The following is a 112,487-nucleotide window of genomic DNA, read 5'->3' as shown; positions in this document are numbered from 1 at the left end:
TTGCCGAGCATCGGGTCCGGCGTCTCGCCGCGCAGCATGGCATCGACGGTCTTGCGCTGGTTGGGGATGATGACGAGGAACACGTTGGCCGACATCATCGTGCCGATCAGCGCCCCCATGTGCAGCATGGCGCCGCGCCCGCTGAACACGTGCGTCAGCCCCCACGCCACCACCACCAGGAACACGAACCCCGCCAGCGCGAGGCGCGTGTCGTCGTTGCCGAGCGGTGACTTGCACAGAGCGTCATAGACCAGCCAGCCCAGCGCCAGCGACGCGAGGCTCGCCGCGACGGTGCCCCACCACGGCAGATCCAGCACCGCCGGGTCGATCAGCAACAGGTCGGCGCCACGGTAGTACAGCACGCACAGCAGGAAGAAGCCGCTGAGCCACGTGGTGTAGGACTCCCACTTGAACCACGTCAGTTCTTTGGGGAGTTGCGGCGGCGCCACCAGATACTTGACCATGTTGTAGAAGCCGCCGCCGTGGATCTGCCACGCCTCGCCCTGGGTGCCGGGCGGCAGGTGCGGGCGCTTCTGCAAGGAGAGGTCGAGGTGGATGAAGTAGAAGGACGAGCCGACCCACGCGACCGCCGTGATCACGTGCAGCCAGCGCGCCATCAGGTTGACCCATTCCCAGATGATCGGTTCCATGACGTTCCTTGGCTTGGCCGGGGGGCAGGTGGTCAAGTGTACGGCGCGCGGCACCGCAGCGGGAAGCGCCGGCTGGGACCCGACACCTTCAAACCGAGCCCCGCCGCCAATCCGCGACGGCCTGGGCGAAGCGGGCTGCGGCGTGGTCGATGTCGGCCTCGGTGGTGGTGCGCCCCAGGCCGAAGCGGAACGAGGCGTGCGCGTCCTCCGGTGACAGCCCCAGCGCCAGCAACACGTGCGATGGGCCTTCGAGGCCGTTGGCGCACGCCGAGCCGGTGGACAGCGCCACGTCCGGCAGATCGAGCAGCAGGTCGGCAGCGTCCACGCCCGGCGCGACGACGTTCAGGCAGCCGGGCAGGCAGCCCTCGGCCGGGCTGGTCCGGCGGATGTCCGGCAGCCTCTCCGTCAACGTTTTGAACAGGCGTTCGCGGAGGGCGGTGATGCGCCGGGCGTCCTCGTCGCGGCGGGCGAGCGCGAGCCGGCATGCCTCGCCGAGGCCGACGCACAGGGCGGTCGGCAGCGTGCCGGCGCGCCGGCCGCCTTGCTGGTGGCCGCCGAACAGGGGGGGGCGGAGCGGCACGCCATCGCGTACCACCAAGGCGCCGATGCCCATCGGGCCGTAGAGCTTGTGGCCGGACAGGCTCAGCAGGTCGATGCCGTCCATCGGCACGGGGAGTTGCGCGGCGTCGCAGTGGAACAACGCGCCATGGGCGCGGCACAGCGCGGCAATCCCGGCGAGCGGCTGGAGTGTGCCGACTTCGTTGTTGGCGGCCATGATCGACACCAGCGCGGGGCCGCTTCGCAATGCCGCGTCCAGGCGGTCGAGATCCACGACGCCGCGTCGGTCCACCGGCAGTGTCGATGTGACTCGGCATTCCAGCACGCTGGGGTGTTCGATGGCCGAGGCTAGGACCGGCCAGCCCGGTGGCAGGGCGCCGACGAGGGCAAGGTTGTTGGCCTCGGTGGCGCCGGAGGTGAAGACCACCTCGCCGGGTTTGGCGCCGGCCAGGGTGGCGATGTGGACGCGGGCCTTGTCGATGGCGTCGGCGGCGTTCCAGCCCGGCTTGTGCCGGGCGTGCGGGTTTCCGGCGTGGCTCAGCCAGGGGAGCATGGCCTCCAGCACCGCGGGATCGAGCGGTGTGGAGGCGAGGTGGTCGAGGTAAATGTCCCAGGTCATTGACGACAGGCGCCCCTCGTTCCCTCTCCCGTCCCGGGAGAGGGTGGCGCCGCAGGCGCCGGGTGAGGGTACCGGCAAGGGTCCTTGGAGGCACCCTCACCCTCCCGCTCTTCGAGCGGGTCCCTCCCTCTCCCCAGAGGGGAGAGGGTATTTATCAGCACCTCCGCTGCGACCAGTGCGGCGATCACGGCGGGGCGCTTGTCACCCTTCAACGCGCTGCCGATGGGGCAGGTCAGGCGCTCCAGCCGTGCCGGGTCTCGGCCGCGCGCGAAATATTCGCGCTCGAAGCGCCGGCGTTTGGTGGCCGAGCCGATCAGGCCGACGTACGTCGCATCGCCGCGGTCGAGCACCGCCGCGGCGATGGCGAAATCCAGCGCGTGGCTGTGCGTCAGGATCAGGTAGCCGCTTCCGGCCGGCGCCGCCGCAACGTAGTCCAGCGCGTTGGCACTCACCACCTTTTCCACATCGGACGGCATCGGATCGGGGAACTCGTGCGCCCGCTCGTCGATCCAGCGCACGGCCAGCGGCAGCGGCGCCAGCGCCGCGGCGATGGCCTTGCCCACATGCCCGGCGCCGAACAGCAGCACGTGCGGGCGGCGTTCCGCCTCGCCCCTCTCCACATCTTCGAGAACCGCCAGCGTGCCGGCATCCGCCCGTTCCAGCCGCAGCGTCACGTGCCCGCCGCAGCACTGGCCCAGCGCCGGCCCCAATGGCATGTCCAGCGTTTCGGCCGTCGAACCATCGTCCAGCATGCGCCGCGCCGTCGCCACCGCCTCCCACTCCAGCCGGCCTCCGCCCACCGTGCCGAGCGTCGCCCCACGCCCCACCAGCATGCGCGCGCCGGCCTCGCGGGGGGTGGAGCCGCGCGCTTGCGTAATGGTGACCAGCACCGCGCCCTGGCTGCGTTCCAGCCAGTCGCCCAGCGTGGCGGCCAGCCCGGTCATGGCGCGCGCAACCTCTCGATGGCGGCCAGCACGCGTTCCGGCGTCGCCGGGGCGTCGAGCTTCGGGCAGACCTTGTGCCCGGCCACACTCGCCACCGCGTCGGACAGCGCGTGCAGCACGGAGATGCCGAGCATGAACGGCGGCTCGCCCACCGCCTTGGAGCGGAAGATGTTGTCCTCGCGGTTGGGGGCGTCGAAGAAGCCGACGTTGAACACCCTGGGCCGGTCGCCGCAGGCCGGGATCTTGTAGGTGGAGGGCGCGTGCGTGCGCAGCCGGCCCTCCTGGTCCCACCACAGCTCTTCCATGGTCAGCCAGCCCATGCCCTGGACGAAGCCGCCCTCGATCTGGCCGCGGTCGATGGCCGGGTTCAGCGAGCGGCCGACGTCGTGCAGGATGTCCACGCGGTCCAGCCGGTATTCGCCGGTCAGCGTGTCCACCGTCACCTCGGCCGCCGCGGCGCCATAGGCGTAGTAGAAGAACGGCCGCCCCTCGCCGGTGCCGCGGTTCCAGTGGATACCGGGCGTCTTGTAGAACCCGGTGGAGGACAGGTGCACCCGCTCCATGTAGGCGGCTTTCACCAGATCGGGGAACCCCATGGCGTGGTTGCCGACGTTCACCCGCCCGGCGCGGAAGACGACCGCGTCGCGCGGCACGCCCCAGTGCCCGGCGGCGAAGTCGATCAGCCGCTCCTTGATGGTGCGCGCGGCGTTCTGCGCCGCCCGGCCGTTGAGGTCGGTGCCCGACGAGGCCGCCGTGGCCGAGGTGTTGGGCACCTTGGCGGTGTTGGTGGCGGTGATGCGTACACAGTCGATATCGACCTGGAACTCCTCGGCGACGATCTGCGCCACCTTGGTGTGCAGGCCCTGGCCCATCTCCGTGCCGCCGTGGTTCAGGTGGATCGAACCGTCCGTGTAGACGTGCACCAGGGCGCTGCCCTGGTTGTAGTGCGTGGCGGTGAAGGAGATGCCGAACTTCACCGGCGTCAGAGCCAAGCCCTTGCGCAGCCAGCGGTTGGCGGCGTTGAAGGCGCCGATCTCCGCGCGGCGCTCTTGGTAGCGGCTTTCCGCCTCCAACTGCGCGACCAGTTCGGGGATGATGTTGTCTTCGACCGTCTGCTTGTATGGCGTGGTGTCCCGGCCCGGCCCGTAGAAATTCAGCTTGCGGATCTCCAGCGGGTCCTTGCCCACCGTGAACGCCACCTCCTCGATGATGCGCTCGGCGCCCAGCATGCCCTGCGGGCCGCCGAAGCCGCGAAACGCGGTGTTGGACACCGTGTTGGTCTTCAGCGGCAGCGATTCGATGCGGGCATGGGGGTAGAAATAGCAGTTGTCGGCGTGGAACAGCGCGCGGTCGGTGACCGGCCCGGACAGGTCGGCGGAGAAGCCGCAGCGCGCCGCGTAGGTCATATCGGCGGCGAGGATGCGGCCCTCGTCGTCGAAGCCGACCGTGTAGTCCACCTCGAAGTCGTGGCGCTTGCCGGTGACGATCATGTCGTCGTCGCGGTCGGGGCGGATCTTGGCCGCACGGCCGGTCTTCCTGGCGACCAGCGCGGCGGTGGCGGCGAACAGGTTGGCCTGTGTCTCCTTGCCGCCGAAGCCACCACCCATGCGCCGCACCTCGATGGACACGGCACCGTCCGGCACGCCCAGCACATGGGCGACGATGTGCTGAACCTCGCTGGGGTGCTGGGTGGAAGAGTGCACCAGCACCTCGTCGTCCTCCGCCGGGATGGCGAGGGCGGCGTGGCTTTCCAGGTAGAAGTGCTCCTGCCCGCCCATGACCAGCCGGCCGGACAGGCGGCGCGGCGCCTGCTCCAGCGCCGCCGCGGCGTCCCCCTTGCGCATGGTCATCGGCGGGAAGACGAGTTGCGGGTTTTGCCGGGCGGTGGCGATGTCCAGCACCGCCGGCAGATCCTCGTACGTCACCTCCGCCAGCCTGGCGGCGCGGCGCGCCTGGTCGCGGGTCGTTGCGGCGACGGCGAACAGCGGCTGGCCGGCGTACTCCACCAGATCGTGCGCGAACAGCGGCTCGTCGTGGCGGCCCATGGCGCCGATGTCGTTCTCGCCCGGTACATCGGCGGCGGTGAGCACCGCCACCACGCCGGGCGCCGCGCGCACCTTCGACAGGTCCATGGACGGCACGCGCGCGTGCGCCTTGGCCGACAAGCCAAGATAGACGTGCAGCAGCCCGGCGGGCTCCGGCATGTCGTCCACGTAGACCGCTTCGCCGGTAACGTGCTTGTGGGCGCTGTCGTGGCGGCGGTCCTGGTGGACGCCGCCGGAGATCGTCAGGGGATGCGCCGTGTCAGGCATGGGTGAGCCTCCCCCCGCCGACGAGGCGCGTCGCCGCCGCCTCGTCCGTGGTCTCGACGAACATCTTCATCAGCAGGTTGGCGGCGATCTTGCCGCGGTACTCGGCGCTGGCGCGCCAGTCGGTCAGCGGCGTGAAATCCTCGCGCAGCGCCCCCATGGCGCGCTTGATGCTGGCCTCGCTCCAGGCTTGGCCGACCAGCGCCGCTTCCGCCGCCGCCGCGCGTTTCGGGGTCGCCGCCATGCCGCCGTAGGCCACGCGCGCGCGGCTGACCCGGCCGTTGTCCAACTCGATCAGGAACGCGCCGCAGACGGCCGAGATGTCCTGGTCGAAGCGTTTCGACACCTTGTAGGCGCGGAACAGCGCGCCGGGGGCGGGCTTGGGCAGGACGATCTTCTCGACGAACTCGCCGGGATTGCGGTCCTGCTTGCCGTAGGCGATGAAGAAGTCCTCAAGGTGCAGCGTGCGCCGCTCGATGCCCCGGCGCAGCACCACCGTCGCCCCGGCGGCGATCAAGGCCGGCGGCGTGTCGCCGATGGGCGAGCCGTTGGCTACGTTGCCGCCGATGGTGCCCATGTTGCGCACCTGCGCCGCGCCGATGCGGCGGATCAGCTCGCCGAAGTCGGGGTAGAGCGCCGCGATGGCTTGCGCCCCGTCGGTGTAGGTGACGCCGGCACCGATCTCCAGCGCCGTGTCGGTCTCGCGCAGCCGGCGCAGTTCGGGCACGCGGCCGGTGTAGATCACGTCAGGAATGACGCGCTGGAACTTGGTGACCCACAGCCCGACATCGGTTGCGCCTGCCACGATGGTGGCCTGGGGGTGCTGGAGCAGCAGGTCGGCCAACTGCCCCTCGGTGGCCGGCCCATAGAAGCGCCGCCCGCCCTGGCCGACGCACACGACCGCGTCGTCGTTCAGTTCGCGCAGCCGTTCGGCCACCGACGAAGCCGCCAGCGCGAAGCGGTCGGCGGTGCGGTCGCCCAACTCGTACATGCGTTGCGCCGCCCGGACGATGGGGGCGTAGCCGGTGCAGCGGCACAGGTTGCCGGCCAGCGCGTCGTCGATGCGCTCCTCGCCCGGACGGTCCTCGTTCAGGTACAGCGCCAGCATCGACATGACGAAGCCCGGCGTGCAGTAGCCGCATTGCGAACCGCGCCCGTCCACCATGGCCTGCTGCACCGGGTGCAGGCTGCCGTCCGAACCCTTCAGGTGCTCGACGGTCAGCAACTGGCAACCGTCCAGGGTGGGCAGGAAGCGGATGCAGGCGTTCACCGCCTCATAGCGCACGCGGTCGCCATCAAGGCGCCCGACCACCACGGTGCAGGCGCCGCAATCGCCCTCGCCGCAGCCCTCCTTGGTGCCGACGCGCCGCTCCTCCAGCCGCAGCCAGTCGAGCACGGTCAGCGTCGGATCGACGTCCTTGATCTCCCTGAGATCGTCGCCGAGCAGGAACCGCACGGTGTCGCGCATGGCTCAGCTGCCGCGGTAGGTGGAATAGCCGTAGGGCGAGACCAGCAACGGCACGTGGTAGTGCTGGTCCGCCTTGGCGATGCCGAAGCGGATCGGCACCGCTTCGAGGAACGGCGGGTCGGGCAGATTCAGTCCGGCGGCGCGGAAATAGGCGCCGACCTTGAACACCAGCTCATAGCAGCCCGGCTTCAGGGTGCCACCTTGCAGCAGCGGCACGTCGCAACGCCCGTCGGCGTTGGTGCGCGCGTCCAGCACCCAGGTGCGCTGCTCGTTCTCGACCCGGTAGAGGGTGAGCGCGATGCCGGCGCCGGGCCGTCCGTGCGTGGTGTCGAGCACGTGTGTGGTCAGCCGCCCGCCGTGCTGCGCGTCGTTGGTCATGGCCGTCTTGTCTCCCCGGTCTTCCGCCGCATGCTTAAGCAATTATATCGACGTGCAAATCCTGCTCTAACAGGGGGTGCCTGGGAAAGACTTTCAAACGGATGAGCAAGGTGTGCCGGGTCTTCTGGCATTATCATGGCAATCGCAGCGCCGCTGCCTAAGGAGGGGGAAGGCATGTCCGGTTCCGGTTATCCCAGGGATCTCGTGGGCTACGGCCCCAATCCACCCAAGGCCGACTGGCCGGGCGGGGCGCGCATCGCCGTGCAGTGCGTCCTCAACTATGAGGAGGGCGGCGAGAACAACATCCTGCACGGCGACGCGGCGTCGGAGGCCTTCCTGTCGGAGATGGTCGCCGCCCAGCCGCTGCCGGGCCAGCGCAGCATGGCCATGGAGTCGTTGTACGAGTACGGCTCGCGGGTCGGCGTCTGGCGCCTTTTGAAGCTGTTCGAGCGCAAGGGCATTCCGCTGACGGTCTTCGCCGTCGCCATGGCCGCCGAACGCCACGCGGAAGTGATCCGCGCCATGGTCGACGCCGGGCACGAGATCGCCAGCCACGGCTGGCGCTGGATCAACTATCAGACCATGGACGAGGCGCTGGAGCGTGAGCACCTGCACCGCGCCATGGAAATCCTGGAGCGGGTGAGCGGCAGCCGGCCGCTGGGCTGGTACACCGGCCGCACCGGCCCGAACACGCGACGGATGGTGGCGGAGTACGGCGGCTTCCTCTACGACGCGGATTCCTATGACGACGACCTGCCGCACTGGGAAGTGGTGGCGGGCAAACCGCAGCTCATCGTGCCCTACACCCTGGACTGCAACGACATGCGCTTCACCCAGGTGCAGGGCTTCAACAGCGGCGACCAGTTCTACACCTACCTCAAGGACAGCTTCGACGCGCTGTACGAGGAAGGCGCGGAGACGCCGCGCATGATGTCGGTGGGGCTGCACTGCCGGCTGGTGGGGAAGCCGGGGCGGATCAAGGCGCTGGAGCGTTTCCTCGACTATGCCACTGGCCACGACCGCGTGTGGTTCTGCCGCCGCGTGGACATCGCCCGGCATTGGCACGAGCGGCACCCGTATGGAGGTGCGACGTGACCCGTCCCAGCGACATGGACCGCGCCGCGTTCCTGGCCCGCTTCGGTCCCGTGTTCGAACACTCAGCGTGGATCGCCGAGGGGGCCTGGGAGGCCGGGCTGCGGCCCGACACCGCGGAGGGGCTGCACGCCGCCATGGTTGCCGTGCTGCGCGCCGCCCCGCGCGAGCAGCGGCTGGCGTTGCTCAACGCCCACCCCGACCTCGCCGGCAAGCTGGCGGTGCGCGGCGAGCTGACCGCGGAGTCGGCCTCCGAACAGGCCGGCGCCGGCCTCGACCGCTGCACGCCCGCGGAGTTCCAGCGCTTCACCGAGCTGAACGACGCCTACAAGGCCAAATTCGGCTTCCCCTTCATCCTGGCGGTGAAGGGGCGCAGCCGCGCCGAGATCCTGGCGGCGTTCGAGCAGCGCATCCACAACACCCCCGAAATGGAGTTCGAAACCGCGCTGGCCCAGGTGGAGCGCATCGCGCTGCTGCGCCTCAAGGATCTGCTGCCGTGACGGCGTTCGGCCCGGACCTGATGGCGCGCCTGGACGCTTTCGCCGCGTTCTCGGCCGATCCCGAGGCGTTGACCCGCCTGTGCTTCTCGCCCCAGCACCGGGCCGCCGCCGACCAGCTCATGGAGTGGATGCGCGCGGCCTGCATGAGCGTGCGCCTCGACCCCGCCGGTACGGTGGTTGGCCGCTATGAGGGCGCACGGCCGGGGGCGCCGGCCGTGCTGCTGGGCTCGCACATCGACACGGTGCGCAACGCCGGCAAGTACGACGGCAACCTCGGCGTTCTGGCGGCGGTCGCCGCCGTGGCCGAGCTGAACCGCACCGGCGAGCGGCTGCCCTTCGCCATCGAGGTGCTGGGCTTCGGCGACGAGGAGGGGGTGCGCTTCCCCAACACGTTGACCGGCAGCCGTGCCGTGGCGGGCCGCTTCGATCCGGCGGCGCTGGAGGGCAAGGACCGCGACGGCGTGCGCTTCGCCGACGCGCTCACCGCCTTCGGCGGCGATCCGGCGCGGATATCCGAGGCCAAGCGCGCCGACGCGCTGGCGTACCTTGAGGTGCACATCGAGCAGGGGCCGGTGCTGGAGGCGGAGGGGCTGCCGCTGGGCATCGTCACCGCCATCAACGGCGCCACCCGCTTCACCGTGACCGTCACGGGCATGGCCGGCCACGCCGGCACCGTGCCCATGGACCTGCGCCGCGACGCGCTGGCCGCCGCCGCCGAGATGGTGCTGGCGGTCGAGGAGCAGGCGGCGTCCGCGCCGGGGCTGGTGGCGACGGTCGGCCGGCTGGAGACCCTCCCCGGCGCCATAAACGTCATCCCCGGCCGGGTGGTCTTCACCGTGGACGTGCGCGCCCCCGACGATGCGGTGCGCACCACGGCCGCCGCCGCCATCAAGGGCAAGTTCGAGTCCATCGCCGGCCGCCGCCACGTGACGCTGAGCATCGAGAAGGGCCACAGCGCCGACGCGGCACCGTGCTCGGCGGGCCTGACCGACCAGATCGAAGCGGCGGTCAAGCGCGCCGGCGTGCGGCCGTTCCGGCTGCCGAGCGGGGCAGGGCACGACGCCATGGCCTTTACGGGCGTGCTGCCGATGGGCATGCTGTTCGTCCGCTGCCGCGGCGGCATCAGCCACAACCCCGCCGAATCCATCACCACCGAGGACGCCGACCTGGCGGTGCGCGTCCTCCTCGACATCCTCCGCCATTTCGAGCACGGGACCCTCTCCGCATGACGCACGCCCAGGCCATCCGCGACTTTCTGCGCTCTGTGCGGGAGGATCAGTCCCGCTTCCTGGCCGAGCTGGTCAAGGTGCCCTCCGACAACCCGCCCGGCGACTGCGCCCCGCACGCCGCGCGCGCGGCCGAACTGCTGGAAGACATGGGCTTCACCGTCGAGCGCCACCCCGTGCCGGACTCCCTGGTGCGCGCCAACGGCATGGTCAGCGTGGTCAATCTGGTGGTCCGCAAGCGCTTCGGCGACGGCCCGGTGGTGGCGCTGAACGCGCACGGCGACGTGGTGCCCCCCGGCGAGGGCTGGACCCGCGACCCGTTCGGCGCCGAGGTGGTGGATGGTTGGATGTACGGGCGCGGCGTGGCCGTGTCGAAGTCGGACTTCGCCACCTACGCCTACGCGCTCAAGGCGCTGGAGAAGGCCGGCCTCAGCCGCGGCACCGTCGAGCTTCACCTGACCTACGACGAGGAGGCCGGCGGCGAGATCGGCCCGAAATGGCTGATCGACGAGGGCATCTCCAAGCCCGACTTCGCCATCGGCGCCGGCTTCAGCTATGGCGTGGTGACGGCGCACAACGGCTGCCTCCACCTGGAGGTCGAGGTCACCGGCAAGTCGGCGCACGCCGCCCTGCCCAGCACCGGCATCGACGCGCTGGAGGCGGCGACCGCGGTGCTGAACGCGCTGTACGTACACCGCAAGGGCTATGCCGGCACGGTGTCGGCGGTGCCCGGCATCGGCTCGCCGCAGCTCACGGTCGGGCTCATCAAGGGCGGCATCAACACCAACGTGGTGCCGGACCGCGTCACGCTGCGCCTCGACCGCCGCATGATCCCCGAGGAAACCCCGGAGACCGTCGAGCGCGCCGTGCGCGCCGTGATCGCGCAAGCCGCCAAGGCGTTCCCGCTGGCCCGCGTCGAGGTGCGGCGCATCCTGCTGGCCCGCCCGCTGAAGCCGCTGCCCGGCACCGACCGGCTGGCGCAGATCCTCTGTGGCCACGCCACGCAGGTGATGGGCGAGCCGGTCGAGGCCAAGGGCGTGCCGCTCTACACCGACGCGCGGCACTACGCCGACGCGGGCGTGCCGATCATCCTCTACGGCGCCGGCCCGCACACCATCGAGGAGGCCAACGCCCACCGCGCCGACGAGCGGCTGCCGCTGTCCGACCTGTACAAGGCGACCGAGGTGGTGGCGCTGACCCTGTTCGACCTGCTGTCGGCCTGACCGCATGACGCAAGCCGCCCTCACCGAGGAAAACCGCGCACGGCCGGCTTGGCATCTGGTCGGGCTGCTGCTGGCGGTGGCCGGCGTGCTCGCCTTCTCCATGCGGCCGGTGGTCATCAAGGCCGCCTACACCTTCGGTGTCGATGCGGTGACGCTGATCCTGCTGCGCATGGTGTTCTCGCTGCCGTTCTTCCTCGCCATGGCGGCGTGGAGCGGCTGGCGCGGCGGGCAGGCGCGGATCTCCGGGCGGGATTGGGCGCTGACGCTAGGGCTGGGGGTGCTTGGCTATTACGCGGCGAGCTTCCTCGACTTCCTCGGGCTGCAATATGTCAGCGCCGGTGTCGGGCGGCTGCTGCTGTTCCTCTACCCGACCATCGTCGTGGTGCTGTCGGCGCTGTTCCTGGGCAAGCGCATCGGCGTGCGCGAGGTGGTGTCGCTGGCGGTCTCCTATGTCGGGGTGGCGCTGGTGGTGTCGTCGGAGCTGGCGGCCGGCGGGGCGGCGTTCGGCTGGGGCGTGTTGCTGGTGTTCGGCAGCGCGGTCTGTTACGCGGTCTATCTGGTGGCCGGCAGTCAGGTGATTGCGCGGGTCGGCTCGATGCGCTTCTCCGCCTACGCCATGACCGCCGCCAGCGTGTGCAGCATCGTCCAGTTCCTGGCACTGCGGCCGATGTCGGCCCTGCAATTACCGGCCGAAGTGTACGGGCTGTCCGCCATCATGGCGGTGTTCTGCACCGTTCTGCCGGTCTTCATGACCTCCGAGGCGCTGCGCCGCGTCGGTGCCAACACGGTGGCGCTGGTGGGAGCGCTGGGGCCGGTGTCGGCGGCGGGGCTGGGCTATCTGGCGCTGGGCGAGCGGGTGACGTGGTCGCAATTGGTCGGAGCGCTGCTGGTAGTCTTAGGTGTGATGGTCATCAGCCTTAAGCGTCGGCGTTGAAATGTCGCGTGACATTGTGTCGCGGCTCCATTAGCGTTTTGGCAGCCGTTCGACCAATAGGCTGTGCAGATGGCTTCCGTCACTGAATTTCGTGGATCAACGCGGACCTGCACCGGCATCCCCGCCGGGCAAACCGCGGAAGTCACGCAGTGCGGGGATTGCAAGAGCTTCCAGAACGGTGATTGCCGCGGGCGCGATCCCCAGGTGCCGCTGCAGGTGTGCTGCGGTGTCGCGATCCTCTGCGTGATCTTTCTCGCCGCGACGGTTTTCCCGTAAGTTCCTCAGCAGCCTCTATTCCCACCACTTCGGCGGCGGACCATCGTAGCGCACCGGCTGCATCGGGATGATCTCATCCAGGGTCGGCGCCAGATCCTCTTCGCGGACCTGCTTCGCCGGCTTGCGGCCGAGGTCGGCCATCAGGCGGTTGCGGGCGCGGCCGGCGCCCTGGGCCATGGCGTCCTTCGGCTCGCACGGTTGCGGCAGCTGCGGCATGCGCAGCCGGCCGCGTTCGCTGACCGCCAGTTCGTAGGCGCGGGTGACGATGCGCGAGCGAAAATGCGGGTCCAGCGAGTCAAAGGCCACCGTCGCGTATTCCAGGTCCACCCGATCGCGCGAGGTGGCGGCGCGCGCCAGCGCGTCCGAGGCCACGCCGAATTCGACGATGCCCGGCACCCGTTCGCGCTGCACGGCAAGCGCCAGCACCTGCACCGCCTGCGCGGTGCCGTCGTCGAAGGATACGGGGGAGGGGAGGGCGGCTGCCATGACCTGCACTATTGAGCCGGGAAATCAACGAAGCCCGACAACTATCTGATTCCCAAGACAGGTCCGTCAACGGCCGGCGCGCGCCGCAGCGCAGGAAGCCCGCCGGTGTTGCACGCCGGACTCACCTCCACGGACGGGCTACTCTGTCATCGCGATGGAATAAGCCGGGAGCGTGGCGCGACTATCCTGCATCGGTGCTTCGTGCGCGCGGCACCCGCCAAGCAGAGGGAGGATCGCCATGTTTCGCGTTTCCGGCATTGCCATGGCCGTGGGCATCGGCTTCGCGGCTCTCGCAACACCGTCGCTGGCCGCCGACCCGGCGATGACCAAGACGACGGCCATGGGGCCGGTGTTGACCGACTCCAAGGGCATGACCCTTTACGTCTTCGACAAGGACACCGGCGGCAAGTCGGCCTGCAACGGCCCGTGCGCCACCAACTGGCCGCCGCTGATGGCGGGCGCCGATGCCAAGCCCAGCGGCAAGTACACCGTGGTCACGCGCGACGACGGCGGCAAGCAGTGGGCGTACGACGGCAAGCCGCTGTACACCTGGGCCAAGGACGCCAAGCCCGGCGACACCACGGGCGAGGGCGTCAACAACGTCTGGCACGCCGCCAAGCCAAAGTGAACGCTGGCGGTCTATCCGCGGTGTCGGCTGTGCTATGGTTCCCGCCGACACCGTGGAGAGGATTGTTGCCGGTGGATAGCCTGTCCGAGCCCAAAGCTCCCGCCGCGCGCCGTCGCGGCCGGACCGGGACGCCCCGCGACCCGGAGGGCACGCGCGCCCGCATCCTGGCGGCGGCGCGCGACGAATTCGCCCGCTATGGCCTGGGCGGCGCGCGGGTGGACCGCATCGCGGCGGCGGCGGACACCAACAAGCGCATGCTCTATTACCACGTCGGCAACAAGGAGAGCCTGTATCTGGCGGTGCTGGAAGCCGCCTACGCCGACATCCGCGCCGCCGAGCGCGCCTTGAGCTTGGAGACGCTGGCGCCGCCCGACGCCATCGCCCGGCTGATCGCCTTCACCTGGCAGTACTTCATCGAGCACCCGGAGTTCCTGGCGCTGCTCAACAACGAGAACATCTACCGGGCCAAGCATCTGGTGGGGTCGCAGAACGTCAAGTCCATGCACTCGCCCTTCGTGCTGCTGATCGCCGACGTGCTGAAGAGGGGCGAGGCGGACGGGGTGTTTCGCCCCGGTGTGGACCCGGTGCAGCTCTACATTTCCATTGCGGCGCTGGCGTACTTCTACCTGTCGAACGCGCACACGCTGTCGGCGATCTTCGGCCGCGACCTGCTGTCCGAACCCGCCAAGGACGAACGCCTCGCCCACATGACCGAACTGGTGCTGGCGGCGTTGCGGCGTTGAGTACCGGCCATCGGTTCCGGTTAGAACTGTTTGCGTTCCATCGTGAAGCCCCTCTCCCTTGACGGGAGAGGGGTTGGGGAGAGGGTGGCGCCGGCAAAAGCCGGCCAGACGCTTTCTTCCGCCCTACCGGGCGTAGCGCCCCCTCTCCCCAAACCCCTCTCCCGCGAGGGGAGAGGGGCTTCAAAATGAAGCGCAAACCGCTCTAGTGGAACCAGGGACTCTGGTCCGCCGTGCGCTGGCGCTCGTAGCGCTGCTCGTCCGCCCGGCGCTGGTCGATGGATGAACCGACGGCCGAGCCGGCCAACCCGCCAAGCACCGCGCCGAGGCCGGTGGTGGCGATCTTGCCGGCGCCGCCGCCGAAGCGCGATCCGGCCAATCCGCCCAGCACCGCGCCGCCGACCGCGCCGGCCGTCTGTCCGCTGACCTGCGGTCCGCCGTAATCGGAATAGCCGTAGCCGTTATCATAGCCAGTCCCGGCACAGGCCGTCAGCGACAGCGCCACCGTCCCGGCCACCAGCATGCGCGTGATCCTCATGGTTTCCTCCATAGGGGCCCTGTGAAGGTAAACAGCGAATGGCGGCGTTTCTTCCCTTCCAAGTGGGCTGGGGAGCGGACAGTCCGCCTATCCCTCTTGGCGCATTGACGGGCATCCCCACCCCCACTAGCTTTTAACCAGCCGGTTAACAAGCGTGCGAATGAATGAAGCGCGGGCCGGCGGGAGGAGAGAATGGACCGCCGAGATGGCGTGAGCGCGCTGGAGCGCGTGCTCAATTCGAACTGGTTTCGGCCGCTGGTCTTTTTGGTGCTGCTGACGGTGCTCTGGGATGTGGCGGTGCGCGTCCTGGCGATTCCGCCGTACCTCGTGCCGGCGCCCAAGGACGTGATCCTGGCGCTGATCGACCAATGGGACACGCTGCTCGCCGCCGCGGTGCCGACCACCCTGGCGACGCTGGGGGGCTTCGCGCTGTCGGTGGCCTTCGGGATTCCCATGTCCATGCTGATCGCCGGCTCGCGCACGGTGGAGGCGTACGTCTACCCACTGCTGGTGTTCTCGCAGTCGATCCCCAAGGTCGCCATCGCCCCGCTGTTCGTCGTGTGGTTCGGCTTCGGCATCGTGCCGAAGGTGATCTCGGCGTTTCTACTGGCCTTCTTCCCCATCGTCGTGTCGGCGGTGCAGGGTTTCAAGTCGGTGGACCAGGACATGATGGATCTGGCGCGCTCCATGAAGGCGTCGCGCCTCCAGACCTTCCGCATGGTCAGCCTGCCGCACGCGCTGCCGGCGATCTTCGCCGGGCTGAAGGTGTCGATCACTCTGGCGGTGGTGGGGGCTGTGGTCGGCGAGTTCGTCGGGTCCAATTCCGGCATCGGCTTCGTCTTGCAACGCTCCATCGGGAACTTCGAACTGCCCACCATGTTCGCCGCGTTGATCGTGCTGGCGTTCATCGGCGTGCTGCTGTTCTGGGTCATCGACGTCGTCGAACGGCTCGCGATTCCCTGGCATGCGAGCCAGCGCCACCTGATCGTCGCCACTGCGTGACGAGAGCCGCCGGGAAAAAACGGGGAGGAAACGGATGAAGAAGGCACTGGTCGCGGCGGTCACGGCCCTGTTCGCCGCGCCGTTTTTGACGGGGCCGGCGTTCGCCGCCGACAAGGTCACGCTGATGCTCAACTGGTACGTCTATGGTGAGCACGCGCCGTTCTACTACGGCAAGGAGAAGGGATACTTCGCCGAGCAGGGCATCGATCTGGACATCCAGGAGGGCCGCGGCTCGGCGGTGACCGCGCAGGCGGTGGCGGCGAAGACCGCCGACTTCGGCTACATCGACGTGCCCACCATGATCAAGGCGGCGGCCAAGGGCGCGCCGCTGATCTCGACCGGCGTGCTGTTGCAGACCAGCCCGATGTCGGTGATGGGCTTCACCGACAAGAACATCCGCAAGCCCGAGGACATCAAGGGCAAGATCGTCGCCGTCACCCCCGGCGATTCCATGTCGCAGATCTGGCCGCTGTTCCTGAAGAAGGCCGGGCTGAAGGAAAGCGATTTCCGGGTCGTGTCCGGCGATGCGCAGACCAAGTTGAACGCCGTCATCAACGGTCAGGCCGACCTGCTGCTCGGCTACGTCATGGACCAGAGCATGAAGATCAAGGACGCCACCGGCAAGTCGGTGACGCCGATCCGTTTCGCCGACTACGGCATCAAGATGGTCAGCTCCGGCATCGTGGCGAACACCGGGATGGTGAAGGAGAGGGAGGAGTTGGTCCGCCGCTTCATGGCCGCCGCCACCAAGTCGGTCGAGGAAGCCACCAAGGACCCCAGGGCGGCGGCGCAGGCGATCCTCAACGCCAACCCCAAGGGCGGGCAGATCGCCACACTGACCGAGGGCTTCGAGCTGACCATCCCGCTCTACAAGGACCCCGATGGGCAGAGCACCCAGCCCTTCCGGGTGACCGAGGGCAACATGAAGGAGTCGGTCGATCTGCTGGTGCAGTACGGCGGTTTGGACCCGGCGGCCAAGGACAAGGTCGCCAGCTTCTACACCAACGCCTACCTGCCGGCGGAGACGGCGGCCATGGGTTCGAGCAAGTAAGAGGACATGCCGCGATGGCATCGCCGCATCTGAAACTGGTGGGCGACACGCCCGCGACGGCTCAGAAGCCGCCGCAAACCCTGATCCGGGTCGAGAGCGTGTCGAAGGTCTACCGCACCCGCGACGGCGCGGTGCCCTCCCTGCAACCGCTGACCTTCGACGTTCGCGAGGGGGAGTTCCTGGTGGTGGTCGGACCCAGCGGCTGCGGGAAATCGACGCTGCTGAAGATGGTCGCCGGCCTGTTGCCGGTGACCACCGGCGCCATCCGCATCGAGGGCACCGAGATCACCGAGCCGCACGACGACGTCGGCATCGTGTTCCAGAGTCCGGTGCTGCTCGGCTGGCGGTCGGTGCTGCGCAACGTCATGATGCCGGTGGAGGTGCGCGGCCTGCCGCGCGCCGAGTACCTGGAGCGGGCGCAGGCGCTCTTGCGCATGACCGGGCTGGAGGCGTTCGCCGGCAAGTACCCCTGGCAGCTGTCGGGCGGGATGCAGCAGCGCGCGTCGCTGTGCCGGGCGCTGGTGCACGACCCGAAGATCCTGCTGATGGACGAGCCGTTCGGCGCGCTCGACGCCATGACGCGCGAGCGCATGAACATCGAGCTTCAGCGCATCCAGCATGAGACCGGCAAGACGGTGCTGCTGATCACCCACTCCATCCCCGAAGCGGTGTTCCTCGCCGACCGGGTGATGGTGATGAGCGAGCGGCCGGGCGCCATTGCCGCTACCTACGACGTGCCGCTGCCGCGCCCGCGCACGCTGGACATCATGGGCGACCCGCTCTTCGTGCAGCTGACGCAGAAGATCCGCGCGCACTTCTTCACGCAGGGGCATCTCGATTGATTGACGCGCCGCGCTTGCGCATCCGTGCCATCGAACTGTTCGAGCGGCCGGTGCGCTTCATAAAGCCCTTCCGCTTTGGTGCGGTGACGGTGGAGGAGGCCCCGCAGGCCTTCGTCCGCGCGCTGGTGTCGGTGGACGGCCACGGCGAGGCGTGGGGCGCCACGGCCGAGATGATGATGCCGAAATGGTTCGACAAGCGACCGGCGCGCAGCCCGGCGCAGACGGTGAACGGGCTGCGGCTGGCGCTGACGCTGGCGCGGCGGGCTTATCTGGCGGGGCCGCGGCCGGCGACCGCCTTCGACCACCACGCCGACGCGCACGACGCCGTCGATGCGGCGTGCCGGGCGGCCGGCGAGACGCGGCTGACCGCGGCCTACGGGCCGGCGCTGCTGGACAAGGCGGTGCTGGACGGGCTGCTGCGGGCATTGGGTCTGGATTTTTTCAGCGGTATGGCCGGCAATGTGGCGGGGATCGACGCGCGGCTGACGCGGGATCTGGCGGATTTCGGGCTGGATGGTTTCCTCAAGGGGCTGCGGCCGCTGGTGGCAGTGTGCGTCAGGCACACGGTGGGGCTGCTGGACGATCCTGAGGCGTTGCGCGACCTGCGGGAGCGCCATTTCAAGATCAAGCTCGGCGGTGATCCGGCCACCGACATCGCCCGCCTGCGATCCATCGCCGCCGTCCTCGACACCATGCCCAGCTACCGCGCCACGCTGGACGGCAACGAGCAATACCCCGACGTTGCGGCGTTGGCCGACGTCCTCGACAGGCTGGAAACCCACCCGGATCTCGCCTCCTTCCGCCGCCACCTGACCTACATCGAGCAGCCCATCGCCCGCGAACGCGCGCTGGACGAACCCCTCGGCCCGCTGGGCAAGCGCTACGCCTTCACCATTGACGAGTCCGACGACTCCTACGGCGCCTTCCCGCAGGCGCGCGCCATGGGCTACCGCGGCGTGTCGTCGAAGTCGTGCAAGGGCTTCTACAAGTCGGTGCTGAACGCCGCCCGCTGCGAGGCGTGGAACGGCAACGGCACGCGCCACTTCATCTCGGCCGAGGATCTGACCTGCCAAGCCGGCCTCGCCGTGCAGCAGGACACCGCGCTGGTGGCGCTGCTCGGCATCGGCCACGCCGAGCGCAACGGACACCAATACGTGGACGGTTTTGCCGGTGCACCGGAGGCGGAGGCGTTCCTGGCCGCGCACCCAGGCTTCTACAAGCGCGACGGCGGATCGATCCGCCTTGCCGTGGATGACGGCTGCCTGCCCACGGCCCCGCTTCTCGTCCCCGGCTTCGCCCATGCGGCGGAGCCGCAGTGGGACGCTCTGCAATCCCTGGCATCTCCGGCCGAAAGCAAGGAGCCCGTTTCATGAGCACGCGTCGTCTTGGGATCATCATGCACGGCGTGACCGGCCGCATGGGCATGAACCAGCACCTGATCCGCTCGATCCTCGCCATCCGTGCCCAGGGCGGCGTGGTGCTGTCCGACGGCAGTCGGGTCATGCCCGACCCCATCCTGGTCGGCCGCAACGAGGACAAGATCCGCCGCCTCGCCGAACAGCATGGCGTCGAGCGCTGGAGCGCCGACCTCGACCGCGCGCTGTCCGACCCGAAGGACGAGCTGTTCTTCGACGCCGGCACCACGCAGATGCGCCCGACCCTGCTGGAGCGCGCCATGCGCGCCGGCAAGCACGTCTATTGCGAGAAGCCCATCGCCACCAACCTGGAGGAAGCGCTGAAGGTCGTCCGCCTCGCCAAGGACCTCGGCCTGAAGAACGGCACCGTGCAGGACAAGCTGTTCCTGCCCGGCTTGCAGAAGATGCGCATGCTGAAGGACAGCGGCTTCTTCGGCCGGCTGCTGTCGGTGCGCGGCGAGTTCGGCTATTGGGTGTTCGAGGGCGACTGGCAGACGGCGCAGCGTCCGTCGTGGAACTACAAGGCGGAGGAGGGCGGGGGGATCATCCTCGACATGCTCTGCCACTGGCGCTATGTGCTGGACAATCTGTTCGGCGAGGTGCGCAGCGTGTCGTGCCTCGGCGCCACCCACATCCCCGAGCGCTGGGACGAGCAGGGCAACCGCTACCCGGCCACCGCCGACGACGCCGCCTACGCCACGTTCCAGTTGGAGGGCGGGGTGATCGCGCAGATGAACTCGTCGTGGACGACGCGGGTTTACCGCGACGACCTCGTGACCTTCCACGCGGACGGCACGCACGGCTCGGCGGTGGCGGGGCTGCACGATTGCGTGATCCAGCCGCGCGCCGCCACCCCGCGCCCGGTGTGGAACCCCGACGAGCGCCAGAGCCTGGACTTCTACGAGACCTGGGCGACGGTGCCGGACAACCAGCCCTTCGACAACGGCTTCAAGACGCAGTGGGAGATGTTCATCCGCCATCTCTGTGAGGACGCCCCCTACCGCTACACGCTGATGGAGGGCGCCAAGGGCGTGCAGTTGGTCGAGGCCGCCCTGGAAAGCTGGAAGGAACGCCGCTGGGTCGATGTTCCGACGCTGACGGCGTGAGTGAGGCCCCCATGTCGCTGACCATCCGTCTGCCGCGCCCCGACCGCACGCTGGAGCCCTATGAGGTGGCGCCGGCGCGCGGCTTTCCGGGCAAGATCGCCGGGCCGCTCAACCGCGTCGCCTTCGCCGCTGCGCACGTGGTGGCCGACCCGCTGGCCGACACCGACCCGTGGCTGACCCCGGCCATCGACTGGGAGCGCACCATTGCCTTCCGCGAGCACCTCTGGGACCTGGGCTTCGGCGTCGCCGAGGCCATGGACACCGCCCAGCGCGGCATGGGGATGGATTGGTCGGCGTCGCTGGAGCTGATCCGCCGCTCGCTGGCCGCCGCCAAACCGCGTGGCGGGCTGGTGTTCAGCGGTGCGGGCACCGACCATCTGGCGCCGGAGGACGCGCGTTCCGTCGATGACGTGATCCGCGCCTATGAGGAACAGGTCGCGGCGGTGGAGGGATTGGGGGGCCGCATCATCCTGATGGCGTCGCGCGCGCTGGCCCGTGTGGCGCGCTCGGCCGACGACTATGTGCGCGTCTATTCCCGCATTCTCGCCCAGGTGAAGGAGCCGGTGATCCTCCACTGGCTGGGCGACATGTTCGACCCGGCGCTGGCCGGCTACTGGGGCACGCCGGACCTGAATGCCGCCATGGACACCGCGGTGTCGATCATCAACGACCACGCTGCCAAGGTGGACGGGGTGAAGATCTCGCTGCTCGACAAGGACAAGGAGATCGCCATGCGGCGCCGGCTCGACGGGCGCGTGCGCATGTACACCGGCGACGACTTCAACTACGCCGAATTGATCGCCGGTGACGAGCGCGGCCATTCCCACGCGCTGCTGGGCATCTTCGACGCCATCGCGCCGGCCGCCTCGGCGGCGCTGGCGGCGCTGGCGGCGGGCGACCATGCCGCGTTCCACGCCATCCTGGAGCCCACCGTGCCGCTGTCGCGCCACATTTTCCGGGCGCCGACGCGGTTCTATAAGACCGGCGTGGTGTTCATGGCCTACCTCAACGGCCACCAGGACCACTTCACCATGATCGGCGGGCAGGAGAGCACCCGTTCCACCCTGCACCTGGCGGAGATCTTCAAGCTTGCCGACAAGGCCGGGCTGCTGCGCGACCCGCAGCAGGCGCTGTGGCGCATGGCCGACGTGCTGGCGGTGCGCGGGATCGAGGCGGTGTGATGCGCGATTTTTCAGCCGACCATCGCTGGCTGTCGATCAACACCGCCACCGTCAAGGCGCAGGGCGACCTCGTGCGGATCGTCGAGTCCTGCGCCCGGCGGGGCATCCGCGCCATCTCCCCCTGGCGGGATCAGGTCGCGGCGGTCGGGCTGGAGCGCGCCGTGCAGGCGGTGCGCTCGGCGGAGCTGGAGCTGTCCGGTTACTGCCGCGGCGGCATGTTTCCGGCCGACCCGGCGCGCCGGGCCGAGGTGCGCGACGACAACCGCCGCGCCGTGGACGAGGCCAGGGCGTTGAACGCCGCCTGTCTGGTGCTGGTGGTGGGCGGGCTGCCGCAGTTCTCCCGGCCGGGCTCGGCGCCGAGCAAGGATCTGGGCGCGGCGTGGGCGATGGTGGAGGACGGCATATCCGCGTTGCTGGAGTACGCCCGCAGCGTCGGTATGCCGCTCGCCATCGAGCCGCTGCACCCGATGTACGCCGCGGATCGGGCCTGCGTGAACACGATGCGCCATGCGCTCGACCTGTGCGACCGGCTGGATTCCGGGCGGACGGGTGCGCTCGGCGTGGCGGTGGACGTCTACCACGTCTGGTGGGACCCTGAGCTTGAAGCCCAGATCGCCCGCGCCGGCCGTGACCGGCTGCTGGCCTTCCACGTCTGCGACTGGCTGGTGCCGACGACGGACCTGCTGCTCGACCGCGGCATGATGGGCGACGGGGTCATCGACATTCCGAAGATCCGCGCCTGGATGGAAGCGCAGGGCTTCCGGGGGTATTCCGAGGTCGAGATCTTCTCCAACCGCTGGTGGGCGCGGCCGATGGACGACGTGCTCACCACCTGTATCGAGCGGCACCGCAGCGCCGTCTAGGGACGGCCGCGGTATTCGACCGTCATTCCCCGCCGTGGCACGGCCAGCGCCAGCAGGTGTTCGCCGGTCGGCCGCGTCAGTTCGGCGTGCCAGACCTTCGCGTCGTCCGGCGACGGGGTGATGCCCGGCGGCTCTACGGTCACCGAAAAGCTTTTCAGCGGCAGCGCCAAGCCCAGGCCGCGTGCCTTGATGTAGGCTTCCTTCAGCGTCCAGATGCCGAAGAACACCTCTCCCTCCTGCTCCGGCGCAGCGGCTTGCAACTGCGCGCGTTCGGCGTCGGCAAAGGCGATGCGCGCCATGCCCTCCAGGTTCACGCGGCGGTCCGGGCGTTCGGCGTCGATGCCCACCGGCAGCCCGCGGGCGATGGCGCAGGCGGCCAGCCCGTCGGTGTGCGTCAGGTTGAAGCTCAGTCCGGTTTCCGGTCCGGCGAGGTCCGGGCGGCCGTGCTCCCCGGCGGTGAAGCGCCAGTCGCGCGGGTCCACGGCGGCGTAGCGCGACAGCGCCGTGCGCAGCAGCGCGTGCGCGGCGGCGAACAGCCGGCGTCCCTCCGGCCGGCGCAGACGGTGCCAGCGCGCGGTCTCGCTTTGGTCGAGCAGGTCCAGGCCGGCATCCTTCGGCCCCGGCGGGACCGGCAGGGTCCACACGTGGACGGCGTCGCGCGGCAGGTCGATGAGCAAGGGGGGCATAAGTCTCGGCGGAAGGGGGAAGGCGGTCAGCGGCCCTTGCGCAAAGGAAGTAGGAGGGCTTGCACACCGTTTGCAAGCCCCCAGCTACAGAGTCCCTTCTAACCACTGCCTTTCAGGCCCCGGCCGTGGCGCCCCAGCGCTCGCGGCCGGTTTCTTTAATGCCTGATTTTTGGGCGTCGTTCCTTGTCTCAAAGGGGGTGTCTCTTTGGGTGAGGTATCGGTTACCCCGCGCGGCGGAAGAAGGCGACGAGGGCGCGCAGGTCGCCGGCCTGATTGGCCAGGGATTGGGCGGCGGCGGTGGTTTCCTCGACCAGGGCGGCGTTCCGTTGCGTCATCTCGTCCATGTGCGCGACGGTGGCGTTGATCTCGTCCAGGGCGCTGGCCTGCTCGCCCGACGCCGAGGCCATCTCGGAAATCAGGCTGGCGACCTGATGGACGCCCGAGACGATGCCGCCCAGCGCGCCGCCGGCCTTCTGCACCAGTTCCACGCCGTCGTGCACCTGGCTGTCGCTGGCGAGGATCAACCCCTTGATCTCCTTCGACGCGTGGGCCGAGCGCTGCGCCAGTTGCCGCACCTCCTGCGCCACCACGGCGAAGCCGCGCCCGGCGTCGCCGGCCCGCGCCGCCTCGACCGCGGCGTTGAGCGCCAGCAGGTTGGTCTGGAAGGCGATCTCGTCGATCACGCCGATGATGTCGGTGATCTTGCGCGACGCGTCCTCGATGCGGCGCATCGCCTCGATGGCCGAGCCGGCCACCGCGCCGCCGCTCTCCGCCGCCTTCTTGGCGTCCTCGGCCATGCGGTTGGCGCGCTGGGCGTTGTCGGCGTTGGAGCGCACCGTGGCGCCCAGCTCCTCCATCGACGCCGCGGTCTCCTCCAGGTTGGAGGCCTGCTGCTCGGTGCGCTCGGCCAGATCCGCCGAGCCCATGGAGATTTCCGAGGACGCCGTGCCGATGGTGTCGGCGGCGGCGACGATGCGGGCGACGATGTCGCCCAGGCGTTCGGCGGTGCGGTTGGCGTCGTCCTTGATGCGGCCGTACATGCCGCGGTGGTCGCCCTCGATGCGCTTGGACAGGTCGCCGGACGCCAGCGCCGCCAGGAAGCCCACCACCCCCTCCAGCGAGCGGGCCGAGGTCTCGGCCAGCGCGTTCATGCTGCGCGCCAGATCCAGCATGAAGCCTTCCTTGCCGGCCAGCGCCACGCGCTTCGAGAAGTCGCCGTCGGAGGCCGCCTGCACCATGGCGGCGACCTCGTCCTGGATGATCAGCATCTGCGTCACGTCGCGCCATTCGACGACGGTGCCGTGGCGCGTGCCCTCGGCGTCCAGCACCGGCGTGGCGATCAGGTCGAAGCTGCGCACCCCCACCTTGATCCGCGCCCGGTGCGAGCCGGTGAGCTGCGACAGCATCGCGCGCTGTTTGCCCGGATCGCGGTGCCACGCGTCGATGCTGGAGCCCAGCAGCTTGGCCGACGCGAAGCCGGGGATCTGCGCGCGGATGTCGGCCTCGGCGTGCTCGAACATCTCCAGCACGGCGCGGTTCATGTAGATGATCCGGCCCTCGGTGTCGGCCATCATGGCGTTGGCCGAGACGTTGTCGAGCGCCGTCTTGATGCGCATGGCCGAGACACCGGCGCTGCGGATGGCGTGGATGGCGCGGGCCAGCGCGCCCACCTCGTCGCCACGGTCCTCGCCGGGGATGGCGACCTGCACGTCACCCGCGGCGATGCGCTGGGTGGCGGCGGTCAGGCCGCCGATGGCCCTGGTGATCGAGCGCACCACCAGGAAGCCGATCAACAGCGCCAAGCCCGATCCGGCCAGCGCCACCGCCAGCACCACGGCGAACTCCAGCGTCGCGCGGTCGGCCTTGTGGACGGCGAGGTCGCGGAGCGCTGCGGCGGTGTGGTCCTCGACCGTCTTCATGGCGTCGATGCGCGCGGTGGTCCGCTTGAACCACTCCGCGGCCGGCGTGCCCTTGAGGTCGCCGCCGATGCCGGCGTCCAGCGCCACGCGGCGCAGCTCCTGCACATCGGTCAGTTCACGGCCCTCGGCGCGGCTGCGCAGGGCGTCGGTGAGGTCGTCGGAGGCGATGCCGCGGAACACCGAGAAGAAGGTGTCCTGCGCGGCGATCAGCCCGTTCAGGCGCTGGTACAGCGCGCCGTCGAATTTGCCCTGGGCGAAGCCGGCGGAGCCGGTGGCGCGCTCCTGCCCGGCGCGTTCCTTGCCCTGCATGAGGGCGGTGTAGGCGAAGACGACGTTCTTGAGGCCGGCGTCGCCGGTGATGCGGCTGACCGCGTAGGTCGAATCGAGCAGCCCGGTGATGGTGCGCGTGTAGAAGGCGAACGACTCCGGCCCCTTCAGCGCCAGCCGGTCGATCTCGGCGCGCCGGGCGGCCAGCGACGTCAACTGGCTCTCCGCGTCGGCGATGACGGCCAGGAAGTCACGGAAGGCGTCGCTGCCCCGCAACGGCGCCAGCGCCGCGCCGAACGCCTTGGCCGCGCTGTCGGACGCGGCGCGCTGGGTGTCCAACTCGGCGCGGAACTGCTTGCCGGCGCTGCCGAGGAAGAGGGCGCTGGCGCCGCGTTCCTTTTGCAGCTCGTGCGACAGCGCGCCGATGGCGGTGGTGGCGTCGACCAGCGTGCGCAGGTTGGTGATCGCTGCCATCTCTCGCCAGCGCTCGGCCACGACACCCGCGGACAGGACGACCAGCGCCGCGATGGCGAAGGCGAAGGCGACGAGGACCTGCCGGCTGATCGGCCAGTTGGAGAGGCGGAGCGTCATGAAGCTTCCCGGTGCGGTCGGATGGTGCTTTATTCCAACAATTTTATCGTCAACGAATGATTAATGTCAGGAAGAAACGCTCGGGGAGGCAGGATTTTGCCGGCGTGAGGGGCCGTGTCGTCGGATGCAACGCTGTGCGACACGATTCTGGTGAGCGTTGCATCCGCTCGGCATTGTGCGGATGTGCCTGTTGGTGAGGACTATTATCCTGCAGTGAATCGCCGATAAGGGCAAGCGCGGCGATCCAACCGACGCGCAAACCACTTTCCCCGTCATCGCCGCGCAGACGGGGTGACGGAATACGGGGAGTGTCGATTCAGGCCTTCGGCCGGAACGCCTTGCAGACGGCCTCGTGGGTGTCGATCCAGGCGCCGCCGGTCAGGTCGAGGCAGTAGGGAATCGCCGGGAACACCGCCATCAGGCAGTCGTGGATGGCCGAGGGCTTGCCGGGAAGGTTGACGATCAGGGCGGTGCCGCGGATGCCCGCGGTCTGGCGCGACAGGATGGCGGTCGGCACCACCTCCAGGCTAACCTTGCGCATCAGCTCGCCGAATCCGGGCATCATCTTCTCGCAGACGCGCTCGGTCGCCTCCGGGGTCACGTCGCGCAGCGCCGGGCCTGTGCCGCCGGTGGTTACCACCAGATCGCAGCCGGCCTCGTCGGTCAGCTCGATCAGAGTCGCGACGATGCCGTCCAGATCGTCGGGGATGACCCGCGCCACCGGCTCCCAGGCCGAGGCGACGATCTTGTCCAGCTCGGCCCGGATCGCCGGGCCGCCCTTGTCCTCGTAGATGCCGCGGCTGGCGCGGTCGGACACGGTGACGATGCCGATCTTCAGAGGACGATGGCGGCCGGGCGTGGTCATGTAAGGCGGCTTTCCTTTTGGAGCGCGAAGCGCGACTGGGCCGTTGAGGCCCCGCGGCCACATGGCCGCGAAGCCAAGCGGCCGGATGGCCCCGCCCGGCGTCTGAGGGTTACTTAATTAGGTCCCAGGAAGACCGACTTGTAGGTGTCCTTCTCGCCGCTGGCGGCGTCGGACAGTTGGAAGAACAGCGGCGTCGAGGCGGCGGTCAGCGCGCCTTGCGGCGCCGTCACGTAGACGCGGTAAGTCGCCACGCTGTCCGGCGAGGCTTCGAGGTGCAGCACGGTGGCGGCCTCCTCCTTCTCGCCGGCGACGCTCAGCGTCGTGCCCTCGATGCCCTTCAGCACCAGGGCGTAGCGTCTGATATCGCGCACCTTGTTGGCGATCTTGAAGGTGTAGGTGTTGCGGATGCTGCCGTCCTTCAGCGTGACGAACAGCGGCGCACGGTCGCGCAGCACCGTCACGTCCATGTGGGCGCGGTTGCCGAAGACGAACAGCATGGCGGCGGCGGCCACCGCCATCACCGTGGTGTAGATGATGGTGCGGGAGCGCACCACCGGCAGCTTGTAGGTGGTCCCGGCGGCGCGGGCGTCCTCCTGCGCCATGGTGGCGTACTGGATCAGGCCGTGCGGGCGGCCGATCTGGTCCATGATCTTGTCGCAGGCGTCGACGCACAGGCCGCAGTTGATGCAGTCGGCGTGCGCACCGCCGCGAATGTCGATGCCCATCGGGCAGACCTGGATGCACTGCGTGCAGTCGATGCAGTCGCCGAAGCCGCGCCCGGTGCGCTGGTCCCAGCTCTCCGACTTGCGCTTCGGGCCGCGGTTGTCGCCGCGCCAGCCCTGGTAGGTGACGACGAGGCTGTGCTCGTCCAGCATGGCGCTCTGGATGCGCGGCCACGGGCACATGTACTTGCACATCTGCTCGCGCGTCCAGCCGGCCATGATGTAGGTGGATGCGGCGAACAGGCCGAGGAAGGTCAGCGCGTTGTTGCCCAGGTCAAGCCGCACCGTGTCCCGCGCCAGCTCCGGCGCGTCGGTGAAGAAGGCGACCATGCCGAAGGCGGAGACGGCGGAAATCAGCAGCCACACCGCGTGCTTGCCGGCCTTGCGATAGAGCTTCTTGGCGGTCCAGCGCGCCTTGTCCATGCGGATGCGCTCGGCCCGGTCGCCCTCGAAATACTGCTCCACGCGGATGAACAGATCGGTCCACACCGTGTGCGGGCAACCCAGGCCGCACCAGATGCGCCCGGCCAGCGCGGTCGCCAGGAACAGGCCCACCGCGGCGATGATCAGCAGGCCGGTCAGGTAATAGATTTCCTGCGGCCAGATCTCGATGTTGAAGATGTAGAAGCGGCCCTGCGCGAGGTCGAGCAGCACGGCCTGGCTCGGGCTCTCGGCGCCGCGGTCCCAGCGGATCCATGGCAGCACGAAGAAGATACCCAGCAGGACGGACAGGGTCATCCACTTCAGCCGGCGGAACCGGCCCGACACCGCCTTGGGATGGATCGTAGTGTGGGTCTCAAAAAGACTTGCCGCCGCGGGAACGGACGGGGGAACGCTGCCGTCGGGCATGGGAGTTGCCTGCTGCCATAGGATGCTTATTTTGCGGCGCACCCTAGTCGATCCGGCGGCGTATGTGTTTGACTAGGATCAAACATACGAAGAAAACGCTTGCGCGGGTGGCGCGGCACCCATTCCCGGACTGCAACGATTCGGCGGTTTCCGGCCCTTGAAAGTGTTCGCGGGCGGTCCAAAACCAGGGCGGGAACGCGTTCTCTTGATGAAAGTGGTGTTTCCACTTGATCTGGTTGAGTCGCTCCAGGTGCCTGGACTGTCCCGTGTCCGGCGCGTCGTCTCGCTTGACGTTGGTCAAGACGACCCCGCCGGGCCGGTCCTAGGCTGCCCGGACAGACGGCCAGCCGAGGGGGACGCCATGGTGCAGGACAAGGTGCGCGACGCGCTGCGCACGGTCATCGACCCGGAAATGGGCATCGACGTGGTGGAACTGGGGCTGGTCTACGCCATCGACGTGGCGGCGGACAAGGCCGTCGCCGTGCGGATGACCATGACCTCGCCGGCCTGCCCGCTGGGCGAGTTCCTGCGCGAGAGCGCCGAGTGCGCCATCCGCGACAGCGTGCCGGAGGCCCCGGCGGTGGATGTCGCGCTGGTGTTCGAGCCGGCGTGGACCCCCGATCGGATTTCTCCCGAAGCGCGCCGACAGCTCGGCTGGCCGGAGGCGTGAGATGAGCGCGGGCGCGACATCCCTGCGGGCGCGGCGGTTGCCGCTGCTGGCGCTGGGGTTCGTGTCGCTGCTGGGCGGCGTGCTGGCGGGGCTGGCAAGGCTGGGGCTGGCGGTGCCGTTGCCGCATCTGGATCTGGCGCTGCTGCACGGGCCGCTGATGGTGTCCGGCTTTTTCGGCACGGTGATCGCGCTGGAGCGCGCGGCGGCGCTGGGGAAGCGCTGGATTTTCGCCGGGCCGGCGATGGCCGGGGTTTCGGGCGTGCTGCTGGTGGGCGGGGCGCCGCCAGTCCTCGCGGCGTTGGCGATGAGTGTGGCGTCGGGCGTGCTGCTGGCCGCCGGCGTGTGGGTCTGGACGCGGCAGAAGGCGGGGTTCACCGCCACCATGGCCGGTGGGGCGGCGTGCTGGCTGGTCGGCAACGTGGTGTGGCTGAGTGGCGCGCCGGTGCTGGCGGCGGTGCTCTGGTGGGTGCTGTTCCTGGTGTTGACCGTCGCCGGGGAACGGCTGGAGCTGAGCCGGTTCCAGCCGCCCAACCGCTGGGCGGGGCCGGTCTTTGCCGTGACGGTCGCGGTGCTGGTGCTGGGGGCGGCGGTGGCCGTGGCGGCGCCGGTTGCGGGGTTCCGCATCGCCGGGGTGGGGCTGGTCGCGCTGGCCGGGTGGTTGGTGCGTTTCGACGTGGCGCGGCGGACGGTGCGCGGGTCCGGGTTGCCGCGCTATGTGGCGGTGTGCCTGCTGTCGGGCTATGCGTGGCTGGCGGTGGGCGGGCTGATCGCGCTGCTGAGCGGCGATCCCACCGGGCCGGCCTACGACGCCATTCTGCACACGCTGTTTCTGGGGTTCGTCTTCGCCATGGTGTTCGGGCACGCGCCGATCATCCTGCCGGCGGTGCTGCGGCTGGCCGTGCCGTTCGCGCCGCGGATGTACGTGCCGCTGGCAGCGCTGCATGTGGGGGTGGCGCTGCGCACCGTGGGGGTGCTGGGCGGCGACCTCGGCGTGCGGCAGTGGGGCGGGATCGCCAACGCGGCGGCGCTGGCGCTGTTCATCGGCGTCACGGCGCACGCGGTGCTCGCCAAGCGGGGGCGTTGACCAGGATCGACGCGCGCCCCTAAGCTGGCCGCCATGAAGTATGTCGATGAGTTCCGCGACGCCGCGCTCGCCCGCGGCATGGCCGAGGCGATCCGCAGCGCGGTGGACCCGGCGCGCCGCTACCACGTCATGGAGTTCTGTGGCGGCCACACGCACGCCATCGCGCGCTATGGCATCCCGGACCTGCTGCCGGCCAACGTGCGGCTGATCCATGGGCCGGGCTGCCCAGTGTGCGTGCTGCCGGTGGGGCGGATCGACGACGCCATCTCCATCGCCCGGCGGCCGGGGGTGATTTTGTGCACCTACGGCGACGTGATGCGCGTGCCCGCATCGGAGCGCATGAGCCTGATCAAGGCGAAGGCGGAGGGCGCGGACATCCGCATGGTGCTGTCCACCACTGACGCGCTGAAGATCGCCGAGGCCAACCCGGCCCGCGAGGTGGTGTTCTTCGCCATCGGCTTCGAGACCACCACGCCGCCCACGGCGGTGGCCTTGCAGCTTGCCAAGGCGAAGGGCATCGGCAATTTTTCGGTGTTCTGCAACCACGTGCTGACCCCGGCGGCGATCTCCAACATCCTGGAAAGCCCGGAAGTGCGCGAACTGGGCACGGTGCCGCTGGACGCCTTCATCGGCCCGGCGCATGTCTCGACCATCATCGGCGCTCGGCCGTACGAGTACTTTGCCGAGGAATACCGCAAGCCCGTCGTGGTGGCGGGGTTCGAGCCGCTGGACGTCATGCAGGCGATCCTCATGCTGGTCCGCCAGATCAACGAGGGGCGCGCGGAGGTGGAGAACCAGTTCACCCGCGCCGTCACCCGCGACGGCAACCGCAAGGCCCAGGCGCTGGTGGCCGAGGTGTTCGAGCTGCGCCGCTCGTTCGAGTGGCGCGGGCTGGGGCTGGTGCCGTACAGCGCCTTGAAGATCAAGGAAACCTACGCCGCCTGGGACGCCGAGCGGCGCTTCGACATCGCCAACGCCATGGTGCCCGACCACAAGGCCTGCGCCTGCGGCGCCATCCTGCGCGGGCTGAAGCGGCCCTCGGACTGCAAGCTGTTCGCCACCGCCTGCACGCCGGAGAGCCCCATGGGCTCCTGCATGGTGTCGGCTGAGGGGGCGTGCGCGGCGCACTACACCTACGGTCGGTTTCGCGATCATGCCCCGGCCTCCGAGGGAGCGGCGTGATGCGGATTTTGCTGCTGGTGCACGCCTTTAACAGTCTGGCGCAACGGCTGTACGTGGAACTGGCCGAGCTCGGCCACGAGTTGAGCATCGAGTTCGACGTCAACGACGGCGTGACCCGCGAGGCGGTGGATCGTTTCCGACCGGACGTGCTGCTGGCGCCGTTCCTCAAGCGCGCCATCCCCGAGGATGTCTGGCGCCGCCTGCCGTGCCTCGTCGTGCACCCCGGCCCGCCGGGCGACCGCGGCCCGTCGTCGCTGGATTGGGCGGTGTTGGAAGGCGCGGAGCGCTGGGGCGTCACCGTGCTCCAGGCGAACGAAGAGTTCGATGCGGGCGACGTTTGGGGCTCGGCCGATTTCCCCATGCGCGCGGCGCCCAAGGCCAGCCTGTACCGCCACGAGGTGACCGAGGCCGCCGTCACGGCGGTGCTGAATGCGCTGGAGCGGATGGGGCAGGGCCGCGAGCCGATGGCCGTCGATCCGGCGACGGTTCGGGCGCGCCCGGCGATGGGGCAGGCCGACCGCGCCATCGACTGGAGCGGCGACGACACCGCGACCGTGCTGCGCAAGATCCGCAGCGGCGACGGCGTGCCGGGGGTGCGCGACGGAGGCTTGAGCCTGTTCGACGCCCACCCGGAGAGCCGGCTGAAAGGCGCGCCGGGGGCGTGGCTGGCGCGGTGGCAGGGGGCGGTGTGCCGGGCCACGGTGGACGGCGCGGTGTGGATCGGCTCGATGAAGGCGCGCTCGGCCGGAGCGCACGCGCCGACGCTGAAGCTGCCGGCCGCGCTGGTGCTGGGCGGCGATTTGCCGGACATGCAGGGTGATCACCGCGACCTCTGGTACGAGGAGGCGGACGGCGTCGGGTATCTGCACTTCCCGTTCTACAACGGCGCCATGAGCGCCGACCAGTGCGCCCGGCTGCTGGCCGCCCTTGAGGCGGCGCTGAAACGCGACACCCGCGTGCTGGTGCTGATGGGCGGCGAGGATTTCTGGAGCAACGGCATCCACCTCAACGTCATCGAGGCGGCAAGCAGCCCGGCCGACGAGTCCTGGCGCACCATCAACGCCATCGACGACGTGGCGCGCGCGGTGCTGACCGCGACGGACAAGGTGACGGTGGCGGCGCTGTCCGGCAACGCCGGGGCGGGCGGGGTCTTCCTGGCGCTGGCGGCGGACGCCGTCTGGGCGCGCGCCGGCGTGGTGCTGAACCCGCACTACAAGGGCATGGGCAACCTGTACGGCTCGGAATACTGGACGTATGTGCTGCCCAAACGCGTCGGCGAGGAACGCGCCCGCGCCGTCACCGAGGCCCGCCTGCCCATGGGCACGCCGGAGGCGCGGCGGCTGGGGCTGGTGGACGAGGCGTTTGGCGTCACGGTGGCGGCGTTCCGCGCCGGGGTGGTGGAGCGCGCCCGTGGTCTTGCGGCCGACCCGGCGCTGCCGGCGCTGCTCGCCGACAAGCGCGCCCGGCGCGCGGCGGACGAGGCGGTCAAGCCGCTGGAGCACCACCGTGCCGAGGAATTGGCACACCTGAGGTTCAACTTTTACGGCTTCGACCCGAGCTATCACGTCGCACGGTACAATTTCGTCTTCAAGGTGCCTAAGTCGCGCACGCCGTTGTATCTGGCATCGCACCGGCGCAACGCGTGACGATTGGCTTTCAACGGGATGTCCCCATATGATGGGGGCGGCAATGAGCGTTGGGGGAAGTCAAAGGAATGCGGACTCGGGATCTGGAGATCGTCGGCGCTCTCCCTTGTTTTGAAGGACTTGACGAAGAGCAATTGAGCATCGTCACCGCAGGTGCGCTTTTGCAGCGCTTTCCACGCGAGACAGTGCTGTTCGAGCAGGGCGACCGGCCCGATTTCCTGCACGTGCTTGTCGAAGGCTCGGTGATGCTTTTCGGCAGCACGACCGACGGGCGCGAGACGGTCATCGAGATCCTCACGCCGGTGGACACCTTCCTCCTCGCGGCGGCGTTGACCGACGCGCCGTATCTCATGTCGGCCAAGGTGCTGGAGCCTTCCAACATCCTCATGCTGCCCGCCCACAATCTGCGTGAGCAAATGGCGCTCCAGCCGAAGCTGGCGCTGGCGATGCTGGCGTCGCTGGCGTCGCAGTTCCGCCGCATGGTGCGGCAGGTCAAGGATCTGAAGCTGCGCACGTCGACGCAGCGTCTCGGGGCGTTCCTGTTGCAGCGCGCGGTCCCGGCGGTGGACGGCGCCACGGTGGAACTCCCGGTCAACAAGCAGGTGCTGGCGAGCCGGCTCGGCATGACGCCGGAGAACCTCTCGCGCGCCTTCGCGGCGCTGGCCGAGCAGGAGATCCAGATCAAGGGGCGCACGGTGGTGGTCGGTTCCATCGAGCGCCTGCGGAATTACTGCCACCCGGATACGCTGATCGATGATGTGGAGCGCGATTTGAAGGTGGTGCTGGATTGATATTTCCCTCTCCCGCCCCGGGAGAGGGAGGGGCCCGCTCGGCACGAGCGGGAGGGTGAGGGTAAGACCAAGGATCCTTGCAGTTACCCTCACCCGGCCGCTACGCGGCCACCCTCTCCCGGGACGGGAGAGGGTTTATACGATCGCGCCATCGCAGCGTTTGCGCACCAGTTCGTCCGCCGCTTCCGGCGTCAGGGGGCGGGCGAAGTAGTAGCCTTGGGCGAAGTCGCAGGACAGCGCCTTCAGGTGCTCGGCCACGGCAGCGGTCTCCACCCCCTCGGCCACCACGTCGAAGCCGCAGGTGTGCGCCACGTCGATGATGGCGCGCAGAATGGCGTCGCCCTGGGTGGAATGCTGCAAGTCCAGCAAGAACGAGCGGTCCACCTTCAGCGAATCGACCGGCAGCCGCGTCAGGTAGCTCAGCGACGAATAGCCCGTCCCGAAATCGTCGATCGCCAGACGCACGCCCATCCGCTTCAAGGCGTTGAGCGCCGCCATGCTCTGCTCGCCGTGCGCCATCACCGCGCCCTCGGTGATCTCAAGCTTGAGCAGGCGGGCGTCCGCGCCGGTCTCGGCCAGGATGCGTTCGACCTCCTCGATGAAGCCCGTCTCGGCGAGTTGCACCGGCGACAGGTTGACGCTCATGGTCGGGGTCGGGCAGCCGCCTTCTTGAGAGCCTGGGCCGGCCGCCGCGGTCCACAGCGCCAGTTGCCGGCACGCCTCGGCCAGCACCCAGCGGCCGAGCGCCACGATCAGGCCGGTGCTCTCCGCCACCGGGATGAAGTCGGCCGGCGGGATGTTGCCGCGCTCGGGATGGTTCCAGCGCAGCAGCGCCTCGAAACCGCGCAGCTGCGCGCCGGCCAGATCGACGATGGGCTGGTAGGCCAGCCACAGGCCGCTGTGCTGCTCCAGCGCCTCGCGCAGGTCGTGCTCGATGCGCGTCTGCCAGACGAGGCGGTCGCCCATCCCCGGCTCGAAGCGCACCCAGCGCCCGCCGCCCAGCTCACGCGCGTGGTAGGCGGCGATCTCCGCCTCGCGCAGCAGATCCTCGGCGGGGCGGTCCGCGCCGGTGACGGCGGCGGCGCCGATGCTGGCGGTCAGGTGCACGGCACCGCCGGCGGTGCTGCGCGTCCGCCGCAGCAGCGTCGCGATGGTCTCCACATGCGCGCCCAGCGTGGCGTCGTCCGGCACGCCGTCCAGCAGCAGGCCCAGCGCGTGGTCGGCGATGCGCGCCAGCCGCGCGGTGCCGGCGAAACTGCCCATCAGCCGCGCCGCCAGACCGGCCAGCATGGCGTGCGCGAATTCGTGGCCGAAGCTGTGGCGCAGCTTGGAAAAGCGGTCGAGGTCCACCGCCAGCAGCGTCGCCGGCCGCCCGGCCGCCAGCGTGTCGGCCAGCGTGCGCATCAGGCCCTGGCGGTTGGCGAGCCCGGTTTCCTGGTCGCGGTAGGCAAGGTCGATCAGCTCGCGTTCCATGCGCTTGCGATCCGAGATGTCGCGGATGCTGGCGGTGAACAGGCGCCGGCCCGACGCGCTGGTCTCGGTGATGGTCAGCTCGACCGGGATGCGCCAGCCGTCGGCGCGCATGGCCTCCACCTCGAAGCGGCGGCCGAGCACGCGCTGCTCGCCGCTCTCCAGGTAGCGCCGCATGCCGGCGTCGTGCGCCGCTGCCTGCTCCGGCGGGATGATGACGTCGGTGACGTTGAGGCCCAGCACATCGGCGCGCGCGTGGCCGAAGATGCGCTCGGCCGCCGGGTTGAACTCGACGATGCGGTGCTCGGTGTCGATGGCGATCACGCCGTCCAGCGCGCCGTTGACGACCGCCGCCTTCAGCGCCTCGCTGGAGCGCAGCTCGTCCTCGGCCTGATGGTGCTCGGTGATGTCGTGGACGAACACCGCGTAGCCGTCGAGCCGCCCGTCCGGCTGGACGTTGGGCGTGTGGACGCGCCGCACGTAACGCCGCCCGCGTCCGGGATAGTCCACCCACAGCTCGACCTGCGAGGCGGTTCCGGCCAGCGCCGCGTCGACGATGTGCCGCAACGCGCCGTACAGCGGCCCCAGCACCTCGGGCGCCGACATGCCGACGATGGTGTCCGGTGCCAGGCCGACGAAGTCGCAGTAGGCGCGGTTGGCGTAGCGGTAGCGCCGGTCCGGCCCGACCAGCGCCACGCGCATCTCGGCCGTGTCCAGCAGCCGCCGCATCTGCTCCAACTCGCCGGAGGCGGCGGCGCGGCGGGCAATCGTCGGTACGGCGGGGCCGCTCGACACTGCTGTCATCGCCTTGACCTCCTGCCCACCGGTGGGATTACGCCGTCAGGCGCTCGTGCGCGTCAATGTACGCCGCGCCGGGTTTGTCATGGAAGAACCCGTTCGCCAGCGGGGCGTCGGTGATCAGGCCGGACAGCTCCGCCGCGAGGTCGGCACCCTCGCGCGTGCCGTCGAGCACGGCGCGGAAGCCCTGCGCCACCCGCACCATGTCCACGCTGTGCGGCGACAGGCGGAAGCGGTCGATGCCCAGCCGCTGCAACTCGGCGATCTCGGCGGCGAGGCAGAGGTAGGTGTGCGACATGGTCTGCAAGCCGTTGACCGCCAGGAACGGCTGGTCGTCCAGCGTCTCGACCGCGAGGCCGTCGGGGTCCTGGCCGCAGACGAACTGGCAGCCGTCCTTGTGCAGGCCGTGCACCCGCGCGTGGTAGCAGCGCGCCGAGATGGCGAGCGGGGCGCGGCCGAAGACCTGCACCTCGGACTGCATGCCCAGCCGCGCGGCTTCCTTCGCCAGCGCGGCGACGGAAACGGCAGGCATCTCGGCGCCCAGCGAGACCGACGTAGCGCCGCGCGAGGCCAGCCAGGACAGCGTCGCCTCGTTGTAGACGTTGACGAAGGGGCCGACCGTGTGCGGCTTGCCATTGAGCTGCGCCAAGGCGCCGAGGTCGTTGGCCTCCACCAGGATGTCGCCGGCCTCGACGAGGTCGCGGACCGACTTGCGCTCGCGGTCGGTGGTGACCAGGATCGGGCTGGAGAGCACGACACTCTTGCCGGCCGTGGTCAGCCGCTCGATCACGTCGGGGATGGCGTCCTGGAAGAACGGCGCGCGCTTCGAGCAGACCACCTCGCCCAAGTAGACGACGTCCAGCGGCGCCTCGTCGGCCATGCGGGCGTAGAAGTCGCGCCACTGGTCCAGCGGCCAGTTGAAGAGCACGGGGCCGAGGGTGAGCAGGGAACGGTTTTCCATGAGTCTTGCTCTCTCCTCAGCGCCAGGACCGCTGGTAGGCGCCCGCGGTCTCGCGGGCGCCCTCCACCATCGAATCCATGTCCACGTGGGGCACCTTGCCGTTGCGCTCGAAGGCGTCCAGGGCCTTGCGGTAGGTCTGCACCACCGAGGCGATGTAGGCCTTGCCGCGCTGGCGGCCTTCGATCTTCAGCGCGTGCACGCCGGCCGCCTTCAGCTCGGGCAGCATGTGGAGGATGTTCAGGCTGGTGGGCTCCTCGAACAAATAGCCGGCGTCCGAGCCTTGTGCGGCGAAGCGGCCCTTGCACAGCGTCGGGTAGCCGGCCGGCTCGTCGGCGCCGAAGACATTGATGGTGAAGTCGCCCAGGCGCGAGATCAGCTCGTCGCCGCGCGGCTCGTAGCGCACGTGGCTGGCCGGCGAGCAGACACCCTGCTTGTTGGGCGACAGGCCGGTGGCGTAGCTGGACAGCGAGCAGCGGCCCTCCGCCATCGGGCAGAGGCCGCCGAAGACGAACACCTCCACCTCGACGCCGGTCTCGGCGGTCAGGCCCTTGATGTCGGCCACGGTCAGCACGCGCGGCAGCACCACGCGCTGCACGCCGAAGCTGTCGCGGAACAGCGTCACCGCCTCGGCGTTGGCCGCCGACGCCTGCACGGACAGGTGCAGCCGCAGCTCGGGGTGCTTGCGCGCGGCGTAATCCAGCAGGCCGAGGTCGGCCAGGATCACCGCGTCCACACCCAGGCGGGCGGCGTCGTCCACGGCGCGGTGCCAGGGGCCGAGGTTGCCGGCGGCGGGATAGGTGTTGATGGCGACGAACAGCTTGCGGCCGCGGCTGTGCGCGTACGCCACCGCCTCGCGCAGTTCCTCGCGGGAGAAGTTCAGGCCGGGGAAGTTGCGGGCGTTGGTCTCATCGCGGAAACCGCAATAGACCGCGTCGGCGCCGGCATCCACGGCAGCGCGCAGCGCGGCGGGGGTGCCCGCCGGGCAGATCAGCTCGAAGGCCATTGGGTTAGATCTCTCGGGCAGAGCGGGTTGGGGTGGTGGGACGGGGTGGGGTGGCGATGCGGCGCTCCAGCGCGTCCAGCCGGCCCAGAACCGGCGCCAGCAGCAGGGCGCGGGCACTCTCCAGCGCGCCGGTCAGGCGGGTGGCCTCGCGGCGCAGGCGGGGGATGGCGTGGCGGAACGGCCCGGCGATGCTTGCGAGGTCGGCCACGAGGTCGATGTCCTCGCCGTCCAGCGCGTTGCGCAGGGCCACCACCAGGGCGGTGTCGCCCTCGATCGCCAGCGTGCGGCGGAAGAACAGCGCGTCGCCGTCGATGCGGCCTTCCAGCAGATCCATCAGGTTAATGAGCGGGCCGCGGATGGTGGCGTCGCAGGTCGGAGCGTCAGCCTCCGCGTTGCGCCGGGCGACGCGCAGGCGCGGCTCCGGCCCGACCGAGAGCAGGAACGCCACGGGCTGGTCGACCGGGTCGATCAGAACGCCGGCCGGGCGCATCTCCGCCATCGCCTCGAAGGCGCGGGGGTGCTTGTGCGCCAGCGTGCGCAGCACACGGTCCAGCACCGGCGCGGTGACGCCGTCGCCGAGGCGGGCCGCGGCGTGCAGGGCTACGCCGGCCAGCATGGCCTCCATCCGGCGGACTCCGTCGTCCGCCGACGCTCCTGAAGTACGTTCCAACATGCTTGGCGCTTTCCCCTTCGCGCGACCGGCCAAAGGCAGTCTTCGGCAGCCTATCACCAGTCGTTGGGAATACTCGTCCGCGTGGCTTCTGTCCATCCTTGACCACGATCAAGAGGCGTTTCTCTGCCCCCCCGTATCGTTCGCACCGCCAGCGAAACGCCATATGCAACTGTTCGTACTTTTTTGCCGAAATCCGATGCTGGGTTTGATTTTGGTCAACGGGAGGTGGGTGTATGCTGTCGCCTGACATCGCCTTCGGATCCCGCGATCGCCTGCTGCCGGCCTCGGTGCCGTTCCGTTTCTTCGCTGCGGCGCTTGGGTTTCATCTCGCCGGATGGTTGCTTCTGGCGCTGGGCAGCGATGCGCTGGCGGGATCGCGCGGCGGGCCGGGAACGGTCATGGCGGCGCTGCACCTGTTTACCCTGGGCACGCTGGCGACCACCGGTATGGGGGCGTCGTACCAGCTGCTGCCCATGGCGACGATCCGGCCGGTCGGCTCGGTGTTCTGGGCGAAGGCCAGCTTCTGGCTGGCGGTGCCGGGGATCGCGCTGTTCGCGGGTGGGCTGGCGACGCTGACGCATGAGCTGTCCTTCATCGGCGGTGTCCTGACCGCCGCGGCGCTGGCGGTGTTCGCCGCGCTGATGGCCGACAATCTGCGCGCCGCCAAGGAAATGCCGGTGGTCCGCCACAGCGCCTGGGCTGCGCTGGGAAGCCTCGCGGTCATGGCCGGGCTGGGGCTGGTGCTGCTCGCCGACCTGCGATTCGGTTTCCTGCCGGACCACCGCGGGCTGACCGGGGTGCATCTGGGGCTGGCGCTCTTTGGGTTCATGGGCATGCTGGTCGCCGGCTTCTCGACCATTCTCGTCCCCATGCTGGTGCTGGGGCAGGCGCCGCCGGTGCGGCTCGGCAACGCCGCGGTGGCCGCCGGCTGTGTGGGGCTGGCGCTGCTGGTGGCGGGGGCGTTCACGCCGGGGCGGATGCTCACCATCGGTGCGGTGCTGGCCGGGCTGCTGGCCGCCGGGCTGCACCTTCAGGCCATGGGCGGCGTGTTGCGCGGACGGATGCGCAAGCGGCTGGGGGTGCCCTTCGTGATGATCCGCGCGGGGTGGGCGATGCTGCCGCTCAGCCTCGTCGTCGGGCTGTCGCTGGCGGTGGGATTCGACCAGTTCAACGCACCGACGGTGTTCGTCATCCTGGCGGTGGGCGGCTGGCTGATGACCTTCCTGTTCGGCGTTCTGCAACGCATCGCGCCGTTCCTCGCCTCGGTCCACGTCACCATGCCCGGCCGCCGCCCGCCGCTCGTCTCGGCGCTGACGCCCGAACAGCCGGTGCGGGTGCACGCGGCTCTGCATTTGTCGGCCATCGCGCTGCTGGTCCTCGGCAACCTCGTCGAGGTCGAGTGGATCGCGCGGGCCGGCGCCGTCGCCGGCGTCGGCGCCGCCGTCGCCGTCATCGTTTTCGCCGTGAAGGTCCGCGCCCGCGCGCTGAACGCGTTGCGCAGCGACCCGCCGGCTCCCCGTCCCCGCAAGTCAGGAAACATCGCATGCTCCACGTGAACTCCCGCATCGGCCAGCTGCTGCACGCCGACCATCTGACGACGCTCGGCACGCTTCAGGAACTGGAGGGCCTGCTGGTCCGCCAGGGACTGAAGGTCCCCAACCTGAAGGACGCCGAGGTGCGCGGGGCGCTGGAGGCGCTCGTCGGCGTGGTGAAGGACGAGGTCAGCCGCCACTTCGGCTTCGAGGAGGGGCATCTGTTCCCCGCGCTGGCCGAGGCCGGGCAGGTCGGCATGACGATGATGCTGATCTCCGAGCATCGCGCGATCCTGCCCGTTGCCGAGGTCGCCGCCGACCTGGCCGAAGGCGCGCTGGCCGCCGGGGCGTTCTCGCCGGAGGATTGGGCCGAGTTCCGCGAGGCCGGCCTGGAGTTCTGCGAACGCGAGCTGTTCCACATCCAGAAGGAGGAGATGGGGCTGCTGGCCGCCGTCGCCGCCCTGATCGGGCCGGACGCCGATGCCAAGCTGGCGGAGATTTTCGAGGGGCTGCACGCCGAGGGGTGAGTTTCGCAGGTTGGGTCGAGCCGCGGGCGAAGTCCAAGGCTTCGCCGCGCTCGATACGACCTACGCCACCCCCGCCACCAGCACCGCGTACCGCCCGGCTTTCCCAACCGTCACCAGCAGCAGGAACAGCCGCAGGTCCACGCGCAGGATGCCGGCCACCAGCGTCAGCGGATCGCCGACGATGGGCAGCCATGCGAACAGCAGGCTCCACGCGCCGAAGCGCTGAAACCGCGCGATCGCCTTCTCGATGTGCTGCGGCTTCACCGGGAACCAGCGCCGGTCCTGGAAGTGCATCAGATAGCGCCCCAGCGCCCAGTTGAGCGCCGAGCCCAGCACGTTCCCTACCGTCGCCACCAGCAGCAAAAGCCATACGTCGTATGAGCCCGACGCGCTCAAGCCGGCCAGCAGCAGTTCCGACTGCGCCGGGAACAGCGTCGCCGCGACGAACGCGGTCAGGAAAAGCCCCCCATACGCCGCAACGTCGCCCATGCCCGTCCGTCTCCCCCCATGCCGAGGGGCGGTTGTCCTGGGAATCCGCGACATTCGCAAGGGCGTTCTGTTGGCGTTCCCAAGCGAACAACGCATCTTCCAAGGAAACGTCATGGCCCAGGTTCCCATCAAGCGGGCGGTGGAGCGCGTGCCGGGCGGCATGATGGTCGTGCCGCTGCTGCTCGGCGCGATCATCACCACCTTCGCCCCCAACACCGCCAAGTTCTTCGGTTCCTTCACCGGGGCGCTGTTCACCGGGGCGCTGCCGATCCTGGCGGTGTTCTACGTGTGCATGGGCGCCACCATCAGCGTCTCGGCCACGCCCTACGTGCTGAAGAAGGGCGGCGCGCTGCTCGCCACAAAGTTCGTCGTCGGCATCCTGTGCGCCGCCATCTTCGGCCGCCTGCTGGGCGAGGCGCCGATCACCGCGGGCGTGTTCGCCGGCTTGTCCACCCTGGCTATCGTCGCCGCCATCAACGACACCAACGGCGGCCTCTACATGGCGCTGATGGGCCAGTACGGGAGGCCGGAGGACGTCGGCGCCTATTCGGTGATGACGCTGGAATCCGGGCCGTTCCTCACCATGGTCTCGCTGGGCGTGGCGGGGTTGTCGGCGTTCCCGTGGCAAGCCATGGTCGGCGCGGTGCTGCCGCTGCTGGTCGGCATGCTGCTGGGCAACCTGGACAAGGAATTGCGCGAGTTCTTCGGCAAGGCGGTGCCGGTGCTGATCCCGTTCTTCGCCTTCGCGCTGGGCACCACGCTGGACCTGTCCAAGGTGTGGACGGCGGGGCTGCTGGGCGTCGGGCTCGGGCTGTTCGTGCTGGCGGTGTCGGGCGTGCTGCTGATCCTCACCGACAAGATGACCGGCGGCAACGGCGTCGCGGGCATCGCGGCGGCCAGCACCGCCGGCAACGCGGCGGCGGTCCCGGCCATCGTCGCCTCGGCCAACAGCGCCTATGCCGAAGCCGCGCAGGCCGCCACCGCGCTGGTCGCCGCCGCCGTGGTGGTGACGGCGATCGGCGTGCCGCTGGCGACCGCGTGGTGGGCCGGCCGGGTCCGCGTCCGCGAGGGCATGGCGGAGTTCCCGCCCGGCACGATCACCAAGGCGGCGGCCGAGAACGCCAACCGCGCCGAGCTCGCCCGCGAGAACGAGCGTTTGCGAAAGGGTGCGTGATGCCGGGCATCCTGATCATCGCCGACGATCTGTCCGGGGCGGCCGACTGCGGCATCACCGTCGCGGCGGCTGGGCTGGGAACGGTGGTGCTGCTCGACCAGCGCGGCGCGCTGGCCGACGCCGACGCGGTGGCGCTCGATCTCGACACCCGGCGCCTGGCCGGCGAAGCGGCGGCGGCGCTGAACGTGGACGCGGTGCGGCGGCTGCACACGCCGGGCGTGGCGCTCTACAAGAAGATCGATTCGACGCTGCGCGGCAACTGGGCGGCGGAAACCGCGGCGGTGCATGCGGCGTTGGCCGGTGTGGACGGCGCGGCGCTGCTCGCCGTCGTCGCCCCGGCCTTCCCGGCCACCGGCCGCACCACGCGCCAGGGGCGCATGCTGGTCAAGGGCACGCCGCTGGAGGAGACGGAGATCTGGCGCAACGAGGGCATCGCCGGGGTTGCCGACCTGCCGGCGTTGCTGCGGGCCGCGGGGCTGAAGGCGGAGTTGGCAAGCCTCGACCTGATCCGCCGGGGTGAGGCGGCGGTGCGCAAGGCGCTGAGCGGCTGGCTGGGCGAGGGCGTGGACGCGCTGGCCTGCGACGCCGAGACCGAGGAGGATCTGGCGACCCTCGCCCGCGCCACCGCCGCGGTGCGGCAGCGGGTGTTCTGGGTGGGCTCGGCGGGGCTGGCGCGGCATCTGCCGGGGGCGCTCGGGCTGGCGCGGGAGAGCGCCCTGCCGGAGCCTGCGGTGCCCAACCCGCTCGACCCGGTGCTGACCATCGTCGGCAGCCTGTCCGGCGTGGCGCGCGCCCAGGCGCAGGAACTGGCCCGCGTGCACGGCGTGCGCAGCCTGTGCATCGACCCGCACCTGCTGCGCCTCGGCCCCGGCACCGCCGAATGGGGCCACGCCGAGCGGGACCTGCGCGAAGCGCTGGCGTCCGGCGACGACCTGCTGCTGATGACCGAGACCGGGCCGTCGGCCGACCTGCGCGAGGGGCACACGCTGGCGGTGGCGCTCGGCCGGCTGGTGCACGAGCAGGCGCCGCGCATCGGCGGCCTGATCATGACCGGCGGCGAGACGGCGCGCGCCGTCCTGGCGGCGCTGGGCATCGGCGCCATCCGCCTGCTGGGCGAGGTGGAACCGGGCGTGCCGCTCGGCTTGGCGGAGGGGGCGCGGAGCATACCCTTGATCACCAAGGCCGGCGCCTTCGGCACGCCCGAGACGCTGGTGCGCTGCCGCGAACGCCTGCGCGCCACAGGGTTGCCGCCGGTCCCGGAAGCGGGCACCGGCAGGGCCGCGCCGCATATCACGTGAGGAGCAAGATGCCTGGACCCATCATCGCGATCACCATGGGCGACGCGGCCGGCGTCGGCCCGGAAATCATCATGAAGAGTCTGGCGCAGGCCGACCTGTACGAGCGCTGCCGGCCGCTGGTGATCGGCGACGCCCGCCGGCTGGAGCAGGCCGGGGAGATCGTCGGCAGCACGCTGATCGTCAAGCGCGTGCAGGGGCCGGGCGACGCCGACTTCCGCTCCGGCACGGTGGACTGCGTCGATCTCGGCCTGATCCCGGCCGATCTGCCGTGGGGCAAACTGTCGCCGGTGGCCGGCGACGGGGCGTTCCAGTTCATCAAGCGCGCCACCGACCTGGCGGTCTCCGGGGCGGTGGACGCCATCTGCACGGCTCCGCTGAACAAGGAGGCGCTGCACGCCGGTGGTCACAAATACCCCGGCCATACGGAGTTGCTGGCGCACCTGACCGGCACGCCGGAGGTGTCGATGATGCTGACCACGCCGAAGATGCGCGTCATCCACGTGACGACGCACATCGGCCTGATCGACGCCGTCAACAAGATCGAGCCCGGTCTGGTCGAACGCACCCTCGCCCGCGGCCACGCCACGCTGGCGAAGGCCGGCATCTCCGACCCGCGCATCGCCGTGTGCGGCATCAACCCGCACGCCGGGGAGCATGGCCTGTTCGGCCACGGCGAGGAGGAGGCGAAGATCGAGCCGGCCATCGCCGCCTGCCGCGCCAAGGGCTGGAACGTCGAGGGGCCGCTGCCGGCCGACACGCTGTTCTTCCGCGCCGGGCGGGGCGACTTCGATCTGGTGGTCGCCATGTACCACGACCAGGGCCATGGGCCGGTCAAGGTGCTGGGGCTGGAGGCGGGAGTGAACATCACCGTGGGGCTGCCGGTGATCCGCACCTCGGTCGATCACGGCACGGCGTTCGACATCGCCGGCAAGGGCATCGCCGACGAACGCAGCATGCTGGAGGCGCTCCGCCAAGCCATCGACCTCGCGCCGAAGCGGGGTGAAGGCGGGGCGTCGGAGCGGGCGGCGTAGGGAGTGAAATAGCCCCTCCCCCCTCGCGGGGGAGGGGGTGGGGAGAGGGGGATAGCCGCTGGATGGCGGCGGATAAGTTCCTGGCCGCTTCGCGGCGCCACCCTCTCCCCAACCCCTCTCCCGTCGAGGGAGAGGGGTTGGGGCCAGCCGGAAAGCAGTTTTAAACGCTTACCCCTCGCTCTCCGGCGCGCCGATGCGGGACGCCAGGTCGGCGGCGATGGCGTCGTCGGTCACCGCCGGGCCGGTGCCGGCCAGGGCGGCGCGCATCATCGTATTGACCGCGTCGCCCGGACGCCGCTCCCAAAGGCCGACGGTGAACGTCTCCCCGAACGCCGCGCGGTAGCGGTCGAGCAGTTCGCCGTCGATCATCGCGCCTCCTTGGGGATGACGGCGGGCGACACCTTGCGGGCGCCGCGCACCGGGAAAGCGCCCAGGCGGGCCTCCTCGGCCCAAGGGCAGGGGTAGGGGTCGGTGCCGAAAGTCCAGGCGCGCGCCAGGGTCCCGCCCGCCCCGCGCACCAGAACCTGGGCGGCGTGGCCGTCCTTGCCGGCCTGCTGCGCCGCCTGCACGGCGGTGATCAGCGCGCCGACACGGCCGCCGGGGCAGGGGCCGTAGACGTTGTGCTCGAAGGAGACGTACCAGCCGTCCTCCCGTTCGACGACCACGTAGTTGGCGCGGGACATTGAGACTCTCCTCTGTCGTTCCTGGTCGTTCGTTTGGGCCTGGTCGTTCGTTTGGGTCGTTCGTTAGAGCCGGGCCGTGGTCAGGGCGCGCCGGGCACGGGGGCGCGGCTGCCGCCGCCGTCCGACACGGTGGCGAGTTGTTCGGGCGTTAATCCCTCGGTGCGCAGCATCTCGGCGCCGTACAGCCGCGCCCCCCACAGCGACGCGCCGGCCATGTTGGCTTCCGTCAGGTCGGCGCCGCACAGGTCGGCGTGGTCGAGGTTGGCGCCGGACAGGTCGGCGTAGGCGAGTTGCGCCCGGTGCAGCCGGGCGGACCACAGCGAGGCGCGCTCCAGGCAGGCGCCGATCAGCGACGCCTCGGACAGGTCGGCGTGGTCGAGGTCGGCGCCGCGCAGCGTGCAGCCGTCGAGCCGCGCCCGCCGCAGATCGGCCCGCCACAGCGAACGGCCATACAGGTTGAGCCCGCGCAGATCGGCGCATTCGCCCTCGGCGCCGCCGCTCATCAGCCAGAGCTGGTGCGCGGCAAGGATGTGGCCAACCGCGTCCTGTGACAGGCGCGGGGACAGGCACTGCTCAGCCGGCGGACCGGCCGGGATAAAATCGTCGGACGCGTTGTTGGGCATCGGGGGCCTTCCGCGAGGGTGAGAGCCGGCGCGCCCGTGAACGCACCGAGAAGAGTTCGGTCCCGCTGGCGGTACCGGCTTCAGTCGTGCAGAAGCCCTTGAATCCGATATGGCGGCCCAAGGGGACAAGGACAAGCGCTGAATACCCGCGTACCCCCAAATACCGGTTTCGGCGCGCCGCGGTCATGCGGCCGGTCTGTGTAAGAATACGCCGCTTTGTCTTGGGCGGGGCGTCGGCTATTCTTCCCGTCGCCGGACCGGTCCGGTGGATGCGAGGAGATGCCGCCGCATGACGGGCGCTGGAATGGCCCGCTTCGACGCGCACGGGCGCCTGATATGGGCGAGCCCGGCCTTCGCCGATTCGCTTGGCGCGTCCGGCGATCTCGCGTCCGGCAACCTCAAGGACATGCCGCTGGCGGTGTTGCTCAACACCGTGGTGCGCGACGGCACCCTCACCGACCCGGAGGGGCGGAGCGCGTTCGACATCGTGCGCCGGCTGTCGGGCGGCGCCATGGCGGTGCTGTGCCGGCGCGGCGGGGTCTGGGTGGCGCTGACGCTGGTGGACGACGGGGAGGGCGGCCGGCTGCTGTCGGTGGCGCGCACCGACGTGCCGGAGACCGCCGCCGCCGCCGGGCGCCTGCGCGCGTTGCAGGAGCGGCAGGCGGTGCTGGAGACGGCGTTCGACACCATGGTCGACGCCATCGCCGGTTTCGACCGCGACCTGCGGCTGGTGCTGTGGAACCGCAACTACTTCGATCTGTCGCGCCTGCCGCACGACGCGATCCGGGTCGGCACCCGGTTCGAGGACATCGTGCGCGCCATGGCGGCGCGGGGCGACTACGGCCCGGTCGACGTGGAGTCCTTCACCGTCGAGCGGGTGGCGGCGGCGCGCCGCAACCAGCCCTTCCACTTCCAGTTCACCCTGTGGGGCGACACCGTCTTCGACGCGCGGCACCTGCCGCTGCCGGACGGCGGCTTTCTGCGGCGCTACGTCGACATCACCGACCGCGCCCGCGCCGAGGAGTCGGTGCGCACCGCCAAGGAGCAGGCCGAAGAGGCGCTGCACGATTTGAAGCAGGCGCAGGCCCACCTGATCCAGTCGGAGAAGATGGCCTCGCTGGGCGCGCTGGTGGCCGGCGTCGCGCACGAGATCAACACGCCCGTGGGCATCGCGCTGACCGGCGCCTCGCTGCTGGCCGAACGCATGCGGGACGTCCAGCGGGCGTTCGATACCGGCCGCCTGCGCAAGGCCGACTTCGCCGACTATATGGAGACCGCGGCCGAGGCCAGCCAGATCATGATGCTGAACATCGAACGCGCCGCGCAGCTCATCCAGAGCTTCAAGCAGATGGCCGTCGATCAGGCCAGCGAGGAGCGCCGCTCCTTCGACCTGCGCGACTACATCCACGAGGTGCTGCGCAGCCTCGGCGTCCGGCTGAAGCGCGCCGCTCACCGGGTGGAGGTGGATTGCCCGGACGGCCTCGTTCTCGACGGCTATCCGGGGGCGCTCAGCCAGTTGCTGACCAATCTGGTGATGAACTCGCTGACGCACGCCTACGAGCCGGGCGAGCACGGGTGTCTGCGCATCGCCGTGCGCCGGTTGGATGGGGACGGGGTGGAATTGGTCTATTCCGACGACGGCCGCGGCATTCCGGCGGAGCTGCACACCCGCGTCTTCGATCCGTTCTTCACCACCAGCCGCCGGAGCGGCGGCAGCGGCCTCGGGCTCAATATTGTATACAATATTGCCACACGCTCGCTGAAGGGCCGCATCGCGCTGGACAGCGCGCCGGGGCAGGGGGCGGTGTTTACGGTGACGTTTCCAAGGGTGGTGGAGCCTGAAAGCCTGAACTGAACCTGAACCGCGCCGGGTTCGCCGGAGGCCGGTTTGCCCATCCTCTCAGGAAATGGGGCCTCCGGGAAACCCGGCGCGGTTCAGGAGAGGGATTGGAACGTCGTCTGTTATCCCCTTCGCACCACGAGAAGGGACCAGCGATGAAGGGCTCTCCGCGCAGCGTCTGGCTGTCCTGGGCGAACCGGGCGGCCGGCATCTGGACCAGCGCGTTCACCGCGGCGGCGAAGCGGAATCAGGCGGCGGTCCTCAAGGCGATGACCTCGCCGCCCAAACCCGCGAAAAGCAAACGCCGCAAGAGTCGATAAGGCGCTCCGGTCAGGCCGGCAGGAGCGCCGCCTTGATCCGCTCCACGTCGGCGCGGGCGTAGAAGGCGCAGACACCCCGCTTGGCGGCGGGCTGAAGGTCCAACTCCTTGATGGCCTTCTTCACCTTGGCGTCGGACAGGCCGAGTTCCTTGGCGATGTTGCCGGCGCTGATCACGTCGTTCGTCATGGTAGGCATCTTTCCCCTGTTGTTCGGCACCGCAGGGTAACGAATGCCCCCTATCTGTCAAAGATCTTCCGCCGCCGAAGCTGGCGAAACCCAAACGCCGGAAAACCACCAAGCGCTGACCGCGTCCGCATCTTGCAAAATCCGCGCGGGTGTGCTAGGACTGTAGTCCGTTAATCCGTCGCGGGAGGGATCGCGGTGCGCACCGCCGTCCGATTCCGCTCCGGCACCCCCACTTGGCCCAGGGCAACGAACGAAACACCCTCTGCACACTGTTTCATAGTGTTCCACGGTGTTCCATTCGGCTCTCCCAGGCCCGCGCTACTCGACGAAATCCTCGCGGCTCAGCCCGTACCGCTTGAGCTTGTCGTAGAAGGTTTTCCTGGGAATCCCCAGCGCCTCCACCGTGGACTTGATGCTGCCCTTGTGGCGGGCCAACTCCGTCTCGATGACGCTCTTCTCGAACAGATCCACCTGCTCGGCCAGCGACAGCGTGCCGCCCACCGCTGGGGCCGAGGCCGCCAAGGCCTCGTCGATGCCCAGCACGAAGCGGTCGGCGGCGTTGCGCAGTTCGCGGACGTTGCCGGGCCAGTCGTGCGTCATCAGCCGGTGCGTCTGCACCGCCGTCAGGTGCGGCGCCTCGCGGTTGTAGCGTTGCGCCGCCTGCATGACGAAGTGCTGGAACAGCAGGGGGATGTCGTCGCGGCGCTCGCGCACCGGCGGGATGGTGATGACCACCACGTTCAGACGGTAGTACAGATCCTCGCGGAACGTCCGCGCGTCGGCAGCCTTGCGCAGATCCACCTTGGTGGCGGCGACCACGCGCAGATCCACCGGCACGATGTCGTTGCCGCCCAGCGGCTCGACCACCCGCTCCTGAAGGACGCGCAGCATGCGCACCTGGAGCGACATGGGCATGCTCTCGATCTCGTCGAGGAACAGCGTGCCGCGGCTGGCGTGCTCGATGCGCCCCACCCGGCGCTTCAGGGCGCCAGTGAAGGCGCCGGGCTCATGGCCGAACAGCTCGCTCTCGATGATGGATTCCGGCATGGCGCCGCAGTTCAGCGCCACGAAGGGGTGCTTGTGGCGCGGGCTCTGGGCGTGCAGGTTGCGGGCGACCAGTTCCTTGCCGGTGCCGGTCTCGCCCAGCACCAGCACGTCCGCCGCGGTCGCCGCCACCGCGGAGATCGTGGCGCGCAGGCGCTCGATGCCGGGCGTGCGGCCGATGATCGGGTAGGCCTCGGCGGACTTCTCCGACAGCTCGGCCCGCAAGCTGCGGTTCTCCATCACCAGTCGCCGCCGGTCCACCGCGCGCCGGACGATCTCCACCAGCCGGTCGGAGGGGAAGGGCTTCTCGATGAAGTCGTAGGCCCCGTCGCGCATGGCCTGCACCGCCATCGGCACGTCGCCGTGCCCGGTGATGAGGATCACCGGCAAATCGGGGTCGAGCGCGCGGATCTTCTGCAACAGCTCCATGCCGTCCATGCGCGGCATGCGCACGTCGCTGATGACGCAGCCGGGCCAGTCGCGGCTGATGTGCCGCAACCCCTGCTCCGCGTTCTCGCACGGCGTCACCTCGAACCCGGCGAGGTCGAGCGCCTGACAGCCGGCCATGCGGATCGGCCGCTCGTCGTCGATGAACAGCACCGCGCCACTCGTGGTCATGCCGGAGCCTCCGTGCGTTTCAGGCGAAGGGTGAAGCAGGCGCCGCCCTCCGGGTGGTTGCTGGCGGCGACCGTGCCGCCGAAGTCCCGCACGATGCCGTGCGAGATCGACAGGCCGAGGCCCAGCCCCTCGCCGGCCTCCTTCGTGGTGAAGAAGGGGACGAACAGGCGGGCCAGATCGTCGTCGGCGATGCCGCGGCCGGTGTCGCGCACGGTCAGCACGGCGCAGGCTTTCTCGACCGTCAGGCCGATGTGCAGCGTACGCTCCGCACTGCCGCGCATGGCGTCGCCGGCGTTGGTGAACAGGTTGACCAGCACTTGCTGGAGCCGCACGTCCTCGCCGTTCACCCACACCGGCTCGTCGGCCAAGTCCAGCGCGATGGCTACGTCGTCGCGGCGCAGCTTGGCTTCCAGCAACGCCAGGGCCTGCCGCACGGCGGCGGCCACGTCCACGGCGCTCTGCGTGCCGGACGCGCGGCGGGCGAAGCCCTTCAGGTGGCGGGTGATGGCCGCCATGCGGTCGGTCAGGCCGGCGATCTCGGCCAGATTGTCGCGCACCATCGCCGCCTTGCCGCGCTCCAGCAGCACGGCGGCGTTGTCGGCGAACGTGCGGATGGCGGCCAGGGGCTGGTTGATCTCATGGGCGATGCCCGCCGACATCTGGCCGAGCGCCGCCAGCTTCGCTGCCTGCACCAGTTCGTTCTCGCGGGCGCGCAGCTCGGTGGTGGCGGCGGCGACGCGGCGCTCCAGTTCGGCCCGCGCCTCCTCCTGGATGGCGAGGCGCTCGTGTATGGCGTAGCGGCGCTGGGCCAGCAGAAGGCCGCTCATCACCAGCAGCGCCACCGCGCCGGCCGCCAGCAGCGCCGCCTGCCGGGCGCGGGCGTAGGCCGGCTCCAGCCGGGTCAGCAGGTGCAGAGTCCAGTCGCCATCGGGCAGCGCCGACGAGGCCATGATGTAGGGCCGGCGCTGGCGGTTCTCCTCGACCGTGACGATCTCGCCGCCGCGCGGGTCGACGCGCCAAGGCAGGGGATCGATGGCGTTGATCGGCACCAGCTCGTCGGCGTGCTCGGTCGGCAGGCTGTGGAAGCGCCAGGAATCCACATTGGTGATGAAGACCAGGCCGTCGCGGTCGGTCACGGCAACGCGCGGCGTCGCCTCGCGCCAGCCGGCCTCCAGCGCGTTGAAGGCGACCTTCAGCACCAGGACGCCCAGTGTGCGGTTTTCCGCCATCACCCGGTGCGCCGTGTAATAGCCCGGCACCAGCGACGTGGTGCCCAGCGCGAAATGGTGCCCCTCGCCGGTCGTCATGGCGTCGCGGAAGTAGGGGCGGAAGGCGAAATTCTGGCCGACGAAACTGTCCGGGCGGTTCCAGTTGCTGGCCGCGACAGTGATGCCCTCGGTGTTCATCAGGTACAGCGCCGAAGCCGGCAGCGCGTCGGCGATGGCCTCCAGCTTGCGGTTCATGGCAATGGCCGCGTTTTGATCGGGCAGCGCCAGCAGGTCGGCCACCTGATGGTCGTGCACCATCACGAAGGGCACGGCGCGGTGCTTTTCCAGCTCGGTGCGCAGGTTGGCGCCGAACAGCGCCAGTTGGGCGTGGCCCTCCTCGCGCAGTGCCTCGCGGGCCGCCTGCTCGCCCCACGCTGCCGCCACCGCCGCCGCCAATGGCGCGCCGAGAATGAGGGCCAGCAGGGCCAGCAGGCGCATGCGGCCGGGCGCGTTCATGGCGCACCGCCCCCGTGCCGTGTGATCCCCGCCGTCCGCGTCACGCCCTTGGCCCCGTATGCATTCTAACCATTACGGTTCTGCGCCGGGCGAACGGCGCGGGCAAGGTCTCTTTTCGGAACGAAGCGCAAGCTCATGGAATGTCGCGGAAACCCGGTGAATGGCTAAGCTTCTTCCGGTTCGTGCTGCATCGCAGCAAGTCTCGGTCGCGGTGTGCGGAAATCCGCACACGAACGAACGGGTCTTGTGCGGAATTCCGCCCGCATGGGGAAGGGGAATCCAGGCGAGTCAACGCCCAGACGTTTGGCACACGAATTGCCTTATGGAGGCCAGACCAAGAAGCGCCGCGCATCGGCGCGACCTAGGGAAACGCCAAGGAGTTCCGCATGCCTCATTCCGGCCAGCCGGCTAAGAAGAAGCCGTTCTACACGAACCTGACCGTCCAGGTTCTGTCCGCCATCACCATCGGCATCCTGCTCGGCCACTTCTACCCGTCGCTGGCGGTGGAGATGAAGCCGCTGGGCGACGTCTTCATCAAGATGATCAAGATGGTCATCGGCCCGATCGTCTTCCTGACCGTGGTGACCGGCATTTCGTCGATCGGCGACATGAAGAAGGTCGGCAAGGTCGGCGGCAAGGCGCTCTTGTACTTCGAGGTGGTGACGACCTTCGCGCTGGCCATCGGCGTGATCGTGGTGAACCTCGTGCGTCCGGGCTCGGGCATGAACATCCACGCCGGTCAGCTCAAGGCCGAGGCGGTCGCCAAGTATGCCTCCGAGGCGAAGGCGCATTCGACCCTCGACTTCTTCATGAACATCGTGCCCGAAAACGCCATCGGCGCTTTCGTCAAGGGCGATATGTTGCAGATCCTGTTCTTCGCGGTGATCTTCGGCGTGGCGCTGGCCGCCATGGGCCAGAAGGGCAAGCTGGTCGAGGACATCTTCGACAAGGTCGCGCACGGTCTGTTCGGCGTCATCGGCATCCTGATGCGCGTCGCCCCGCTGGGTGCGTTCGGCGCCATGTCCTTCACCATCGGCAAGTACGGCGTCGCCTCGCTGCTGTCGCTGGGCCAGCTGATGGCCGCCGTCTACGTCACCATGGCGATCTTCGTCTTCCTGGTTCTGGGCACCATCGCCCGCCTGTACGGCTTCAGCCTGTGGCGCTTCCTGCGCTTCATCAAGCAGGAGTTGCTGATCGTGCTCGGCACCTCGTCTTCTGAATCGGTGCTGCCGCGCATGATGGAGAAGATGCAGAAGTTCGGCTGCTCCAAGCACGTCGTGGGTCTGGTCATCCCGACCGGCTACTCGTTCAACCTGGACGGCACCTCCATCTACCTGTCGATGGCGGCGATCTTCATCGCCCAGGCTTTCAACATCGACCTGACGATCTGGCAGCAGATCACCATCCTCGGCCTGCTGATGGTCACCTCCAAGGGTGCGGCGGCGGTCACCGGCGGCGGCTTCGTCACCCTGGCCGCCACGCTGTCGGCCACCGGCACGCTGCCGGTCGAGGGTCTGGCCCTGCTGCTGGGCGTGGACCGCTTCATGTCCGAGGCCCGCGCCATCACCAACCTGATCGGCAACGGCGTCGCCACCGTGGTGGTCGCCAAGATGGAAGGCGAGTTCGACGAGACCAAGGCGGTCGAGGAGTACCAGCACTTCTTCCGCGAGCCGGCCATCGCCAAGATCTGACGCGGCACCTTCGTAATGAAGGGCTGTTGAAACGGAACAGGGGCGGCACACGTGGCCGCCCTTGTTTCCATGTCGCTGCTATGCTCCGGCAGTGCCTTGTGCGCCGGGGCGAATGCGGTATAACCGGTCTGTCGGTTTGGTCGCGCGCGACCAATTAACTTAAAACAGGTTAACTGGGGAGTCCGTCATGTCCCGCGAATCCAGCGATCTCGATTCCTTGGCGCTTGAATACCACCGCAAGCCGAAGCCGGGTAAGCTGGAGATCGTCGCCACCAAGGCGATGGCGAACCAGCGCGATCTGGCGCTGGCCTACTCGCCGGGTGTGGCTGCCGCCAGCATGGCGATCCACGCCGATCCGGTGCAGGCGGCTGAACTGACCACCCGCGCCAATCTGGTGGCGGTGGTCACCAACGGCACGGCGGTGCTGGGGCTGGGCAACATCGGACCGCTGGCCGCCAAGCCGGTGATGGAGGGCAAGGCCGTCCTCTTCAAGAAATTCGCGGGCATCGACTGCTTCGACATCGAGTTGAACGAGTTGGACGTCGACGGGCTGGTCGACACCATCGTGCGGATGGAGCCGACCTTCGGCGCCATCAACCTGGAGGACATCGCCGCCCCGGCCTGCTTCGAGGTCGAGCGGCGCTGCCGCGAGCGCATGAAGATCCCGGTCTTCCACGACGACCAGCACGGCACCGCCATCGTCGTCGGTGCCGCGGTGCTCAACGGCCTGAAGCTGGTCGGCAAGGACATCGGTTCGGTCAAGGTGGTCTCGACCGGCGGCGGTGCGGCGGGCATCGCGTGCCTTGATCTGCTGGTCAGCCTGGGGATCAAGCGCGAGAACGTCTGGCTCATCGACCGCGTCGGGCTGGTGCACACGCACCGCAACGAGGAGATGAACCCCTTCAAGGACGCCTACGCGAAGACCACCGACCTGCGCACGCTGGATCAGGTGATCGACGGCGCCGACCTGTTCCTCGGCCTGTCCGGTCCGAAGGTGCTGAAGCCGGAGATGGTCAAGCGCATGGCGGCCAACCCGCTGATCCTGGCGCTCGCCAACCCCGAGCCGGAGATCATGCCCGACGTGGCGCGCGAGGCGCGGCCGGACGCCATCATCGCCACCGGCCGCTCGGACTATCCGAACCAGGTCAACAACGTCCTGTGCTTCCCCTTCATCTTCCGCGGCGCGCTCGACGTCGGTGCGACGACCATCAATGAAGAGATGAAGATCGCCGCTACGCACGCCGTGGCCGGGCTGGCGCAGGCCGAACCGTCCGACGTGGTGGCCGCCGCCTATATCGGCGAGAAACTGCGCTTCGGCCCCGAATACATCCTGCCCAAGCCCTTCGACCCGCGCCTGATCGTCGAGGTGTCGTCGGCGGTCGCCCGTGCGGCGATGGAATCCGGTGTGGCGACGCGCCCCATCGCCGACTTCGGCGCCTACCGCGACCAGCTCGGCCAGTACGTGTTCCGCTCCGGCCTCGTCATGAAGCCGGTGATGGACCGCGCCAAGCAGGCGCCCAAGCGCGTCGTCTACGCCGAGGGCGAGGACCAGCGCGTGCTGCGCGCCGCCCAGAGCGCGTTGGACGAGGGGATCGCCCAGCCGATCCTGATCGGCCGGCGCGAGGTCATCGACCGCAACATCGCCGAACTCGGCCTGCGCCTGAAGCCGGGCAAGAACGTCGAGGTCATCGAGATCCTCCGCGACCTGCGCTACCACAATTACGCCGAGATCTACCGCCGCTCCATGGGCCGGCGCGGCGTGTCGCCGGCGCACGCCATGAACGTGCTGCGCAGCCAGCCGGCGGTGTTCGGCGCGCTGATGGTCAAGCGCGGCGAGGCGGACGCGCTGATCTGCGGCACGTCCGGGCGCTACAACGACTATCTGGCGCACATCATGGACGTGATCGGCCTGCGCAAGGGCGTGAACGTCGGCGCCACCATGAACATGCTGATCCTCACCAAGGGCACCTACTTCCTCTGCGACACCTACGTGAACCCCGACCCCACCGCCGAGCAGGTGGCAGAGATCACCCGGCTGGCGGCGGAAGAGGTGCGGCGTCTGGGGATCGAGCCCAAGGTGGCGTTGCTTTCGCACTCCAACTTCGGCAGCGCCGACACGCCCAGTGCCCGCAAGATGCGGCTGGCCTACCAGTTGATCGAGCGCGAGATGCCGGAGCTGGAAGTGGACGGCGAGATGCACGCCGACGCGGCGCTGTCGGAAGCGATCCGCAAGGGCGTGCTGCCGGACTCGCGCCTCAAGGGCGAGGCGAACCTGCTGGTCATGCCGACGCTGGACGCCGCCAACATCGCCTTCAACATGCTGAAGATCCTTGGCGACGCGCAGAACGTCGGGCCGATGCTGCTGGGCGCCGCGCGCCCGGTGCACATCGTGACGCCGTCGGTGACCGTGCGCGGCCTGCTGAACATGACGGCCATCGCCGTCGTGGACGCCCAACTCGCCGCCCCGGTCAACGCCGCGCCCAGCCCGGTGGCGATGGCAGGGGAGTAACTAAGGCTTCGGAGTAACAGGGTTTCGTGGTCCGGGCCACCCGAACGGTGGTCCGGTCTACTCCCTCGGACCTAGACCGATACTTCGTTATAAAACAACTAGTTAAATAGGCCAAGCCCAGGTTTGGTCACAACAAAGTCTCCACGGCAGGCGCAGCTTTGGTCAAAGCAACCAAGGCGGAGACCTGCGATGCTGTTCGGACGGGAACTTGGGGAATCATACGGCGATGCTGATGGGCCGCGGTATGCGGTGGCCGCGGCGCCACCGGCGCCTTTCGCCAGCTTTTCAGCGAAGCCGGTGGATTATTATGAGAACCGGGCGGACGGCGGCTACGCCTGGGAAGTGAAGTACGGCCTCGGTTTCGACGGCAGTGCCTTCACCGTGCAAACCAAGATCCATCTCACCGGCGACGACCCCGGCGCCTACAAACAGGTCTGGGAAAGCGGGATCGAGCAGATCTGGAACAACAAGTTCAGCCTGTCCGACAGCTCCGGCCAATACGCGATCCGCTTCGACGTGCAGTTCGTCGACAGTGGCGCCGACTACGACGTGGCGGTGCACAACACGGCCGGCGGCGGCGACATGCTGAACTGGTACCTCGACACCGCCTGGGGGCCGAGCTACCAGGACGAACTGGCGGCGCACGAGTACGGCCACATGCTCGGCGCCTTCGACGAGTATGCCGGCGGCGCCACTTACCAGGGGCAGACGGCCACCGGGACGATCATGTCGGACCTGACTCCGACGATCACCAGCAACTACATGTATTCCATCGACAGCTACGCCGAGCAGTTCACCGGCCGCAGCTTTTCCATCGTGCCGGGCGGAGCCCCGGTGGCGAACCCGCCCGCGGGCGTCGGCACGACCGGCACGACGGGCAACGACACGCTGGCCGGCGGGGCAGGGAAGGACACGCTCTCCGGGCTTGCCGGCGACGACCTGATCAATGGGTGGGAGAATGATGATTGGCTGTACGGCGGCGTCGGCAACGACACGCTGAACGGCGGGGCCGGTGCCGACCGGCTGTGGGGTGACCGCGGCAACGACCTCCTGACCGGCGGCGACGGCGCCGACCGGTTCTGCTTCGCCTCCGGCAGCGGCGCGGACCGCATCACCGACTTCAACTACGCGGCCGGCGACCGCATTCAACTGGCGTCCGGCCAGCGGCACAAGGTGACCTCGGACTCCAGAGGCTTCGCCGTGGTGGATCTGGGCCACGACGACCGCGTCACGCTGGAAAACATCCGCCGCGAGCAGGTCAACAACAGTTGGTTCGTGACGGGGTGACGAAACGACGAGGGGCCTCGCGAGGCCCCTCGTTCATCCGGGCTCACCAGCCCGGAACGACCGCGCCCTTGAACTTGTCGAGTACGAACTGCTTCACCTTGGGCGAGTGGTAGGACTGGACCAGCGCGGCGACCCACGGCTTGTCCTTGTCCGCCTTGCGCACGGCGATGATGTTCGTGTACGGGCTGTCGGCGCTTTCCTTGGCGATGGTGTCCTTGTTGGGATCGAGCCCCGATTCCAGCGCGTAGTTGGTGTTCACCGCCGCTGCGTCCACGTCGTCCAGCGAGCGCGGCAACTGCGCCGCGTCCAGCTCCAGGATCTGGAGCTTCTTCGGGTTCTCCTTGATGTCCACCGGCGAGGCCTTCAGCCCGGCGCCGTCGCGCAGCTTGATCAGCCCGTTGGCCTGGAGCAGCAGCAGCGAGCGACCGCCGTTGGTCGGGTCGTTGGGAACGGCGATCTTGGCACCGTCCTTCAGCTCAGCGAGGCTCTTCACCTTCTTGGAGTAGATGCCCATGGGGAAGACGACGGTCTTGCCGACGTTGACGATCTCATAGCCGCGGTCCTTCACCTGATTGTCCAGGTACGGCTCGTGCTGGAACGAGTTGGCCTGCAGATCGCCCTGCGACAGCGCCTGATTGGGGATCACGTAGTCGGTGAACTCGATGATCTGGATGTCCAGGCCCTGCTTTGCGGCGATGGGCTTCACCTGTTCCATGATCTGCGCGTGCGGGCCGGCGGAGACGCCAATCTTGATGGTCTCGGCCGATGCGGTGCCGGCGACGGTCAAAGCCGCAGCGCCGAGCACGGCGCCAAGCAGGCGGGTACGCAACATGTCTCTTCTCCTCGTTTTTAGGTTTCTTAGGTCTTCAAATTGCGTTTGTTGAAGCGGCGGGCGAGCAAGTCGCCGGCCGATTGGACGATCTGCACCAGCACCACCAGCACCACGACCACCGCCAGCATCACTTCCGGCAGGAAGCGCTGATAACCGTAGCGGATGCCCAGATCGCCCAAGCCACCGCCGCCGACCGCACCCACCATGGCCGAGTAACCGATCAGGCTGACCGCCGCCAAGGTCAGGCCCAGCGTGATGGACGACAGCGCCTCGGGCAGCAGGACCTTGCGGATGATCTGGAACGGCGTAGCTCCCATGGCCTGCGCCGCCTCGATCAGGCCGCGGTCGACCTCGCGCACCGAGCCCTCGACGATGCGGGCGATGAACGGGATGGCGGCGACGGTCAGCGGCACGATGGCCGCCGCGGTGCCGATGGAGGTGCCGGCGACCATCCGGGTGAACGGGATGATCGCCACCACCAGGATGATGAAGGGCGTCGAGCGCGCGACGTTCACCACCGCGCCGAAGACGCGGTTGAAGGTCAGGCTCTGCAACAGCTCGCCCTTGCCGGTGACGGCCAGAGCCACGCCGATGGGCAGGCCGATCAAGGTTCCCAGCGCCCCCGACACCGCCACCATGTGCAGCGTGTCGAGCGTCGCCTTAAACAGCAACGCGATGATTTCCGGGGACAGCATGGCCAAGCACCTCGACTCCGAGATTGTTCACTTTGAGAAGGCTGATCGCCGCCTCGATGGAGGTCGGCGGCCCGACCACCTCGACGACCAGGGTGCCGAACGGCGCCCCCTGGATCTCGTCGATCTGGCCGTGCCAGATGTTCATGTCGATGTTGAACTTGCGGCTCAGCAGGCTGATGACCGGCGCCGTCGCGCGCTCACCGGTGAAGGTGATGCGCAGCACCGGGTTGCTGTCACCCGCCGGCTCGGCCGACAGGCGGAGCCTCAGGCTGTCCGGCAGGTCGCGGTTGATGACCGGATCGACGAAACTGCGCGTCACCGCGCTCTGCGGGTGGGCGAAGATGTCGAAGACCGGCCCGGTCTCGATCACCTGCCCGCCGTCGAGCACCGCCACCTTGTGGCAGATCTCCTTGATGACGGCGATCTCGTGGGTGATCAGCACGATGGTCAGGCCGAGGCGCCGGTTGATGTCCGCCAACAGGTGCAAAATCTGTTCGGTGGTCTCCGGGTCGAGGGCCGAGGTCGCCTCGTCCGACAGAAGCACCTTGGGCTTGGAGGCCAGCGCGCGGGCGATGCCGACGCGCTGCTTCTGTCCGCCCGACAGCTCGGCCGGGTAGCGGTCACGCTTGTCCGCCAGGCCGACGAGGTCGAGCAGCGGTTCTACCGCCGCCTTGATCTGCGCCTTCGGCACCCCGGCCAGTTCCAGCGGCAGCGCCACGTTGCCGAACACCGTGCGCGACGACAGCAGGTTGAAGTGCTGGAAGATCATGCCAATGGAGTGCCGCGCCTCGCGCAGCTGCGCGGGCTTCAGCGCCGTCATCTCGACGCCGTCCACCCACACCTTGCCGCGGGTCGGTGTCTCCAGCAGGTTGATGGTGCGCAGCAGCGTGCTCTTGCCGGCGCCCGAGCGGCCGATGACGCCGAAGATTTCGCCCTTCCCGATGGTCAGCGTGGTGTCGGCCAGCGCCGTCACGGACTCGCCGCCGCCGCGGGCCGGATAGGTCTTTTCGATGTGCTCTAGCGTGATCATGCCGGACTGCTCTTCCGCCCGAAAAGTAAGGGCTCGTTTTAGGAGCGGCGCCCGGCCGGCACCAGTGCGTTGCGTGGGCATCTGGTGCCGGCCGGGCGCCGGTCTCCACTCACCAAGTCGGGACGATGGTGCCGTTGAAGCGCGTCAGGATGAACTGCCGCACCTCGGGCGAGCGGTAAATCTCAATAAACCGCTTGATGGACGGATCGTCCTGCCGGTCCTTGCGCACCGCCCACACCAGATGCCACTTGGACTGGTCGTCCTCCAGCTTCAAAGCACCCTTGGGGTCCAGCCCAGCCAGCACCGCGTAGTTCAGCGTGATGACCGAGGCGTCCACGTCGTCCAGCGAGCGCGGCAGCTGGGCGGCGTCCAGCTCGATGAACTTCAAGCCCTTGGGGTTGGACGCGATGTCCACAATGGTGGTGCCCGCGCCACCGGCGCCCTTCAGCGTGATCAGCCCGGCGTCGGCCAGCAGCCCCAGCGCCCGCGCCCCGTTGGTCGGGTCGTTGGGGATGGAGATGGTGGCGCCGTCCTTCAGTTCGGCGAGGGTCTTGGCCTTCTTGGCGTAAACGCCCATGGGGACGACGACGCTCTTGGCGACGGGAACGATTTCGTAGCCGCGCTGCTTGATCTGGTTGTCCAGGAAGGGCTGGTGCTGAAAGTTGTTGGCGTCGATGTCGCCGGCCTGGAGCGCCGCGTTGGGCATGTTCCAGTCGGTGAATTCGATCACCTTGGCCTCCAGGCCCTCCTTCACGGCGATCTTGGCGGTGAAGTCGAGGATCTCGCCGTACGGGCCGGCGGACACGCCGATCTTCAGCGGAGCCGCCTCGGCCGTGGCGGACAGGAGCCCGGCGGCCAGCACGGCCGCGGTCAGCAGGGTCTTCATGGTCGTGTGTTTCCCTTGGTTTTCTTAAGCCGCGCGGCGGTTGCGCAGCAGTTGCTCGGCGGCACGCTCGGCTTGGCCGACATGGCGGAAGCGGCGGCGGTCGAGGTCGCGGAACGCCCAATCGGACGCGAAGAAGGTGAAGCCGCGGCTCTCTGCGACGACGATGCCGGCCGAGCGGCCCCGGACTTCGATGGCGTAGGCGTGAGGCTGGGACATGGCAAAAACTCCCCCTGGCGCGGCGCAACGGGCCACGCGGTCGATCCGGTGTGTGCGAAGGCGGGCGGCGTCAGCCGCGGCGACACATTCGCTGGCAGGTGGATCGCAGGGTGGGGGAGGCGGGGAGGGCGGTCGTCATTTCCGGTCTCCTGTGTCAGGTCCACGACCGGCATCGTGGCGCTTTAGCGTTTGGTGACGCGGCGCAAGCTGCTGAGTTCAAATTGCCGCGGGGCGTTCACGGTGAGCGTCCGGGGACTTTTCTACTTTCTTGGCGGGGAATTTGTCAAGCGGTTTGTGGAATGCGCGGTGTGGAATTTTATACATTACATTCATGATGTGTAAATTCGGCTTCTCCCGATGAGGGAGCACCGTTGTGCGTGACGGCGGCGCGGAATGTGGCTATCAATCGGCGATCGGATAAGCCGAGGAGAGTTCTTTGTCCGCCGCCACCCTTCCGCAGGCCGCGTCACCTGATGACGCGCTGGTGCTGGCATTGCCCAAGGGCCGCATCCTTAAGGAACTGCGCCCGCTGTTGACCCATGCCGGCATCGTGCCGGAGCCGGAGTTCGACAACGAGGACAGCCGCTTCCTGCGCTTCGCAACCAACGTGCCGAATCTCAGCATCATCCGCGTGCGCTCGTTCGACGTCGCCACCTTCGTGGCGTTCGGCGCGGCGCATCTGGGCGTGGCCGGCAACGACGTGCTGATGGAGTTCGACTACCCGGAGATCTACGCCCCGCTCGACCTCGGCATCGGCAAGTGCCGCCTGTCGGTCGCCGAGCCGGAGGCGATGGTCAAGGGCGACGACCCTTCGCGCTGGAGCCATCTGCGCGTGGCCACCAAGTACCCCGAGGTGACGCGGAAGCACTTCGCCGCCCGCGGCGTCCAGGCCGAGTGCGTGAAGCTGAACGGCGCCATGGAACTGGCGCCGACGCTGGGCCTGTGCCGGCGCATCGTCGATCTGGTGTCCACCGGCTCGACGCTGAAGGCCAACGGCCTGGTGGAGATCGAGCACATCGCCGATGTCACCTCGCGCCTGATCGTCAACCGCGCTGCCATGAAGACGCGGCCGGAAGAGATCTCCATGTGGATCGACAAGTTCCGGGAGGCCGTCGATGCCCGCAAGGCTTGATGCCGCCGATCCCCGCTTCGAAGACGGCTTTCGCGGCCTGCTGCACGCCAAGCGCGAGGTTGCCGAGGACGTGCAGGCCATCGTGCACGGCATCCTGGAGGATGTCCGCACCCGCGGTGACGCCGCGCTGCTCGACTACACCGCCCGCTTCGACCGCCAGACCCTGACGGCCGACCAGTTGCGCATTCCGGCCGCGGAGATCGACGCTGCGATGGCGCAGTGCGGCCCGGACCTGCTGGCGGCGCTGGACACTGCGGCCGAGCGCATCGAGGCGTTCCACCGCAACCAAGTGCCCGAGGCGCTGGACTACACCGACGCGGCCGGGGTGCGCCTGGGCGCGCGCTGGACGGCGGTGGGGGCGGTCGGCCTGTACGTGCCGGGCGGCACGGCGGCGTACCCGTCGTCGGTGCTGATGAACGCCATGCCGGCCAAGGTGGCGGGTGTGGCGCGCATCGCCATGGTGGTGCCGACGCCGGACGGCAAGCTCAACCCGCTGGTGCTCGCCGCCGCGCGCCGTGCGGGGGTCACCGAAATCTACCGGGTGGGTGGCGCCCAGGCGGTGGGTGCCTTGGCCTACGGCACGGCGACCATCGCCCCGGTGGACAAGATCGTCGGCCCCGGCAACGCCTTCGTCGCGGCCGCCAAGCGGCAGGTCTACGGCGTGGTGGGCATCGACTCCATCGCCGGCCCGTCGGAGATCCTGGTGGTCGCCGACAAGCACAACGACCCGGCGTGGATCGCCATGGACCTGCTGTCCCAGGCCGAGCACGACACCTCGGCGCAGTCGATCCTCATCACCGACGATGCCGCGTTCGCCGAAGCGGTGTGCGCAGCGGTGGACAAGCACCTCGAAACCCTGCCGCGCTCTGCAATCGCCGGCGAGAGCTGGCGCGAGCACGGCGCCGTCATCCTGGTGCGCGACCTGAAGGCCGACGCGCCGGCCCTGGTCGACCGGCTGGCGCCGGAGCATTTGGAACTGGCGGTGGAGGACCCCGACGCGCTCGCCGCGACGATCCGCAACGCCGGTGCCATCTTCCTCGGCCGCCACACGCCGGAGGCCATCGGCGACTACGTCGCCGGCCCCAACCACGTGCTGCCGACCTCGCGCACCGCGCGCTTCTCGTCGGGGCTCAACGTGCTCGACTTCATGAAGCGCACGACCTTCGTGGGCTGCGACGCCGCCAGCCTGAACGCCATCGGTCCGGCCGCGGTGACGCTGGCCCGCGCCGAGGGGCTGGACGCCCACGCGCTGTCGGTGGCGCTGCGGCTGCCGGGAGGTGGGGTGTGAGCGCGCCCGCCGCCCGCCGCATCGTCCACGTCACGCTGGACGAGCAGAGCGTCGTCCGGCGCAAGCCGGAGGTCGAACACGAGCGCGCCGTCGCCATCTTCGACCTGCTGGAGGACAACGAGTTCTGTCCCTGCGACCATGCGGACGACGGGCCGTACCACCTGCACCTGTCCATCCAGGACAACCGGCTGATCTTCGACATCCGGAAGGACAGCGACGAAGCGCTGTCCAAGGTGACGCTGCCGCTGACGACGTTCCGCACCATCGTCAAGGACTACTTCCTGATCTGCGAGAGCTACTACAACGCCATCAAGCGCTCGACGCCGTCGCAGATCGAGGCCATCGACATGGGGCGGCGCGGCCTGCACAACGAAGGATCGGAGCTGCTGCGCGAACGGCTGGCCGGCAAGGTCGAGATGGACCTTCAGACCGCGCGCCGGCTGTTCACGCTCATCTGCGTCCTCCACATCCGCGGCTGAAGGCGGCGGCTCGCGGCATGGCGGCACTCCTCCAGCCCCTCCCGGTCTCCAGCGTCCTGTTCGCCTGCACGTTCAACATGATTCGCTCGCCCATGGCGGCCGGCATGCTGCGCCATTTCCACGGCCAGCGCCTGTTCGTGGATTCGGTGGGCGTGCGCGAATCGGACGGGGTGGACCCCTTCGCCGTCGCCGCGATGGAGGAGCTGGGCATCGACATCTCCCGCCACGTCACCAAGACCTTCGAGGAGTTGGAGGACACCTCCTTCGACCTGATCATCTCGCTGTCGCCCGAGGCGCACCACCGCGCCATCGAGTTGACCCGCACCATGGCCTGCGACGTGGAGTTCTGGCACACCTTCGACCCGACTCTGGTGGACGGCAACCGCGAGACCATGCTGGCCGCCTACCGCAAGGTGCGCGACGGCCTGATGGACAAGGTGAAGGAACGCTTCCCGACGACCCGTGGACCGACGGTGTAGAGACGGGGTGGTCTGCCGCATTGGCCAAGTCCGCCCTCCGGGCCATAATTGCGTCAGCAGCCGGAGACTCTCCATGCCGACCGTCGTCAACGTGTCCGAAGCCAAGGCCCACCTGTCGGACCTGCTCGCCCGCGCGCAGGGAGGCGAAGAGATCATCATCGCCAGGGCTGGCCGTCCCCTCGTCAAGCTGGTTGCGGTCGAAGAGCGCCAGCCACGCGAAGGCGGGGTCCTGTCCTACACGCTGCCGGAATCCTTCTTCGAGCCCCAACCGGACGAGGAACTGCAAGCCTGGGAAGGCAAGGTGGAACCGTGGGACCGATCGCCCGACATGCGCATCCGCACCCATCCCGGCGAAGTGCTTCGCGAGGAGTTCATGGCGCCACTCGGGATCAGCGCCAATGGGCTTGCCATCGCCTTACGGGTTCCGGCGACGCGCATCGGCGAGATCGTTCGGGAGCAGCGCGGCATTACCGCGGACACCGCGTTGCGGCTGGCGCGCTACTTCGGCACGTCACCGGAGTTCTGGCTCAATCTTCAGCAGGCGCATGACCTGTCGCTGGCCCGGCAGACCGTCGGCGACTCCATCGCCCGCGAGGTTGATCCGCGCGCCGCGTGACAACGTTGAGGCGGCGGTCCCTCCGCCATCCGTGAAATCAGGACTTTGTTAACCGGCCATGCTATCAATGGAGGTGGTTTCATCGAACAGGCGGTGCCGGTCGTCCGGCACCGGAGACGCATGAAGGTCGCCCACCCCACCGTCGCCCCGATTCCCGACCGCAAGCCGGAACCGCCGGCCAACACCGGCACGTCCGCGGGCGGCTTTCAGGCCGCGCTGGCGGACCTCCAGGCGGTGGGCGCCCAGAAGGCGCGGACGCTGTCCACCGGCCGTCCCTCGGTGCCGCTGGTCGAGACTGCGACCACCGACGCCGACCGCATCGTGCAGGCCAGTCGGCAGGTCGCCGGTCTGTCCGGGCACAGCTTCACCGCCATCCTCGCCCAGGCGACGCAGGAGAGCGGGCTCAACCCCACGGCCAAGAACAAGACCAGTTCGGCCGCCGGCCCCTTCCAGTTCCTCGAACGCACGTGGCTGGATCTGGTCCGCCGCCACGGCTCGGCCTACGGCCTGGGTGACCTTGCCCGGCAGATCGAGAACCGCAACGGCATCCCGGTCGTCAAGAGCGCGGCGGCGCGCAAGCAGATCCTTGATCTGCGCCACGACGTGGACGTTTCCGCCGGCATGGCCGGCCGCTACCTCGCCGAGGGGCGCGAACGGCTGGAAAAGCGCCTGAAGCGCCCGGCCACCGAGGCCGAGAGCCGCATCGCCTACGTCATGGGCGTGGGCGGCGCCGCCAAGCTGATCAAGACGGCGGAGGCTTCGCCCGGCGCGGTGGCGGCGGATGTGCTGCCGCACGCCGCCAAGGCCAACCACAACCTGTTCTACGACCGCAGCAGCGGGCAGGCGCTGAGCGCGCGGGAGACGGTGGCGCGCCTGACCAACCGCATGGAGAGGGATCAGCGCGACATGTTCGCCGCGATCGCCAAGGCCGCCGAGCAGCCCTCGCAACTCGACGGCAGCGCGGCCTCGCCCATGGGCTCCTTCCGCATGACCGACACCGGCCGCGCGACCGACTCGGGCGACGACATCGACGACACGTCGCAGGGTTGACGGCCGTCTGCGGGCAAAATATCACTCCCGGTGCAGTTCAAGCCTGCGCATACGGTAATCCCCCTTGACCCGGAGCCGCGGGAGGGTCAGTTATTGCCGCAAAACCAGAGTGGACAAAAGGGCATATGGCCAAGGAAGATCTGATCGAGTTTTCGGGCACGGTGGTTGAACTGCTGCCGAACGCGATGTTCCGGGTGAAGCTGGACAACGACCACGAAGTGCTGGCGCACACCTCGGGCAAGATGCGCAAGAACCGCATCCGCGTGCTGGCGGGTGACCGCGTGAACGTGGAAATGACGCCCTACGATCTGACCAAGGGTCGGATCACGTTCCGTTTCAAGTAAGCCCCAGGGCTCACAGGTTCCTGACATGCAGGTGCAGCGACCGACGCAACGGCTCGTCCTGGCGTCGGCGTCGCCGCGCCGACTCGACCTGTTGCGCCAGATCGGCCTCATCCCCGACACGGTGGACCCGGCCGACATCGACGAATCTCCTCTCCCGCACGAATTGCCGCCGCAACACGCCGCGCGTTTGGCGCTCGCCAAGGCCGAAGCTGTGGCGGCGCGCCATCCCGGCTGCTTCGTGCTGGCGGCCGACACGGTGGTCGCCTGCGGCCGCCGCATCCTCCCCAAGGCCGAGACCGAGTCGCAGGCGCGCGCCTGCCTCGCGTTGCTGAGCGGCCGCCGTCACCGCGTGCTGGGCGGCGTCGTGCTGCTGGCGCCCGAATCGGAGCGCCCGGTCGAGCGGCTGGTGCGCACCGACGTCACCTTCAAGCCGCTGTCGCACGAGGAGACCGAGTCGTACATCGCGTCCGGCGAATGGCACGGAAAGGCCGGCGGCTACGCCATCCAGGGCCGCGCCGCGGCGTTGGTGCGATGGATCGGCGGGTCCTACGCGAACGTCGTCGGCCTGCCGCTGTTCGAAGTGGCCGGCATGCTGCGCGGCGCCGGCTATCCGCTGCCTTGAGTATGTCCAGATGAGCGCACCGGAGGTTCTGGTCGATCGCCTCGGGCCGCTGATGCGGGCGGCGGTGCTGACCGGCGGCCGGCTCACCGACCTCTACATCGACAACGCCGAGCGGCCGTCGCTGCTCGGCAGCGTCTTCCTCGGCCGGGTGGAGCGCATCGCCACCGGTCTGGACGCCGCCTTCGTCGAGCTTGGGACGGGTAAGCCCGGCCTGCTCGGCGTGGCCGACGCGCGCGGCCCTAAGGGGCGTGTCGAGCGAATCGGCACGCTGCTGCGCACCGGCCAGCCGGTGCTGGTGCAGGTGAAGGCCGACGCGGTGGGCGCCAAGGGGCCGACGCTGACCATGGACGTCACGCTGCCCGGCCGTTTCCTGGTGCACGCCCCGCTGGCCCGCGGCATCGCCGTGTCGAAGCGTCTGGTGCAGGGGCCGGCGCGAACCGAGCTGGTCCGCCGCCTCGAAGCGGTGGTGCTGGGGGAGGGCTGGATCGCCCGCTCCGGCGCCGCCACCGCCGCACCCGACGTGCTGGCCGCCGAGGCCGAGGCACTGGTGCTCGCGTGGCGGGCGGTGCAGCAGGCGGCCACTTCGGCGCCGGCCCTGCTGCGCCACGGCCCGGACGCGGCACAGCGCGCGCTGATCGAGCATGGCAGCCCGACGCGCATTGTCGCCGAGGGCAAGAGCCACGCCGCCGCCCTGGCGGACTGGTGCGCGGAGTTCGCCGCCGACCTCGCCGACCGTGTCGAGGCATACACGGCCTCGCCCGGCCTGTTCGAGATGCGCGACCTCGACGAGGAGATTGACACCCTGCTAGGGCCGCGCGTGCCGTTGTCGGCGGGCGGTTCGCTGGTGATCGAGCGGACCGAGGCGCTGACCGTGGTGGACGTGAACGCCGGCGAGCGCGGCAACGCGCTGGACGTCAATCTAGAGGCGGCGCGCGAGATCGCCCGGCAGCTTCGACTGCGCAACGTCGGCGGCATCGTTGTGGTGGACTTCGTCAACATGAAGGGCCGCGGAGATGCGGAGCGCCTGTTGAACGCGCTGTCGGCGGCGGTGGCCGACGACCCGGCGCAGACCCAGGTTTATGGCCTGTCCAAGCTGGGCTTGGTGGAGATGACGCGGGCGCGGCGGGGCACGGCGCTGGCCGCCCTGCTGACGCCCGGATCAAAGGGAGAGAATCCATGACCGAACACGCGGCCGGCACCGGAATATGCCCGATCTGCGGCAGGCCGGCGGAGGCAACCCTCCGCCCGTTCTGTTCGAAACGCTGCGCCGATGTGGACCTGTCGCGCTGGCTGGGCGGCGTCTACCGGGTGGAAACCAACGAGGGACCGGACGACCCGAAAAAAGATGACGAGTGAACGAAAAAACATCGCGTTATGGGCTGGACAGCCCCGGCGAATTTGCCTATAAGCGCCCCACCCCGGCGGGCCGCGGATCACCAACTCCGCAACAACGACCGCCACGGCGCCCAGGTAGCTCAGTTGGTAGAGCAGGGGACTGAAAATCCCCGTGTCGGCGGTTCAATTCCGTCCCTGGGCACCACCTTCCTTCCCATTGATTTTGTTATGGTTCGCCGCGACGCTGTCGGCGCCGGTGTGCGTCGTTCTGGTGTGGTTGGTCCAGTCCTGCCCGGTGCGTAGGCTGTGTGCCGCGTCTTCGCGGGCCATGGCGATCGACGCGCAGCCCTGTATACTGTGGCTGGTTGCGGCTGTGCGTCGGACTCTCGGGCACCGCATGTGCGACAGAGGGGGACCATGAGGATGATCGGGGCCTCCTGGCTCGGCGCGGTGCGCTTGGTCGTGGTGCTGGCTTCGGCGGCGATCCCGATGCGGGGAGGCGCGCTGGCCGGGCCGCTGGAAATCGAATACGCCTATCCGGACCAGTCCGTCTGGACGACCCGGCTCAACGAGCGGGGGAAACCCGACAACCCGCTGTTGCGGGTCGCCGCGGTGCTGTTCACCAAGGCCGGCATTCCCTGGCACGGCAAGGACTACCCGGCCGCGCGGATGTTCACCTACCTGCGCGACGGGACCGCCCAGTTCTCCATGCTCGTCAAGGCTCCGGCACTCCAGGAATGCTGTCTGTTGAGCAAAAATCCAGTCACCAGCAGCGAAATTCGGGTCTACCGTGCTGCCGACAAGCCGCCGATCCTGTCGAACGAGGATCTCGCCGGAAAGCGCGTCATCACCATCAGGGGCTACAGCTATGGCGGGCTGTTGAACTTCATCACCGACCCGCGCAACGCCGTCACCAACCATTCCGCCATCAAACACGATGCCGCTTTCTCGATGCTGGAGGCCGGACGGGGAGATTACCTGCTCGACTACACCGGTCCGGCGACGGAAGTGCTCGCCGCCCACCCCATCGCCGGCATTCAGTCCGACGTTCTGTCCCGGCAGGACGTCTTTCTCGTGCTGTCCCGGAGCTATCCTGAGGCACAGGTGGTGTTGAGCCGCCTGGAAGCGATCATGGCGACGCTGGACATCGACCAAATCATCCAGTCTGCGTCAAAATAAGGCATTCCTGTGCGACCCGACAGCGCACCTCGGTTGCCGCGGATGGGCGGGCGGAGTAGCCTCGATTTGGAATGATCCAGCCCTTCTCTGGCGCCATCCGGAACGATTCGCGGTGAGGCGCTCCATGAACCAGATCGATGGCGACGTGACGCCGCCCAGCGGCCTGTTGCGACGGGGCATCGGCTTTCGGCTGCTGACGGCGATCGTGCTGTTCAGTTCCGCCGTCACGCTGATGTCCACGGCATTGCAGCTCTACGTCGATTACCGCACCGACATGGGGGTCATCCACAGCCGTCTCGACGACATCGAGAAGAGCTATCTGGAAAGCGTCAGCGGCAGCCTGTGGAGCCTGGACGTCGATCAGATCCGGCTGCAACTTGAGGGTATCCGGCGATTGCCGGACATGCAGTACCTCGAAGTGCGCGAGACCGGCCGGGCGGTCGAGCGGCGGGCCGTGGTCGCCATCGGCCAACCCATCACCGAGGCCGTCATCGGCCGTGACTATCCGATGGTCTACAAGGATGGCGGCGCGGTGTATCCCATCGGCGTCCTGCACGTCGAGGCGACGCTTTCCGGCGTCTACAGCCGCCTGCTGGACAAGGCGGTGGTCATCCTGCTCAGCCAGGGGGTGAAGACGTTCCTGGTGGCGCTGTTCATCCTCTTCATCGTCCATCGGCTGGTCACCCGCCATCTGGTCAGCATCGCCGGCTTCCTGCAGGGCTACGATCCGCGGTCCACGTCGGCGCCGCTCGTCCTGTCGCGCCGCCAGCCGCGGAACGCGGACGAACTCGACCATATGACGACGGCCTTCAACACGACGGCCGCCCGCCTTCGGGAGCTCTATCAGGAACTCGCCGGGGTGAACGCCGAACTCGAATGGGACATCGCCGCCCGCCAGCAAGCGGAAGCCGAGGTGACCCGACTCAACACCGAGCTGGAGCAACGGGTCCGCCAGCGCACCGCCGAACTGGAGGCGGCCAACAGGGAACTCGACGCGTTCACCTATTCCGTCTCGCACGACCTACGCGCTCCGTTGCGGCGCATCGAGGGCTTCGGGCGGATCGTCGGCGACGAGTATGCCGAACGCCTGGACGAACGCGGCCGGCACTTCCTCGAACGCATCCGCGCCGGCTCCCAGGAGATGGCAGAGATGATCGACAGCTTCCTCAAGCTGTCCCGCTCGACCCGCAGCGAACTGACGGTCGAGACGGTCGACCTGTCCGATCTGGCTGCAAAAATCATCGCCCGCCATCAGGAGAAGGAACCGGAACGGCAGGTGTCGGTGTCGGTCACGCCGGGCCTGACGGTCGAGGGCGACCGCCGCCTGCTCGACGCCGTGCTGGAAAACCTGCTGGGCAACGCCTGGAAATACACCCGCCACACCGACGCCGCCGCCATAACCTTCACCACCGAAGCGGTGGGCGGTCGCATCGTCTACGTCGTCCGCGACAACGGCGCCGGCTTCGATATGACCTACGTGAACCGCCTGTTCATGCCGTTCAGCCGCCTGCATCGGGCCGAGGAATTCGAAGGCACCGGCATCGGCCTCGCCACAGTCGTGCGCATCCTGGCGCGCCACGGCGGGCGCATCTGGGCCGAGGGCGAGGTCGGCAAGGGCGCTGTGTTCCGATTCACCCTGTGGGAAGGGAGTGCCGCACATGGAGAGCCATGACATCCTGCTGGTTGAGGACAACGCCGATGACGTGGAACTGACGCTGCACGCCTTCCGCACCAGCCGGGTGGCCAACAAGGTCGTCGTGGCCCGCAACGGCGAGGCGGCGCTGGACTACATGTTCGGCACCGGGCCATACGCCGGCCGCGACATCCGGGAGCTTCCGGCGCTGGTGCTCCTCGACCTCAAGCTGCCGGGCATTGGCGGGGTCGAGGTGCTGCGCGCCCTGCGCGCGCGCGCCGAAACCCGCCGGGTGCCGGTGGTCATCCTGACCACCTCGGACGAGGAAGCCGACGTCGTCGGCTGCTACGACCTCGGGGTGAACAGCTACATCCGCAAACCGGTGGCGTTCGACGCCTTCAGCGACGTGGTCAACCAGCTCGGGCTGTACTGGCTGGTCATGAACACGCCGCCGCCGGTGTGAGGCCAGAGGTGTGAGGAGGCCAGACATGCCAAAGCCGTTGCGCGTGCTCCTCATCGAGGATTCGCCTGATGATGCGGAATTGCTGGAGCTGGAGCTGCTCCAGGGCGGCTTCGCGCCGACCATCCGCCGGGTGGAGACGGGCGCCGCAATGCGCGAAGCCCTGGCCGATGCCGCATGGGATGTGGTGTTGAGCGACTACCACCTTCCTGCCTTCGGCGCCGAGGCGGCACTCGCCACACTGCGCGACAGCGGCCTCGATCTGCCCTTCATCATCCTGTCCGGCGTGGTGGGGGCGGAGGAGGCGGTCAGCCTGATGAAGCGCGGGGCGCACGACTTCCTCGACAAGGCCGCCCTGGCGCGTCTTGTGCCGGCCATCGAGCGCGAGCTTGGCGACGCCGGTGAACGCGCCGAGCACCGCCGCGCCGAGGAGCGGGTGCGGGTGCTGTCGCTCGCCATCGAGCAGAGCCCGGTGTCGGTGGTCATCACCGACCCCGAGGGCATCATCGGTTACGTCAACCCGAGCTTCGAGAAGGCCGCCGGCTACCCGGCGGACGAAGCCATCGGCAGGGCGCTCGACTTCATCCGGCGGGAAGACGTCGGGGCGGAAACATACCGCGCCATGTGGGAAACCGTGAAGAACGGCCAGGAGTGGCGGGGTGAGTTCTGCAACCAGCGCCGTGACGGGCAGCTGTTCTGGGAATACGCCACCGTCTCTCCCCTGGAGGACGAAGACGGTGCGGTCACTCATTTCGTCGCCGTGAAGGAGGACATCACGACGCGGCGCAGCTATGAGGAGCGCCTGCTGCGCCAAGCCAACTACGACGAACTCACCGGACTGCCCAACCGGGTGCTGATGTTCGACCGTCTGGAGCAGGCCGTCGCCGTCGCCCATCGCCGCGATGCCTTGACCGCGCTGCTCTACATCGACCTCGACCGCTTCAAGACCGTGAACGAATCGCTGGGGCACGGCGCCGGCGACCAGCTCCTGAAGGAGGCCGCCGCCCGGCTCGGCGACTGCGTGCGTCAAGGCGAAACGCTGGCCCGCACGGGAGGCGACGAGTTCGTCGCCATTCTGCCCGGAATCGATGACGGCGCGGCCGTGCAGACGATGCTGAAGAATGTCGAAAGGGCCTTCGCGGCACCCTTCGCCATCGCCGGGCACGACCATTTCGTCAGCGCCAGCGTCGGCATCGCCTTGTGCCCCAACGACGGCACCAACAGCCAGGTGCTGCTGCGTAACGCCGAGCTGGCCATGTACAAGGCCAAGGAGCAGGGGCGCGGCCGCCACCAGTTCTTCACCCGCGAGATCAACGAGCGAATGCAGGAGCGGCTGTCTCTGGAGCGCCGTCTGCGCGGCGCCGCCGGCCGCGGCGAATTGCTCCTGCACTATCAGCCGCTGTGCCACACTGACAGCGGTGCGCTGGCCGGGATGGAGGCGCTGGTGCGCTGGCGGCCGGCCGACGGCGACCTGCTGATGCCCGGCAGCTTTGTGGCCCTGGCCGAGGAGGTCGGGCTCATCGGCGAGATCGGCGACTGGGTGGTCGCCACCGCCTGCCGCGAAGCCGCCGGCCTGTTCGCCGGCAAGCCGCCGGGTCTGCGGGTGGCGGTCAACGTCTCGCCGCGCCAGTTGCAGGGCGGCGCCTTCGGCGAATGGGTGATCCGCCAGTTCGAGGAGACCGGCCTGTCGCCGGAACAGCTGGAACTGGAGATCACCGAAAGCGTGGTGATGGACGATGCCCCGGAGACGAAGGCGGCCCTGCGCAAGCTCTGCGACCTCGGGGTGCGGCTGTCCATCGATGATTTCGGCACCGGCTATTCGTCGCTGGGCTATCTGCAACGCTATCCCTTCGACACGCTGAAGATCGACCGCTCGTTCGTGATCGGGGTCGTCACGGACCCCAACACCGCGCGGCTGGTGGAAACCATCGTCACCATGGCCCGCGGGCTTGGTCTGGAAACCGTCGCGGAAGGGGTGGAAACACCCGAGCAACTGAGCTTTCTGAAGGCGTGCGGCTGCGACCTCGTGCAGGGCTACCTGCTCGGCCGGCCGGCCTTGGCCGACGCCATCGCGGCTAAGCTGGCGTGACGGACGGGAACTTGGGACGGTGTCTGGGTGTCTGGGTGTCTGGTTATAACCTTGAGTTGAATGTGTTCGTTGAGGCTTGAATGCTGTTGCGAATCGTCGAGCATTAATGTTGCTGAGGGGTGGTGTCGCTATCGCCGCCACTCCTCCCATTGTTCAACTGTGCTTATCCTGCAAAAGGATGGGCGTCATTTTGACGCATTCCCTCCAACAACGATTTTTTCACTGAATCCAACCTATCCTGAGTGGCAGTGTTTTCTGACGCATTGCAATGGCCGCCCGGATTTGCACTATGGGAATACGTCGCGAAACCGAAGATGGCCCCGACGCGGCTTCAAGGCAGGGGCTTCGGGCCATGACGGTCAGGTCGCAATTGGCTTGGCTGGTCGTGGCGTGCGTGTTGCCGGTATGGCTCGCCGCCGGATTTCTGCTTTACCACTCCTACCAGTACAAACGCAGTGCGATCGAGCAACACATGCTGGGGACGGCGCGGGCTCTTTCGCTGACCGTCGATGGCGAACTGGCCCGCGTTCAATCCGCCCTGCGGGCGCTGGCGACTTCGCCTCTCCTCACGTCGCATGACTTCATCGCCTTTCACGGCCAGATCCGGGAGGTGCTTCTTGAGTTCCCGGACGCCGACATCATCCTGGCCGACGCCAATGGCCAGCAACTGGTCAACAGCTATCGTCCAGCCGGCGCGGCGTTGCCGAAGCGCAACGTTCCGGACGCGGTGCGGAGGCTCTTCGAAACCGGGCAGCCGCTCGTCACCGATCTGTTCCAGGGGGCGGTCACCAAGCGGCTGCTGATCGGTGTGGACGTGCCGGTGCTTCGTGACGGCAAAGTGGTCTACGACCTGTCCATGACACTGCCCGCCGAACGGCTTGGCGCGATTCTGGCCCTCCAGCATCTCTCCCCCGATTGGATCGGATCGATCCAGGACACCAAGGGCGTGCTCGCCGCGCGGACCCGCAACGCCGCACAGTTCGTCGGGAAGCCGTCTGGGCCGGGGTTGCAGAAGCGGATGGCGGAGAGCGCCGAAGGCGCGGTGGAGATCGTCAATCTCGACGGTGTCGAGGTGTTCGATACCTTCAGCCGTTCAGCGGTGTCGGGCTGGGTGGTGGTGATCGGCATGCCCAAGGACGCCCTGCTGGCCGAGATCCGGCAGTGGATGTGGTGGGCGATCGGCGGTGCCGTTCTTCTGGCGGGCCTCGGCATTGGGCTCGGTACACTGGCGGCGGGGCGCATCGCCCGGTCGATCCGCGCCCTGGTGGCGCCGGCTCTGGCGCTTGGACACGGCGAGCGGGTGTCCGTCGGGTGGCTGGATCTCAAGGAAGCCAACGAGGTCGGTCAAGCCTTGATGACCGCCTCGGACCTGCTTCGGCAGCGTGCGGAGCAGCGCGACGAAGCGGAGCGCGCCTTGGCCGAGCGCACGCGGATGCTGCAACGCCACTACGAGAACCTTCACTCGCTGAATCGGATCGCCGCCCTGCCGCAGGCCGACGCCGCCAGCCAGTTGTCGGCGGCGCTTGCCGCGGGTGCGCTCCACCTCGGGCTTGAGAAGGGAATCGTCAGCCACATCGTGGGGCAAGATCTGGTCATCGAGCACCACTACGCCCCGACCGACTCCGGATTGGCGGACGGGAAGGTGATCGATCTCGGCGAGACCTATTGCTCGATCACCGTCGACGCCGACGCGGCGGTGGCTATCCCGTACGTGTCACGCTCGCCTTATGCCAACCATCCCGGCTTCCGGACTTTCGGCCTGGAATCCTACCTCGGCACCCCGGTCAAGACGTTCGGCCGTCCGTACGGGACCGTCGCTTTTCTCTCGAGCGCGCCCCGGCTGCAACCGTTCGACGACCGCGACCTGGAGTTCATCGATCTGCTCGCCCGTTGGGTGGGGACGGTCCTGGAGCGCGACCTGTCGGAACGGGAACTCCGAGCGGCGCGGGTGGTGGCCGAGCGGGCGCAACGGCGCAGCGAGTTGATCCTGTCGTCGGCCGGCGAGGGCATCGTCGGCATCGATGGCGAGGGCAACGTCACGTTCGCCAACCCCGCGGCGCGGACCATGCTCGGCTGGATCGACGAGGAACTGATCGGCCGCAACCTCCATGAGGCCATACACCGAAACCTCCCGGACGACGCCCAGCCCACGCAGGCCGATAGCCCCATGTTCAAGACATTGCGGGACGGACAGCCGCGGCACATCAAGGAGGATGTCTTCTGGCGCAAGGACGGTTCGTCCTTCGCCGTGGAATTCACAGTCACCGCCATCGTCGAGCACGGCCACGTGAATGGTGCGGTCAATATCTTCCGCGACATCACGGAACGGAAGGTGCTGGAAGACCGCATCAAGCATATGGCGCTGTTCGATTCGCTGACCGCGCTGCCGAACCGATTCTTCTTCGAGGATGCCTTGCGGCGTACGGCGTCCGCAGCCAAGCGGCACGGAATGGCGGCGGCAATCCTGTATCTGGATCTGGACGGCTTCAAGCCCATCAACGATGAGTTCGGCCACGAGTCCGGCGACGTTCTGCTGCGCGAGGTGGCCCGCCGCCTGCGCGCCTGTGTCCGCACTGAGGACATCGTCGCCCGGCTTGGCGGCGACGAATTCGTCGTCGTCACGCTCGACGCTGCCGACACCATCGCGGCGAACTCCGCCACCTTGGGCCGGCGCATCATCGAGGCCACCGGGGAACCGATCCCGTTGCAGGGCAGGGAGGTTCACGTCAGCGTGAGCATCGGTGTGTCGCTCTTTCCAAGCGACAGCGACCGCATCGAGGAGTGCGTCCGCGCGGCGGATGCCGCCATGTACCGAGCCAAGAAGGCCGGAAGGTCTCGCTTCATTTTCGCCGAAGCCAGGCATCCCGCCGAAGTCGCGGAGGGGTTTTCTCAGGCAACCGGTTCCTGAGGGAGGCTGTTGCAAACCTTTCAATGACCGTGAGTGTGTCTGCCGGACCGTGCAAATATTTCCGGCGCCAGATCAGCTGCGTAGGCCAGGTGCTTCGTGTCCGGTGCGCGCCACGTATTCCGTATAGCCGCCGCCATACTGGTGAATACCCTCCGGCGTCAGTTCCAACACCCGATTGGAAAGCGTTGCCAGGAAATGTCGGTCGTGCGACACGAACAGCATGGTGCCTTCGTAGGCGGCCAGCGCCGTGATCAACATTTGCTTGGTGTCGAGATCGAGATGGTTGGTCGGCTCGTCGAGCACCAGGAAATTCGGCGGGTTGAAAAGCATGGTCGCCATCACGAGCCGGGCCTTTTCTCCGCCGGATAGGACACGGCATTTCTTCTCCACGTCGTCGCCGGAGAAGCCGAAACATCCGGCAAGCGCCCGGAGCGATCCCTGGCCCGCCTGCGGGAACGACGCTTCCAGGGACTCGAACACTGTCTGGTCGCCGTCGAGCAGTTCCATCGCGTGCTGGGAGAAATAGCCCATCTTGACGCTGCCGCCGACAGCGACGGTCCCGGCGTCCGGTTCGGTCGAGCTTGCCACCAGCTTCAAGAGCGTCGACTTGCCCGCGCCGTTGACACCCATGACGCACCAGCGCTCCTTGCGGCGGATCGTCAGGTCGAGCCCCTGATATATGGTCCGGCTGCCATAGCGCTTGTGCACGTTTTTCAGGACGACGACATCCTCGCCCGAGCGCGGTGCCGGCGGGAAATCGAACGTCACGAGCTGGCGGCGCTTCGGCGGCTCGAAGCGCTCGATCTTGTCAAGCTTCTTCACCCGGCTTTGGACTTGACTGGCGTGCGAGGCTCGGGCCTTGAAACGCTCGATGAATTTCAGTTCCTTCGCCAGCATGGCTTGCTGGCGGTCGAACTGCGCTTGCTGCTGCTTTTCGTTCAGCGCCCGCTGCCGCTCGTAGAATGCGTAATCGCCGGTGTAACTGGTCAGCGATCCGCCGTCGATCTCGATGATCTTCGTGACGATCCGGTTCATGAACTCGCGGTCATGCGAGGTCATTAGGAGAGCGCCTTCGTAGCCCTTCAGGAATTCCTCCAGCCAGATCAGGCTTTCGATGTCCAGGTGGTTGCTCGGCTCGTCGAGGAGCATGGCGTCGGGCCGCATGAGCAGGATACGGCCGAGCGCCACGCGCATCTTCCAGCCGCCCGACAGAGCCCCCACGTCCGTGTCCATCATCTCCTGGCTGAAGCTGAGCCCGGCCAGCACTTCCCGCGCTCGCCCTTCCAGTTCGTAGCCACCCAACTCCTCGAAGCGCGCCTGCACTTCGCCATAGCGCTCGATGATCGCGTCCATGTCGTCGGCGCGGTCGGGATCGCACATGGCCGCTTCGAGGCTCGCCAATTCCGCCGCCACGGTGCTGACCGGCCCGGCCCCGTCCATCACTTCCGCAACCGCGCTACGGCCGGACATCTCGCCGACGTCCTGATTGAAATAGCCGATCGAGACCTGCTTCTCGACCGACACCTGGCCCATGTCCGGCAACTCTTCGCCCGTGATCATCCGGAACAGCGTCGTCTTGCCGGCACCGTTGGGACCGACGAGACCGATTTTTTCGCCCCTGTTCAGCGCTGCGGAAGCCTCGAAGAAAAGGATCCGGTGACTGTTCTGCTTGCTGATGTTCTCGAGGCGAATCATGTGCTTCTGGGTTCCCGTGGCGTGGTTGGCCCCTTATGCCACAGGATGCGCGACGCGACAGAGTGCTATTCGGCGGCTGCCGCGATCAGAAGCGGATGCCGGCCGCGGTGTGGCGGTCCGCAGGTGCGGGGTAGGGCGTCAGGTGGTCGCGCGCTCGACGATGTCGTAGCCGACGTCGATCACCTTGCGCTCGACCGGCCGCCCGGCGAGCCGCGCCAGAAGCGCTTCGGCGGCAAGGCGGCCGATGGTGAAGCGGTCGACGCGCACGGTGGTCAGCGGCGGTGAGGTGTAAGCGGCGAAGTCCAGGTCGCCGAAACCGATCACCGCGATGTCCGCCGGCACCGACAGGCCGCGCGCCAGCGCCTCCAGAACCACGCCGTGCGCCATCGCGTCCGAGCTGCAATGGATGGCCCCGCGCCGGAAGCCGGCGTCGATCAGCCGGTCCATGGCGTCGCGCCCCATCGGCAGAGTGCTGGGCGCCGGCGTGAACAGGCAGGTGACGTCGGTCACCCCATGCGCCGCCAGCGTGCCGACGATGCCGTCGCGGCGGAGTTTGGCGCGCTCGTCGTCGGCGCTCAGCACGGCGACGCGGCGGTGGCCCTTGGCGTACAGGAACTCGCCCACCCCCCGGCCCACCGCCTTGTGCGAGAAGCCCACGGCCATGTCGATGGGCTTGTGCGACAGGTCCCAGGTCTCGACGATGGGGATGTTGGCGGCGCGCAGTTGCCGCCGCGTCTCCGTAGTGTGGGTGGTGCCCGTGAGGTAGAGCGCGTCCGGACGCCGGCTGAGGATGGCGCGGATCAGATCGTCCTCGCGCTCGGTCGGGTAGCCGGACAGGCCCAGCAGCATTTGATAGCCGTCCGCCGCGAGCCGGTCGGTGAAGGACTGCACCGCGCCCGAAAACATCACGTGCGAGATGGTCGGCACGATGGCCGCCACCAGCTTCGTCTTGCTCGACGCCAGCCCGCCGGCCAGCAGGTTAGGGACGTAGCCGGTGTCCGCGATGGCTTTGCGGACGATCTCTTGGATCTCCGGCGTCACGGACTCCGGGCGGTTGACGACGCGCGACACCGTCATCATCGACACGCCGGCCAGCTTCGCCACCGTCTCCAGCGTCACCCGTCCGCTGGACGGCCGGACCCCGCGGTTCCCGGCCGGCTTGGCCGGCGCGGAATCCTGTTTGGCCGCTCGGCGGCGGGGAGGAGGAAGCGTCGGTGAGTCGGACAAGGGCAATGATCCTGGGTCTGTGCAGTAGATACGGCCTGCCCGCCGGACCGGCAAGGGAGACCGTGTCCGACGCCGCCGGGAACATTACCGCCTTCCCGGTGATTGTGCTCGGCAAAGGCATGAGCCCGGCGGGGCAGGGAGCCCGCCCTTGTGATGGTTAGTGATAGTACGAAAGAAAAACATCAGTCAATACAATGTCTTGGCCTGATAGTCCGGGTGGTGGGCGGCCAAAACGTCGCATCCCCCTTGCGTCCGGTTTGAGTTAGCGCTAACAATCATAGCGCTATTGTGAGCGCTAACAAAAGCGCGTTGGCGGACTGTTCGTGGGACCGCATAGGTTCAACCACGCACGGCCGTACGGCAGGCCCGAGGAGGAGCCCCAATGAGTGTCCAAGCCGTTACCAACCTGACGTCCGCGGTCAGCGCGGACACCGCGGCACGCAAGACGAACGTCCGCTGGATGATCGTCGTCATGCTGTTCGTCGTCACGGCGATCAACTATGCCGACCGCGCGGTGCTGGCCATCGCCGGCCCCGTGCTGTCCAAGGATCTCGGCATCAACGCCGCGCAGATGGGCTTCATCTTCTCGGCCTTCGGCTGGTCCTACGTGATCGGCCAGTTGCCGGGCGGGTGGCTGCTCGACCGCTTCGGGTCGAAGTGGGTGTACGCGGCGAGCATCTTCGTCTGGTCGGTGTTCACGCTGTTCCAGGGCTTCGTCGGCTTCCTGACCGGGGCCACGGCGGTGGCGGTGCTGTTCGCGCTGCGCTTCGCGGTGGGCTTCGCCGAGGCGCCGTCCTTCCCCGGCAACAGCCGCGTGGTCGCCGCGTGGTTCCCCGGCCACGAGCGCGCCACGGCCTCCGCCATCTTCAACTCCGCCCAGTACTTCGCCACGGTGATCTTCGCGCCGCTGATGGGCTGGCTCACCCATTCCTTCGGCTGGCCCTGGGCCTTCGGCGTCATGGGCGGGCTGGGCATGCTGGTCGCCGCCACTTGGGTGAAGACCGTCTACAGCCCGGCCGAGCACCCGCGCGTCAACCAGGCCGAGCTTGACTACATCGCCAGCGGCGGCGGCCTCGTGACCATGGATGATGCCGCGAAGAAGGCGGACAACGGCGGCGCCAAGTGGGACTACATCCGCCAGCTGTTCGCCAGCCGCATGATGGTCGGCATCTTCCTCGGCCAGTTCTGCATTAACGCCATCACCTACTTCTTCATCACGTGGTTCCCGGTCTATCTGGTGCAGGCCCGCGGCATGTCGGTGCTGAACGCCGGCTTCATCGCCTCCATCCCGGCGATCTGCGGCTTCGTCGGCGGCATCCTCGGCGGCGTCCTGTCCGATTTCATGCTGCGCAAGGGCTTCTCGCTGACGTCGGCCCGCAAGACGCCGATCGTGCTGGGCATGCTGATGTCCATGAGCATGATCGCCTGCAACTACACCGACGTGCAGTGGGTCATCGTCGCCTTCATGGCTCTGGCCTTCTTCGGCAAGGGCATCGGCGCGCTGGGCTGGGCCGTCATGTCCGATTGCGCGCCCAAGGAGATCACCGGCCTGTCCGGCGGCGTCTTCAACATGTGCGGCAACATCTCGTCGATCACCACGCCGATCGTCATCGGTTACATCATCCAGACCTCCGGCTCCTTCAACGGCGCCCTGGTCTTCGTCGGTGCCAACGCGTTGATCGCCGCGGTCAGCTACCTCGTGGTCGTCGGCGAGATCAAGCGCATGGAACTGAAGAAGTAAGGGGCCGGCCATGTACATCGGTGAACAGCTCATCAACCCGACCGACGACCGGTTGCGCCTTTCGGCGCAGCTGGGAGCCCGAGGGATCGTCATCGACACCCGTCCCAACAATGCGGTGATCGGCGAAGACGGCCTGTGGGACGGCCGGAAGGTCGCCGCCCAGCGCAAGCGGATCGAAGGCTTCGGCCTGACGCTCGACGGCATGGCGCTGGACGTCGGCTCCTTCCTGCTCGACAGCCTGCGCGCCCCTGAAAAGGCGGCGGCCAAAGCGAGGGAGCTTTGTCACAACATCCAGGCGGCCGCAGACGGCGGTGTGGACATGGTGAAGTACACGGTCGCCATGGTCGGCATCACGCGGACCGGCGAGGTGGAAGGGCGGGGCGGCATGCGCTGCTCGACCTTCAAAGCCGACGAATACCGGGCCGAGAACGACGCCCGTTTCTCCTACTGGGGCACCGTGCTGCCGGAGGAGCAAGCGGCGCGCGGCCCAGCCGATATCCGTGGGGCCGAGACCTGCGGGCAGGTGATGGCCTCGCAGGCCGGCGGCATCTCGGAAGCCCAGGGCTGGAACGCCATCGAGCATCTGGTGGAGGCGATCCTCCCCACCGCCGAGAAGGCCGGCGTCAAGCTGGCCTGCCACCCGCACGACCCGGCCTATCCGCCGGGGGGCCTCAACGGCGTCCACCATGTGCTGGGCTCGCTTGACGGGCTGAAGCGCTTCGTCGCGCTGGCGCCGGAGAGCGCGTCGCTCGGCTTCAACTTCTGCCAGGGCACCATCGCCGAGATGTCGGACGAGCCCACCGCGACGGTGCTGGAGGCGATCCGCACCTTCGGGCCGCAGAAGCGCATCTTCATGGTCCATTTCCGCAACATCAAGGGCGGCTACCTGGATTTCCGCGAGGCGCTGCCCGACGAGGGTTCGGTCGACATGGCGGCGTGCGTCCGCGCCTACCGCGAGGTCGGCTACGACGGAATCCTCTGTCCCGACCACGTGCCCTTCTCCGACCTCGACCCGGACCGCGAGCGCTTCTTCGCCTTTGCGCTCGGCTACACGCAGGCGCTGCTCCAGGCCGCCTGATCCCCCTTTGCCGTGAGTGATCCCATGTCCGCTTCATCCTCCCCTAAAGTCACCGAGATGCTGGTCGTGCCGGTCGCCGGCCACGACGGCATGCTGCTCAACCTGTCGGGCGCGCACGCGCCGTTCTTCACCCGCAACGTGGTGATCCTCAAGGACAGCGCCGGCCACACCGGCGTCGGCGAGGTGCCCGGCGGCGAGAAGATCCGCCAGACCCTGGAGGACGCGAAAGCGCTGGTCGTCGGCCAGCCGATCGGCGCCCACAACAACATCCTCAACGCGGCGCGGCGTCGGTTTGCCGACCGCGATTCCGGTGGGCGCGGCCTGCAAACCTTCGACCTGCGCATCGCCATCCACGCGGTGACCGCGCTGGAGGCCGCGCTCCTCGACCTGCTTGGCCAGTTCCTCGGCGTGCCGGTGGCGGCGCTGCTCGGCGAAGGGCAGCAGCGCGATGCGGTGGAGATGCTCGGCTATCTCTTCTACGTCGGCGACCGCCGGAAGACCGATCTGCCTTACCGCTCCGAGCCGGACTCCAAGGTGGACTGGTTCCGCCTGCGCCATGAAGAGGCGCTGACGCCTGAAGCTGTGGTGCGGCTGGCCGAGGCGGCGCACGAGCGCTATGGCTTCAACGACTTCAAGCTGAAGGGCGGCGTGCTGCGCGGCGAGGAGGAGATCGAGGCGGTCACCGCGCTTGCCAAGCGCTTCCCCAAGGCGCGCATCACGCTGGACCCCAACGGGGCGTGGTCGCTGGAGGAGGCGGTCCGCCTGTGCAAGGGCAAGGGCGACGTGCTGGCCTACGCCGAGGACCCCTGCGGCGCCGAGCGCGGCTATTCGGGCCGCGAGGTGATGGCGGAGTTCCGCCGCGCCACCGGCCTGCCGACCGCCACCAACATGATCGCCACCGACTGGCGCCAGATGGGCCACGCCATCCAGCTCCAGTCGGTCGACATCCCCTTGGCCGACCCGCATTTCTGGACCATGCAGGGCTCGGTCCGGGTGGCGCAGATGTGCCACGAGTGGGGGCTGACCTGGGGCTCGCACTCCAACAACCACTTCGACATCTCGCTGGCGATGTTCACCCACGTCGCCGCCGCGGCGCCGGGCCGGATCACCGCCATCGACACCCACTGGATCTGGCAGGACGGCCAGCGCCTGACCAAGGAACCGTTCCGCATCGAGGGCGGCCTCGTTCAGGTGCCGCAGAAGCCGGGCCTGGGCGTCGAGATCGACATGGCGGCGTTGGAGAAGGCGCACGAGCTCTACAAGGAGCGCGGCCTGGGAGCGCGCGACGACGCCATGGCCATGCAGTTCCTGGTCCCCGACTGGACCTTCGACAACAAGCGCCCCTGTCTGGTGCGCTGACGGGCTTTTTTCCCCTCTCCCGCCCCGGGAGGGGGAGGGACCCATGCGAAGCATGGGAGGGTGAGGGTACCTGCGAGGATCCTTGCCTTCCCCCTCACCCGGCCGCTTCGCGGCCACCCTCTCCCGGGGCGGGAGAGGGGAAAATTTAAGAGGATTGAGACATGAGCAAGCTTGGATTCATCGGCCTCGGCATCATGGGCGCACCGATGGCGGGCCATCTGCTGGCCGCCGGCCATCAGCTTTTCGTCAACACCGTCGGGCCCGTGCCCGACGCTCTGGCCACCGGCGGTGCCGCCGCCTGTGCGTCGGGCAAGGAGGTGGCCGAGAAGGCCGACATCGTCTTCATCATGGTCCCCGACACCCCCGACGTGGAGAAGGTGCTGTTCGCCAGGAACGGTGTCGCCGAGGGCCTGTCGGCCGGCAAGATCGTCGTGGACATGAGCTCCATCTCGCCCGTCGCCACCAAGGACTTCGCCCGCCGCATCAACGAACTGGGATGCGATTACCTGGACGCGCCGGTGTCTGGCGGCGAGGTCGGCGCCAAGGCGGCGTCGCTCACGATCATGGTCGGCGGCCCGGACAAGGCGTTCGAGACCGTCAAGCCGCTGTTCGAGCTGATGGGCAAGAACATCACGCTGGTCGGCGGCAACGGCGACGGCCAGACCACCAAGGTCGCCAACCAGATCATCGTGGCGCTCACCATCGAGGCGGTCGGCGAGGCGCTGCTGCTGGCCGCGAAGGCCGGCGCCGATCCGGCCAAGGTGCGGCAGGCGCTGATGGGCGGCTTCGCCAACTCCCGCATCCTCGAAGTGCACGGCGACCGCATGGTCAAACGCACTTTCGATCCCGGCTTCCGCATCGAGCTGCACCAGAAGGACCTCAACCTCGCGCTGAGCACGGCGCGTTCGCTGGGCGTCGCCCTGCCGAACACCGCGACCGCGCAGGAGCTGTTCAACGCCTGCGCCGCCCGCGGCGGCAAGGCGTGGGACCACTCCGGCATGGTCCGCGCGCTGGAACTGATGGCGAACTTCGAGATCGGCCAGAAGGCCGAGTAAGGGAGCACCCAGCCCATGACCATCGCTCCGAAGGATCTGTTGCGGCGGATGTTCGACGCCGCGGTGAGCGCCGCCCAGCCGGCGCTCTGCCTGCCGCCGCATTTGCCGGAACCGCCCTCGGGCCGCCTCCTGGTGATCGGCGCCGGTAAGGCCTCGGCGGCGATGGCCAGGGCGGTGGAGGACAACTGGCCCGGCGCGCTGTCCGGGCTGGTGGTCACCCGCTACGGTTACGCGGTGCCCTGCCGGCGCATCGAGATCGTCGAAGCGGCTCATCCCGTGCCGGACGCCGCCGGCCGGCTCGCCGCCCAGCGCATCCACACGATGGTGCAGGGGCTCACGCCCGACGACACGGTGCTCTGCCTGATCTCCGGCGGCGGCTCGGCGCTGCTGGCGCTGCCGCTGGACGGGCTGACGCTGGACGACAAGCAGGCGGTCAACCGCGCGCTGCTGAAATCCGGCGCCACGATCTCCGAGATGAACTGCGTGCGCCGCCACCTCTCGGCGGTGAAAGGCGGGCGGCTCGCCGCCGCCTGCCACCCGGCCAGGGTGGTCACGCTGCTGATTTCCGACGTGCCCGGCGACAACCCGATGGACATCGCTTCCGGTCCGACGGTCGCCGACCCCACCACCTGCGCCGACGCGCTGGCGATCATCAGGCGCTACGGCATCCAGCTTCCAGCGGCGGTGCTGGAGGTGTTAGAAAGCGGCCGCGGCGAGAGCGTCAAGCCCGGCGACCCGCGGCTCGCCCGCGCCGAAACGCGCATGATCGCCACGCCGCAGATGGCGCTGGAGGCCGCCGCGATGGTGGCGCGCGACGCCGGCTTGGCCGCCCACATCCTGGGCGACAGCCTGGAGGGCGAGGCGCGCGACGTCGGCTCGGTGATGGCCGGCATGGCGCTTCAGGTCGCCCGGCGCGGACAGCCCTTCGCCGCACCCTGCGTGCTGCTGTCGGGCGGCGAGACGACGGTGACGGTGCGCGGCACCGGGCGCGGCGGGCGCAACGTGGAGTTCCTGCTGGCGCTGGGCATCGCGCTGAACGGCGAACCGGGTGTGCACGCGCTGGCCGGCGACACCGATGGGGTGGACGGGCTGGAGGAGATCGCCGGCGCCTGTCTCGGCCCCGACAGCCTGGCCCGCGCCTGGGGCCTCGGTATCAAGCCCAAGGACGCGCTGGCGAACAACGACGGACACGGCTTCTTCGAGGCGCTGGGCGACAGCGTCGTCACCGGTCCGACCCTGACCAACGTGAACGACTTCCGCGCGATCCTCATCGCGCCCTGACGAACGACGAGGAAACTCCCATGGACATGCCCAAGAACGCCTTCAAGCACGCCATCGAAGCCGGCCGGTTGCAGGTCGGCCTGTGGTCGATCCTCTCCAGCCACGTGACGGTGGAGATCATCGCCGGTTCCGGCTTCGACTGGCTGGTGCTCGACACCGAGCACGCGCCCAACGAGCTGCCGATGGTCTACAGCCAGCTCCAGGCCGCCAAGGGCGGCACCACGCATCCGGTCGTCCGCGTGCCGTGGAACGACATGGTGACGCTGAAGCGCTACCTGGACATCGGCGTGCAGTCCTTCCTGATCCCCTACGTGGAGACGGCGGAGGAGGCGGCCAACGCCGTGGCCTACACGCGCTACCCGCCGCACGGTGTGCGCGGCTACTCGGCGGCACCGCGGGCGAGCGGCTTCGGCCGCATCAAGAACTACCCGACGCTCTGCGAGGCGGAGATGGCGGTGCTGGTCCAGGTCGAGACCCGCAAGGGGCTGGACAACATCGAGGCGATTGCCGCGGTCGAGGGCGTGACCGGCATCTTCATCGGTCCGGGCGACCTGTCGGCGGCGCTCGGCCACATCGGCAACCCCAAGCACCCGGAGGTGCTGGCCGCCATCGAGGACGCCATCGCCCGCATCCGCCGGGGCGGCAAGCCGGCCGGCATCCTCACCCCGGACGAGGCGCTGGCGCGCCGCTACATGGAGCTGGGATGCAGCTTCGTGGCGGTCGGCTCCGACCTCGGCATCCTGGCCCGCACCTCCGAGGCGCTGGCCGCGAAGTTCAAGGGCTGAGGGCTCTCAAGGAATCACGCCATGACCGAAACGCCGCTCACCATCAAGGTGCACGCCGACGACAACGTCGCCATCGTCGTCAACGCGCTGGGCCTGCCCGCGGGGACCGAGTTCCCCTGCGGCCTCGTGCTCCGCGAGTTCGTGCCGCAGGGCCACAAGGTGGCGCTTGCCGACCTCGCCGAGGGCGCGCCGATCCTCCGCTACGGCGAGGTGATCGGCCACGCCGCCCGCGCCATCCCGAAGGGAAGCTGGATCGAGGAATCGCTGGTGCGGCTGCCCAGCGCCCCGGATCTGCACAGCCTGCCGCTCGCCACCAACGTGCCCGCGCCGCAGCCGCCGCTGGAGGGCTACAGCTTCGAGGGCTTCCGCAACCCCGACGGCTCGGTCGGCACCAAGAACGTGCTGGGCATCAGCATGAGCGTGCAATGCGTGGCCGGCGTGATGGACTTCGCCATCGAGCGCATCAAGAAGGAGCTGCTGCCCCGCTACCCCAACGTCGACGACGTGATCGCCATCGAGCACGCCTACGGCTGCGGCGTGGCGATCAACGCGCCGGCGGCGGCGGTGCCGATCCGCACGCTGCAGAACATCGCCCGCAATCCCAACCTGGGCGGGCAGGTGATGGTGGTGGGGCTGGGCTGCGAGAAGCTCCAGCCGGAACGGCTGCTGCCGGCCGGCGTTGCCGGCGAGACCAGCGTCATGACGCTCCAGGACGAACGGCACGTCGGCTTCGGCGCCATGGTCTCCTCGATCATGGAGATGGCGGAGAAGCGCCTCGCCGAGTTGAACCGGCGCACGCGCGAGACCTGCCCGGCGTCCGACCTCGTCGTCGGATTGCAGTGCGGCGGCAGCGACGCGTTCTCCGGCGTCACCGCCAACCCGGCGGTCGGCTACGCCGCCGACCTGCTGGTGCGCGCCGGTGCCACCGTCATGTTCTCGGAAGTCACCGAGGTGCGCGACGCCATCCACCTGCTGACGCCCCGTGCGGCGACTGAGGAGGTCGGCCGCGCGCTGATCCGCGAGATGGACTGGTACGACCGCTACCTCTCGGCCGGTGAGACCGACCGCAGCGCCAACCCGTCTCCCGGCAACAAGAAGGGCGGGCTGGCCAACGTGGTCGAGAAGGCGTTGGGCTCCATCGCCAAGTCGGGCCGCAGCGCCATCGTCGGCGTGCTGGCGCCGGGCGAGCGGGCCGAGCGCCGGGGCCTGCTCTACGCCGCCACGCCGGCCAGCGACTTCGTCTGTGGCACCTTGCAGCTTGCATCGGGCTGCAACGTCGAGGTCTTCACCACCGGCCGCGGCACGCCCTACGGCCTTGCCATGGCGCCGGTGATCAAGGTGTCGACGCGCACCGCGCTGGCCGAGCGCTGGCATGACCTGATCGACGTGGACGCCGGCCGCATCGCCACCGGGCAGGCCACCATCGAGGAGGTCGGCTGGGAGCTGTTCCGTCTGATCCTCGACGTGGCGAGCGGCCGCACGCAGACCTGGGCCGACCGCTGGGGCCTGCGCAACGCGCTGACCCTGTTCAACCCGGCGCCGGTGACGTAAGGGGGGGCTTCTGGCCGTACCGCAATCTGCTCTATATCACCGCGCTCAACGCCAGCATCCACAGTGCGACGAGGACGGCGCCGGAAATCACGAAAGTGCCGTTCCACTCCCGCGCGACGATCCGCGTGGTGACGCCGGACAGGCGCGCCACGCAGAGCGTTGCCGCCCCCACCGGGGTGGTGCAGGCGGACAGCCCCCAAGCACCCATCAGCCCGCTGGCGAGGACCAGCGTGTGGAAGCCCAGCGGCTCCAGCCCGGCCACCGCGTGGCCGATCAGGGTGACGCTGACGATCTGCGGCACGCCGTAGCGTGCCGCCGCCATCATCCCCCAGACCAGCAGCACCATGACCAGCGCCGGGTCGAGCGGGATCCGGCTGATCAGCGCGGCCGCCGCCTCCGCCGGCAGCAGTGCCGCCGCCACCGTGCCGAAGAAGGTGGCGCCGCCGACGATGACAAACTCGTTGCGGAAGGTCGGGATGCTGACCAGCAGCCGTCCGCCCAGCCGGTACAGCGCCACCGCCGGTACTGCGGGCCCATCGGCGCGCCACTGCTGCGCGCTCAGCCACAGCCAAGCGGCGGCCGGCACCACCATCATGGCGCCGACGACCGGGCGGATCGACAACGCCACCGCCACCGCGACCGAGCCCGCCACCACCCCGACGATCAGCGCCGTCAGCCCGAGCAGCGGCGCCCACTCCATGGCCGGCGCCGCTTGCGCCGGCAGCGGTGGCCGCGGAAAGGCGCGCCGGTCGAGCGCCCAGCCGAAGCCGACCAGCAGCAGCCCCAGCACGAACTGCAAGGGCAGCAGCACGCCCCAGTCCAGCCCCGGCATGGCCGATTCCGTGACGGTGAAGGCGATGGTCAGCGGTGACCACGCGGTCATCAAGGCGAAGCCGCGCAGCACCGCGGTCATCATGCGCTGCGTGCGGATCCGGGCGATGCGTTCGTCGCCGCCGGCCGATTCCAGCGTGTTGCCGCGCGTCACCAGCACGCCGAGCAGCGTCAGCACGCCGAAATTCAGGATCACCGCGATCAGGTGGCTGCCGAGCGTCAGCGCCAGATAGCGCCGTCCCGGCGGCTGCCGCACCATGATCTGGCCGCAGCGCTGCACCAGTTCCGAGGTTTCGGCGGCATCGCGCAGCAGTCCCAGCGTGGCGAACAGCCCGATGACGAAGGCCGCCCCGGCCAGCCCGCGCAGCAGCACCGCACCGGGCGCCTCCAGCAGCAGCCCAGCCAACGCGGCGACGGCGGCGCAGGCGGCCAGCATGATCTTGCTGCCGCGCGTCAGCGCCGTCGCCTCCAGCACCACGAACAGCAGAACTGAGGCCGCGGCGACCAGCCGGGCCGTCGCCAGCGCGCCGATGTCCCAGGCCACGGCTCCCCCGGCGACCGCGGCCACCGCGCCGGTGGAACAGGCGCTCCGCCAGCGCGTCATCACGGCCGCTCCGGCCGGGTGCTGTCGCGCACCACCAGTTCGCACTCCAGCGCATGATGGCTGGCGGGTGCGGGGGCGCCGTTTAGGCGGGTCAATACCTGGCTGGCAACCAGACGGCCGATGGCGCGTTGCGGCGGGCGGATCGTCGTGAGCGCCGGCTGGCTCGCCTTGGCGAAGCTGAGGTCGCCGAAGCCGATGACCGCGAGATCCTCCGGCACGCGCAGGCCGTGCCGCCGCGCCTCGAACAGCACACCAAGCGCCAACAGGTCGTTGGAGCAGACCACCCCGTCGATGTCCGGGTGGGCCGCCAGCACCTCGTCGATCAGCCAGACGCCCACGGGCGTGGAGGCGGCATCCGGCGCGGTGAAGGCGATGGAGGGGTGCAGGCCGCGGCGGCGTACCTCATCCTCGTAGCCGCCGGTGCGGCTGCGCACGCGCAGGTCCTGGTGCACCGCCGCGCCGATGTAGGCGACCTTGCGGCAGCCGCCGTCGTAGAGGTGGGCGGTCTGCCGGCGGCCGACCTCGAAGTGCGAGAAGCCCACCGAGAGGTCCACCGCTTCCTCAGGGCCGGCGGGCATGTCCCACATCTCGACCACCGGCACGCCGGCCGCGGCCAGTATGGCGCGGGCGCGCTCCGTGTGGTGGAAGCCGGTGACGACCACCGCGGCCGGCGACCAGGCGAGGAAGGCGCGGATCAGTCCTTCCTCCTGCTCCGGGCTGAAGTCGCTGACGCCGAGCAGCGTCTGGTACTGCGCACCCTGCAAGAGGTTTTGTAGCGTGTTGTAGGTTTCGGCGTAGAAGGAGTTGATGATGGAAGGCAGGATCACCGCCACCGTCCGGCTCTGTGCCGCGGCGAGGCTGCCGGCCACCTGGCTGGGCACGTAGCCCAGTTCGTCGATGACGCGGCGCACGCGCTCGGCCAGATTCGGCGACACCGCCTCCGGCCGGCGCAGGAACAACGACACCGTGCTGGGCGAGACGCCCGCGGCGTTCGCCACGTCGGTCATGGTCAGCCGCTGCGTCGCCCGGCGCACCCGCTTGCGAGGAGCCGGCAGCGTGCTGAGGGAATTCGTTTCCGTCATGGTCCGGACCGTCGGGCCGGAAGCGTCCGGCGTTCACCGTGATGGCGCAGCATCCTGTCACTCCTCAAGGCCAATGCCGGCGCATGGTTTCCATAAAATGTTAGCGCTACCAAAGCCGTGGAGCAACCCCATTGGCGACGGGCCGGGAAATTCAGGCATTTCTTGTCCTCATGCGCCACGCTGGCGCCTCCAAAAACGAAGGCGCCGTGCCTTCCGGGTCGGTACTCCGGAAGGCACGGCGCCTTGGACAGGGGCGTATCAATCGGCGGCGGCCATGCCGGCCGGGGCGGCGGGCGCCATCGCCTTGCCGCGCTGACCGAGCAGCAGATAGACGATCAGGAAGGCGGTCAGGTCGAACACCGACAGGCAGGCGAAAAGGGGCTCGTAGCCGATGGTGTTGGCGAGCTGGCCGATGATCAGCGAGAAGATCATGCCGCCGAGGTAGCCGGCCATGCCGCCGAAGCCGGTGGCGGTGGCGACATCCTGCTTCTCGAAGGTGTCGGTCACCAGAGCGTAGAGCAGGCTGGAGAGCATCTGGTGGGCGAAGGCACCCATCGAGAACAGGAAGATCGCGGTGATCGGGCTGACCGTCAGGCCTATGAGCGCCGGGCCGATCATGCACACCGCGCCGACGCCGATGCCGGCGATGCGGGAGTTGACCAGCGTCATCTTGAACCGCTTGGCGAAGAACGGCGACAGGTAACCGCTGAGGATGCAGCCCAGGTCACCGAACAGGAACGGCAGCCAGGCGAACAGGGCAAACTGCTTGATGTCCATGCCGCGCGTGCTAACCATGTACAGCGGGATCCAGAAGCTGAAGGTCTGCCACGCCGGTTCGGTCAGGAAACGGGCGGCGGCGATGCCCCAGAACTTGCGCTTGCCCAACACGTTCTTCACGGAGGGCTTGGGAAGCTGCACATGCTCCTGACCGTCCAGGATGTAGGCGTGTTCCTCGGCCGTCAGGCGGGGATGGTTCTCGGGGTTGCGGTACAGGGCCACCCACAGCAGGGACAGGCCGACGCCCAGCAGGCCGGTGATGATGAAGGCGATCTGCCAGCTCCAGGTCACCGAGATCCAGATGACCAGCGGCGGGGCGATCATGGCGCCGATCGAGCTGCCGGTGTTGAACCAGCCCGTCGCGATCGAGCGCTCCTTGGCCGGGAACCACAGGGTCGAGGTCTTAACGCCGGACGGCATGGCCGCCGCCTCGCTGACGCCCAGCAGGCCGCGGAAGAAGGCCATCGACTGCCAGCCGCCAGCAAACGCGTGCAGCGCCGCGGCCGTGCCCCACATCAGGGCGAACATGAAGTAGCCGAGCTTGAGCCCGATCAGGTCGGTGACATAGCCGGCAATCGGCTGCATCAGGCTGTAGCAGAGCTGGAACGCGCTCACCACGAAGGAATACTGCTCCGTCGTGAAGTGCAGCTGCTCCTTCAGTTGCGGAGCGAGGATGCCCAGCGTGTTGCGATCGATGTAATTGATCACAGTGCCCAGCATGATCAATGCGAGGATCTGCCACCGCAATCCACGAATCTTCTTCATGTCGTCCTCACTTGCCTGTCGTTCGACAGCGCCACGGTGCTCGCCTATGCGCCCATCGTGGGCTTTCGGCATTCTTTGCGATGGGTGTCCGCCCGCGCTTAATAGCGCTGCGATCCTCGCTGATCTGGTTATATTAATATATCAGTTGCGGAGCAAGCACGAATTTGGGTGGCCGCGTCTTTTGTCCAAAATGCCGCATGCAGCGCTCAAGCAAGCGGTGGTTACTTCGCAAGTGCAGCATGAATTGACGAGGGCGCGCTGGCCGGGATGTTTTGCTGCGATGCAGCATAATGCAGCGCTGAACCTTGGGCTGGTGACCGGTCATGCCGGCGTGCCGGGGATGTTCGGTGTATTCACCTCACGGGAATCGCCGGCGCAACGAACGCTCCGAACACACGAACGCCGTGCATCCGGGGATGCACGGCGCGCGTACCGTCGATGGCTCGGTGATCGTTCGGCCGAGCGTCAGCCGCCAACGAGTTCGGCCATGGCCGCCGGCATGCCCTTGGCCTCGATGGCGGCGAGGCTGGCCGCCGTGCGCACGGCAAGGCCGGGGATCCGGGTCAGGTCCTCGCCCCACAGCCGGGTGTCGGCCAGCAGCGTGGCGGCCAGCGCCTTGGGATCGCCGCCGTGGGTGGACCACGCGGCGTTCATGGCGGCGATCACGTCGGGGTTGTCGCGGATCGGGTAGGTTCCGGCGTTGCGGGTGCCGGTGTAGGCCCCGTCCACCATCGTGCCCCGGTAGAAGCGCAGCAACGCCGCCAGCGAGAAGGACAGGCCGGCGGGCGCCTCGCCATGCCGGGCGACCGAATCCTTCAGGCTGGGCAGCACGCGGACCTGCCACTTGGACACCGAGTTCAGCGCGATGGAGATCAGCTCGTGCCGGATGTACGGGTTGCCGAAGCGCTCCATGATGGTGCGGGCGTAGTGCTGGCGCTCGCCCTCGGGCAGCGGCACGAAGGGCACGATCTCCTCGAACATCACCTTGTTCAGGTAAGCGGCGACGGTGGCGTCGTCCATCATCGCATTCACCGTGTCCAGCCCGGCGCAGAAGGCCGCCAGCGAGCTCGCCGTGTGCGCGCCGTTCAGGATGCGCACCTTGCGGGTCCGGTAGGGTTGCAGATCGTCGGTCCACACCACGTTGAGGCCGGCCTTGTGCAGCGGGAACTCCTCGGCGAGGTGGGCCGGGCCTTCGATCACCCAGACGTGGAACGGCTCGCCGGCCACCGCCAGCCGGTCCTCGTAGCCCCAGGCGGCGAACAGGGCGGCGGCCTCGTCCTTGGGGTGGCCGGGGACGATGCGGTCCACCAGCGTGTTCAGGAAGTGGTTGTGCGCCTCCACCCAGGCGGCGAATCCGGGCTCCAGACCCCAGCGCTTGGCGTGCGCCAGCACGATGCGCTTGAGGGTCGTGCCGTTCGCCTCGATCAGTTCGCAGGGCAGGAACACCAGACCGCTTTCGGGCGTGCCGCCCAGCGCCGTGTAGCGGGCGTGCAGCAGCGCCGCGACCTTGGCCGGAAAGCTGCTCTGGCAGACGCCGGGCGTGTAGGGCTCGTCGCTGTCGGCGATGCCGGCTTCGGTGGTGTTGGAGACGAAGAAGCGCAAGGCCGGGGAGGTGGCGTGGACCAGCATCCGCTCCCACTCGGCGTGGGAGTTCAGGGCATCGGACACGCAGCTCACCACACGGCGGGCTTCCACCTCGCGCCCCTCCTCGATGCCGCGCAGCAGCACGGTGTAAAGGTTGTCCTGCGCCTGCAGCAGGCCGGCCACGCCCTGGCCGAGCGGTTGGGCGATGGCGACGCCGCCGCGGTACACACCGGCGCCGTTGGCGACATCCACCATCCAATCAACGAAGCCGCGCAGGAAGTTGCCGTCGCCCACCTGGAGGATGGTCACGGGCAGAGTCGGCGCGCCTGCGGTGTGCGCCACGTCGAGCGCGCCACCGGCAAGCAGATCACGGGTCAGCGAGTGCATGTCAGGCATCCTTTGGGCACGGGAGGGGATGGTGCAGCTAAGTATACTAATATATCAGTAGAGAGGGCAAGCGGAGTCGATGGTGCCGGCGACGGCGCGTCCGCTGTCAGGCGTTCGCCGCCAGGGCGCTGGCCTCGCGGGCCAGCCGCTCGATGTCGGCCCAGCGCCGCTCCTTGACGGCGTCGGCCGGGGTCAGCCACGTGCCGCCCAACGCGAAGACGTTGGGCAGGGCCAGGATCTCGCGCACGTTCTCGGCCTTGATGCCGCCGGTCGGGCAGAAGCGCACCTCCGGCAGTAGCGGCACCATGCCGCGCAGAGCCGGCGCGCCGCCGTTCAGCATGGCGGGGAAGAACTTCAGCTCGTTGAAGCCGTGCTCCCAGGCGATCAGCGCCTCCGACACGGTGGCGATGCCCGGCAGGTAGGGCAGGCCGGTCGCCTTGGCGGCCTCGGCCAGCCGGTCGGTCAGGCCGGGGCTGACGAGGAACTTCGCACCGGCGCTGCGCGCTTGGGCAAAGTGCTGGGGCCTGGTCAGCGTGCCGAGGCCGACCAGCGCGTCCGGCACCTTGGCGGCAATGGCTTCGGCGCAGGCCAGCGCCTTGGGCGTGCGCAGGGTCACTTCCAGTGTGGTCAGGCCGCCGGCGACCAGCGCCTGGGCCAGCGGCACGGCGGTTTCAACGTCGTCGAGCACCAGCACCGGGACGATGCGCGGACCCGACAGGGTGGGTTCGAGAAGCGGAAGGGGCATGGGACCGGTCTCCGGTGAGGGCGGTGGGGCGGCGGGGATGGACGGCTGTCATCCCCAGTTGCACTCTCCGGGGTTGCCGGAGAAATAGGCTGGAGTGGCGTGGCGGACGTCGTCGATGGTCAGGCGCAGGCCGTCGATGTGATCGGCCAAGGCGCGGACAGCGCGGTCGGGGTCGTGACTGGCGATGGCCTCGACGATGGCCTCGTGTTCGGCGATGACCGTCCCGATACGGCCGGGCATCGGCAGGGTCAGGCGGCGGCAGCGGTCCACCTGCACCTTGACCTGTTGGGTGACGGTCCAGAAGCCGGGATAGCCGGCAATCTTGGCGATCAGCGCGTGGAACGCCTCGTCGGCCTGATGGAAGCCGTCCGCGTCGTGCGCCGCGTCCACCTCGTGCTGGCGTTCCAGGCAGGCGCGCAATTGGGCGATCTGGCTGCGGGTGGCGCGTTGGGCGGCGAGGCGGACGGTCGCCTCTTCCAGCGCCTTGCGGATGACGCTGGCCTCGGGCAGGGCGCAGACCGGGATGCGGGACACGAAGGTGCCGGACTGCGGGAAGATCTCGATCAGCCCTTCGTCGGCCAGCTTCAGCACCGCTTCGCGCACCGGGGTGCGGCTGACGCCGAAGGTCTCGGCGATCTGCTTCTCGACGATGGCCTCGCCGGGCTTGCGGCGCAGCGAGACGATGTCGGTGCGCAGGTTGCGATAGATGCCGGCCGCCGCGGTGGTGCTGCGGTTCAGGGCGCGGGGAAGGGGTTTGGCGATGGGGGCGTTCATAAGCTTGTCGCCTTGCGTGCGGCGCACATGGCGTCGCGGGGGATGATGGCGCCGCGGTGCTGGATGACCGCCGCCGCCAGCCGGTGCGCGGCGCGCGCCGCCTCCACCGGAGTGCGTCCCTCCAGCCGTGCGGCGAGGTAGCCGGCGCTGAAGCTGTCGCCGGCCGCCGTGGTGTCCACCACGGTCGACACGCGCTCGGCCGGAACGTCGACACCCGTCCCGCCATCGCTGACGATGCAGCCGGGCGCCTCCAGCTTCAGCACGATCTCCGGCACGCCGGCCGCGCGCACGCGGGCGAGCACGGCGTCGGCGTCGGCATCACCGTACAGCTCGCGCAGGTCGGTGACGCCGGGCAGGGCGATGTCGGTACGGCTCAGCATGGCGTCGTAGGCGCGCTGGGCGGTTTCGCGGTCGGGCCACAGGCGCGGGCGCCAGTTGGTGTCGAAGGCGACCCGCCCGCCGCGCGCCCGCACGCGGTCGAGCAGGGCGAACAGAACGTCGCGCCCGCGCTCGCCCCAGATCGCCAGACTGATGCCCGAGAGGTACAGCAGGTCATAGCCCTCCAGCGCCTCGATCAGGGCCGGCGACTGCGGCAGCACGAACAGCTCGCGCGCCGGCGCCATGTCGCGCCAGTAGAGAAAGCGCCGCTCGCCCGCCGCGTCGGTCTCGATCATGTAGAGCCCCGGCAGCCGGCCCGGCAGACGCAGGACGTGCTGCGTGCCGACCCCTTCAGCCTGCCATGCGGCGATCATCCCGGCGCTGGTGGGATCGTCGCCGAGCGCCGTCACATAGTCCGCCGCGACACCCAGGCGGGCGAGATAGACGGCGGTGTTCAGCGTGTCGCCGCCGAAGCCCATGGTCAGCGAGCCATCGGGGCGGCGAAACAGCTCGATCATGCATTCGCCCAGAGCCGCTACCCGTTGCGTGGAGGTCCCCATCGCTCGTCCCTTCGTGATGTCTGTTCGCGGGAAGCGGCCGTGTGTGCCGTCGTGTTCGAGGAGATGAGCGCTGGCGTCGAGATCGGCGAGGCCCCGCTTCCAACCCAGACCATCACCGCTCAGCCAGTCCCGAATGCCAAGAAAGTATATTAATATATCAGTGCGGGATGCAAGCCCCATCGGCCATGTTCGGGTGTGACGACGAAATGTCGCAAGCGTCAGGTGGGGGGGCCGGCCCGGTCCCTTATGCGGACGCGCTCGCGGTGGGCGGTGTAGAGGCCGCTGGCGACGATCACCGACATGCCGGCGAACGTCCACAGGTCGGGCACCGCGGCGAAGACCAGATACCCGGCCGCCGTGGACCAGACGAGCTGGATGTACGAGAAGGGCGCCAGCACCGACGCGTCACCATGGCGGTAGGCCTGGATGAGCAGCCACTGGCCCAGGGTCGACACGACGCCGATCAGCAGACCCAGCGCAAGCTCGGTGGCACTGGGCATCACCGCATCGAAGGGCAGCAGCGCGCTCAACACCACGAAGCCGGTCAGCGCGGTCCACACCAACGTGGTGGTGGGGTCCTCCATGCCGGTCATGCGGCGGGTGATGACGATGCCGCCGGCCCAGCTCATGGCGGAGAGAATGGGAAACACCGCTGCCGGCTGGAACGCGGCGCCGCCCGGCCGGATGACGATGAACACGCCGATCAGGCCGATGAGCACCGCCGCCCAGCGCCGTGGCCCGACGCGCTCGCCCAGCAACGGGATCGACAGCGCGGTGACGAAGGCGGGTGAGACGTAGCTGGTTGCCGCCGCCTCGGCCATCGGCAGGTACCGCATGCCGATGATGAAGAACAGTGCCGACCCCAGCATGCCCAGGCCGCGCAGGATTTGCAGCAGGGGGCGTTCCGTCCGCAGGGCCGATTGCCGGCCGCGCAGAATCAGCGGCAGCACGAGGACCGAGAAGCACGCGTAGCGAATCCACCCGATCTCGATGGAGGGCAGGGTTTGGCTCAGGTACTTGGCCGCCGCGTCCGAGCAGGAAAAGAAGAACACCGCCACGACCACCAGAAGGATGCCGCGCACCGGGTCGTCCCGCCGCACCGGAGGGGCAGGGGGCCGCGGGGGCGTCTGGGTGTCGGGTAGGGGGCCGTCGCGCATGGTCGTGTCAGGCGGTTTGGGAAACAAAAGGGCCACGGAGTGGGGAACACCCGGTGGCCCAAGTCTAGGGAGAAACGCACCCCGTCGCAGAGGCGTTCACCAACCCTCCACGACGAAGACTGCACAGCAATGAATATACTAGTATATCAATGTGGGGCGCAAGTGCCTTTTTCGCCTGCTGCCTCACGGCCAGATGACGGTCGTCAGGACGCCCACACAGAGGAGCCCGACCACAGAATGGGGAGCCGTCTTCTCCGATGCGGGTGATCAGTCCTCGCCGTCGGCCATGGCGGCGCGGGCATGGCCCAGCGATTCCCGCTGTCCGGTGGGGGCCTGACGCGGCGTCGGGGTGCTGGGGCGCTCGACCCAGGCGATGCGCAGCACGTTGGTCGAACCCGGCATGCCGAACGGCACGCCCGCGGTGATCACCAGACGCTGCCCGTCATCGGCAAGGCCGTGGGCGTAGGCGATGCGCGCGGCCTTGTGCACCATGTCCGAGAAGTTCTGCACGTCCTCGGTCAGCACGCTGTGCACGCCATAAGCCAGCACCAGCCGGCGCGACGCCGCGACGCTGGCGGTCAGGCAGAGGATCGGCACCTCCGGCCGCTCGCGGGCGGCGCGCAGCGTGGTCGATCCCGACGTGGTGTAGGTGACGATGGCCGCCGCCTGCACCGTGTGCGCCACCTGCCGCGCCGCGGCGGTGATGGCGTCGGACGAGGTCTGCTCCGGGTCGGCGTGCTGCGCGTCCATCATGGTGCGGTAGAGCGGGTCGTTCTCCACCCGCCGCGCGATGCGGTCCATGATCGACACCGCCTCGACGGGATAGGCGCCGGACGCCGTCTCGGCCGACAGCATCACCGCGTCGGCGCCGTCGAACACCGCGGTGGCCACGTCCGACGCCTCGGCGCGCGTCGGCGCCGGGGCGGAGATCATGGATTCCAGCATCTGCGTGGCGACGATCACCGGCTTGCCGGCGCGGCGCGCCTCGCGGACGATGCGCTTCTGGATGGATGGAACGTCTTCCGGCGGCAGCTCGACGCCGAGGTCGCCGCGCGCCACCATGACGCCGTCCGACAGCTCGACGATGCGCTCCAGGTGCTGGATGGCCTGCGGCTTCTCCATCTTGGACAGCAGCGCCGCGCGGCCGGCGATCAGCTTGCGCGCTTCCGCCACGTCCTCCGGCCGCTGCACGAAGCTGAGCGCCACCCAGTCCACCCCCTGGTCCAGGGCGAAGGCGAGGTCGGCGAGGTCCTTGGAGGTGAGCGGTGACAGCGGCAGCACCACGCCGGGCACGTTGACGCCCTTGCGGTCGGACAGCTTCGTGCCGCTCACCACCACGGTGTCGGCGTGGTCCGGGCCGCAGGCGACGACGCGCAGGCGCACCTTGCCGTCGTCCAGCAGCAGTTCGGCCTCGGGCTCCAGCGCCGCGAAGATCTCGGGGTGGGGCATGCCGACGCGGGTGGCGTCGCCGGGCTCCTTGGAAAGGTCGAGGCGGAAGCTCTGGCCCGCGGTCAGCTCGACCGGGCCGTTCGCGAAGGTGCCAAGGCGCAGCTTCGGGCCTTGCAGGTCGGCCATGATGGCGATGGGCCGGCCGGTCTCGCGCTCCAGCGCGCGGATCGCCTTGACGCGCGCGCCGTGGTCCTCGTGGCTGCCGTGGCTGAAGTTCAGGCGGACGACGTCCACGCCGGCTTCGAACACGGCGCGGATCATGTCAGGCGTCGCGGTGGATGGCCCGAGCGTGGCGACGATCTTGGTTTGCCGGAAGCGGCGGATCGGTTGGGTGGTGCTCATGTCGAAGCAAGCTCCGCAAAATGGGGGTGGGCCGGCGATCCCGCGGCGCGGTGGGCCTTCGAAACCATGGCGGTTGCGCCTTCTCCCGCGATCGGCGCGGGCAAGCGCCGCAAAAAATGGGTCGGCCTCGTGGAAAAATATATACTAGTATATCAGTGTGCGAAGCAAGCCCAATCCACCGCCGCCCCTCCGTGTCGGCAAAATGTCGCAGCGCAGCAGGACCAGAAACGGACCGGGGCGCCCCTTCGGACGCCTCCGGTTTTTTGGCTATCACATCACCGCGCCCATCTGCCAGGGGGTGAACTCGTCCGCGCCGAAGCCCAGCTCCTCGCTCTTGCTCTTGCGGCCCGAGGCGGTTTCCAGGATCAGGTCGAAGATGCGCCGGCCGACCTCCTCGATGGTGGCGTCGCCGGTGGCGATGGTGCCGCAGTCGATGTCCATGTCGTCGGGCATGCGCCGGAACAGCGGCGTGTTGGTGGCGAGCTTCAGGCTGGGCGTCGGCTTGCAGCCGAAGACCGAGCCGCGGCCGGTGGTGAAGCACAGCACATTGGCCCCGCCGGCCACCTGCCCCGTCGCCGACACCGGGTCGTAGCCGGGCGTGTCCATGAACACCAGCCCCGGACCGCGGATCGGCTCGGCATAGCGCACCACGTCCACGAGGTTGGTGGTGCCGGCCTTGGCGACCGCGCCCAGCGATTTTTCCAGGATGGTGGTCAGGCCGCCCGCCTTGTTGCCGGGCGAGGGGTTGTTGTTCATCTCGCCACCGGTGCGGGTGGTGTACTCCTCCCACCAGCCGATGCGCTCGACCAGCTTCCGGCCGACGTTGGGGCTGACGGCGCGGCGGGTCAGCAGGTGCTCGGCGCCGTAGACCTCCGGCGTCTCGGACAGCACGGCGGTGCCGCCCTGGCGCACCAGCAGATCCACCGCATAGCCCAGCGCCGGGTTGGCGGTGATGCCCGAATAGCCGTCCGAGCCGCCGCATTGCAGCGCCAGCGTCAGATGGCTGGCCGGCACGGTCCGGCGCGTCACGTCGTTGACCCGCGGCAGCATCTCCCGGATCAGCCGCACGCCCTCGCGCACCGCCGCGGGGGTGCCGCCGATCTCCTGGATGGACAGGGTGTGCAGGCGCTCGCCCGGCTCCAGGCCTTCGGCCTCGACGATCTTGTCGATTTGGTTCACTTCACAGCCGAGCCCGACCAGCAGCACCGCCGCGAAGTTCGGGTGGCGGGCGTAGCCGGCGATGGTCCGGCGCAGCGTGTCCATGACGTCGCCCGACCCGGCCATGCCGCAGCCGTAGCCGTGCGTCAGGGCCACCACGCCGTCCACGTTGGGATAGTCGTCCAGCGCCGGCCCGCGGAACTGGTCGGCGATCATCCGCGCGGCGGTGGCCGAGCAGTTCACGCTGGTCAGCACGCCGATGTAGTTGCGCGTCGCCACGCTGCCGTCCGGGCGCACGATGCCCTGGAAGGTGGCGCGTTCGGATTCCGGCGCGAACGCCGTCGGGTGGGCGTCGGCGCCGAAGGCGTGGTCGCGTTCGAAGCTGTCGCCCATGCCCAGGTTCTGCACGTGGACATGCTCGCCGGGGGCGATGGGCGCGGTGGCGAAGCCGATGACCTGATTGTACTTGCGCACCGGCTCACCGACCGCGATCGCCTGCACCGCCACCTTGTGGCCGGCCGGGACCGGCGTCCGGCACACCACGTCCGTGCCGGGCAGGCCGACGCCGGGCAGCAGATCGACGCCGGCGATGACGACGTTGTCCGCGGGATGCAGACGGATGGTCAGCGATGCCATGGAAAAAGTCCTCCGGTCAGAGCTTGGCGATCAGAGCTTGTAGGCGTTCTTGGCGAGGCGGTAGGCGAGGTCCACCGCCAGCTCGCGGCCCTCGTCCTCGTCCAGCCGGTGCTCGGCGATCAGCCGCGCCAGGAAGGCGCAGTCCACGCGCCGCGCCACGTCGTGGCGGGCTGGGATCGAGCAGAAGGCGCGGGTGTCGTCGTTGAAACCCACGGTGTTGTAGAAACCCGCCGTCTCCGTGACCATCTCGCGGAAGCGGCGCATGCCCTCCGGGCTGTCGTGGAACCACCACGCCGGCCCAAGGCGCAGCGCCGGGTAGTGCCCGGCCAGCGGCGCCAGTTCGCGGCTGTAGCTGGTCTCGTCCAGCGTGAACAGGATGATGGTCAGGTCACGCTCGTTGCCGAAGCGGTCGAGCAGCGGCTTGAGCGCCTGCACGTACTCGGTCCGGCTCGGGATGTCGGCGCCCTTGTCGCGGCCGAAGCGCTCGAACACGACGGGGTTGTGGTTGCGCGAGGAGCCGGGGTGGATCTGCATGACCAGCCCGTCCTCCAGGCTCATGCGCGCCATTTCCGTCAGCATCTGGCCGCGGAACAGCTCGGCCTCGGCCGGGGTGACCGTGCCGCGCAACGCCTTGTCGAACAGCGCCGCGGCCGCACCGGCGTCCAGGTCGGCGGTGGTCGCGGTGGGGTGGCCGTGGTCGGTCGACGTGGCGCCGCCGACCTCCTTGAAATAGCGGCGGCGGTTCGCCAGCGCCGCGAGATAGCCAGCCCAGGTCGTGGTGTCCTCGCCGGTGATGGTGCCCAGCGCCTCGACGTTGGCCTGAAAACCCTCGAACTCGGGATCGACGACGGGGTCGGGGCGGAAGGCGGTGATCACCCGGCCCTTCCAGCCGCTGTCGCGGATGGCGCGGTGATGCTCCAGCGTGTCGAGCGGGGACTCGGTGGTCGCCAGCACCTCGATGTTGAAGCGCTCGAACAGGGCGCGCGGGCGGAACTCCGGCTTACGCAGACACGCCTCGATCTGGTCGTAGATGCGGTCGGCGGTGTCGGCGCTCAGGCGCTCGGTGACGCCGAAGCCGGTCTCGAAGGCGTGCTCCAGCCACAGGCGCGTCGGCGTGCCGCGGAACAGGTGCCAATGGTCGGCCAGCAGGCGCCAGATCTTGCGGGAGTCGGTCTCGACCGGGCCGCCGTCCTTGCGCGGAACGCCCAGGCTCTCCATCGGCACGCCCTGGCTGTACAGCATGCGGAAGGCGTAGTGGTCGGGCTTGACGAACAGCGTCGCCGGGTCGGGGAAGGGCTCGTTCCTGGCGAACCAGGACGGATCGGTGTGCCCGTGCGGGCTGACGATGGGCAGGCCGCTCACCTCGGCGTACAGACGGCGCGCGATGGCGCGTTGCGCGGGGTCGCTCGGGAAAAGTCGATCAGGGTGGAGCATCGTCCGTCTCCGAAAGGGAAGGGTGCGCGGGAAGGGCTGCCCGATTCCGAGAGTATATTAATATATCAGTGGCGATTTCAAGGCCCTTTTCGACGCGATCGCGCACCAAGCGCCGAAATGTCGCGGACCTATACCGAATCGTGCCGGAGCCGAGTATTTCAGACGGGGCGGCCCCCGTTCCCACGGCATCCACCGTGTTTGACGCTTCCGGGGCGCATTCGTATATTAAGATTAATGCGGGGCGCGGTCTTTTGAATGGCCCCCTGCCGTTCCTGCGAACTGGAGCGCGCTTTGACGAAAGCTGTACAGGCCGTGGTTTCCGGCACCGACATAGCCACCACCCCTCCTGCGGAACCCCTTCGCCGGCGCGGGCTCAGGGCGCCGGTCGCGCGGCCTGCCCCGCGCGGCGCCACGGTGTCGGCCAGCATCTATCGCGAACTGCGCGACGACATCCTCTCGCTGCGCCGCAAGCCCGGTGAAGCCATCGCCGAAAAGCAGATCGCCGAGGCCTACGGCGTCAGCCGCACCCCGGTGCGCGAAGCGGTGCTGAAGCTGGCCGACGAGGGGCTGATCGAGGTGTTCCCGCAGTCCGGCACCTTCGTGTCCCGCATCCCGCTCGCCGCGCTGCCGGAGGCCATCGCCATCCGCCGGGTTCTCGAAGAGGCGACGGTGCGCTACGCCGCCCAGCGCGCCACCCGCAGCCAGGTCGCCCGGCTGCGCGCCTGCCTGGAGCTTCAGCGCGAACGCGACGCGGCCGGCGACCTCGAAGGCTTCCACCAGGCCGACGAGGAATTCCACGCCCTGCTTGCCGAAACCGCGGGTTATCCCGGTTTCTGGACGCTGATCCAGCAGGTCAAGGTGCAGGTGGACCGCTACCGCCGCCTGACTCTGCCGGTGCGTGGCCGCATGAGCGTGGTGATCAGCGAACACGAAGCGGTGCTCGAGGCCATCGCCGGCCACGACCCGGACCGCGCCGTCCAGGCGCTCACCGCGCACCTCGATGACCTGCAAGTCACCATCGCGGAAGCGCAGAAGGCGAACCCGCTGTACTTCTCGGCGGCAGCGGAGGCCGAGGCGGCGCGATAGCCGCCGGAGCCAGCGGCAGGAGCAGGCAGAGCGTTGCGCCGACACTCATGCCGGCGACCCGCGCCCAACCCTCCAGCGTATGGTCGGCCACCAGGAACAGCAGGGCTCCGGCGGCCAGAAGCATGGCGTAGAGCCATGGCGACAGGCGATTCATGGTGGATGCTCTCGGGGTGGATGCTCTCAGGCGATCCCGAACGCGTAGATGATCCGGCCGGCGTACCATTCACCGGGTTTGAGGACCGTGGACGGGAAGCCCGGCGCGTTGACGGCGTTCGGGAAGTGCGACGGTTCCAGGCAGAAGGCGCTGTGCCTGGTGTACAGGGTGTTGCCCTTGCCCACGTCGCGCGGCGCTTTGCCTTCCAGAAAGTTGCCGGTGTAGAGCTGTAGGCCCGGTTCGGTGGAGCGGACCTCCAGCGTGCGGCCGCTGCCGGGGTGCACGACGCGGGCGTGCAGGCCCAGCGCGCCGGCCGGCTTGTCCACCACATAATGCAGATCGTACCCCTGGCCGAGTTTCAGCATGGGGTCGTCGGCGCCGATGCGCGCGCCCAGCGGCGTCGGCGTGCGAAAGTCGTGCGGCGTGCCGGTCACGTCCACCGTCTCGCCGGTCGGCACCGCGGTTTCGCTGAGCGCCAGATAGCGGCTGCCCTGGATGGTGGCGAAATGGTCGAGAATGGAGGAGCCGGCGTCACCCGACAGGTTGAAGAAGGTGTGGTCGGTGAAGTTGGCGACCGTCGTCTTGTCGGCCGCCACGGCGGTCCAGGCGATCGTCAGCGCGTTGTCATCGTCCACCGAATACACCAGACGCACCGGCAGGGTGCCGGGGAAGCCTTCTTCTCCGTCTTGGAAGACGTAGGTCAGTTCGAGGCTGGACTCGTCGATCGGACGGGCGTTGAAGACCCGGAAGCGCGAGCCGCGCTTGCCGCCGTGCAGGGTGTTGGGCGGGCTGTTGATCTCCGTCTGGTGCTCGACGCCGTCCAGCGTGAAGCGGCCCCGGTCGATGCGCCCGCAATAGCGGCCGATGAACGAGCCCATGGAGGGCTGGCCGTTCATCACCTGATCGATGGTCTCGTACCCCTGCACCACGTCGCCGGGAACACCGTCGCGGTCGGGGATCAGGAGCTGCTCGATCTTCGAGCCGTAGTTGGTGATCCGCACCACCATCCCGTTGCGGTTCCGCAGCGTGAACAGGTCCACCGGCTTGCCGTCCAGGGTGGTGCGGAAGTTCTCGCGCCGGAGTTCGATGGGCGTCGACATGGTCCAGGGTATCCCTCTCAGGAGAAGGCGGAGCGTGGCCTGCTGTATATAATACTAGTATATCAATTCCCGATGCAAACGGGCGAAAGGGGGTGGACAGTTTGCCGCAGTGGTTTGCCGCAGCGGGGGCGCCGGTGCGCCCTTGCTCAATAGCAGGTCCGGCCAACGCAGACCGGAGGGTGGATGCTGCCCTTCCAGACGGCGTTGCCGCTCTCGAAGCTGCGGACGCGGTCCAGCGCATCCTGTCCGGCTTGCTCACGGTGCGCCATGCAGTCGGCATAGTCGTCGGTGCCCGGCCGGTGACCACGGCTGATGCAGGACTGTTGATTGGTGGCGCAGGCTGTGACCAGCCACAATGTCGCGAGCACCCCCAAGCGCATGGCGGTCTCCAAACGGCGGTGGCCCACTGCGATCATTTCAGAGAGACCGCGCCGCCGGCAACGCTCCAGGGGTGGTAAGCTCCGGGCGGTGACGTTTTCCGCAACCATTGAACGCCGGCCTCGTTTTATGCTTCGTGCCGCTCAACATGGCGCCAACAGGCATGAGGCCAACAGGCATGTGGAAAGACAACATGGGTGGCCGGGGCTGGGCTTACGAGGCGATCCAGAGGATCGAGGCCGACTTCAATCGCTCAGCCGACACCCACCTGATCCGGGTGGAGGTGCCGGCGCTGGCGGGCATCACGCTTTACCTGAAGGACGAATCCACGCATGCCACCGGCAGTCTGAAGCACCGCTTGGCGCGCTCGCTGTTTCTCTACGCGCTGTGCAATGGCTGGATCAGCGAGGGGGCTACCGTCATCGAGGCGTCCTCGGGCTCGACCGCGGTGTCCGAGGCGTATTTCGCCCGCCTGCTCGGGCTCCCCTTCCTGGCGGTGATGCCGCGCGGCACGTCGTGCGAGAAGGTGGCGCAAATCGAGTTCTACGGGGGGCGCTGCCATTTCGTGGATGATCCGACCACCGTGGTCTCCGAGAGCCGGCGGCTCGCCGCGGAGGTCGGCGGCCACTTCATGGACCAGTTCACCTACGCCGAGCGTGCCACCGACTGGCGCGGCAACAACAACATCGCGGAGTCCGTCTTCCAGCAACTTGCGCAGGAGGAACACCCGGTCCCGGAGTGGATCGTCTGTGGCGCCGGCACCGGCGGCACCTCGGCCACCATCGGCCGCTACCTGCGCTACCGCCGCCACGCCACCCGGCTGTGCGTCGTCGATCCCGAGCACTCGGTGTTCGCCGAATGCTGGCGCACCCGCGACCGCACGGTCACCCGCGCCCGCGGTTCCGCCATCGAGGGTATCGGCCGGCCTCGCGTCGAACCCTCCTTCGTGCCCGAGGTGATCGACCGCCTGATCGATGTGCCGGACGCCGCCAGTTTCGCCGCCATGCGCTTCCTGTCGCGGCTGATCGGCCGAACCGTCGGCGGCTCGACCGGGACCAACCTGTGGGGCTGCGCCGAGTTGATGGCGGAGATGAGCCGCGAGGGGCGCGGCGGCTCGGTGGTGACTCTGCTGTGCGATCCGGGTGAACGCTACCGCAACACCTACCACAACGATGACTGGCTGGCGGCGCAGGGCTACGACATCGCCCCTTATCTCGCACGCCTGGAGCGGTTCTTTGGGGCGGGGGAGTGGTGATGCGGGTGAGTGGGGGCTACGAACTGCCGATGGCGATCCCGGCGGCGAACACCAGCAAGCCGCCGACCACGACCTGGAACGCCGCCGCGAGCAGCGGCGTGTCCATGTAGCGGTTGCGGATCCAGGAGATGACGGCGAGTTCGAGCAGCACCACGGCGACGGCGATGGCCGTCGCCGTCCAGAAATCCCTGATCAGGTAGGGCAGGGCGTGCCCGAGGCCGCCCACCCCCGTCATCAGCCCGCACACCACCCCGCGCAGCCAGGGACTGCCGCGTCCGGTCAGCGAGCCGTCGTCCGACAGCGCCTCGGCGAAGCCCATGCTGATGCCGGCACCGACGGCCGAGGCGACGCCGACCAGGAAGGTCTCCCAGGTGTCGTGGGTGGCGAACGCCGCCGCGAACAGCGGCGCCAGGGTGGAGACCGAACCGTCCATCAGCCCGGCCAAGCCCGGCTGGACGAATTGCAGGACGAACAGCCGCCGCTCCGCTTCCCCTTCGCTGCGCCGCACCTCCGGCGTCACGTAGCGGGCTTCGAGGCGCTCGGCCTTCGCTTCGTGGCGGCGCTCCTCGGCCGCGAGGTCGCCGAGCAGCTGGCGCACCGCGGCGTCGGTCGAGCGTTGCGCCGCGCGGGTGTAGAAGCGCTTGGTCTCCGCTTCCATCAGTTCGGCCTGCTCGCGCACCTTGTCGAGGCCGAGCGGGCGGGATAGCCACACCGGTTTGCGTTGGACGAAGCCCTTCACGTCCTGCCGGCGGATCAGCGGGATGTGGTCGCCGAAGCGCGCGCGGTAGAGGTCGAGCAGGCGATGCCGGTGGCCGCTCTCCTCGGCGGACAGCGCGCGGAACATCGTGGCGGTGTCCGGATAGGTTTCGTGCAGCGCGGCGGCGAACTCGTCGTAGATGCGCTCGTCCTCCTCCTCCAGCGAGATGGCGAGCGCCAGCAGTTCCCGCTCGGTCAGGTCGGAGAAGTTGATGGCGCCACGCCGTGCCGCTGGCCGGGGCGGGACCGGCGGCGGCGCCGTGCCCGTGCTCATGGGGTTCTCCTCGGTCACGTCAGGGCGAGGGGTGGTGGTGCTCGTCCAGGGCTCTCTCCACCAGCGCGTCGTGGATGAACTCGGCGGATCGCTGGTGGTCCAGCGGGATCTCGTCGGCGAAGGGGCCGATGGTGCCGGGGCCGCTCAGGGCCACGCGAAGCAGCTTCAGCGGGTTGGCGACGGCGTCGGTGACCGCGGTCGGCTCGTAGCCGCAGTGGGCCATGCAGTTCGCGCACTTCTCGTAGGAGCCGGTTCCGTAGCGCTCCCACTCGGTGTCCTCCATCAGTTCCTTGAACGACGCGGCGTAGCCCTCGCCCAGCAGGTAGCAGGGGCGCTGCCAGCCGAAGACGTTCCGGGTCGGGTTGCCCCAGGGCGAACAGCGGTAGGACTGGTTGCCGGCCAGAAAGTCGAGGTAGAGGGCCGAATGGTTGAGCGGCCAGCGTTTTCCCCGGCCCAGGCGGAAGACGGCGCGGAACAGCTCCTTGGTCCGGCGGCGGTTGAGGAAATGCTGCTGGTCCGGCGCCCGCTCGTAGGCATAGCCGGGGGAGATCGTCACTCCCTCCACGCCCAGCTCGGCAACGCGGTCCAGGTAGGCCGCGACCTCGTCCGGCCGGGCGTCGTCGAACAGGGTGGCGTTGACGCCGACCCGGAAGCCGCGTGCCTTGGCCGTCTGAATCGCCGCCACCGCGCGGTCGAACACGCCGGGCTGGCAGACCGCCTTATCGTGCTGCTCGCGCAGGCCGTCCAGATGAATGGAGAAGGTCAGGTAGCGGCTGGGCGTGAACAGGTCGAGCTTCTTCTCCAGCAGCAGCGCGTTGGTGCACAGGTACACGTACCGGCGCCGCGCCACGATGCCGGCGACGATGGCGCCGATGTCCTTGTGCAGCAGCGGTTCGCCGCCGGGGATCGACACCACCGGCGCGCCGCACTCGTCCACGGCGTCCAGGCACTCCTGCACGCTCAAGCGGCGCTTCAGAATGGTGTCGGGATAGTCGATCTTGCCGCAGCCGGCGCAGGCGAGGTTGCACTGGAACAGCGGCTCCAGCATCAGCACCAGGGGATAGCGCGTCCGGCCCAGCAGACGCTGCTTGAGGACATAGCCGCCGATGGCGATCTGTTGACGCAGAGGGATCGGCACCGAGCACTCCCGAGGATTGATGGCTTCAGGTCAGGCGGCCCGGTCCGGGTCGAGTTCGTCCGGGAGCCGGAAATGGACATCCTCGACCATGCCGCTGAGCGTTTCCAGGTGGATCGGGCGCAAGCTGGCCAGGCGCGTCACCACACCCTGCACCAGCACCTCGGGCGCCGACGCCCCGGCGGTGATGCCGATGGACGACACGCCGTCCAGCCACGCGGCGTCCATCGCCCCGGCGTCGTCGATCAGGTGGCAGGGCTTTCCCGTGCTGGTGCCGATCTCGCGCAGCCGGTTCGAGTTCGAGCTGTTGGCGGCGCCGACGACGAGGATCGCGTCGACGCCCTGCGCCAACTCGCGCACCGCGATCTGGCGGTTCTGCGTGGCGTAGCAGATGTCCTTGACGTGCGGGCCGATGATGCGCGGGAAGCGTTCGACCAGCGCCTGGATGATCTCCCTCGTGTCGTCGACGCTGAGCGTGGTCTGGGTGATGTAGGCGACGCAATCGGGGTCGCGCGGCTGGAGATCCGCCACGCCGGCGACCGAGGACACGACGTGGACGGGGCCGGCGATCTGGCCGATGGTGCCCTCCACCTCGGCGTGCCCTTGGTGGCCGATGAGGACGATGTCGTACCCGGAGCTGGCGTAGCGCTGCCCCTCGCGGTGCACCTTGGTCACCAGCGGGCAGGTGGCGTCGATCACGTGCAGGTTCCGTTCCTGCGCCATTCTCTCGACCGCCTTGGACACGCCGTGCGCGCTGAAGATGGTCACGGCACCGGCGGGGATTTCATCCAGGCTCTCGACGAAACATGCGCCGCGTTTGCGCAGCCCTTCCACCACGTGCCTGTTGTGAACGATTTCGTGCCGGACGTAGACCGGCGCGCCGAATTTCTCCAATGCGCGTTCGACGATCTGAATCGCCCGTTCCACGCCGGCGCAGAAGCCCCGCGGCTGTGCAAGAACCACCTTCAGAGGCCGCTCGGGCATACGGCATCCCCCCAAGCTGTTCGCGACGGCGCGCGATCCGTAACGGATTGCGCAAAGGTCTACAGTCCACCCTTACATGGAGCGCAGCATTCCCTTTCCCAACATCTTTCCATGAACCGCGGCCCTTCGCACTTGTGCAGTGACCGTCCTATGCCTGAAGATATGCCGCTGCGTCATTGTGCGCTTCCCCTTTTGGGATCTGGTGTTTCGAGAATATCATCTCAGGTCGGCGTGCGGCACCATTGCTTGCGGCGCAGGGAACACCGATCCACGTTGGTGGTAACTACGAAGAGACGGGTATGGGCGGCGTGATGGTCGCGGCGGGCGTGCTGGTGTTGGCGACGGTCGCGGGGGTGATCTACCTTGCCGCCGCCCTGCTGGCCGTGGCCCGGTTCAGCCGCGCCGCCGCGCCGGTTCCCTCCCGCCGGCCGCCGGTGAGCGTGCTGAAGCCGCTGTGCGGGGACGAGCCGTGGCTGTTCGACAGCCTGCGCTCGTTCTGCACGCAGGGTTATCCGGGGTGCCAGATCGTGTTGGGCGTGCAGGACGCGGGGGACCCGGCCATCGCCACCGTCCGTCGGCTGATCGCCGAACATCCCGACTCGGACATCGTTCTGGTGGTGGGCGGCGGATCGCACGGCGCCAACCGCAAGGTCGCCAACCTGTTGTCCATGCTGCCGCACGCCAAGCACGATCTGCTGGTGATCGCCGACAGCGACGTGCGGGTGCCCGAGGGCTATCTCGACGCCGTCGCCGCGGGGCTGGAGCAGCCGGGTGCCGGGCTGGTGACCTGTCTCTACACCGGGCGTCCGGTGGATGGCGTCTGGGCGCGGCTGGGGGCGGTGTTCATCGGCCACGGCTTCCTGCCGTCGGTGCTCGTCGGGCGCCTGTTGGGGCGGCGGGACGGCTGTTTCGGCGCCACCATGGCGCTGCGCCGCGACGTGCTCGACCGGCTCGGCGGGCTGGAGCGTTTTCAGGACCGGCTGGCCGACGACCATGCCCTCGGCGCCGCGGTGCGCGAACTGGGGCTGGAGATCGTCCTGTCGCCCTGCGTGGTCGGCACGACGGTGAGCGAAGCGACCGCCGCCGAGCTGGTCGCGCACGAGCTGCGCTGGATGCGCACGATCCGCTCCATCGAGCCGGCCGGGCACGCCGGGTCCATCGTCACCTATCCGGTGCCGGTGGCACTGCTGGCCCTGGCGGTGTGCGCGGCGGCGGGGTGGGGCGGTGTCGGGCTGGCGGTGTTGGGCGTGGCGCTGGCGGCGCGGCTGGCGGCCGGGCGCGCCATCGACCGCAGCCTCGGGCTTACGCCCACGCCCCTGTGGCTGATGCCGTGCCGCGACCTGTTGTCGTTCGCCCTGGTGCTCGCCAGTTTCTGCGGGACGGGGGTGACGTGGCGTGGCGCGCGCTACCATGTGGACCCCGATGGGCGCCTGCGCCTGCATGGAGAGAAGGCATGATGCGAACCCTGTTTCTCCAGCCGCCCTCCTTCGACGGATTCGACGGCGGCGCCGGCTCGCGCTATCAGGCCAAGCGCGAGATCCGCTCGTTCTGGTTCCCGACGTGGCTGGCGCAGCCGGCGGCGCTGGTCCCCGGCTCGCGCCTGATCGACGCGCCGCCGGCCGGCACCACGCTGGACGAGATCCTGCCGCTGGTGCGCGACTACGACCTTGTGGTGATGCACACCTCGACGCCGTCCTTCGCCTCCGACGTGACGGTGGCGGAAGCGCTGAAGGAGGTGAATCCGGCGCTGACCATCGGCTTCGTCGGCGCCAAGGTGGCGGTCGATCCGGAAAACAGCCTGAAGGCGTCGGCCGCCATCGACTTCGTCGCCCGCAACGAGTTCGACTTCACCATCAAGGAGGTCGCCGAGGGCCGGGCGTTCGACACCATCGACGGGCTGAGCTACCGCACCAGGGACGGCGCCATCGTGCACCGGCCGGAGCGGGCGATGCTGGAAACCATGGACGCGCTGCCGTTCGTCACCGAAATCTATAAGCGCGACCTGCGCATCGAAGACTATTTCATCGGTTATCTGAAGCACCCGTACATCTCTCTGTACACCGGGCGCGGCTGCAAGTCGCACTGCACCTTCTGCCTGTGGCCGCAGACGGTGGGCGGGCATCGCTACCGCACGCGCAGCGTCCGCCATGTGGTGGAGGAGATCGCTTTCGCCCGCGAGGCCTTCCCGCAGGTGAAGGAGTTCTTCTTCGACGACGACACCTTCACCGACGATCTGCCGCGCGCCCAGGCCATCGCCCGCGAGTTGGGGCGGATGGGGGTCACATGGTCGTGCAACGCCAAGGCCAACGTGCCGCGCGACGCGCTGAAGGTTCTGAAGGACAACGGCCTGCGCCTGCTGCTGGTCGGCTACGAATCCGGCAACCAGCAGATCCTGCACAACATCAGGAAGGGCATGCGCATCGACGTCGCCAAGCGCTTCACCAGGGACTGCCACGAGTTGGGCATCGCCATCCACGGCACCTTCGTCCTCGGCCTGCCCGGCGAGACGCGCGAGACCATCGAGGAGACCATCCGTTTCGCCATCGACGCCAACCCGCACACCATCCAGGTCTCGCTGGCCGCGCCCTATCCGGGCACCGAGCTGCACCGGCAGGCGGTGGAGAACGGCTGGTTCGACGCCGAGCACGCCGAGCTGATCGATGAGCGCGGGGTGCAGATCGCGCCGCTGCACTACCCGCACCTGACGCATACGGAGATCTTCGAGTCGGTGGAGACCTTCTACCGGCGCTTCTATTTCCGCCCGCGCAAGATCGGCGCCATCGTCGGCGAGATGCTGCGCAGCCCCGACATGATGAAGCGCCGCCTGCGCGAGGGGGTGGAGTTCTTCCAGTTCCTGCGCGAGCGGAGGGTGGG

At 68.7% G+C, this 112,487-nt stretch carries 102 protein-coding genes and 1 tRNA gene (2 of these 103 only partly in view); 57 read left to right on the top strand and 46 right to left on the bottom strand.

The features are described 5' to 3' along the window. From ACSVDD_RS19665 to uraH, 6 genes are all read right to left on the bottom strand, one after another. Positions 1-650, bottom strand: the 5' portion of a protein-coding gene (locus ACSVDD_RS19665) for a urate hydroxylase PuuD (protein WP_448191086.1). The gene continues 532 nt to the left of window position 1, outside the view; only the first 650 of its 1,182 coding nucleotides appear in the window; it begins with the start codon at positions 648-650; the stop codon falls past the left edge of the window. An 88-nt stretch (positions 651-738) separates the two neighbouring features. Further along, entirely contained in the window at positions 739-1,827 is a 1,089-nt protein-coding gene (locus ACSVDD_RS19660; protein WP_448191085.1) for a cysteine desulfurase family protein, read from the bottom strand. Continuing rightward, positions 1,824-2,771 carry a xanthine dehydrogenase accessory protein XdhC gene (gene xdhC, locus ACSVDD_RS19655; RefSeq protein WP_448191084.1) on the bottom strand — a complete coding sequence of 316 codons (948 nt, stop codon included), beginning with the start codon at positions 2,769-2,771 and terminating at the stop codon, positions 1,824-1,826. Before xdhC ends, ACSVDD_RS19660 begins: the two co-directional genes overlap by 4 nt. Next, complete coding sequence (gene xdhB, locus ACSVDD_RS19650) at positions 2,768-5,083, bottom strand: xanthine dehydrogenase molybdopterin binding subunit (RefSeq protein WP_448191083.1); 2,316 nt, start codon at positions 5,081-5,083, stop codon at positions 2,768-2,770. The genes xdhC and xdhB overlap by 4 nt, the downstream gene beginning before the upstream one ends. After that, complete coding sequence (gene xdhA / locus ACSVDD_RS19645) at positions 5,076-6,548, bottom strand: xanthine dehydrogenase small subunit (RefSeq protein WP_448191082.1); 1,473 nt, start codon at positions 6,546-6,548, stop codon at positions 5,076-5,078. Before xdhA ends, xdhB begins: the two co-directional genes overlap by 8 nt. A 3-nt stretch (positions 6,549-6,551) precedes the next feature. Then, positions 6,552-6,926 (bottom strand): hydroxyisourate hydrolase, encoded by a 375-nt coding sequence (uraH, locus tag ACSVDD_RS19640; RefSeq protein ID WP_448191081.1) that lies wholly within the window; start codon positions 6,924-6,926, stop codon positions 6,552-6,554. A 174-nt stretch (positions 6,927-7,100) separates the two neighbouring features. On the opposite strand from uraH, the gene puuE reads away from it, so the two are divergent. From puuE to ACSVDD_RS19610, 6 genes are all read left to right on the top strand, one after another. Then, the gene (puuE, locus tag ACSVDD_RS19635; RefSeq protein WP_448191080.1) at positions 7,101-8,021 is read left to right on the top strand and encodes an allantoinase PuuE; all 921 of its coding nucleotides are present in this window, start codon (positions 7,101-7,103) and stop codon (positions 8,019-8,021) included. Continuing rightward, positions 8,018-8,518, top strand: a complete 501-nt coding sequence (gene uraD, locus ACSVDD_RS19630) for a 2-oxo-4-hydroxy-4-carboxy-5-ureidoimidazoline decarboxylase (protein ID WP_448191079.1) — start codon at positions 8,018-8,020, stop codon at positions 8,516-8,518. Before puuE ends, uraD begins: the two co-directional genes overlap by 4 nt. Next, complete coding sequence (locus ACSVDD_RS19625; RefSeq protein WP_448191078.1) at positions 8,515-9,747, top strand: allantoate amidohydrolase; 1,233 nt, start codon at positions 8,515-8,517, stop codon at positions 9,745-9,747. Before uraD ends, ACSVDD_RS19625 begins: the two co-directional genes overlap by 4 nt. Continuing rightward, a complete protein-coding gene (locus ACSVDD_RS19620; protein ID WP_448191077.1) occupies positions 9,744-10,967 on the top strand; it encodes a M20/M25/M40 family metallo-hydrolase in 1,224 nt (407 codons plus the stop codon). The genes ACSVDD_RS19625 and ACSVDD_RS19620 overlap by 4 nt, the downstream gene beginning before the upstream one ends. Before the next feature lie 4 nt (positions 10,968-10,971). Further along, positions 10,972-11,901 (top strand): DMT family transporter, encoded by a 930-nt coding sequence (locus ACSVDD_RS19615; protein WP_448191076.1) that lies wholly within the window; start codon positions 10,972-10,974, stop codon positions 11,899-11,901. A 69-nt stretch (positions 11,902-11,970) separates the two neighbouring features. Then, on the top strand, positions 11,971-12,177 hold the full coding sequence (locus ACSVDD_RS19610; RefSeq protein ID WP_448191075.1) for a hypothetical protein: 207 nt from the start codon (positions 11,971-11,973) through the stop codon (positions 12,175-12,177). A gap of 15 nt (positions 12,178-12,192) precedes the next feature. On the opposite strand, the gene ACSVDD_RS19605 is transcribed toward ACSVDD_RS19610, so the two are convergent. Beyond that, on the bottom strand, positions 12,193-12,663 hold the full coding sequence (locus ACSVDD_RS19605) for a hypothetical protein (protein ID WP_448191074.1): 471 nt from the start codon (positions 12,661-12,663) through the stop codon (positions 12,193-12,195). Between the two features lie 238 nt (positions 12,664-12,901). Here ACSVDD_RS19605 and ACSVDD_RS19600 point away from each other — a divergent pair, with 238 nt between their 5' ends. Together ACSVDD_RS19600 and ACSVDD_RS19595 are read left to right on the top strand one after the other, a co-directional pair. Further along, complete coding sequence (locus ACSVDD_RS19600) at positions 12,902-13,291, top strand: COG4315 family predicted lipoprotein (protein WP_448191073.1); 390 nt, start codon at positions 12,902-12,904, stop codon at positions 13,289-13,291. A gap of 71 nt (positions 13,292-13,362) precedes the next feature. Beyond that, positions 13,363-14,034, top strand: a complete 672-nt coding sequence (locus ACSVDD_RS19595) for a TetR family transcriptional regulator (protein WP_448191072.1) — start codon at positions 13,363-13,365, stop codon at positions 14,032-14,034. Between the two features lie 202 nt (positions 14,035-14,236). Here ACSVDD_RS19595 and ACSVDD_RS19590 read toward each other — a convergent pair whose 3' ends face one another. After that, positions 14,237-14,569 carry a hypothetical protein gene (locus tag ACSVDD_RS19590; protein ID WP_448191071.1) on the bottom strand — a complete coding sequence of 111 codons (333 nt, stop codon included), beginning with the start codon at positions 14,567-14,569 and terminating at the stop codon, positions 14,237-14,239. 192 nt (positions 14,570-14,761) lie between these two features. Here ACSVDD_RS19590 and ACSVDD_RS19585 point away from each other — a divergent pair, with 192 nt between their 5' ends. Genes ACSVDD_RS19585 through ACSVDD_RS19555 form a run of 7 tightly spaced genes read left to right on the top strand, consistent with a single transcriptional unit; the run spans position 14,762 to position 22,029 of the window. Then, positions 14,762-15,571, top strand: coding sequence for an ABC transporter permease (locus ACSVDD_RS19585; protein WP_448191070.1), 810 nt, complete (start codon positions 14,762-14,764; stop codon positions 15,569-15,571). A 34-nt stretch (positions 15,572-15,605) separates the two neighbouring features. After that, complete coding sequence (locus tag ACSVDD_RS19580; protein ID WP_448191069.1) at positions 15,606-16,622, top strand: ABC transporter substrate-binding protein; 1,017 nt, start codon at positions 15,606-15,608, stop codon at positions 16,620-16,622. A gap of 14 nt (positions 16,623-16,636) precedes the next feature. Continuing rightward, positions 16,637-17,464, top strand: coding sequence for an ABC transporter ATP-binding protein (locus ACSVDD_RS19575; RefSeq protein WP_448191068.1), 828 nt, complete (start codon positions 16,637-16,639; stop codon positions 17,462-17,464). Positions 17,465-17,478: 14 nt separating this feature from the next. Continuing rightward, on the top strand, positions 17,479-18,837 hold the full coding sequence (locus ACSVDD_RS19570; RefSeq protein ID WP_448191067.1) for a hypothetical protein: 1,359 nt from the start codon (positions 17,479-17,481) through the stop codon (positions 18,835-18,837). Continuing rightward, a complete protein-coding gene (locus tag ACSVDD_RS19565; RefSeq protein ID WP_448191066.1) occupies positions 18,834-19,985 on the top strand; it encodes a Gfo/Idh/MocA family protein in 1,152 nt (383 codons plus the stop codon). The genes ACSVDD_RS19570 and ACSVDD_RS19565 overlap by 4 nt, the downstream gene beginning before the upstream one ends. Positions 19,986-19,996: 11 nt before the next feature. Further along, entirely contained in the window at positions 19,997-21,166 is a 1,170-nt protein-coding gene (locus ACSVDD_RS19560; protein ID WP_448191065.1) for a dihydrodipicolinate synthase family protein, read from the top strand. Beyond that, positions 21,166-22,029, top strand: a complete 864-nt coding sequence (locus ACSVDD_RS19555; RefSeq protein ID WP_448191064.1) for a sugar phosphate isomerase/epimerase family protein — start codon at positions 21,166-21,168, stop codon at positions 22,027-22,029. Before ACSVDD_RS19560 ends, ACSVDD_RS19555 begins: the two co-directional genes overlap by 1 nt. On the opposite strand, the gene ACSVDD_RS19550 is transcribed toward ACSVDD_RS19555, so the two are convergent. The 4 genes from ACSVDD_RS19550 to ccoG all read right to left on the bottom strand — a co-directional run bounded on the left by ACSVDD_RS19550 (position 22,026) and on the right by ccoG (position 27,928). Next, entirely contained in the window at positions 22,026-22,715 is a 690-nt protein-coding gene (locus tag ACSVDD_RS19550) for a 4'-phosphopantetheinyl transferase family protein (protein WP_448191063.1), read from the bottom strand. The two genes, ACSVDD_RS19555 and ACSVDD_RS19550, sit on opposite strands and share 4 nt — an antisense overlap. Positions 22,716-22,936: 221 nt before the next feature. Continuing rightward, positions 22,937-25,492, bottom strand: coding sequence for a methyl-accepting chemotaxis protein (locus ACSVDD_RS19545; protein ID WP_448191062.1), 2,556 nt, complete (start codon positions 25,490-25,492; stop codon positions 22,937-22,939). Between the two features lie 316 nt (positions 25,493-25,808). After that, complete coding sequence (gene mog / locus ACSVDD_RS19540; RefSeq protein WP_448191061.1) at positions 25,809-26,357, bottom strand: molybdopterin adenylyltransferase; 549 nt, start codon at positions 26,355-26,357, stop codon at positions 25,809-25,811. Between the two features lie 113 nt (positions 26,358-26,470). Continuing rightward, positions 26,471-27,928 carry a cytochrome c oxidase accessory protein CcoG gene (gene ccoG / locus ACSVDD_RS19535; RefSeq protein WP_448191060.1) on the bottom strand — a complete coding sequence of 486 codons (1,458 nt, stop codon included), beginning with the start codon at positions 27,926-27,928 and terminating at the stop codon, positions 26,471-26,473. Between the two features lie 361 nt (positions 27,929-28,289). On the opposite strand from ccoG, the gene ACSVDD_RS19530 reads away from it, so the two are divergent. The 5 genes from ACSVDD_RS19530 (at position 28,290) to ACSVDD_RS19510 (ending at position 33,301) form a co-directional block, all read left to right on the top strand. Then, positions 28,290-28,598, top strand: a complete 309-nt coding sequence (locus ACSVDD_RS19530; protein ID WP_448191059.1) for a metal-sulfur cluster assembly factor — start codon at positions 28,290-28,292, stop codon at positions 28,596-28,598. A gap of 1 nt (position 28,599) precedes the next feature. Continuing rightward, positions 28,600-29,682 (top strand): DUF8744 domain-containing protein, encoded by a 1,083-nt coding sequence (locus tag ACSVDD_RS19525; RefSeq protein WP_448191058.1) that lies wholly within the window; start codon positions 28,600-28,602, stop codon positions 29,680-29,682. A gap of 33 nt (positions 29,683-29,715) precedes the next feature. Beyond that, positions 29,716-30,864 carry a hydrogenase formation protein HypD gene (hypD, locus tag ACSVDD_RS19520; RefSeq protein WP_448191057.1) on the top strand — a complete coding sequence of 383 codons (1,149 nt, stop codon included), beginning with the start codon at positions 29,716-29,718 and terminating at the stop codon, positions 30,862-30,864. After that, complete coding sequence (locus ACSVDD_RS19515; RefSeq protein ID WP_448191056.1) at positions 30,864-32,510, top strand: hydrogenase maturation protein; 1,647 nt, start codon at positions 30,864-30,866, stop codon at positions 32,508-32,510. The genes hypD and ACSVDD_RS19515 overlap by 1 nt, the downstream gene beginning before the upstream one ends. A 68-nt stretch (positions 32,511-32,578) precedes the next feature. Further along, on the top strand, positions 32,579-33,301 hold the full coding sequence (locus tag ACSVDD_RS19510; RefSeq protein ID WP_448191055.1) for a cyclic nucleotide-binding domain-containing protein: 723 nt from the start codon (positions 32,579-32,581) through the stop codon (positions 33,299-33,301). 135 nt (positions 33,302-33,436) lie between these two features. Here the strand turns inward: ACSVDD_RS19510 and ACSVDD_RS19505 are convergent, their stop codons facing one another. From ACSVDD_RS19505 to ubiT, 4 genes are read right to left on the bottom strand one after another with little or no spacing between them, the layout of a single operon-like run. Further along, positions 33,437-35,575 carry a putative bifunctional diguanylate cyclase/phosphodiesterase gene (locus ACSVDD_RS19505; RefSeq protein ID WP_448191054.1) on the bottom strand — a complete coding sequence of 713 codons (2,139 nt, stop codon included), beginning with the start codon at positions 35,573-35,575 and terminating at the stop codon, positions 33,437-33,439. A gap of 28 nt (positions 35,576-35,603) precedes the next feature. Further along, positions 35,604-36,530 (bottom strand): ubiquinone anaerobic biosynthesis protein UbiV, encoded by a 927-nt coding sequence (gene ubiV, locus ACSVDD_RS19500; RefSeq protein WP_448191053.1) that lies wholly within the window; start codon positions 36,528-36,530, stop codon positions 35,604-35,606. 16 nt (positions 36,531-36,546) lie between these two features. Continuing rightward, entirely contained in the window at positions 36,547-37,533 is a 987-nt protein-coding gene (gene ubiU / locus ACSVDD_RS19495; protein WP_448191052.1) for a ubiquinone anaerobic biosynthesis protein UbiU, read from the bottom strand. 4 nt (positions 37,534-37,537) lie between these two features. After that, positions 37,538-38,206, bottom strand: a complete 669-nt coding sequence (gene ubiT / locus ACSVDD_RS19490; protein WP_448191051.1) for a ubiquinone anaerobic biosynthesis accessory factor UbiT — start codon at positions 38,204-38,206, stop codon at positions 37,538-37,540. Between the two features lie 233 nt (positions 38,207-38,439). Between ubiT and ACSVDD_RS19485 the strand changes: the two genes are divergently transcribed. Together ACSVDD_RS19485 and ACSVDD_RS19480 are read left to right on the top strand one after the other, a co-directional pair. Continuing rightward, positions 38,440-39,762: a hypothetical protein gene (locus tag ACSVDD_RS19485; protein ID WP_448191050.1), complete on the top strand. Its 1,323-nt coding sequence runs from the start codon at positions 38,440-38,442 to the stop codon at positions 39,760-39,762. Then, a complete protein-coding gene (locus ACSVDD_RS19480; protein ID WP_448191049.1) occupies positions 39,750-40,265 on the top strand; it encodes a hemerythrin domain-containing protein in 516 nt (171 codons plus the stop codon). The genes ACSVDD_RS19485 and ACSVDD_RS19480 overlap by 13 nt, the downstream gene beginning before the upstream one ends. Before the next feature lie 60 nt (positions 40,266-40,325). Here the strand turns inward: ACSVDD_RS19480 and ACSVDD_RS19475 are convergent, their stop codons facing one another. Next, positions 40,326-40,754 carry a YqaA family protein gene (locus tag ACSVDD_RS19475; protein ID WP_448191048.1) on the bottom strand — a complete coding sequence of 143 codons (429 nt, stop codon included), beginning with the start codon at positions 40,752-40,754 and terminating at the stop codon, positions 40,326-40,328. 112 nt (positions 40,755-40,866) lie between these two features. On the opposite strand from ACSVDD_RS19475, the gene ACSVDD_RS19470 reads away from it, so the two are divergent. Genes ACSVDD_RS19470 through pdxA form a run of 3 tightly spaced genes read left to right on the top strand, consistent with a single transcriptional unit; the run spans position 40,867 to position 44,257 of the window. Then, the gene (locus ACSVDD_RS19470) at positions 40,867-41,928 is read left to right on the top strand and encodes a 2-keto-3-deoxygluconate permease (protein WP_448191047.1); all 1,062 of its coding nucleotides are present in this window, start codon (positions 40,867-40,869) and stop codon (positions 41,926-41,928) included. Then, positions 41,928-43,226 carry a four-carbon acid sugar kinase family protein gene (locus ACSVDD_RS19465; RefSeq protein WP_448191046.1) on the top strand — a complete coding sequence of 433 codons (1,299 nt, stop codon included), beginning with the start codon at positions 41,928-41,930 and terminating at the stop codon, positions 43,224-43,226. Before ACSVDD_RS19470 ends, ACSVDD_RS19465 begins: the two co-directional genes overlap by 1 nt. A gap of 8 nt (positions 43,227-43,234) precedes the next feature. Then, complete coding sequence (gene pdxA, locus ACSVDD_RS19460; RefSeq protein WP_448191045.1) at positions 43,235-44,257, top strand: 4-hydroxythreonine-4-phosphate dehydrogenase PdxA; 1,023 nt, start codon at positions 43,235-43,237, stop codon at positions 44,255-44,257. Between the two features lie 168 nt (positions 44,258-44,425). Here pdxA and ACSVDD_RS19455 read toward each other — a convergent pair whose 3' ends face one another. The 3 genes from ACSVDD_RS19455 to ACSVDD_RS19445 all read right to left on the bottom strand — a co-directional run bounded on the left by ACSVDD_RS19455 (position 44,426) and on the right by ACSVDD_RS19445 (position 45,563). Continuing rightward, positions 44,426-44,626 (bottom strand): hypothetical protein, encoded by a 201-nt coding sequence (locus ACSVDD_RS19455; protein ID WP_448191044.1) that lies wholly within the window; start codon positions 44,624-44,626, stop codon positions 44,426-44,428. Further along, positions 44,623-44,940, bottom strand: coding sequence for a hypothetical protein (locus ACSVDD_RS19450; RefSeq protein WP_448191043.1), 318 nt, complete (start codon positions 44,938-44,940; stop codon positions 44,623-44,625). The genes ACSVDD_RS19455 and ACSVDD_RS19450 overlap by 4 nt, the downstream gene beginning before the upstream one ends. Before the next feature lie 80 nt (positions 44,941-45,020). Continuing rightward, positions 45,021-45,563 (bottom strand): pentapeptide repeat-containing protein, encoded by a 543-nt coding sequence (locus ACSVDD_RS19445; protein WP_448191042.1) that lies wholly within the window; start codon positions 45,561-45,563, stop codon positions 45,021-45,023. Positions 45,564-45,852: 289 nt separating this feature from the next. Between ACSVDD_RS19445 and ACSVDD_RS19440 the strand changes: the two genes are divergently transcribed. After that, positions 45,853-47,418, top strand: a complete 1,566-nt coding sequence (locus ACSVDD_RS19440) for a PAS domain-containing sensor histidine kinase (protein WP_448191041.1) — start codon at positions 45,853-45,855, stop codon at positions 47,416-47,418. A gap of 140 nt (positions 47,419-47,558) precedes the next feature. Further along, positions 47,559-47,723 (top strand): hypothetical protein, encoded by a 165-nt coding sequence (locus ACSVDD_RS19435; RefSeq protein ID WP_448191040.1) that lies wholly within the window; start codon positions 47,559-47,561, stop codon positions 47,721-47,723. 10 nt (positions 47,724-47,733) lie between these two features. Here the strand turns inward: ACSVDD_RS19435 and ACSVDD_RS19430 are convergent, their stop codons facing one another. The 3 genes from ACSVDD_RS19430 to ACSVDD_RS19420 all read right to left on the bottom strand — a co-directional run bounded on the left by ACSVDD_RS19430 (position 47,734) and on the right by ACSVDD_RS19420 (position 51,296). After that, complete coding sequence (locus ACSVDD_RS19430) at positions 47,734-47,910, bottom strand: hypothetical protein (RefSeq protein WP_448191039.1); 177 nt, start codon at positions 47,908-47,910, stop codon at positions 47,734-47,736. 318 nt (positions 47,911-48,228) lie between these two features. Then, on the bottom strand, positions 48,229-49,572 hold the full coding sequence (locus ACSVDD_RS19425; protein WP_448191038.1) for a sigma-54-dependent transcriptional regulator: 1,344 nt from the start codon (positions 49,570-49,572) through the stop codon (positions 48,229-48,231). Continuing rightward, positions 49,569-51,296 (bottom strand): sensor histidine kinase, encoded by a 1,728-nt coding sequence (locus ACSVDD_RS19420; RefSeq protein WP_448191037.1) that lies wholly within the window; start codon positions 51,294-51,296, stop codon positions 49,569-49,571. Before ACSVDD_RS19420 ends, ACSVDD_RS19425 begins: the two co-directional genes overlap by 4 nt. A 386-nt stretch (positions 51,297-51,682) precedes the next feature. Here ACSVDD_RS19420 and ACSVDD_RS19415 point away from each other — a divergent pair, with 386 nt between their 5' ends. The 3 genes from ACSVDD_RS19415 (at position 51,683) to ACSVDD_RS19405 (ending at position 56,783) form a co-directional block, all read left to right on the top strand. Beyond that, positions 51,683-52,987, top strand: coding sequence for a dicarboxylate/amino acid:cation symporter (locus ACSVDD_RS19415; protein WP_448191036.1), 1,305 nt, complete (start codon positions 51,683-51,685; stop codon positions 52,985-52,987). 187 nt (positions 52,988-53,174) lie between these two features. After that, a complete protein-coding gene (locus ACSVDD_RS19410; protein ID WP_448191035.1) occupies positions 53,175-55,496 on the top strand; it encodes an NADP-dependent malic enzyme in 2,322 nt (773 codons plus the stop codon). 189 nt (positions 55,497-55,685) lie between these two features. After that, positions 55,686-56,783: a calcium-binding protein gene (locus tag ACSVDD_RS19405; protein WP_448191034.1), complete on the top strand. Its 1,098-nt coding sequence runs from the start codon at positions 55,686-55,688 to the stop codon at positions 56,781-56,783. A 43-nt stretch (positions 56,784-56,826) separates the two neighbouring features. Here ACSVDD_RS19405 and ACSVDD_RS19400 read toward each other — a convergent pair whose 3' ends face one another. From ACSVDD_RS19400 to ACSVDD_RS19380, 5 genes are all read right to left on the bottom strand, one after another. Then, positions 56,827-57,615, bottom strand: coding sequence for a MetQ/NlpA family ABC transporter substrate-binding protein (locus tag ACSVDD_RS19400; protein ID WP_448191033.1), 789 nt, complete (start codon positions 57,613-57,615; stop codon positions 56,827-56,829). 26 nt (positions 57,616-57,641) lie between these two features. Beyond that, positions 57,642-58,310: a methionine ABC transporter permease gene (locus ACSVDD_RS19395; protein ID WP_448191032.1), complete on the bottom strand. Its 669-nt coding sequence runs from the start codon at positions 58,308-58,310 to the stop codon at positions 57,642-57,644. Beyond that, the gene (locus ACSVDD_RS19390; protein ID WP_448191031.1) at positions 58,276-59,340 is read right to left on the bottom strand and encodes a methionine ABC transporter ATP-binding protein; all 1,065 of its coding nucleotides are present in this window, start codon (positions 59,338-59,340) and stop codon (positions 58,276-58,278) included. Before ACSVDD_RS19390 ends, ACSVDD_RS19395 begins: the two co-directional genes overlap by 35 nt. Before the next feature lie 109 nt (positions 59,341-59,449). Beyond that, complete coding sequence (locus ACSVDD_RS19385) at positions 59,450-60,226, bottom strand: MetQ/NlpA family ABC transporter substrate-binding protein (RefSeq protein WP_448191030.1); 777 nt, start codon at positions 60,224-60,226, stop codon at positions 59,450-59,452. A gap of 24 nt (positions 60,227-60,250) precedes the next feature. Beyond that, entirely contained in the window at positions 60,251-60,442 is a 192-nt protein-coding gene (locus ACSVDD_RS19380) for a hypothetical protein (RefSeq protein ID WP_448191029.1), read from the bottom strand. 436 nt (positions 60,443-60,878) lie between these two features. Between ACSVDD_RS19380 and hisG the strand changes: the two genes are divergently transcribed. From hisG to ACSVDD_RS19300, 16 genes are all read left to right on the top strand, one after another. After that, the gene (gene hisG, locus ACSVDD_RS19375; RefSeq protein ID WP_448191028.1) at positions 60,879-61,574 is read left to right on the top strand and encodes an ATP phosphoribosyltransferase; all 696 of its coding nucleotides are present in this window, start codon (positions 60,879-60,881) and stop codon (positions 61,572-61,574) included. Next, positions 61,558-62,862, top strand: a complete 1,305-nt coding sequence (hisD, locus tag ACSVDD_RS19370) for a histidinol dehydrogenase (RefSeq protein WP_448191027.1) — start codon at positions 61,558-61,560, stop codon at positions 62,860-62,862. Before hisG ends, hisD begins: the two co-directional genes overlap by 17 nt. After that, positions 62,859-63,341, top strand: a complete 483-nt coding sequence (locus ACSVDD_RS19365; protein ID WP_448191026.1) for a UPF0262 family protein — start codon at positions 62,859-62,861, stop codon at positions 63,339-63,341. Before hisD ends, ACSVDD_RS19365 begins: the two co-directional genes overlap by 4 nt. Before the next feature lie 17 nt (positions 63,342-63,358). Further along, entirely contained in the window at positions 63,359-63,820 is a 462-nt protein-coding gene (locus tag ACSVDD_RS19360; protein ID WP_448191025.1) for an arsenate-mycothiol transferase ArsC, read from the top strand. A 73-nt stretch (positions 63,821-63,893) separates the two neighbouring features. Next, positions 63,894-64,436 (top strand): HigA family addiction module antitoxin, encoded by a 543-nt coding sequence (locus ACSVDD_RS19355; protein WP_448191024.1) that lies wholly within the window; start codon positions 63,894-63,896, stop codon positions 64,434-64,436. 120 nt (positions 64,437-64,556) lie between these two features. Beyond that, positions 64,557-65,486, top strand: coding sequence for a lytic transglycosylase domain-containing protein (locus ACSVDD_RS19350; protein WP_448191023.1), 930 nt, complete (start codon positions 64,557-64,559; stop codon positions 65,484-65,486). A 125-nt stretch (positions 65,487-65,611) separates the two neighbouring features. Next, a complete protein-coding gene (gene infA, locus ACSVDD_RS19345; protein WP_012977999.1) occupies positions 65,612-65,830 on the top strand; it encodes a translation initiation factor IF-1 in 219 nt (72 codons plus the stop codon). Positions 65,831-65,855: 25 nt separating this feature from the next. After that, positions 65,856-66,452, top strand: a complete 597-nt coding sequence (locus ACSVDD_RS19340) for a Maf family protein (RefSeq protein ID WP_448191022.1) — start codon at positions 65,856-65,858, stop codon at positions 66,450-66,452. A gap of 10 nt (positions 66,453-66,462) precedes the next feature. Continuing rightward, on the top strand, positions 66,463-67,632 hold the full coding sequence (locus ACSVDD_RS19335; protein WP_448191021.1) for a ribonuclease E/G: 1,170 nt from the start codon (positions 66,463-66,465) through the stop codon (positions 67,630-67,632). Then, the gene (yacG, locus tag ACSVDD_RS19330) at positions 67,629-67,808 is read left to right on the top strand and encodes a DNA gyrase inhibitor YacG (RefSeq protein WP_448191020.1); all 180 of its coding nucleotides are present in this window, start codon (positions 67,629-67,631) and stop codon (positions 67,806-67,808) included. Before ACSVDD_RS19335 ends, yacG begins: the two co-directional genes overlap by 4 nt. Before the next feature lie 108 nt (positions 67,809-67,916). Continuing rightward, a tRNA-Phe gene (locus tag ACSVDD_RS19325) sits at positions 67,917-67,992 on the top strand. A 218-nt stretch (positions 67,993-68,210) separates the two neighbouring features. After that, the gene (locus ACSVDD_RS19320; RefSeq protein ID WP_448191019.1) at positions 68,211-68,966 is read left to right on the top strand and encodes a substrate-binding periplasmic protein; all 756 of its coding nucleotides are present in this window, start codon (positions 68,211-68,213) and stop codon (positions 68,964-68,966) included. A gap of 124 nt (positions 68,967-69,090) precedes the next feature. Beyond that, positions 69,091-70,638, top strand: a complete 1,548-nt coding sequence (locus ACSVDD_RS19315; protein WP_448191018.1) for a sensor histidine kinase — start codon at positions 69,091-69,093, stop codon at positions 70,636-70,638. Further along, positions 70,625-71,062 (top strand): response regulator, encoded by a 438-nt coding sequence (locus tag ACSVDD_RS19310; protein ID WP_448191017.1) that lies wholly within the window; start codon positions 70,625-70,627, stop codon positions 71,060-71,062. The genes ACSVDD_RS19315 and ACSVDD_RS19310 overlap by 14 nt, the downstream gene beginning before the upstream one ends. 25 nt (positions 71,063-71,087) lie before the next feature. Further along, complete coding sequence (locus tag ACSVDD_RS19305) at positions 71,088-73,148, top strand: putative bifunctional diguanylate cyclase/phosphodiesterase (protein WP_448191016.1); 2,061 nt, start codon at positions 71,088-71,090, stop codon at positions 73,146-73,148. Between the two features lie 352 nt (positions 73,149-73,500). Next, positions 73,501-76,056 carry a diguanylate cyclase domain-containing protein gene (locus tag ACSVDD_RS19300; RefSeq protein WP_448191015.1) on the top strand — a complete coding sequence of 852 codons (2,556 nt, stop codon included), beginning with the start codon at positions 73,501-73,503 and terminating at the stop codon, positions 76,054-76,056. Between the two features lie 72 nt (positions 76,057-76,128). Here ACSVDD_RS19300 and ACSVDD_RS19295 read toward each other — a convergent pair whose 3' ends face one another. Further along, positions 76,129-77,751: an ABC-F family ATP-binding cassette domain-containing protein gene (locus ACSVDD_RS19295; protein ID WP_448191014.1), complete on the bottom strand. Its 1,623-nt coding sequence runs from the start codon at positions 77,749-77,751 to the stop codon at positions 76,129-76,131. A 138-nt stretch (positions 77,752-77,889) separates the two neighbouring features. Then, a complete protein-coding gene (locus tag ACSVDD_RS19290; protein ID WP_448191013.1) occupies positions 77,890-78,978 on the bottom strand; it encodes a LacI family DNA-binding transcriptional regulator in 1,089 nt (362 codons plus the stop codon). A gap of 382 nt (positions 78,979-79,360) precedes the next feature. On the opposite strand from ACSVDD_RS19290, the gene ACSVDD_RS19285 reads away from it, so the two are divergent. From ACSVDD_RS19285 to garD, 7 genes are all read left to right on the top strand, one after another. After that, positions 79,361-80,719, top strand: a complete 1,359-nt coding sequence (locus ACSVDD_RS19285; RefSeq protein WP_448191012.1) for an MFS transporter — start codon at positions 79,361-79,363, stop codon at positions 80,717-80,719. Positions 80,720-80,729: 10 nt separating this feature from the next. Continuing rightward, complete coding sequence (locus ACSVDD_RS19280; protein WP_448191011.1) at positions 80,730-81,797, top strand: mannonate dehydratase; 1,068 nt, start codon at positions 80,730-80,732, stop codon at positions 81,795-81,797. Between the two features lie 24 nt (positions 81,798-81,821). Continuing rightward, a complete protein-coding gene (gene gudD, locus ACSVDD_RS19275; RefSeq protein WP_448191010.1) occupies positions 81,822-83,156 on the top strand; it encodes a glucarate dehydratase in 1,335 nt (444 codons plus the stop codon). Between the two features lie 161 nt (positions 83,157-83,317). Continuing rightward, positions 83,318-84,211, top strand: a complete 894-nt coding sequence (glxR, locus tag ACSVDD_RS19270; protein WP_448191009.1) for a 2-hydroxy-3-oxopropionate reductase — start codon at positions 83,318-83,320, stop codon at positions 84,209-84,211. A 15-nt stretch (positions 84,212-84,226) separates the two neighbouring features. Next, the gene (locus ACSVDD_RS19265; RefSeq protein WP_448191008.1) at positions 84,227-85,492 is read left to right on the top strand and encodes a glycerate kinase type-2 family protein; all 1,266 of its coding nucleotides are present in this window, start codon (positions 84,227-84,229) and stop codon (positions 85,490-85,492) included. Between the two features lie 20 nt (positions 85,493-85,512). Next, positions 85,513-86,277, top strand: a complete 765-nt coding sequence (locus ACSVDD_RS19260; protein ID WP_448191007.1) for an HpcH/HpaI aldolase family protein — start codon at positions 85,513-85,515, stop codon at positions 86,275-86,277. A 21-nt stretch (positions 86,278-86,298) separates the two neighbouring features. Next, positions 86,299-87,828, top strand: a complete 1,530-nt coding sequence (gene garD / locus ACSVDD_RS19255) for a galactarate dehydratase (RefSeq protein WP_448191006.1) — start codon at positions 86,299-86,301, stop codon at positions 87,826-87,828. A gap of 31 nt (positions 87,829-87,859) precedes the next feature. Here garD and ACSVDD_RS19250 read toward each other — a convergent pair whose 3' ends face one another. From ACSVDD_RS19250 to uxaC, 11 genes are all read right to left on the bottom strand, one after another. Further along, positions 87,860-89,263, bottom strand: a complete 1,404-nt coding sequence (locus ACSVDD_RS19250; protein ID WP_448191005.1) for a hypothetical protein — start codon at positions 89,261-89,263, stop codon at positions 87,860-87,862. After that, positions 89,263-90,345, bottom strand: a complete 1,083-nt coding sequence (locus tag ACSVDD_RS19245) for a LacI family DNA-binding transcriptional regulator (RefSeq protein ID WP_448191004.1) — start codon at positions 90,343-90,345, stop codon at positions 89,263-89,265. Before ACSVDD_RS19245 ends, ACSVDD_RS19250 begins: the two co-directional genes overlap by 1 nt. 258 nt (positions 90,346-90,603) lie before the next feature. Next, positions 90,604-91,887, bottom strand: a complete 1,284-nt coding sequence (locus tag ACSVDD_RS19240; RefSeq protein WP_448191003.1) for an MFS transporter — start codon at positions 91,885-91,887, stop codon at positions 90,604-90,606. 465 nt (positions 91,888-92,352) lie between these two features. Beyond that, entirely contained in the window at positions 92,353-93,858 is a 1,506-nt protein-coding gene (locus ACSVDD_RS19235) for a tagaturonate reductase (protein WP_448191002.1), read from the bottom strand. Positions 93,859-93,964: 106 nt separating this feature from the next. Beyond that, positions 93,965-94,603, bottom strand: coding sequence for a bifunctional 4-hydroxy-2-oxoglutarate aldolase/2-dehydro-3-deoxy-phosphogluconate aldolase (eda, locus tag ACSVDD_RS19230; protein WP_448191001.1), 639 nt, complete (start codon positions 94,601-94,603; stop codon positions 93,965-93,967). Positions 94,604-94,651: 48 nt separating this feature from the next. Continuing rightward, positions 94,652-95,377 (bottom strand): GntR family transcriptional regulator, encoded by a 726-nt coding sequence (locus ACSVDD_RS19225; protein WP_448191000.1) that lies wholly within the window; start codon positions 95,375-95,377, stop codon positions 94,652-94,654. Beyond that, the gene (locus tag ACSVDD_RS19220) at positions 95,374-96,273 is read right to left on the bottom strand and encodes a sugar kinase (protein ID WP_448190999.1); all 900 of its coding nucleotides are present in this window, start codon (positions 96,271-96,273) and stop codon (positions 95,374-95,376) included. Before ACSVDD_RS19220 ends, ACSVDD_RS19225 begins: the two co-directional genes overlap by 4 nt. A gap of 260 nt (positions 96,274-96,533) precedes the next feature. Further along, positions 96,534-97,397, bottom strand: coding sequence for a DMT family transporter (locus ACSVDD_RS19215; protein WP_448190998.1), 864 nt, complete (start codon positions 97,395-97,397; stop codon positions 96,534-96,536). A 342-nt stretch (positions 97,398-97,739) separates the two neighbouring features. After that, positions 97,740-99,263, bottom strand: coding sequence for a pyruvate kinase (gene pyk / locus ACSVDD_RS19210; protein ID WP_448190997.1), 1,524 nt, complete (start codon positions 99,261-99,263; stop codon positions 97,740-97,742). A 270-nt stretch (positions 99,264-99,533) separates the two neighbouring features. After that, on the bottom strand, positions 99,534-101,057 hold the full coding sequence (locus ACSVDD_RS19205; RefSeq protein WP_448190996.1) for a D-arabinonate dehydratase: 1,524 nt from the start codon (positions 101,055-101,057) through the stop codon (positions 99,534-99,536). 30 nt (positions 101,058-101,087) lie between these two features. After that, complete coding sequence (gene uxaC / locus ACSVDD_RS19200; RefSeq protein WP_448190995.1) at positions 101,088-102,491, bottom strand: glucuronate isomerase; 1,404 nt, start codon at positions 102,489-102,491, stop codon at positions 101,088-101,090. A 291-nt stretch (positions 102,492-102,782) separates the two neighbouring features. Here uxaC and ACSVDD_RS19195 point away from each other — a divergent pair, with 291 nt between their 5' ends. After that, positions 102,783-103,577, top strand: a complete 795-nt coding sequence (locus ACSVDD_RS19195) for a GntR family transcriptional regulator (protein WP_448190994.1) — start codon at positions 102,783-102,785, stop codon at positions 103,575-103,577. Positions 103,578-103,757: 180 nt separating this feature from the next. Here ACSVDD_RS19195 and ACSVDD_RS19190 read toward each other — a convergent pair whose 3' ends face one another. Then, entirely contained in the window at positions 103,758-104,831 is a 1,074-nt protein-coding gene (locus ACSVDD_RS19190) for an aldose epimerase family protein (RefSeq protein ID WP_448190993.1), read from the bottom strand. A gap of 146 nt (positions 104,832-104,977) precedes the next feature. Continuing rightward, on the bottom strand, positions 104,978-105,247 hold the full coding sequence (locus ACSVDD_RS19185) for a hypothetical protein (RefSeq protein WP_448190992.1): 270 nt from the start codon (positions 105,245-105,247) through the stop codon (positions 104,978-104,980). Positions 105,248-105,387: 140 nt separating this feature from the next. Here ACSVDD_RS19185 and cds1 point away from each other — a divergent pair, with 140 nt between their 5' ends. Next, positions 105,388-106,464, top strand: coding sequence for an L-cysteine desulfhydrase Cds1 (gene cds1, locus ACSVDD_RS19180; RefSeq protein ID WP_448190991.1), 1,077 nt, complete (start codon positions 105,388-105,390; stop codon positions 106,462-106,464). Positions 106,465-106,480: 16 nt separating this feature from the next. Here cds1 and mbfA read toward each other — a convergent pair whose 3' ends face one another. The 3 genes from mbfA to ispH are packed head-to-tail and all read right to left on the bottom strand — an operon-like array spanning position 106,481 to position 109,613. Next, positions 106,481-107,494 carry an iron exporter MbfA gene (gene mbfA / locus ACSVDD_RS19175; protein ID WP_448190990.1) on the bottom strand — a complete coding sequence of 338 codons (1,014 nt, stop codon included), beginning with the start codon at positions 107,492-107,494 and terminating at the stop codon, positions 106,481-106,483. 19 nt (positions 107,495-107,513) lie between these two features. Further along, positions 107,514-108,632, bottom strand: coding sequence for an adenosyl-hopene transferase HpnH (hpnH, locus tag ACSVDD_RS19170; protein ID WP_448190989.1), 1,119 nt, complete (start codon positions 108,630-108,632; stop codon positions 107,514-107,516). Positions 108,633-108,662: 30 nt separating this feature from the next. Beyond that, positions 108,663-109,613, bottom strand: coding sequence for a 4-hydroxy-3-methylbut-2-enyl diphosphate reductase (ispH, locus tag ACSVDD_RS19165; RefSeq protein WP_448190988.1), 951 nt, complete (start codon positions 109,611-109,613; stop codon positions 108,663-108,665). Positions 109,614-109,912: 299 nt separating this feature from the next. On the opposite strand from ispH, the gene hpnI reads away from it, so the two are divergent. Both hpnI and hpnJ read left to right on the top strand, forming a co-directional pair. Then, entirely contained in the window at positions 109,913-111,070 is a 1,158-nt protein-coding gene (gene hpnI / locus ACSVDD_RS19160; RefSeq protein ID WP_448190987.1) for a bacteriohopanetetrol glucosamine biosynthesis glycosyltransferase HpnI, read from the top strand. Further along, positions 111,067-112,487: the 5' portion of a hopanoid biosynthesis associated radical SAM protein HpnJ gene (gene hpnJ / locus ACSVDD_RS19155; protein WP_448190986.1), read on the top strand. It continues 7 nt past the right edge of the window; 1,421 of the gene's 1,428 nt are visible here — the first part of the coding sequence; the start codon lies at positions 111,067-111,069; its stop codon lies beyond the right edge, outside the window. Before hpnI ends, hpnJ begins: the two co-directional genes overlap by 4 nt.

It is taken from the genome of Azospirillum terrae, assembly GCF_053470425.1.
Note: the sequence above shows the minus strand (reverse complement) of the source record. Positions and strands in the feature narration are given on the sequence as shown.

Bases quoted from the DNA above. Each gene is read 5' to 3' on its own strand.
- ACSVDD_RS19340 (WP_448191022.1), top strand. From the start codon at position 65,856: ATGCAGGTGCAGCGACCGACGCAACGGCTCGTCCTGGCGTCGGCGTCG.
- ACSVDD_RS19580 (WP_448191069.1), top strand. From the start codon at position 15,606: ATGAAGAAGGCACTGGTCGCGGCGGTCACGGCCCTGTTCGCCGCGCCG.
- puuE (WP_448191080.1), top strand. From the start codon at position 7,101: ATGTCCGGTTCCGGTTATCCCAGGGATCTCGTGGGCTACGGCCCCAAT.
- ACSVDD_RS19445 (WP_448191042.1), bottom strand. From the start codon at position 45,563: ATGCCCAACAACGCGTCCGACGATTTTATCCCGGCCGGTCCGCCGGCT.
- ACSVDD_RS19575 (WP_448191068.1), top strand. From the start codon at position 16,637: ATGGCATCGCCGCATCTGAAACTGGTGGGCGACACGCCCGCGACGGCT.
- ACSVDD_RS19240 (WP_448191003.1), bottom strand. From the start codon at position 91,887: ATGAAGAAGATTCGTGGATTGCGGTGGCAGATCCTCGCATTGATCATG.
- ACSVDD_RS19320 (WP_448191019.1), top strand. From the start codon at position 68,211: ATGATCGGGGCCTCCTGGCTCGGCGCGGTGCGCTTGGTCGTGGTGCTG.
- ACSVDD_RS19485 (WP_448191050.1), top strand. From the start codon at position 38,440: ATGCTGTCGCCTGACATCGCCTTCGGATCCCGCGATCGCCTGCTGCCG.
- ACSVDD_RS19310 (WP_448191017.1), top strand. From the start codon at position 70,625: ATGGAGAGCCATGACATCCTGCTGGTTGAGGACAACGCCGATGACGTG.
- ACSVDD_RS19390 (WP_448191031.1), bottom strand. From the start codon at position 59,340: ATGATCACGCTAGAGCACATCGAAAAGACCTATCCGGCCCGCGGCGGC.
- ACSVDD_RS19305 (WP_448191016.1), top strand. From the start codon at position 71,088: ATGCCAAAGCCGTTGCGCGTGCTCCTCATCGAGGATTCGCCTGATGAT.
- ispH (WP_448190988.1), bottom strand. From the start codon at position 109,613: ATGCCCGAGCGGCCTCTGAAGGTGGTTCTTGCACAGCCGCGGGGCTTC.
- ACSVDD_RS19480 (WP_448191049.1), top strand. From the start codon at position 39,750: ATGCTCCACGTGAACTCCCGCATCGGCCAGCTGCTGCACGCCGACCAT.
- hypD (WP_448191057.1), top strand. From the start codon at position 29,716: ATGAAGTATGTCGATGAGTTCCGCGACGCCGCGCTCGCCCGCGGCATG.
- ACSVDD_RS19185 (WP_448190992.1), bottom strand. From the start codon at position 105,247: ATGATCGCAGTGGGCCACCGCCGTTTGGAGACCGCCATGCGCTTGGGG.
- ACSVDD_RS19395 (WP_448191032.1), bottom strand. From the start codon at position 58,310: ATGCTGTCCCCGGAAATCATCGCGTTGCTGTTTAAGGCGACGCTCGAC.
- ACSVDD_RS19620 (WP_448191077.1), top strand. From the start codon at position 9,744: ATGACGCACGCCCAGGCCATCCGCGACTTTCTGCGCTCTGTGCGGGAG.
- cds1 (WP_448190991.1), top strand. From the start codon at position 105,388: ATGTGGAAAGACAACATGGGTGGCCGGGGCTGGGCTTACGAGGCGATC.
- uxaC (WP_448190995.1), bottom strand. From the start codon at position 102,491: ATGCTCCACCCTGATCGACTTTTCCCGAGCGACCCCGCGCAACGCGCC.
- ACSVDD_RS19355 (WP_448191024.1), top strand. From the start codon at position 63,894: ATGCCGACCGTCGTCAACGTGTCCGAAGCCAAGGCCCACCTGTCGGAC.
- ACSVDD_RS19465 (WP_448191046.1), top strand. From the start codon at position 41,928: ATGCCGGGCATCCTGATCATCGCCGACGATCTGTCCGGGGCGGCCGAC.
- ACSVDD_RS19605 (WP_448191074.1), bottom strand. From the start codon at position 12,663: ATGGCAGCCGCCCTCCCCTCCCCCGTATCCTTCGACGACGGCACCGCG.
- ubiV (WP_448191053.1), bottom strand. From the start codon at position 36,530: ATGGAAAACCGTTCCCTGCTCACCCTCGGCCCCGTGCTCTTCAACTGG.
- ACSVDD_RS19410 (WP_448191035.1), top strand. From the start codon at position 53,175: ATGTCCCGCGAATCCAGCGATCTCGATTCCTTGGCGCTTGAATACCAC.
- glxR (WP_448191009.1), top strand. From the start codon at position 83,318: ATGAGCAAGCTTGGATTCATCGGCCTCGGCATCATGGGCGCACCGATG.
- ubiT (WP_448191051.1), bottom strand. From the start codon at position 38,206: ATGTTGGAACGTACTTCAGGAGCGTCGGCGGACGACGGAGTCCGCCGG.
- ACSVDD_RS19225 (WP_448191000.1), bottom strand. From the start codon at position 95,377: ATGAACGCCCCCATCGCCAAACCCCTTCCCCGCGCCCTGAACCGCAGC.
- ACSVDD_RS19415 (WP_448191036.1), top strand. From the start codon at position 51,683: ATGCCTCATTCCGGCCAGCCGGCTAAGAAGAAGCCGTTCTACACGAAC.
- ACSVDD_RS19660 (WP_448191085.1), bottom strand. From the start codon at position 1,827: ATGACCTGGGACATTTACCTCGACCACCTCGCCTCCACACCGCTCGAT.
- hpnI (WP_448190987.1), top strand. From the start codon at position 109,913: ATGGGCGGCGTGATGGTCGCGGCGGGCGTGCTGGTGTTGGCGACGGTC.
- pyk (WP_448190997.1), bottom strand. From the start codon at position 99,263: ATGAGCACCACCCAACCGATCCGCCGCTTCCGGCAAACCAAGATCGTC.
- ACSVDD_RS19530 (WP_448191059.1), top strand. From the start codon at position 28,290: ATGGTGCAGGACAAGGTGCGCGACGCGCTGCGCACGGTCATCGACCCG.
- ACSVDD_RS19280 (WP_448191011.1), top strand. From the start codon at position 80,730: ATGTACATCGGTGAACAGCTCATCAACCCGACCGACGACCGGTTGCGC.
- ACSVDD_RS19545 (WP_448191062.1), bottom strand. From the start codon at position 25,492: ATGACGCTCCGCCTCTCCAACTGGCCGATCAGCCGGCAGGTCCTCGTC.
- ACSVDD_RS19590 (WP_448191071.1), bottom strand. From the start codon at position 14,569: ATGAGGATCACGCGCATGCTGGTGGCCGGGACGGTGGCGCTGTCGCTG.
- pdxA (WP_448191045.1), top strand. From the start codon at position 43,235: ATGCCTGGACCCATCATCGCGATCACCATGGGCGACGCGGCCGGCGTC.
- eda (WP_448191001.1), bottom strand. From the start codon at position 94,603: ATGCCCCTTCCGCTTCTCGAACCCACCCTGTCGGGTCCGCGCATCGTC.
- xdhB (WP_448191083.1), bottom strand. From the start codon at position 5,083: ATGCCTGACACGGCGCATCCCCTGACGATCTCCGGCGGCGTCCACCAG.
- ubiU (WP_448191052.1), bottom strand. From the start codon at position 37,533: ATGGCCTTCGAGCTGATCTGCCCGGCGGGCACCCCCGCCGCGCTGCGC.
- ACSVDD_RS19335 (WP_448191021.1), top strand. From the start codon at position 66,463: ATGAGCGCACCGGAGGTTCTGGTCGATCGCCTCGGGCCGCTGATGCGG.
- ACSVDD_RS19600 (WP_448191073.1), top strand. From the start codon at position 12,902: ATGTTTCGCGTTTCCGGCATTGCCATGGCCGTGGGCATCGGCTTCGCG.
- hisD (WP_448191027.1), top strand. From the start codon at position 61,558: ATGCCCGCAAGGCTTGATGCCGCCGATCCCCGCTTCGAAGACGGCTTT.
- ACSVDD_RS19615 (WP_448191076.1), top strand. From the start codon at position 10,972: ATGACGCAAGCCGCCCTCACCGAGGAAAACCGCGCACGGCCGGCTTGG.
- ACSVDD_RS19515 (WP_448191056.1), top strand. From the start codon at position 30,864: ATGCGGATTTTGCTGCTGGTGCACGCCTTTAACAGTCTGGCGCAACGG.
- ACSVDD_RS19405 (WP_448191034.1), top strand. From the start codon at position 55,686: ATGCTGTTCGGACGGGAACTTGGGGAATCATACGGCGATGCTGATGGG.
- ACSVDD_RS19245 (WP_448191004.1), bottom strand. From the start codon at position 90,345: ATGACGGAAACGAATTCCCTCAGCACGCTGCCGGCTCCTCGCAAGCGG.
- ACSVDD_RS19435 (WP_448191040.1), top strand. From the start codon at position 47,559: ATGAAGGGCTCTCCGCGCAGCGTCTGGCTGTCCTGGGCGAACCGGGCG.
- ACSVDD_RS19300 (WP_448191015.1), top strand. From the start codon at position 73,501: ATGACGGTCAGGTCGCAATTGGCTTGGCTGGTCGTGGCGTGCGTGTTG.
- xdhC (WP_448191084.1), bottom strand. From the start codon at position 2,771: ATGACCGGGCTGGCCGCCACGCTGGGCGACTGGCTGGAACGCAGCCAG.
- uraH (WP_448191081.1), bottom strand. From the start codon at position 6,926: ATGACCAACGACGCGCAGCACGGCGGGCGGCTGACCACACACGTGCTC.
- ACSVDD_RS19550 (WP_448191063.1), bottom strand. From the start codon at position 22,715: ATGCCCCCCTTGCTCATCGACCTGCCGCGCGACGCCGTCCACGTGTGG.
- ACSVDD_RS19555 (WP_448191064.1), top strand. From the start codon at position 21,166: ATGCGCGATTTTTCAGCCGACCATCGCTGGCTGTCGATCAACACCGCC.
- infA (WP_012977999.1), top strand. From the start codon at position 65,612: ATGGCCAAGGAAGATCTGATCGAGTTTTCGGGCACGGTGGTTGAACTG.
- ACSVDD_RS19475 (WP_448191048.1), bottom strand. From the start codon at position 40,754: ATGGGCGACGTTGCGGCGTATGGGGGGCTTTTCCTGACCGCGTTCGTC.
- ACSVDD_RS19265 (WP_448191008.1), top strand. From the start codon at position 84,227: ATGACCATCGCTCCGAAGGATCTGTTGCGGCGGATGTTCGACGCCGCG.
- ACSVDD_RS19190 (WP_448190993.1), bottom strand. From the start codon at position 104,831: ATGTCGACGCCCATCGAACTCCGGCGCGAGAACTTCCGCACCACCCTG.
- ACSVDD_RS19260 (WP_448191007.1), top strand. From the start codon at position 85,513: ATGGACATGCCCAAGAACGCCTTCAAGCACGCCATCGAAGCCGGCCGG.
- ACSVDD_RS19385 (WP_448191030.1), bottom strand. From the start codon at position 60,226: ATGAAGACCCTGCTGACCGCGGCCGTGCTGGCCGCCGGGCTCCTGTCC.
- ACSVDD_RS19610 (WP_448191075.1), top strand. From the start codon at position 11,971: ATGGCTTCCGTCACTGAATTTCGTGGATCAACGCGGACCTGCACCGGC.
- gudD (WP_448191010.1), top strand. From the start codon at position 81,822: ATGTCCGCTTCATCCTCCCCTAAAGTCACCGAGATGCTGGTCGTGCCG.
- ACSVDD_RS19360 (WP_448191025.1), top strand. From the start codon at position 63,359: ATGGCGGCACTCCTCCAGCCCCTCCCGGTCTCCAGCGTCCTGTTCGCC.
- ACSVDD_RS19565 (WP_448191066.1), top strand. From the start codon at position 18,834: ATGAGCACGCGTCGTCTTGGGATCATCATGCACGGCGTGACCGGCCGC.
- ACSVDD_RS19440 (WP_448191041.1), top strand. From the start codon at position 45,853: ATGACGGGCGCTGGAATGGCCCGCTTCGACGCGCACGGGCGCCTGATA.
- ACSVDD_RS19455 (WP_448191044.1), bottom strand. From the start codon at position 44,626: ATGATCGACGGCGAACTGCTCGACCGCTACCGCGCGGCGTTCGGGGAG.
- mbfA (WP_448190990.1), bottom strand. From the start codon at position 107,494: ATGAGCACGGGCACGGCGCCGCCGCCGGTCCCGCCCCGGCCAGCGGCA.
- ACSVDD_RS19235 (WP_448191002.1), bottom strand. From the start codon at position 93,858: ATGCACTCGCTGACCCGTGATCTGCTTGCCGGTGGCGCGCTCGACGTG.
- ccoG (WP_448191060.1), bottom strand. From the start codon at position 27,928: ATGCCCGACGGCAGCGTTCCCCCGTCCGTTCCCGCGGCGGCAAGTCTT.
- mog (WP_448191061.1), bottom strand. From the start codon at position 26,357: ATGACCACGCCCGGCCGCCATCGTCCTCTGAAGATCGGCATCGTCACC.
- ACSVDD_RS19295 (WP_448191014.1), bottom strand. From the start codon at position 77,751: ATGATTCGCCTCGAGAACATCAGCAAGCAGAACAGTCACCGGATCCTT.
- ACSVDD_RS19425 (WP_448191038.1), bottom strand. From the start codon at position 49,572: ATGACCACGAGTGGCGCGGTGCTGTTCATCGACGACGAGCGGCCGATC.
- ACSVDD_RS19350 (WP_448191023.1), top strand. From the start codon at position 64,557: ATGAAGGTCGCCCACCCCACCGTCGCCCCGATTCCCGACCGCAAGCCG.
- ACSVDD_RS19220 (WP_448190999.1), bottom strand. From the start codon at position 96,273: ATGATCGAGCTGTTTCGCCGCCCCGATGGCTCGCTGACCATGGGCTTC.
- ACSVDD_RS19525 (WP_448191058.1), top strand. From the start codon at position 28,600: ATGAGCGCGGGCGCGACATCCCTGCGGGCGCGGCGGTTGCCGCTGCTG.
- ACSVDD_RS19560 (WP_448191065.1), top strand. From the start codon at position 19,997: ATGTCGCTGACCATCCGTCTGCCGCGCCCCGACCGCACGCTGGAGCCC.
- ACSVDD_RS19400 (WP_448191033.1), bottom strand. From the start codon at position 57,615: ATGTTGCGTACCCGCCTGCTTGGCGCCGTGCTCGGCGCTGCGGCTTTG.
- garD (WP_448191006.1), top strand. From the start codon at position 86,299: ATGACCGAAACGCCGCTCACCATCAAGGTGCACGCCGACGACAACGTC.
- ACSVDD_RS19315 (WP_448191018.1), top strand. From the start codon at position 69,091: ATGAACCAGATCGATGGCGACGTGACGCCGCCCAGCGGCCTGTTGCGA.
- ACSVDD_RS19505 (WP_448191054.1), bottom strand. From the start codon at position 35,575: ATGACAGCAGTGTCGAGCGGCCCCGCCGTACCGACGATTGCCCGCCGC.
- xdhA (WP_448191082.1), bottom strand. From the start codon at position 6,548: ATGCGCGACACCGTGCGGTTCCTGCTCGGCGACGATCTCAGGGAGATC.
- ACSVDD_RS19285 (WP_448191012.1), top strand. From the start codon at position 79,361: ATGAGTGTCCAAGCCGTTACCAACCTGACGTCCGCGGTCAGCGCGGAC.
- ACSVDD_RS19250 (WP_448191005.1), bottom strand. From the start codon at position 89,263: ATGACGCGCTGGCGGAGCGCCTGTTCCACCGGCGCGGTGGCCGCGGTC.
- ACSVDD_RS19510 (WP_448191055.1), top strand. From the start codon at position 32,579: ATGCGGACTCGGGATCTGGAGATCGTCGGCGCTCTCCCTTGTTTTGAA.
- yacG (WP_448191020.1), top strand. From the start codon at position 67,629: ATGACCGAACACGCGGCCGGCACCGGAATATGCCCGATCTGCGGCAGG.
- ACSVDD_RS19450 (WP_448191043.1), bottom strand. From the start codon at position 44,940: ATGTCCCGCGCCAACTACGTGGTCGTCGAACGGGAGGACGGCTGGTAC.
- ACSVDD_RS19470 (WP_448191047.1), top strand. From the start codon at position 40,867: ATGGCCCAGGTTCCCATCAAGCGGGCGGTGGAGCGCGTGCCGGGCGGC.
- ACSVDD_RS19380 (WP_448191029.1), bottom strand. From the start codon at position 60,442: ATGTCCCAGCCTCACGCCTACGCCATCGAAGTCCGGGGCCGCTCGGCC.
- ACSVDD_RS19430 (WP_448191039.1), bottom strand. From the start codon at position 47,910: ATGACGAACGACGTGATCAGCGCCGGCAACATCGCCAAGGAACTCGGC.
- ACSVDD_RS19205 (WP_448190996.1), bottom strand. From the start codon at position 101,057: ATGGCATCGCTGACCATCCGTCTGCATCCCGCGGACAACGTCGTCATC.
- ACSVDD_RS19585 (WP_448191070.1), top strand. From the start codon at position 14,762: ATGGACCGCCGAGATGGCGTGAGCGCGCTGGAGCGCGTGCTCAATTCG.
- ACSVDD_RS19420 (WP_448191037.1), bottom strand. From the start codon at position 51,296: ATGAACGCGCCCGGCCGCATGCGCCTGCTGGCCCTGCTGGCCCTCATT.